The sequence below is a fragment of the Streptomyces sp. RK9 genome (assembly GCF_045070545.1).
GTDB classification, from domain to species: Bacteria; Actinomycetota; Actinomycetes; order Streptomycetales; family Streptomycetaceae; genus Streptomyces; species Streptomyces alboflavus.
The window spans coordinates 3,794,696-3,908,027 of the sequence record NZ_CP173703.1 but is presented as its reverse complement, the minus strand read 5'-3'; the positions used below and the strand labels follow the sequence as shown (position 1 = coordinate 3,908,027).

The 113,332-nt window shown below is 73.1% G+C and carries 104 protein-coding genes and 2 pseudogenes (2 of these 106 cut by a window edge); 60 read left to right on the top strand and 46 right to left on the bottom strand.

Going from position 1 to position 113,332, the window contains the following annotated elements; genetic code table 11:
• From AB6L24_RS16185 to AB6L24_RS16145, 9 genes are all read right to left on the bottom strand, one after another.
• A protein-coding gene (locus AB6L24_RS16185; protein WP_405655962.1) for a protein phosphatase 2C domain-containing protein crosses the window boundary here: on the bottom strand, positions 1-167 show its 5' portion. The gene continues 727 nt to the left of window position 1, outside the view; the window shows 167 of its 894 coding nt (coding positions 1-167); it begins with the start codon at positions 165-167; its stop codon lies beyond the left edge, outside the window.
• A gap of 78 nt (positions 168-245) precedes the next feature.
• Positions 246-917: a vWA domain-containing protein gene (locus AB6L24_RS16180; RefSeq protein ID WP_405655961.1), complete on the bottom strand. Its 672-nt coding sequence runs from the start codon at positions 915-917 to the stop codon at positions 246-248.
• On the bottom strand, positions 914-1,825 hold the full coding sequence (locus tag AB6L24_RS16175; protein ID WP_405655960.1) for a hypothetical protein: 912 nt from the start codon (positions 1,823-1,825) through the stop codon (positions 914-916). Before AB6L24_RS16175 ends, AB6L24_RS16180 begins: the two co-directional genes overlap by 4 nt.
• A 4-nt stretch (positions 1,826-1,829) precedes the next feature.
• On the bottom strand, positions 1,830-4,634 hold the full coding sequence (locus tag AB6L24_RS16170) for a hypothetical protein (protein WP_405655959.1): 2,805 nt from the start codon (positions 4,632-4,634) through the stop codon (positions 1,830-1,832).
• The gene (locus AB6L24_RS16165; protein ID WP_405655958.1) at positions 4,627-6,585 is read right to left on the bottom strand and encodes a hypothetical protein; all 1,959 of its coding nucleotides are present in this window, start codon (positions 6,583-6,585) and stop codon (positions 4,627-4,629) included. The genes AB6L24_RS16170 and AB6L24_RS16165 overlap by 8 nt, the downstream gene beginning before the upstream one ends.
• Positions 6,586-6,765: 180 nt before the next feature.
• Positions 6,766-7,719 carry a universal stress protein gene (locus AB6L24_RS16160; RefSeq protein WP_405655956.1) on the bottom strand — a complete coding sequence of 318 codons (954 nt, stop codon included), beginning with the start codon at positions 7,717-7,719 and terminating at the stop codon, positions 6,766-6,768.
• 68 nt (positions 7,720-7,787) lie between these two features.
• On the bottom strand, positions 7,788-10,148 hold the full coding sequence (locus AB6L24_RS16155; protein WP_405655955.1) for a phosphoketolase: 2,361 nt from the start codon (positions 10,146-10,148) through the stop codon (positions 7,788-7,790).
• 275 nt (positions 10,149-10,423) lie between these two features.
• Positions 10,424-11,293 (bottom strand): universal stress protein, encoded by an 870-nt coding sequence (locus AB6L24_RS16150; RefSeq protein ID WP_405655953.1) that lies wholly within the window; start codon positions 11,291-11,293, stop codon positions 10,424-10,426.
• 165 nt (positions 11,294-11,458) lie between these two features.
• On the bottom strand, positions 11,459-12,427 hold the full coding sequence (locus AB6L24_RS16145; RefSeq protein WP_405655952.1) for a MarR family transcriptional regulator: 969 nt from the start codon (positions 12,425-12,427) through the stop codon (positions 11,459-11,461).
• 273 nt (positions 12,428-12,700) lie between these two features.
• On the opposite strand from AB6L24_RS16145, the gene AB6L24_RS16140 reads away from it, so the two are divergent.
• Together AB6L24_RS16140 and AB6L24_RS16135 are read left to right on the top strand one after the other, a co-directional pair.
• Entirely contained in the window at positions 12,701-13,660 is a 960-nt protein-coding gene (locus AB6L24_RS16140; protein ID WP_405655950.1) for an ABC transporter ATP-binding protein, read from the top strand.
• Positions 13,657-14,541 (top strand): ABC transporter permease, encoded by an 885-nt coding sequence (locus AB6L24_RS16135; RefSeq protein WP_405655949.1) that lies wholly within the window; start codon positions 13,657-13,659, stop codon positions 14,539-14,541. Before AB6L24_RS16140 ends, AB6L24_RS16135 begins: the two co-directional genes overlap by 4 nt.
• A 93-nt stretch (positions 14,542-14,634) precedes the next feature.
• On the opposite strand, the gene AB6L24_RS16130 is transcribed toward AB6L24_RS16135, so the two are convergent.
• Complete coding sequence (locus AB6L24_RS16130; RefSeq protein WP_405655947.1) at positions 14,635-18,333, bottom strand: hypothetical protein; 3,699 nt, start codon at positions 18,331-18,333, stop codon at positions 14,635-14,637.
• Positions 18,334-18,631: 298 nt separating this feature from the next.
• On the opposite strand from AB6L24_RS16130, the gene AB6L24_RS16125 reads away from it, so the two are divergent.
• The gene (locus AB6L24_RS16125) at positions 18,632-18,988 is read left to right on the top strand and encodes a hypothetical protein (protein WP_405655946.1); all 357 of its coding nucleotides are present in this window, start codon (positions 18,632-18,634) and stop codon (positions 18,986-18,988) included.
• 95 nt (positions 18,989-19,083) lie between these two features.
• On the opposite strand, the gene AB6L24_RS16120 is transcribed toward AB6L24_RS16125, so the two are convergent.
• Positions 19,084-22,095 carry a BTAD domain-containing putative transcriptional regulator gene (locus AB6L24_RS16120; protein ID WP_405657189.1) on the bottom strand — a complete coding sequence of 1,004 codons (3,012 nt, stop codon included), beginning with the start codon at positions 22,093-22,095 and terminating at the stop codon, positions 19,084-19,086.
• Positions 22,096-22,605: 510 nt separating this feature from the next.
• Here AB6L24_RS16120 and AB6L24_RS16115 point away from each other — a divergent pair.
• From AB6L24_RS16115 to AB6L24_RS16085, 7 genes and pseudogenes are all read left to right on the top strand, one after another.
• On the top strand, positions 22,606-23,043 hold the full coding sequence (locus AB6L24_RS16115) for a peptidase inhibitor family I36 protein (protein ID WP_405655945.1): 438 nt from the start codon (positions 22,606-22,608) through the stop codon (positions 23,041-23,043).
• 247 nt (positions 23,044-23,290) lie between these two features.
• Positions 23,291-24,259 (top strand): hypothetical protein, encoded by a 969-nt coding sequence (locus tag AB6L24_RS16110; protein WP_405655943.1) that lies wholly within the window; start codon positions 23,291-23,293, stop codon positions 24,257-24,259.
• A 359-nt stretch (positions 24,260-24,618) separates the two neighbouring features.
• Positions 24,619-25,638 carry an ABC transporter permease gene (locus tag AB6L24_RS16105; RefSeq protein ID WP_405655941.1) on the top strand — a complete coding sequence of 340 codons (1,020 nt, stop codon included), beginning with the start codon at positions 24,619-24,621 and terminating at the stop codon, positions 25,636-25,638.
• Between the two features lie 68 nt (positions 25,639-25,706).
• Complete coding sequence (locus tag AB6L24_RS16100; RefSeq protein ID WP_405657188.1) at positions 25,707-27,476, top strand: ABC transporter substrate-binding protein; 1,770 nt, start codon at positions 25,707-25,709, stop codon at positions 27,474-27,476.
• Between the two features lie 3 nt (positions 27,477-27,479).
• Complete coding sequence (locus tag AB6L24_RS16095; RefSeq protein ID WP_405655939.1) at positions 27,480-28,478, top strand: ABC transporter permease; 999 nt, start codon at positions 27,480-27,482, stop codon at positions 28,476-28,478.
• Positions 28,475-29,512, top strand: a complete 1,038-nt coding sequence (locus AB6L24_RS16090; RefSeq protein WP_405655937.1) for an ABC transporter ATP-binding protein — start codon at positions 28,475-28,477, stop codon at positions 29,510-29,512. Before AB6L24_RS16095 ends, AB6L24_RS16090 begins: the two co-directional genes overlap by 4 nt.
• Positions 29,513-29,534: 22 nt before the next feature.
• A pseudogene (locus AB6L24_RS16085) lies at positions 29,535-30,596 on the top strand (ABC transporter ATP-binding protein); the annotation flags it as partial.
• 45 nt (positions 30,597-30,641) lie between these two features.
• On the opposite strand, the gene AB6L24_RS16080 reads toward AB6L24_RS16085, so the two are convergent.
• From AB6L24_RS16080 to AB6L24_RS16070, 3 genes are all read right to left on the bottom strand, one after another.
• A complete protein-coding gene (locus AB6L24_RS16080; protein ID WP_405655935.1) occupies positions 30,642-31,607 on the bottom strand; it encodes a CU044_5270 family protein in 966 nt (321 codons plus the stop codon).
• Positions 31,600-32,232 (bottom strand): RNA polymerase sigma factor, encoded by a 633-nt coding sequence (locus tag AB6L24_RS16075; RefSeq protein ID WP_405655934.1) that lies wholly within the window; start codon positions 32,230-32,232, stop codon positions 31,600-31,602. The genes AB6L24_RS16080 and AB6L24_RS16075 overlap by 8 nt, the downstream gene beginning before the upstream one ends.
• A gap of 108 nt (positions 32,233-32,340) precedes the next feature.
• Entirely contained in the window at positions 32,341-33,483 is a 1,143-nt protein-coding gene (locus AB6L24_RS16070; protein WP_405655933.1) for an FAD-dependent monooxygenase, read from the bottom strand.
• Positions 33,484-33,654: 171 nt separating this feature from the next.
• Between AB6L24_RS16070 and AB6L24_RS16065 the strand changes: the two genes are divergently transcribed.
• Entirely contained in the window at positions 33,655-33,990 is a 336-nt protein-coding gene (locus AB6L24_RS16065) for an ArsR/SmtB family transcription factor (protein WP_405655931.1), read from the top strand.
• A gap of 33 nt (positions 33,991-34,023) precedes the next feature.
• Here the strand turns inward: AB6L24_RS16065 and AB6L24_RS16060 are convergent, their stop codons facing one another.
• The 4 genes from AB6L24_RS16060 to AB6L24_RS16045 all read right to left on the bottom strand — a co-directional run bounded on the left by AB6L24_RS16060 (position 34,024) and on the right by AB6L24_RS16045 (position 38,498).
• Positions 34,024-35,298, bottom strand: a complete 1,275-nt coding sequence (locus AB6L24_RS16060; protein ID WP_405655929.1) for an MFS transporter — start codon at positions 35,296-35,298, stop codon at positions 34,024-34,026.
• Positions 35,299-35,382: 84 nt separating this feature from the next.
• Positions 35,383-35,931: a carboxymuconolactone decarboxylase family protein gene (locus AB6L24_RS16055; RefSeq protein WP_405655928.1), complete on the bottom strand. Its 549-nt coding sequence runs from the start codon at positions 35,929-35,931 to the stop codon at positions 35,383-35,385.
• Between the two features lie 23 nt (positions 35,932-35,954).
• Complete coding sequence (locus AB6L24_RS16050; RefSeq protein ID WP_405655927.1) at positions 35,955-36,812, bottom strand: hypothetical protein; 858 nt, start codon at positions 36,810-36,812, stop codon at positions 35,955-35,957.
• Positions 36,813-37,055: 243 nt separating this feature from the next.
• Positions 37,056-38,498, bottom strand: a complete 1,443-nt coding sequence (locus tag AB6L24_RS16045) for an MFS transporter (protein WP_405655925.1) — start codon at positions 38,496-38,498, stop codon at positions 37,056-37,058.
• A gap of 650 nt (positions 38,499-39,148) precedes the next feature.
• Between AB6L24_RS16045 and AB6L24_RS16040 the strand changes: the two genes are divergently transcribed.
• Complete coding sequence (locus AB6L24_RS16040) at positions 39,149-39,475, top strand: hypothetical protein (protein WP_405655924.1); 327 nt, start codon at positions 39,149-39,151, stop codon at positions 39,473-39,475.
• A gap of 55 nt (positions 39,476-39,530) precedes the next feature.
• Here the strand turns inward: AB6L24_RS16040 and AB6L24_RS16035 are convergent, their stop codons facing one another.
• Positions 39,531-40,265, bottom strand: a complete 735-nt coding sequence (locus AB6L24_RS16035) for an ASCH domain-containing protein (protein ID WP_405655923.1) — start codon at positions 40,263-40,265, stop codon at positions 39,531-39,533.
• Positions 40,266-40,516: 251 nt separating this feature from the next.
• Here AB6L24_RS16035 and dhaK point away from each other — a divergent pair, with 251 nt between their 5' ends.
• The 6 genes from dhaK (at position 40,517) to AB6L24_RS16005 (ending at position 44,453) form a co-directional block, all read left to right on the top strand.
• The gene (gene dhaK, locus AB6L24_RS16030; protein WP_405655921.1) at positions 40,517-41,509 is read left to right on the top strand and encodes a dihydroxyacetone kinase subunit DhaK; all 993 of its coding nucleotides are present in this window, start codon (positions 40,517-40,519) and stop codon (positions 41,507-41,509) included.
• 82 nt (positions 41,510-41,591) lie between these two features.
• Positions 41,592-42,203, top strand: coding sequence for a dihydroxyacetone kinase subunit DhaL (dhaL, locus tag AB6L24_RS16025; RefSeq protein ID WP_405655920.1), 612 nt, complete (start codon positions 41,592-41,594; stop codon positions 42,201-42,203).
• Positions 42,196-42,339 carry a hypothetical protein gene (locus tag AB6L24_RS16020; RefSeq protein WP_405655919.1) on the top strand — a complete coding sequence of 48 codons (144 nt, stop codon included), beginning with the start codon at positions 42,196-42,198 and terminating at the stop codon, positions 42,337-42,339. The genes dhaL and AB6L24_RS16020 overlap by 8 nt, the downstream gene beginning before the upstream one ends.
• Positions 42,332-42,742: a PTS fructose transporter subunit IIA gene (locus AB6L24_RS16015; protein ID WP_405655918.1), complete on the top strand. Its 411-nt coding sequence runs from the start codon at positions 42,332-42,334 to the stop codon at positions 42,740-42,742. Before AB6L24_RS16020 ends, AB6L24_RS16015 begins: the two co-directional genes overlap by 8 nt.
• Positions 42,743-43,013: 271 nt before the next feature.
• Positions 43,014-43,991 carry a fibronectin type III domain-containing protein gene (locus tag AB6L24_RS16010; protein WP_405657186.1) on the top strand — a complete coding sequence of 326 codons (978 nt, stop codon included), beginning with the start codon at positions 43,014-43,016 and terminating at the stop codon, positions 43,989-43,991.
• Between the two features lie 90 nt (positions 43,992-44,081).
• Complete coding sequence (locus tag AB6L24_RS16005) at positions 44,082-44,453, top strand: hypothetical protein (RefSeq protein WP_405655917.1); 372 nt, start codon at positions 44,082-44,084, stop codon at positions 44,451-44,453.
• A gap of 75 nt (positions 44,454-44,528) precedes the next feature.
• On the opposite strand, the gene AB6L24_RS16000 is transcribed toward AB6L24_RS16005, so the two are convergent.
• Positions 44,529-45,128, bottom strand: coding sequence for a PadR family transcriptional regulator (locus tag AB6L24_RS16000; RefSeq protein WP_405655915.1), 600 nt, complete (start codon positions 45,126-45,128; stop codon positions 44,529-44,531).
• A gap of 156 nt (positions 45,129-45,284) precedes the next feature.
• Between AB6L24_RS16000 and AB6L24_RS15995 the strand changes: the two genes are divergently transcribed.
• A complete protein-coding gene (locus tag AB6L24_RS15995; protein WP_405655914.1) occupies positions 45,285-45,761 on the top strand; it encodes a nuclear transport factor 2 family protein in 477 nt (158 codons plus the stop codon).
• 28 nt (positions 45,762-45,789) lie between these two features.
• On the opposite strand, the gene AB6L24_RS15990 is transcribed toward AB6L24_RS15995, so the two are convergent.
• From AB6L24_RS15990 to AB6L24_RS15980, 3 genes are read right to left on the bottom strand one after another with little or no spacing between them, the layout of a single operon-like run.
• Positions 45,790-47,145, bottom strand: a complete 1,356-nt coding sequence (locus tag AB6L24_RS15990; RefSeq protein ID WP_405655912.1) for an aldehyde dehydrogenase family protein — start codon at positions 47,143-47,145, stop codon at positions 45,790-45,792.
• A 7-nt stretch (positions 47,146-47,152) separates the two neighbouring features.
• Positions 47,153-47,767, bottom strand: a complete 615-nt coding sequence (locus tag AB6L24_RS15985; protein WP_405655910.1) for a TetR/AcrR family transcriptional regulator — start codon at positions 47,765-47,767, stop codon at positions 47,153-47,155.
• A 3-nt stretch (positions 47,768-47,770) separates the two neighbouring features.
• Complete coding sequence (locus tag AB6L24_RS15980) at positions 47,771-48,466, bottom strand: type 1 glutamine amidotransferase domain-containing protein (protein WP_405655908.1); 696 nt, start codon at positions 48,464-48,466, stop codon at positions 47,771-47,773.
• Positions 48,467-48,631: 165 nt separating this feature from the next.
• Here AB6L24_RS15980 and AB6L24_RS15975 point away from each other — a divergent pair, with 165 nt between their 5' ends.
• The 4 genes from AB6L24_RS15975 (at position 48,632) to AB6L24_RS15960 (ending at position 52,260) form a co-directional block, all read left to right on the top strand.
• Entirely contained in the window at positions 48,632-49,624 is a 993-nt protein-coding gene (locus tag AB6L24_RS15975) for a LysR family transcriptional regulator (protein WP_405655906.1), read from the top strand.
• A 264-nt stretch (positions 49,625-49,888) separates the two neighbouring features.
• Complete coding sequence (locus AB6L24_RS15970; RefSeq protein WP_405655904.1) at positions 49,889-50,392, top strand: hypothetical protein; 504 nt, start codon at positions 49,889-49,891, stop codon at positions 50,390-50,392.
• Between the two features lie 296 nt (positions 50,393-50,688).
• Positions 50,689-51,609 carry a bile acid:sodium symporter family protein gene (locus AB6L24_RS15965; protein WP_405655903.1) on the top strand — a complete coding sequence of 307 codons (921 nt, stop codon included), beginning with the start codon at positions 50,689-50,691 and terminating at the stop codon, positions 51,607-51,609.
• Positions 51,610-51,711: 102 nt separating this feature from the next.
• A complete protein-coding gene (locus AB6L24_RS15960; RefSeq protein ID WP_405655901.1) occupies positions 51,712-52,260 on the top strand; it encodes a DM13 domain-containing protein in 549 nt (182 codons plus the stop codon).
• A gap of 101 nt (positions 52,261-52,361) precedes the next feature.
• Here AB6L24_RS15960 and AB6L24_RS15955 read toward each other — a convergent pair whose 3' ends face one another.
• The gene (locus AB6L24_RS15955) at positions 52,362-53,069 is read right to left on the bottom strand and encodes an NIPSNAP family protein (RefSeq protein WP_405657185.1); all 708 of its coding nucleotides are present in this window, start codon (positions 53,067-53,069) and stop codon (positions 52,362-52,364) included.
• A gap of 223 nt (positions 53,070-53,292) precedes the next feature.
• Here AB6L24_RS15955 and AB6L24_RS15950 point away from each other — a divergent pair, with 223 nt between their 5' ends.
• Genes AB6L24_RS15950 through AB6L24_RS15940 form a run of 3 tightly spaced genes read left to right on the top strand, consistent with a single transcriptional unit; the run spans position 53,293 to position 56,227 of the window.
• The gene (locus AB6L24_RS15950) at positions 53,293-54,288 is read left to right on the top strand and encodes a helix-turn-helix transcriptional regulator (protein WP_405655900.1); all 996 of its coding nucleotides are present in this window, start codon (positions 53,293-53,295) and stop codon (positions 54,286-54,288) included.
• 53 nt (positions 54,289-54,341) lie between these two features.
• Positions 54,342-55,094, top strand: a complete 753-nt coding sequence (locus tag AB6L24_RS15945) for a sugar phosphate isomerase/epimerase family protein (RefSeq protein ID WP_405655898.1) — start codon at positions 54,342-54,344, stop codon at positions 55,092-55,094.
• A complete protein-coding gene (locus tag AB6L24_RS15940) occupies positions 55,091-56,227 on the top strand; it encodes a Gfo/Idh/MocA family protein (RefSeq protein ID WP_405655897.1) in 1,137 nt (378 codons plus the stop codon). The genes AB6L24_RS15945 and AB6L24_RS15940 overlap by 4 nt, the downstream gene beginning before the upstream one ends.
• A gap of 36 nt (positions 56,228-56,263) precedes the next feature.
• On the opposite strand, the gene AB6L24_RS15935 is transcribed toward AB6L24_RS15940, so the two are convergent.
• The 3 genes from AB6L24_RS15935 to AB6L24_RS15925 form a co-directional block, all read right to left on the bottom strand.
• Complete coding sequence (locus AB6L24_RS15935) at positions 56,264-56,809, bottom strand: PadR family transcriptional regulator (RefSeq protein ID WP_405655896.1); 546 nt, start codon at positions 56,807-56,809, stop codon at positions 56,264-56,266.
• Positions 56,810-56,877: 68 nt separating this feature from the next.
• Positions 56,878-58,899, bottom strand: coding sequence for an FAD-dependent oxidoreductase (locus AB6L24_RS15930; protein WP_405657183.1), 2,022 nt, complete (start codon positions 58,897-58,899; stop codon positions 56,878-56,880).
• Between the two features lie 156 nt (positions 58,900-59,055).
• Positions 59,056-59,508, bottom strand: a complete 453-nt coding sequence (locus tag AB6L24_RS15925; protein ID WP_030357535.1) for an Lrp/AsnC family transcriptional regulator — start codon at positions 59,506-59,508, stop codon at positions 59,056-59,058.
• Between the two features lie 110 nt (positions 59,509-59,618).
• On the opposite strand from AB6L24_RS15925, the gene AB6L24_RS15920 reads away from it, so the two are divergent.
• Positions 59,619-60,254 carry a LysE family translocator gene (locus AB6L24_RS15920; protein WP_405655895.1) on the top strand — a complete coding sequence of 212 codons (636 nt, stop codon included), beginning with the start codon at positions 59,619-59,621 and terminating at the stop codon, positions 60,252-60,254.
• Positions 60,255-60,411: 157 nt separating this feature from the next.
• Positions 60,412-60,909 carry a methylated-DNA--[protein]-cysteine S-methyltransferase gene (locus AB6L24_RS15915; RefSeq protein ID WP_405655893.1) on the top strand — a complete coding sequence of 166 codons (498 nt, stop codon included), beginning with the start codon at positions 60,412-60,414 and terminating at the stop codon, positions 60,907-60,909.
• A gap of 127 nt (positions 60,910-61,036) precedes the next feature.
• On the opposite strand, the gene AB6L24_RS15910 is transcribed toward AB6L24_RS15915, so the two are convergent.
• A complete protein-coding gene (locus tag AB6L24_RS15910; protein ID WP_405655892.1) occupies positions 61,037-61,609 on the bottom strand; it encodes a hypothetical protein in 573 nt (190 codons plus the stop codon).
• A 94-nt stretch (positions 61,610-61,703) separates the two neighbouring features.
• Here AB6L24_RS15910 and AB6L24_RS15905 point away from each other — a divergent pair, with 94 nt between their 5' ends.
• Positions 61,704-62,432 (top strand): 2OG-Fe(II) oxygenase, encoded by a 729-nt coding sequence (locus AB6L24_RS15905; RefSeq protein WP_405655891.1) that lies wholly within the window; start codon positions 61,704-61,706, stop codon positions 62,430-62,432.
• Positions 62,433-62,484: 52 nt separating this feature from the next.
• On the opposite strand, the gene AB6L24_RS15900 is transcribed toward AB6L24_RS15905, so the two are convergent.
• The 6 genes from AB6L24_RS15900 to lnt form a co-directional block, all read right to left on the bottom strand.
• A complete protein-coding gene (locus AB6L24_RS15900; protein WP_405657181.1) occupies positions 62,485-63,384 on the bottom strand; it encodes an SDR family NAD(P)-dependent oxidoreductase in 900 nt (299 codons plus the stop codon).
• 140 nt (positions 63,385-63,524) lie between these two features.
• Positions 63,525-64,217 (bottom strand): alpha-ketoglutarate-dependent dioxygenase AlkB family protein, encoded by a 693-nt coding sequence (locus AB6L24_RS15895; RefSeq protein WP_405655890.1) that lies wholly within the window; start codon positions 64,215-64,217, stop codon positions 63,525-63,527.
• A gap of 16 nt (positions 64,218-64,233) precedes the next feature.
• Entirely contained in the window at positions 64,234-65,427 is a 1,194-nt protein-coding gene (locus tag AB6L24_RS15890) for a methyltransferase (protein ID WP_405655888.1), read from the bottom strand.
• 95 nt (positions 65,428-65,522) lie between these two features.
• Positions 65,523-66,230 (bottom strand): hypothetical protein, encoded by a 708-nt coding sequence (locus tag AB6L24_RS15885; RefSeq protein WP_380853537.1) that lies wholly within the window; start codon positions 66,228-66,230, stop codon positions 65,523-65,525.
• 139 nt (positions 66,231-66,369) lie between these two features.
• Positions 66,370-66,840, bottom strand: a complete 471-nt coding sequence (locus AB6L24_RS15880; protein WP_380853539.1) for an NUDIX domain-containing protein — start codon at positions 66,838-66,840, stop codon at positions 66,370-66,372.
• A gap of 9 nt (positions 66,841-66,849) precedes the next feature.
• Complete coding sequence (gene lnt / locus AB6L24_RS15875; RefSeq protein WP_405655886.1) at positions 66,850-68,442, bottom strand: apolipoprotein N-acyltransferase; 1,593 nt, start codon at positions 68,440-68,442, stop codon at positions 66,850-66,852.
• A 221-nt stretch (positions 68,443-68,663) separates the two neighbouring features.
• On the opposite strand from lnt, the gene AB6L24_RS15870 reads away from it, so the two are divergent.
• Complete coding sequence (locus AB6L24_RS15870) at positions 68,664-69,767, top strand: O-antigen ligase family protein (RefSeq protein ID WP_405655884.1); 1,104 nt, start codon at positions 68,664-68,666, stop codon at positions 69,765-69,767.
• Here AB6L24_RS15870 and AB6L24_RS15865 read toward each other — a convergent pair.
• Together AB6L24_RS15865 and AB6L24_RS15860 are read right to left on the bottom strand one after the other, a co-directional pair.
• Positions 69,724-70,275 carry a hypothetical protein gene (locus AB6L24_RS15865; RefSeq protein ID WP_405655882.1) on the bottom strand — a complete coding sequence of 184 codons (552 nt, stop codon included), beginning with the start codon at positions 70,273-70,275 and terminating at the stop codon, positions 69,724-69,726. The two genes, AB6L24_RS15870 and AB6L24_RS15865, sit on opposite strands and share 44 nt — an antisense overlap.
• 270 nt (positions 70,276-70,545) lie before the next feature.
• Positions 70,546-71,391, bottom strand: coding sequence for a glutamate racemase (locus tag AB6L24_RS15860; RefSeq protein ID WP_405655881.1), 846 nt, complete (start codon positions 71,389-71,391; stop codon positions 70,546-70,548).
• A 58-nt stretch (positions 71,392-71,449) separates the two neighbouring features.
• On the opposite strand from AB6L24_RS15860, the gene AB6L24_RS15855 reads away from it, so the two are divergent.
• The gene (locus AB6L24_RS15855) at positions 71,450-72,634 is read left to right on the top strand and encodes a glycosyltransferase (RefSeq protein WP_405655880.1); all 1,185 of its coding nucleotides are present in this window, start codon (positions 71,450-71,452) and stop codon (positions 72,632-72,634) included.
• 25 nt (positions 72,635-72,659) lie between these two features.
• On the opposite strand, the pseudogene AB6L24_RS15850 reads toward AB6L24_RS15855, so the two are convergent.
• Positions 72,660-73,963 (bottom strand): annotated as a pseudogene (locus tag AB6L24_RS15850) (TerD family protein).
• A 291-nt stretch (positions 73,964-74,254) separates the two neighbouring features.
• Here AB6L24_RS15850 and AB6L24_RS15845 point away from each other — a divergent pair.
• From AB6L24_RS15845 to AB6L24_RS15830, 4 genes are all read left to right on the top strand, one after another.
• Positions 74,255-74,728 (top strand): DUF6643 family protein, encoded by a 474-nt coding sequence (locus tag AB6L24_RS15845; protein WP_405655878.1) that lies wholly within the window; start codon positions 74,255-74,257, stop codon positions 74,726-74,728.
• Positions 74,729-74,773: 45 nt separating this feature from the next.
• Positions 74,774-75,607, top strand: coding sequence for an MOSC domain-containing protein (locus tag AB6L24_RS15840; RefSeq protein ID WP_405655876.1), 834 nt, complete (start codon positions 74,774-74,776; stop codon positions 75,605-75,607).
• A gap of 214 nt (positions 75,608-75,821) precedes the next feature.
• Entirely contained in the window at positions 75,822-76,427 is a 606-nt protein-coding gene (locus AB6L24_RS15835; RefSeq protein ID WP_405655874.1) for a hypothetical protein, read from the top strand.
• Between the two features lie 624 nt (positions 76,428-77,051).
• Positions 77,052-79,463, top strand: coding sequence for a right-handed parallel beta-helix repeat-containing protein (locus AB6L24_RS15830; RefSeq protein WP_405655873.1), 2,412 nt, complete (start codon positions 77,052-77,054; stop codon positions 79,461-79,463).
• Here AB6L24_RS15830 and AB6L24_RS15825 read toward each other — a convergent pair.
• Complete coding sequence (locus AB6L24_RS15825; RefSeq protein WP_405657179.1) at positions 79,414-81,795, bottom strand: hypothetical protein; 2,382 nt, start codon at positions 81,793-81,795, stop codon at positions 79,414-79,416. The genes AB6L24_RS15830 and AB6L24_RS15825 overlap by 50 nt on opposite strands.
• 356 nt (positions 81,796-82,151) lie before the next feature.
• Between AB6L24_RS15825 and AB6L24_RS15820 the strand changes: the two genes are divergently transcribed.
• Entirely contained in the window at positions 82,152-83,036 is an 885-nt protein-coding gene (locus AB6L24_RS15820; RefSeq protein ID WP_405655872.1) for a DeoR/GlpR family DNA-binding transcription regulator, read from the top strand.
• A gap of 63 nt (positions 83,037-83,099) precedes the next feature.
• Positions 83,100-83,600, top strand: a complete 501-nt coding sequence (locus AB6L24_RS15815; RefSeq protein WP_405655871.1) for an SRPBCC family protein — start codon at positions 83,100-83,102, stop codon at positions 83,598-83,600.
• 33 nt (positions 83,601-83,633) lie between these two features.
• On the opposite strand, the gene AB6L24_RS15810 is transcribed toward AB6L24_RS15815, so the two are convergent.
• Positions 83,634-84,740 carry a PLP-dependent cysteine synthase family protein gene (locus AB6L24_RS15810; RefSeq protein WP_380853891.1) on the bottom strand — a complete coding sequence of 369 codons (1,107 nt, stop codon included), beginning with the start codon at positions 84,738-84,740 and terminating at the stop codon, positions 83,634-83,636.
• Between the two features lie 380 nt (positions 84,741-85,120).
• On the opposite strand from AB6L24_RS15810, the gene AB6L24_RS15805 reads away from it, so the two are divergent.
• Both AB6L24_RS15805 and AB6L24_RS15800 read left to right on the top strand, forming a co-directional pair.
• Entirely contained in the window at positions 85,121-85,447 is a 327-nt protein-coding gene (locus AB6L24_RS15805; protein WP_405655870.1) for a hypothetical protein, read from the top strand.
• A gap of 188 nt (positions 85,448-85,635) precedes the next feature.
• Positions 85,636-86,148 (top strand): ATP-binding protein, encoded by a 513-nt coding sequence (locus tag AB6L24_RS15800; RefSeq protein WP_405655868.1) that lies wholly within the window; start codon positions 85,636-85,638, stop codon positions 86,146-86,148.
• A 27-nt stretch (positions 86,149-86,175) separates the two neighbouring features.
• On the opposite strand, the gene AB6L24_RS15795 is transcribed toward AB6L24_RS15800, so the two are convergent.
• The 3 genes from AB6L24_RS15795 to AB6L24_RS15785 all read right to left on the bottom strand — a co-directional run bounded on the left by AB6L24_RS15795 (position 86,176) and on the right by AB6L24_RS15785 (position 89,905).
• Positions 86,176-88,737, bottom strand: coding sequence for an ABC transporter permease (locus tag AB6L24_RS15795; protein ID WP_405657177.1), 2,562 nt, complete (start codon positions 88,735-88,737; stop codon positions 86,176-86,178).
• An 86-nt stretch (positions 88,738-88,823) separates the two neighbouring features.
• Entirely contained in the window at positions 88,824-89,627 is an 804-nt protein-coding gene (locus AB6L24_RS15790) for an ABC transporter ATP-binding protein (protein WP_405655867.1), read from the bottom strand.
• Entirely contained in the window at positions 89,624-89,905 is a 282-nt protein-coding gene (locus AB6L24_RS15785; protein WP_405655866.1) for an SHOCT domain-containing protein, read from the bottom strand. The genes AB6L24_RS15790 and AB6L24_RS15785 overlap by 4 nt, the downstream gene beginning before the upstream one ends.
• Before the next feature lie 247 nt (positions 89,906-90,152).
• On the opposite strand from AB6L24_RS15785, the gene AB6L24_RS15780 reads away from it, so the two are divergent.
• The 4 genes from AB6L24_RS15780 to AB6L24_RS15765 all read left to right on the top strand — a co-directional run bounded on the left by AB6L24_RS15780 (position 90,153) and on the right by AB6L24_RS15765 (position 92,757).
• Complete coding sequence (locus tag AB6L24_RS15780) at positions 90,153-90,728, top strand: TetR/AcrR family transcriptional regulator (protein ID WP_405655864.1); 576 nt, start codon at positions 90,153-90,155, stop codon at positions 90,726-90,728.
• 61 nt (positions 90,729-90,789) lie between these two features.
• Positions 90,790-91,191, top strand: a complete 402-nt coding sequence (locus tag AB6L24_RS15775; protein WP_405655863.1) for a cupin domain-containing protein — start codon at positions 90,790-90,792, stop codon at positions 91,189-91,191.
• Positions 91,192-91,222: 31 nt separating this feature from the next.
• Positions 91,223-91,810 carry a DUF4865 family protein gene (locus tag AB6L24_RS15770; RefSeq protein ID WP_405655862.1) on the top strand — a complete coding sequence of 196 codons (588 nt, stop codon included), beginning with the start codon at positions 91,223-91,225 and terminating at the stop codon, positions 91,808-91,810.
• On the top strand, positions 91,807-92,757 hold the full coding sequence (locus AB6L24_RS15765; RefSeq protein ID WP_405655861.1) for a phosphotriesterase: 951 nt from the start codon (positions 91,807-91,809) through the stop codon (positions 92,755-92,757). The genes AB6L24_RS15770 and AB6L24_RS15765 overlap by 4 nt, the downstream gene beginning before the upstream one ends.
• A gap of 34 nt (positions 92,758-92,791) precedes the next feature.
• Here the strand turns inward: AB6L24_RS15765 and AB6L24_RS15760 are convergent, their stop codons facing one another.
• Complete coding sequence (locus tag AB6L24_RS15760; protein WP_405655860.1) at positions 92,792-93,808, bottom strand: NAD(P)/FAD-dependent oxidoreductase; 1,017 nt, start codon at positions 93,806-93,808, stop codon at positions 92,792-92,794.
• Positions 93,809-93,927: 119 nt separating this feature from the next.
• Here AB6L24_RS15760 and AB6L24_RS15755 point away from each other — a divergent pair, with 119 nt between their 5' ends.
• Positions 93,928-94,527, top strand: coding sequence for a TetR/AcrR family transcriptional regulator (locus tag AB6L24_RS15755; RefSeq protein WP_405655859.1), 600 nt, complete (start codon positions 93,928-93,930; stop codon positions 94,525-94,527).
• A 152-nt stretch (positions 94,528-94,679) separates the two neighbouring features.
• Positions 94,680-95,882 carry an MFS transporter gene (locus AB6L24_RS15750; protein WP_405655858.1) on the top strand — a complete coding sequence of 401 codons (1,203 nt, stop codon included), beginning with the start codon at positions 94,680-94,682 and terminating at the stop codon, positions 95,880-95,882.
• Between the two features lie 10 nt (positions 95,883-95,892).
• Here the strand turns inward: AB6L24_RS15750 and AB6L24_RS15745 are convergent, their stop codons facing one another.
• Positions 95,893-97,125 carry an ROK family protein gene (locus AB6L24_RS15745; protein WP_380853585.1) on the bottom strand — a complete coding sequence of 411 codons (1,233 nt, stop codon included), beginning with the start codon at positions 97,123-97,125 and terminating at the stop codon, positions 95,893-95,895.
• Between the two features lie 230 nt (positions 97,126-97,355).
• Between AB6L24_RS15745 and AB6L24_RS15740 the strand changes: the two genes are divergently transcribed.
• A complete protein-coding gene (locus AB6L24_RS15740) occupies positions 97,356-98,555 on the top strand; it encodes an MFS transporter (protein ID WP_405655856.1) in 1,200 nt (399 codons plus the stop codon).
• A 94-nt stretch (positions 98,556-98,649) separates the two neighbouring features.
• Here AB6L24_RS15740 and AB6L24_RS15735 read toward each other — a convergent pair whose 3' ends face one another.
• Positions 98,650-99,018 (bottom strand): helix-turn-helix domain-containing protein, encoded by a 369-nt coding sequence (locus AB6L24_RS15735; protein WP_405655855.1) that lies wholly within the window; start codon positions 99,016-99,018, stop codon positions 98,650-98,652.
• 284 nt (positions 99,019-99,302) lie between these two features.
• On the opposite strand from AB6L24_RS15735, the gene AB6L24_RS15730 reads away from it, so the two are divergent.
• Positions 99,303-100,064: a BTAD domain-containing putative transcriptional regulator gene (locus tag AB6L24_RS15730; RefSeq protein WP_405655854.1), complete on the top strand. Its 762-nt coding sequence runs from the start codon at positions 99,303-99,305 to the stop codon at positions 100,062-100,064.
• A 13-nt stretch (positions 100,065-100,077) separates the two neighbouring features.
• Here the strand turns inward: AB6L24_RS15730 and AB6L24_RS15725 are convergent, their stop codons facing one another.
• Complete coding sequence (locus AB6L24_RS15725) at positions 100,078-101,103, bottom strand: bifunctional lysylphosphatidylglycerol flippase/synthetase MprF (RefSeq protein ID WP_405655853.1); 1,026 nt, start codon at positions 101,101-101,103, stop codon at positions 100,078-100,080.
• Between the two features lie 270 nt (positions 101,104-101,373).
• On the opposite strand from AB6L24_RS15725, the gene AB6L24_RS15720 reads away from it, so the two are divergent.
• The 13 genes from AB6L24_RS15720 to AB6L24_RS15660 form a co-directional block, all read left to right on the top strand.
• Complete coding sequence (locus AB6L24_RS15720; protein ID WP_405655852.1) at positions 101,374-103,014, top strand: aldehyde dehydrogenase family protein; 1,641 nt, start codon at positions 101,374-101,376, stop codon at positions 103,012-103,014.
• Complete coding sequence (locus AB6L24_RS15715; protein WP_405655851.1) at positions 103,014-104,150, top strand: acyl-CoA dehydrogenase family protein; 1,137 nt, start codon at positions 103,014-103,016, stop codon at positions 104,148-104,150. Before AB6L24_RS15720 ends, AB6L24_RS15715 begins: the two co-directional genes overlap by 1 nt.
• An 8-nt stretch (positions 104,151-104,158) precedes the next feature.
• Positions 104,159-105,478: an aspartate aminotransferase family protein gene (locus AB6L24_RS15710; RefSeq protein WP_405655850.1), complete on the top strand. Its 1,320-nt coding sequence runs from the start codon at positions 104,159-104,161 to the stop codon at positions 105,476-105,478.
• On the top strand, positions 105,471-105,950 hold the full coding sequence (locus AB6L24_RS15705; RefSeq protein ID WP_405655849.1) for a type II toxin-antitoxin system RatA family toxin: 480 nt from the start codon (positions 105,471-105,473) through the stop codon (positions 105,948-105,950). The genes AB6L24_RS15710 and AB6L24_RS15705 overlap by 8 nt, the downstream gene beginning before the upstream one ends.
• On the top strand, positions 105,950-106,477 hold the full coding sequence (locus AB6L24_RS15700) for a hypothetical protein (RefSeq protein WP_405655847.1): 528 nt from the start codon (positions 105,950-105,952) through the stop codon (positions 106,475-106,477). Before AB6L24_RS15705 ends, AB6L24_RS15700 begins: the two co-directional genes overlap by 1 nt.
• On the top strand, positions 106,474-107,046 hold the full coding sequence (locus AB6L24_RS15695) for a flavin reductase family protein (protein WP_405655846.1): 573 nt from the start codon (positions 106,474-106,476) through the stop codon (positions 107,044-107,046). Before AB6L24_RS15700 ends, AB6L24_RS15695 begins: the two co-directional genes overlap by 4 nt.
• 2 nt (positions 107,047-107,048) lie before the next feature.
• Positions 107,049-108,008 (top strand): VlmB-like protein, encoded by a 960-nt coding sequence (locus AB6L24_RS15690; protein ID WP_405655845.1) that lies wholly within the window; start codon positions 107,049-107,051, stop codon positions 108,006-108,008.
• Positions 108,005-109,105 (top strand): fatty acid desaturase family protein, encoded by a 1,101-nt coding sequence (locus tag AB6L24_RS15685; protein WP_405655844.1) that lies wholly within the window; start codon positions 108,005-108,007, stop codon positions 109,103-109,105. Before AB6L24_RS15690 ends, AB6L24_RS15685 begins: the two co-directional genes overlap by 4 nt.
• Complete coding sequence (locus AB6L24_RS15680; protein WP_405655843.1) at positions 109,102-110,103, top strand: beta-ketoacyl-ACP synthase III; 1,002 nt, start codon at positions 109,102-109,104, stop codon at positions 110,101-110,103. Before AB6L24_RS15685 ends, AB6L24_RS15680 begins: the two co-directional genes overlap by 4 nt.
• 90 nt (positions 110,104-110,193) lie before the next feature.
• Complete coding sequence (locus AB6L24_RS15675) at positions 110,194-110,445, top strand: acyl carrier protein (RefSeq protein ID WP_405655842.1); 252 nt, start codon at positions 110,194-110,196, stop codon at positions 110,443-110,445.
• Entirely contained in the window at positions 110,442-111,680 is a 1,239-nt protein-coding gene (locus tag AB6L24_RS15670) for a beta-ketoacyl-[acyl-carrier-protein] synthase family protein (protein ID WP_405655841.1), read from the top strand. Before AB6L24_RS15675 ends, AB6L24_RS15670 begins: the two co-directional genes overlap by 4 nt.
• 33 nt (positions 111,681-111,713) lie before the next feature.
• Positions 111,714-113,204, top strand: coding sequence for an MmgE/PrpD family protein (locus AB6L24_RS15665; protein WP_405655840.1), 1,491 nt, complete (start codon positions 111,714-111,716; stop codon positions 113,202-113,204).
• On the top strand, positions 113,201-113,332 hold the 5' end (the start) of the coding sequence (locus AB6L24_RS15660) for an HAD family hydrolase (RefSeq protein ID WP_405655839.1). The gene runs 633 nt beyond the window's last position; the window shows 132 of its 765 coding nt (coding positions 1-132); the start codon lies at positions 113,201-113,203; the stop codon falls past the right edge of the window. The genes AB6L24_RS15665 and AB6L24_RS15660 overlap by 4 nt, the downstream gene beginning before the upstream one ends.

Below are 113,332 nucleotides of genomic sequence, written 5' to 3'. Positions count from 1 at the left end.
CGGGGACGGCAGGTCTCGGCGGCCGCCGCGCCCGCCCGCACCGTGACCGCGCCCGTCTGCCCGCCGTCGTACGCGAGCAGCGGCAGCGCCGCCTCCGCGTCGCCGGTGAACAGCGGGGGCTCGTACCAGGGTTGGTCCATGGCGTCGACAGCCGGAAAGTCGGACATGGTCAGTGGTCCTCGTCCATGGTCAGAAGTCCTCGATCAGCAGTCCTCGGTCAGCAGTCCTCGGTCAGCAGTCCTCGGTCAGTAGTCCTCTTCGTAGGGCCGCTCCGTCCCCGGTGGCGGCACGACCTGCTCGGAGTCCATCGCCACGCTGCGCGCCACCGAGCCGAAGACCAGCTCGGCGAAGCGCTCGATGGCCTGCGCGGGCGAGTCGCTGCGGCCCGCGAGGTAGGCGGCGCTCGGGTCGGCGGCGATGGAGGCGAGGGTGCGGGGGTCGACACGTCCGTAGCCGTAGGGCACGAGCAGGACCCGCCGCCCCGCGCCGGCGCTGGCGAGGAGCGCCTGATGCTCCGAGTACCAGCCTCCGGCGCGGTCGCGGTGGGCGGTGGGGCGGCCGTCGGTGAGCATGAACACCAGCGGCGGTCGCGCCGCGGGGCCGAGCGCGGCCAGGTCGTGCGCGACGGTCCGCGCGGTGGCCTCGAAGACCACCGCGAACGACGTCGGCCCGGACGCCTCCAGGTCGGGCACGGCCGTCGTCGACGACAGACTGGTGAGCGGCAGGTCCACGCGGGCGTCCTCGGCGAAGGAGATCACCGAGAGCCGGACCGCACGCCGGATCGTGGGGTCCTTCGCGAGCCGCGCGAGGAGTTCGCGCAGGACGGTGTTCACGACTTCGATCGCGGTGACGGACCCGGCGGTCTCCGCCATGGACCCGGACCGGTCGGCGAGTACGTACAGCGGAAGGACGTTCATCCGCCGCTCCTCGGGGCGAGCAGCACCAGGGCCTTCTCCGTCCGTCCGGCGCGTTCCCGCGGCAGCCGTACGACCTGGAGGACGTTGCCGGAGCGCGCCGGATAGCCGTCGAGGGTCACGCTGCGCTCCATGTCGACGAGCGCGGTGAAGTCGGCGGAGCCCCTGCGGTCCAGCTCGCCCTCGCCCTCCCTGGCCTCCCCCAGCTCGGCGAGGGCGCGCACGGCGTGCGTCCGCACCGCCGCCATCAGCTGGGCCCAGACGCTGCCCTCGGCCGCCTCGGGCACGAACGCCGACGCGGCCAGGTGGTGGGCGGCGATCACCCAGGCGCCCGGGTCGCCGGTGGCCGCCGCGGCCGGGCCCAGCGCGTCGTACTCGGCGAGCAGCCGCAGCCGGGCCGACCAGCCCGGCACGGTGGTGGCCCGGGTGCGGTCGACCAGGGCCACCCCGCGCATGGCGCCGAGGAGTTCGGCGACGGTCGGCAGCAGCCGCTCCACGGCCTCGCGCGGCGCGAGACCGGACGGCAGCGGGGTGAGGATCAGGCCCGGCAGCAGCCGTTCGCCGCCGAGCCGGAGGGTGGCGACGTCGACCGCCGACGGCCCCCACAGCTCGGGCTGTTCGCCGCGCTCGGCCGTGCCGGCCCGCACCCACTCGGCGAGCAGCCGGCAGGCGACCTGGCGCGGCCCGGCGGCGGCCACGCCCACCAGGCCGAGCAGGGGCGCCGCCGCGCCGTCGTGGCGGGGGTGCAGGTCGGCGGGGTCGACGGGGGTGCCGAGGACGGTGGCGAGGTCGTCGCAGAGGGCGCGGACGAGGGGAGTGGGGGCGGTGTCGGGGGCGCTTCCGGTGCCGTCTTCGGGGTCGCTTCCCCGGGTGCGGGCCTCGTCGGGCCGGGTGCCTTCGGCGGGTTTCACGGAGTCAGAGGGTGCCACTGAAGGGGTCCTTGCTCTCGTCGTAGAAGAGGCCCGACTTCATGACCTCCTCGAAGACCTCGCCGTCTGCGGCGTCGATCAGGTCGAGGGGCGCGGTCACGGTACGGCGGCGGGGCCGCTCCTTGTGGAAGCGCAGCGTGCCGGTGGCGTCGAGGGACACCCAGACGTAGCCCTCGGGCACGTCGGCGAGGGTCCCGAACTCCCGATGCGCCGGGTCCGGCCCGGCGTCCCGCTCCACCCCGGTCCCCGCCCCCGCGCCGGGCTGCCCCCAGTACAGCGTGATCCGCCGCGCGGCCACGTGCAGCAGGAGTCCGCCCGCCGGGACCGGATCGCCCGCGAACGCCAGCGGCTCGCGTTCCCGCAGGCCCACGCCGACCTGGTACACCTCCTGGTAGAGCGAGTAGCGCAGGGTCGCGGGCGCGCCCTCGCGCTCCGGCGGGGCGACCAGGCCGTGCGGTACGTCGGTGGTGTCGGCCGGGGCGACGTCGTCGAGCAGCCAGCCCGGTGTCCCCTTGCACAGCAGGAGCGTGATGCGTTCCTCCTGGTCGATCTCGAAGCGGACGTTGACGCCCGCGGCGGCGAGCGCGTCCGCCTCGTGCACCTTCATGGTGTGGGTCGCCCACAGCGAGTCGGCGTCGCGTCGGTCGTCCCTGGAGACGTCGTAGCGGTGCACGGCGAGGACGGCGCGCACCGGGTAGGTCGAGCGGCCCTCGGCGTAGGCACGGCCGCCGGGTTCGAGTTCGAGGCGCTGGCCCCGGCTGAACACCGGTTCCTCATACGTCTCCTGGGAGCCCTTGCGGAGGTGGAAGTCGGCCGCCAGGTTCACGTACAGACGGCTGGCGTCGACGTCCAAGTAGGAGATGCCGCGCAGCAGTTCGGGGATGACCTCGGGGTCGTCGGCGTCCGGGCTGAGGTCGGCCACCGCGTCCAGGTACACGCCGCCGACCGCCGTGCCGGTCTTGGCGAACTCCGCGTCGAACTCGACCTCGAAGGTGGGCGCGAGCTGGTCGCTCTCGAAGCGGCGGCGCAGCCCGTCCTCGATGCCGCGACGCAGCGCGGCGGAGTGCATCGAACCGCCGGAGAACAGCACGCGGTCGACGCTCTCGCGACCGCCGCCCGACACGTCGAGGCCGCCGCGGGCGATGCCGCCGGCCAGCCAGGCGATCTCCGCGACGAGGTCGCGCAGCTGCTCGGCGATCTCGTCGGCGGTGACGGTCACCTCCGCGGCGGGCAACTCGGCGGGGGCCGCGTCGTCCGGGGACACCGGCCAGACGAAGGGGACGGCACCGGAGTCCGGCGCGGCGCCGCCCGGGGCGACGGGGCAGATCCGCACCGTCGCCGGGTTCTCGCCCCTCAGTCCCTGCCGCTTCACCGCTTCGGCCGCCTCCCACAGGGCGTGGAACCGCTGCTTGCGGAGCGCGGCCTGTTCCACGCCCTGGAACCGGGTGTCGCCTTGCCTGATCCCGAGCTTGCCGCGAAGGAGCTTGAAGAGCTGGGCGGTGAGGCGGTCCCCGCCGAGGTTGAGCCGACCGCCCGAGGCCAGGACCTGCGGCTGGAGTTTGTAGAACCGGCCGGGGCTGTCACCGGCGGACGCCGGGGTCGCGTCCACAATGGCCACCTTGATCAGAGCGCAGTCGGTTGTGCCCCCGCCGACGTCGATGACCAGCAGGTTCTCGTGCCAGGCACGGGCCTTGGCCCACTCGTGCGGCTGCTCCCAGGCGCGGCCGCCCTCGGGGCAGCGGGCGTTGAGGGTGAACGCCTCGACGCCGAGCAGGAAGTCCGCGCCGAGCCGCTTCATCATCGCGAACCCGGCGGCGGCGACGGCCTCGTCGATGTTCATCTCCACCTTGGGCGCGAGGGTGCGCAGCACGTCGAGCAGCTCGTCACGCTTGTCCGGCGGCAGCTTGGTGGGGAAGGTCACGCTCAACGTGCCGATGGCGCGCGGCATTTCCAACTCGGCGGCGACCAGTTCGGCGAAGCGCGCGTACACCCGGCGGAACAGCTCACGGCCGCTCAGTTCGGTGCCCGGCACTGTGCGCTCCAGGTCGGCCAGATGGCGCTTGACGCCCCGGACGCGCTCCCCGGTGGCGTCGGACGCGAAGTCGACACTGTCACCGGTCACGACCAGGTCGCTGGTGCGCGGCCTGGTGTGGCTGACGTGGTGCACGTCCAGGGGTGCGCAGCCGAAGACCTCTCGCCAGGCCTCTCCCCTGATCCGGGGGATGCCGACGGTGCGGTCCTCGATCTCCTGCGCCGGGTCCGGCGAGTCGTCGGTGGCGAACAGCTGGACCGGCAGCAGGCTCCTGGCTCGTTCCACACCGGCGGCGGGCAGCGCGGCGTCGCTTCCGCTCACCCGGCGGCGGTCGAACACGCCGCACACGGCGCGGCTGGTGCCGAAGTCGATGAAGGCACCGATGAGGTCGGGGCCCTCTGTCTGAGCGGGAACGCCGTCAGGCGTGGCCTGGGTCATGGGTCGGTCTCCGATCTGTTCCGGGTCGAGCCGGAAGCTGCCGCGTGCCGACGGCGCGGGGACGCGGGACTCCGGTTGGTGGCGGCGGTAGTGGACGACGACCGTGGGCGCGGTGGGCCTGCGCCGCCACGGGGTGAGGACGAGGTCGGCGTCGGCCGCCGCACCGTCGACGGGCGGCGTGAAGGTGGTCGTGCTGACGACGGCCGAGCCGTCCAGCACGTCGACGCGCTCTATGCGCCCTGGAACGGTGCCGCGCCGCAGCGCGAGGCCCGCGCTGCCGGAGCGGCCGTAGAGCTCCAGCGACGGCCGCTCATCAGGCACTTCCCGCCCTCGCCGTCGACAGTTGCTGCAGCTCGGCCCCGATCTGGTTGAGCACGGCGACCGGGCCGGTGGCACTCACGAGCGCGAGCCGCTGCTGGACGAGGAGTTCACCGAGTGCCTTCTGGGTCTGGACGACGGCGGGTTCGAACTTGTCGATCAGCCGTCGTTCCAGGAGCCGGGCCAGCTCTTCGCGGACCCGGGCGACCTGCCGGAAGTACAGCCGCGCCGCCGGGCGGTGGCCGGTGCCGCCGTCGGCGCCGCGGCGTCCGGCCAGCTGGTGCAGCAGGCGCCCCGCCATGGTGTCGACCTGCGCGACCTCCTCGGCGTCGGCGTCCGCGCGCGGCTGCTGCGGGCCGTCGTGTGCGTCGGCTCCGGACGGCGCGGTGAGCCGGGCCCACGGCGCCGCGTCGGCGAAGTCCTGGCGGGTGTGCGAGGCCCACCAGCTCTCCAGGGCCTCGGTCAGTTCGGTCCGGGTCCCGTCGATGGCGGCCGCGGCGAGGCCGCCGACGTCGAGCCCGCGCAGCGGCTGGAGCGCGTCGCCGTCCGCCCTGCCCCCGGTGCCGGTCGGTTCCAGGGCGAGCCGCACCTCCGACCAGGCGTCGGCCGCGTACACGGCGGTGTCGGCCTGTTCCCTGGCGATGCGGCGCAGGTCGGCGATGGGGCGGGCGTCGTCGCGGGCCGCCGCCTCCTGGAGTTTGAGCTTCCCGGCGACGGGGACGTGCCCGCCCGCCTCCTTGAGCAGCCGGATGCCGTCCTCGATGAGCTGCTCGAACTCCTGCGAGTCGACGTGTCGCGTGTCCTTGTCCGCGAGTTCGGCGATGAGGGCGCGCAGGTGGCCGACGCCGCCGTCGGCGAGGGCGCCCTCGACGGCGACGCGCAGGTGGCCGCCGGTCGGCCCGGAGGGGTCCCAGGCGGCGGCGCGCCACTGCTCGCGCGCGGGCTGCGTGCTCTTCCAGATGTGCGGGTTGTCCGGGTCGAAGGCGTTCCAGGCGGCCTCGTCGGCCGCTGCCCACGGCCCGCTGACGGCGGCGACGCGGGTCTCGCGGCCGGGCCGTCCGTCCGCGGCGATGTCACGCACCATGGAGGCGATGGACGTCTCCAGGACGTGCAGGGAGTTCGCGTTGCCCGGGTTGTCGACGGCGTCGAGGCGGGTGGCGACGAACACGCAGTGCGGGTCGGGCGCGGTGCGCGGGGTCGTGAACTGGGTGCCGCCGCCGCAGGCCACGGTGAGCAGGGCGATGTGCGCGCGGCTCTGCGTCTCGGCGATGACGACGTCCTCCAGGGCGCCGCCCTTGCGGGTGCCTGGGGTGTCGACGATCACCACGGACCGGCCCGCCGCCCAGTCCAGCGGCCACACCTCGGCAGGGACCTGCAAGCGCGCGCTCACCCGGGCGATGAGCGGGGTGCCACGCCCCCTGCTGAACGTCAGGGAGCCCTCACGGGCCTCCAGTTGCTTCATGGTCAAGGTCTCGCCGTAGCCGAGCCGGTCCACGGCCTCCAGCATCTCCTGGACGAGACCGACGTGCGGATGCGCGACGTGGCTCAACTCCTCCAGGCTCCGGGAATCGTCCTCCTCCAGGTCGAGCAGACGACGGGCCCTGCGGCGCGCGCCTTCCTCGGTGAGCGTCACGACGGTGTACTCGGGCGGGCCCATGGGCCCCTCGTCCTGGACGAGCCGCAGCTCCGTGGAGACCGCGCTGACCGCGCCCGGACCCACCGAGAAGATGTCGTCGCGGCCGAGGAGCAGGCGCAACGTGGTCGATTTCATGGAGGAGTTGGCCCCGAGGGCCACGATCCTCACCTCACCGGCGGTGGTGTGCCGCATCCGCTCAAGGACGTGTTTCAGCTGGTCGATCCGGTCGACGAGCACGGGCGATTCAGCGGGCAGCGCAAGCCGCTCCAGGCTCGCCTCCAGCTTCTCCAGCTTCCTGACCAGGTATGTGTCCCCCATCGGGTGCCTCCCCCCTCGGCGTCCGGGGAGCACCACCCCGAACGCGCGGAACGCCGCCGGCCCCGGTGGGTGGGCGGCGACTCCAGGCCATTCAGCCTGAAGCACTTTTCATGATTTTGATAGACATCAGACCTTCACTGACAGATCGTCAGATATACGTCTCCCAGAGGCCGTTGACGGTCAGCCGTGCGGCACCACCGCGATGGGACAGGCCACGTGCCGGACGGCCGAGTCCGCCGTTCCGCCGAGGCGCGGCCCGGCCTGCGCGCGGCGCCCGACGACCAGGAGCGAGGCACCCGTCGCCGCCTTCAGGACGTGGTGCCCCGTGCGCCCGAACCGGACGCGCTCGACGACCCTCGTGGCGGGGTAGGCCCGGCGCCACGGCAGCAGCTGCGCCGCCAGCTCGCGGCGCGCGTCCTCCTCGCGCTCGGCGAGGACGTCGGGGACCGCACGGCCCGGGGCGTCAGCGTCGAGCGGCGGCACGGTCCACACGTGCAGCACGTGCAGGGGAGCGCCGCGGACGGCCGCCGCGTCGAAGGCGTATCCGATCAACTCCTCACCGGGGAGCGGGAGATCGAGCGCGACGACGACCGGCCGGTACGGCGTGCTGCGCGAGGGTCCGCCGTCGGTGTCCGGGACATGGGCGTCCTCGGGGCACTCCCCCGCGCGGACGAGCACCACAGGACGCTCCGCGCGCGCGGCCACCGCCGAGGCCACCGAGCCGACCAGGAAGCCGCCGCACCCGGCCAGGCTCCGGGAGCCGAGGACCAGCGTCTCGGCGTCGGCGGCCGCCGCGAGCAGGGCGGCGGCCGTCGGCCCCGTGGGCTGCTGGGCGTGGATCCGCAGCGCCGGATGGACGTACGACAGTGTGATCGCCGCCCGGTCGAGGACGCCGTGCGCCCGGTCGGCGGGACCGGCCCGGCGTATCCGCGGCTGGTGGTCCTGGTCGGCGGCGACGTGCAGCAGGCGCAGCGGCACCCCGCGGCGCAGCGCCTCGCGCGCCGCCCAGTCGGCGGCGTCCATGCCGGCGAGGGTGCCGTCGATGCCCGCGGTGACCGCGCGGGTGCGGTCACCGGCGGCGAGGCGGGTGCGGGTCGTCGGGCAGGGGCGGGGGGACGTGCGGTGGCGATTCATGGGGTGCCTCGGCGGGTGTGCGATCCAGTGCTGTTCAGGTACACGTGCAGGTGCGGGTCGGGGACGGGTCAGTACGGCCACGACCAGTCCGCGACCTCGGGCAGGTCGGTGCCGTGCTCGCGGATCCAGGCGTGGTGGCGGCCGCGCTGGTCGGCCATCAGCTGCCGCAGGGCCGTGGCGCGGACGGACAGGTCGGGGACGCGGTCGACGACGTCCATGACCAGGCGGTACCGGTCGAGGTCGTTGCGAACGACCATGTCGAAGGGCGTGGTGGTGGTGCCCGCCTCCTTGTAGCCGCGCACGTGCAGGCGGCTGTGCCCGGCACGGCGGTAGGCGAGGCGGTGGATCAGCCACGGGTAGCCGTGGTAGGCGAAGATGACCGGCTTGTCGCGGGTGAACAGCGCGTCGTACTCGAAGTCGGCCATGCCGTGCGGGTGTTCCTCGCACGGCAGGAGCCGGGCGATGTCGACGACGTTGACGACGCGCACGGCGAGTTCGGGCCGGTGCTCGCGCAACAGGGCGGCGGCCGCGAGGACTTCCAGGGTGGGGACGTCGCCCGCGCAGGCGAGCACGACGTCGGGGTCGCGCAGGCCGTCGTCGGTGCCCGCCCACTCCCACACGCCCGCGCCGCGCGCGCAGTGGGCCCGGGCCGCGTCGAGGTTCAGCCAGTCGAAGCAGGGCTGCTTGCCCGCGACGATGACGTTCACGTGGTCGCGGCTGAGCAGGGCGTGTTCGGCGACACAGAGGAGGGTGTTGGCGTCCGGCGGCAGGTAGACGCGGACGACTTCGGGGCTCTTGTTGAGGACGTGGTCGACGAAGCCGGGGTCCTGGTGGGAGAAGCCGTTGTGGTCCTGGCGCCAGACGTGCGAGGTCAGCAGGTAGTTGAGGGAGGGGACGGGCGCCCGCCACGTCAGCTCGCGCGCGGTCCGCAGCCACTTGATGTGCTGGTTGACCATGGAGTCGACGATGTGCACGAACGCCTCGTAGCAGGAGAACAGACCGTGGCGGCCGGTGAGGAGATAGCCCTCCAGCCATCCCTGGCAGAGGTGTTCGGACAGGACCTCCAGCACGCGGCCGTCGGTGGCGAGGTGTTCGTCGGTGGGCAGCGTCTTTGCCTGCCAGGCCTTGCCGGTGGCGGTGAACAGGGCGCCGAGGCGGTTCGACTCCGTCTCGTCGGGGCCGACGACGCGGAAGTCACGCCGCTCGGCGGTGTCGGCCATCACCTTGGCGAGCAGTCGGCCGAGTACCCGGGTGGGCTCGTGCAGGGCGGTGCCGGGCTTGTCGACGGTGACCGCGAAGTCCTCCAGGGGGCGCAGCGGCAGGGTGCGGGTGAGCAGGCCGCCGTTGGCGTGCGGCGTCGCGCCCAGGCGCCGATCTCCCTCGGGCACGCACGCCAGGACCTTCGGGGTGGGGCGCCCTTCGGCGTCGAACAACTCCTCGGGGCGGTAGGAGCGCAGCCAGGCCTCCAGCTGGCGCAGGTGCTCGGGGTTCTCGCGCACGCCCGCGAGCGGCACCTGGTGCGCGCGCCAGGTGCCCTCGACCGGCTCGCCGTCGACGTGCGCGGGCCCGGTCCAGCCCTTGGGCGTGCGCAGGACGATCATCGGCCACGCCGGGCGGCTCCCGCGCCCGCGCCCGCCCGTGGAGCGTGCGTCCCGCTGGATGGCGGTGACGCGGTCGACGGCCCGGTCGAGGGCGGCGGCCAGGTCGCGGTGGACGGCGCGGGGGTCGTCGCCGGTGACGTGCAGGGGCTCGTGGCCGTAGCCGCGCAGCAGGGCGTCGAGTTCGGCTTCGGGGATGCGGGACAGGAGGGCAGGGTTCGCGATCTTGTAGCCGTTCAGGTGCAGGATCGGCAGGACGGCGCCGTCGTGCACGGGGTCGAGGAACCGACTGGAGTGCCAGGACGCGGCCAGCGGCCCGGTCTCGGCCTCGCCGTCGCCGACGACGCAGGCCACGAGCAGGTCCGGGTTGTCGAAGGCGGCGCCGTAGGCGTGCGCGAGGGAGTAGCCGAGCTCGCCGCCCTCGTGCAGGGAGCCGGGGGTCTCGGGCGCGACGTGACTGGGGACGCCGCCGGGGAACGAGAACTGCCGGAACAGCCGCTCCATGCCCGCCGCGTCCCGGGTGACGTCCGGGTACGTCTGCGTGTAGCTGCCCTCCAGCCAGGAGTTGGCGAGGACGGCGGGACCGCCGTGGCCGGGTCCCCACACGCACAGCGTGTCGCGGTCACGCTCCTTGATCAGCCGGTTCAGGTGCGTGTGGATCAGGTTGAGGCCGGGGGACGTGCCCCAGTGGCCGAGGAGGCGGGGCTTGATGTGCCGCGGTTGCAGCGGCTCGGTGAGGAGCGGGTTGGCGAGCAGGTAGAGCTGGCCCGCGGCGAGGTAGTTCGCGGCGCGCCAGTGGGCGTCGAGGGCGCTGATGTGATCCTTGGCCATGGGTGACGGACCTCGCTTCTGTCCGGGGATCGTGTCCGGGTGCGTGCCCGGGGCCGCGTCGTGCGGGTCCGGGTCTGCCGCGTACGGGTGCGGGTGGGCGTCCGGGTTCCACGTGCGGCGCGGTTCAGACAGGTCGGGCGCAGGGATGTCCGGTGCGTGGAGCACGTCCGGCGGGTCCAGCACGTCCGGCGCGTCCGACCCATCGCGCCCATCGCGCGCATCCGGTACGTGAGACGCGTCTGGTACGTCCGGCGCGCACGCCGCGCGGGCGTAGCTCACGCATGGGGCACCACCGTGACCGGGCACGCGGCGTGGTGCAGGACGGCGTGGTTCACGGGGCCGAGCTGGAGGCCGGTGTGGCCGGGGCGGCGGCGGGCGCCGACCACGATCAGGTCGGCGGTGGCCGAGGCGTCGAGGAGGGCGGCGCGGGCCTGGCCCTCGACGGCCTCGTGGCGCACGGCGACGGCACCGTGGTCACGTACCGCCGACCGCAGGGCCACGTCGAGTTCGCGCTCCGCGCGCAGCCGTCGCGGGTCGGCGGCGCCGGCGGGACGCGGCCCGCCGCCGGCCTCGGGCACAGGGCGGCGCCAGGCGTGCACGGCGAGCAGTTCCGTGTCGCGCAGCCGGGCCGCGCGCACGGCGTACGCCACCGCGGCCGCGGCCCCGGCGGCCTCGTCGACGCCGACGACGACGCGCCGGAACCCGCCGCGCAGGCTCTGTTCCCCGCCGCGCACCACGGTGACCGGGCAGGAGGCGCGGGCGGCGACGGACAGGCTGACCGAGCCGAGGAGGAGCCCGGCGAGGCGGCCGCGCCCCCGGCTGCCGACGACCACCCCGGCCGCCCTGCGGCTCTCCCGGATGAGGGCGGCGGCGGGGTCCTCGTCCAGGACGCCGCTGGTGACGCCGGCCGCGCGGGCCCGTTCGCCGACCCGCGCCGCGGCGGCCGCGAGGACGCGGTCGGCCTGGGCGCGCACGGCCTCGCGGTTGATGCCGAACGACGGTTCGTGGCCCTCGTACCACTCCCATCCCGACGCGTGCACGACGCGCAGCGCGAGGGAGCCGCGCTCGGCCTCGTCGGCGGCCCAGTCGAGGGCGCGCAGGCTCGGCGGTGAGCCGTCCACTCCGACGATCAGTGTCCCGTCCACGGCGTACGGCCTCCTCGGCGTCGTGCCCGCGCCCGCTGCCGGGACCCGCCGCTCGCCCGACGGGTCCCACCCCGACGTTGGCATGCTCCGGCCGTGCCCGGGCAGAGGCGAACCGGCCCGCTGAGGGGGCCGACCGGCCCTGTCGCAGGAGGGAGTCGGGGGCGGTCAGCGCCGGTTCAGGGCCGCGCGCTGGGCGTCGCTGAGCCTCTCCGGCCTGGCGGAGACGCCGTAGGTGTCCGGTGCCGTGCGGCGCAGGGCCACCGGGTCGGCGATGTCCGGGTGCCGCTCGGCGTCGTGCAGCGCCGTGGCGACGCGCTCCCCGGACCAGCCGAGCGCCGTCGCCAGTTGCCCGGCGGTCAGCGGGACTTCGGCGTGCACGAGGGCGGCGAGGACGGCGAGGGCGTCGGCGAAGGCGTCCGCGGTGGTGCCGCCCGCCATGTCGTCGCTGAGGCTCGTGAAGAACTGCCGCATGTGGTCGAGGCGGGCGCCCGCGGGTGTGCCGGGGTCGAGGATGTCGGCGCCCGCCTGCGCGGTGTCGGCCATCATCGCGTGCGTACGGGCGCTGGTCAGCCAGGTGCGCAGCCAGACGTCGTCGTCGATGACGTAGGCCTCGCGGCGCCCGGAGGCGTGGCGTTCGCGGCGCAGCAGGTCCAGGCGTTCCAGGTACGCGACGGCCTTCGACACGGAGGCGGGGCTGACCCGCAGGAGCCGCGTCAGGTCGGCGGCGGTCAGCGCGCCGGAGTCGGCCGTGACGAGGCTCGCGAGGACGCGGGCGGCCATGCGGGGCAGCCCCGTGTGCACCATCAGCTGCGCGAACTGGTCGACGAAGCCGCGGACCGCTTCGGGGTCGCGCCCGTGCGCCGCCTCCGGGTCGCCGCGGTGGTCGGCGCGGGCGACGCGGTCGCCGGACGGCGTCTCGTACGGGGCCGGGGCGGCCCGGCGGGCGCGGCGCGCGGTGGCGTGGTGCGCGTGCTCCGCACGGTAGCCCCGGGCGCCGCCGTTGCGGGCCACCTCTCTGCTGACGGTGGACGTCGGCCTGCCGAGCCGCCGGGCGATCTCCGCGTACCCGAGCCCGTCGGTGAGCCCCGTCGCGATCCGCCGCCGGTCCTCGTGGGTCAGCCTGCCTCCGGGCATCGTCGAGCCCTCCGCTCCCCGCCGCCGGTCGATGACGTGACCAGTGTGCCTTTCCCGGCACCCCATTGCAACGGCAAGCGGGCCAACGTTGCATTCACCTTCAACTCCATTGCACCGAAAGGCGAGAGATGCCAGTTCATTCCCCGGAACATCCCCACCATCGATTGACGCTCCATTGAACGCAACGTAGCTTTCACATCCGCTGAACCCCGGTCGGCCGACTGCCGATCCCGGTGAGCGATCCCCCGTCCACCCTGCGATCACGGTGAATTGATGACGATGATGACCACGACCGGCGAGGACGACGTCGTACTCGACGTCGAAGGGCTGCGCATGCGGTACGGCACGACCGACGTCCTGCGGGAGGTGACCTTCCGCGCCCGGCACGGCGAAGTGCTGGCCCTGCTCGGGCCGAACGGTGCGGGCAAGACCACCACGATCGAGATCCTGGAGGGCTTCCGGATGCGCTCGGCGGGCCGGGTCCGGGTCCTCGGCACGGATCCGGCGCGCGGCGACGAGGCGTGGCGGGCGCGGGTGGGCGTCGTCCTGCAGTCGTGGCGCGACCACGGCAAGTGGCGGGTGCGGGAACTGCTCGCGCACTTCGGCACGTACTACGTCCCGTACGCCACGGAGGCGGTGCCGCGCCCCTGGGACGCCGATGAACTCCTCGCCGCCGTGGGCCTGTCGGCGCAGGCGGGCGACAAGGTGAAGACGCTGTCGGGCGGGCAGCGGCGCCGCCTCGACGTGGCGATCGGCCTCGTCGGCCGGCCCGAACTCCTCTTCCTCGACGAGCCGACGGCGGGCCTCGACCCACGGGCCCGCCACGAGTTCCACGACCTGGTCCACGGCCTGGCCGCCGAACACCGGACCACGATCCTGCTCACCACGCACGACCTCGCGGAGGCGGACAAGCTCGCCGACCGCATCATGATCCTCTCCGGCGGCCGGATCGTCGCGGACGGCACCGCGGCGGACCTGGCCCGCCGCACGGCCGCGGCGGACGAGGTGAGCTGGACCCGCGACGGACGGCAGTTCACGCACACGACCGGTGAGTCGACGCGGTTCGTACGGGAGTTGTTCGCCCGGCACGGCGAGGCGATCGGTGATCTGGCGGTCCGCCGGGCCTCGTTGGAGGACACGTATCTGGCGCTGGTGCGCGAACCCGGGAGCGGCAGCGGCGAGCCGGCGCCTGCCGCCGTGCACGCGGAGCGCACGACGGAGGTGGCCCGATGAGCACCCTCGCCCCCACGCGGCGGACGCGCCCCGCGAGCCCCACGGCCACCGCCCTGCGCGCGGGCTGCGGACGCGGCGCGATCGAACTGCGCCAGTCGTTCACCAACGGCGCGGAGCTGGTGTCGCACCTGCTCTGGCCGGTGCTCATGCTCACGGCGCTGTTCTTCATGCGGGACACGGAGTTCGGGTCGAGCGGGCTGCTGCTCGGCACCCTCGCGCTGCCGAGCATCCTCGGCATGAACGCCGCGATGGGCATGGTCACGATGAGCCAGGTCCTGACGGCCGAGCGGGAGGACGGCACCCTGCTGCGGGCCAAGGCGACGCCGGGCGGGATGCGCGGCTATCTGACCGGCAAGGTGATCTCCGTCGCCGGGGGTCTCATCGCCGACCTGGCGATCCTCCTCGTCCCCGGCATGTTCCTCATCGACGGCCTGGCGGCGGACGACGCCGGGTCCTGGCTGACGCTGCTGTGGATCCTGGTCCTCGGCATGGTGGCGACGCTGCCCGTCGGCGCGATCCTGGGCTCCCTCTTCCCGAGCGCCCGCAGCCAGGGCCTCATCCAGCTCCCCGTCATCGGCATGATCTCGATCTCCGGCGTCTTCTATCCCCTCACCGCGCTCCCCGACTGGCTCCAGCTCGTCGCCCAGTGCTCCCCCATCTACTGGCTCGGCCTCGGCATGCGCTCCGCGCTGCTCCCCGACGCCGCGGCACAGGTGGAGATCGCCGACTCCTGGCGCCACCTGGAGACGGCCGCGGTGCTCGGCGTGTGGGCGGTGCTCGGCCTGGCCCTCGCTCCGGTGGTGCTGCGGAGGATGGCGCGACGGGAGTCGGGGTCGGAGGTGGCCGAGCGCCGGGAGAGGGCGCTGCAGCGCGTGGGCTGAGGGCCGCGTGCGCGCGCGGCGCCGCGTCGGCCCGCCGGAGGGTCCCCGCGGGTCGGCGCGTGGACCGCTGAGCGCCGGGAGGCCGGGACCGGCTCAGCAGGTGGGCCGGTACGGCACGTCGGGGACGTACGCCTTCCAGTCGCGCCGGGACAACCCGGTGCCCGTGCGGGCGCAGACGTCGGCGGCCACCCGCCGCGGAGCGACGCGGTAGCGCTGGACGGAGACGTGCTCGCCCGCCGCGTACACGGTGGCGCTGTCCGGGCCGAACGCGAGGGAGAGCGGTAAGTCGCCGGGCGTGGGCAGCGCGGCGCCCAGGGCCTGGTTGGCGGTGGCGTCCCACAGCCGCAGCGTCCCCTCGGAACCGCCCACGGCGAGGGTCCTGCCGTCCGGGGAGAAGGCCAGGGCGGCCACCGGCTCGGCGACGTCCTGCCGTTCACTGGTGAACGTACCGTCGAACTCCCCGACACGGCGGCGCAGTTCGCCGTCCCACAGGCTGACCCGCCCCGAGGTGTCACCCGCGGCGAACAGGCGGCCGTCGGGGCTGAACGCGATCGCGGTCAGCGAGTCCGCGTCGAGGCCCGGGCCCACGCGGGTCACCCGGCCGTCCCGCAGGTCGGCCATCCGGCCGCTCGCGGCCACCAGGAGCCTGCCGTCGGGCCGGACCGCCAGGTCACCGCCGAGGCCGCGCAGCACCTTGGTGCGGTTTCCCCGGCGTACGTCGTAGACCTCGGTGCGCCCGTCCGCGCCCTCCCCGCGGGAGAGGAACAGGGAATTCCCCTCCGGGCTCAGCGCCATCGAGAAACCACCCTCCGCGTCCCTGCCAGGGGCCCGGAGGGACTTCGGTGTCCTGTCCCGGCCCGCGGCGACGTCCCAGACGGCGAGCCGCTCCCCCGCCGCCGAGTCCACCGGGCCCGTCCGGTAGGCGAGCGTCCGCCCGTCCGCGCTGAACGCCATGCCCTCCAGACAGTCGCCCACCTGCTCCTCGAGGCAGCGCAGCCGGGGCAGTTCGCGCGCGGGCCGCCGGGTGCGCACGTCGTACAGCTGGAAGCGGATCCCGTCGGCCTCCTGCCGCGAGCCGACGAGCAGGCGGCCGTCCGCGCCGAACGCGGCACCGGACACCGCGGGTTCCCGCCAGGTCCTGGCAGCGGCATCGCGCAGGGCGAGCGTACGCACGACTCCCCCGCGCATCCGGCGCTGTGACAGATAGCGGATGCGGCGGTCGTCGAGGTCGAGGCTGAGCTGCCCGACGGACTGCGTGCTGACCGGGTACCGCAGCACCGGCCGCTCGGCGTCGGACAGCCGCCAGAGGCTGATCTCCTCGGCGTCCGACGTCACGACGAACCTGCCGTCGGCGCCGAACTCCAGGCTCGTCACGCCGACTTGGTCGATGCCCGGCAGCGACGCTCCGGTCCGCGCCCGCCAGATCCGTACCGCGTCAGGCGTGAGGGACGCGACCGTGCGGCTGTCGGGGGCGAAGCGGACCTCCGCACAGGTGTCGTCCCCCCGGCGCGGCAAGGACCCGGGAACGGGAAGGCGCCGCCGCCCGGCCATGTCCCACACCTGGAGCCTGCTCCCGGCCGGGCAGAGCGCCACAAGACGCTCGTCCGGACTGACGACGGCCGCTTCCACCTGGCCGACCGGAGCGCTGAAGAGGACACGCCGGCGCTCCGTGTCCCAGACGCGGGCCCGCACGGCGGCGGTGTCGCCCAGGACGACGGTGCGCGCGGTGGAGCCGAACCCCAGGCCCACCGCGTCGGGCGAGCCGACGCGGCGTCCGGACGTCCGGCCCGCGCCGATGTCCCAGACGAAGACACCGTCCTCCGTCTCCAGGAGCAACCCCCGTGCGTCGGGGCTGAGATGAGTGGCCGACCCCACGTGGCGGCCGAGCCCCGGATACGTCCCCGACCTGCGTTTGGTCCGCACGTCCCACGTCGTGACGTGCGAGCGGTCGGCGACGACCAGGATGCGCCCGTCCCGGCTCAGGAACTGCTGGGAGTCCAGGCTCTCGGGCACCGTGAGGACGTCCTCCTCCGGCTGGGTGTGGGCGCCCATGAGGCCCGCCCGGGTCTCCGGTGTGTCGGCCACCCTCCAGGCGGCGACGCTCAGCCGCATGGCCGTGACGGGGTCGGAGAAGCGCATGCCGTTCGCCAGCGCGCTGACCTTACGGGCGACGGCCTCGGTTCTGCGCTTCTCGCTCGTGCGGTTCTGCTGCCACGCGATCGCACCGGCGAGCAGCGCCAGGACCAGCAGGACCGTCAGCGCGCCCAGCAGGGACCGGTTGCGGCGGCGGTCCCTGGTGCGGGCGGAGACGGCGGCCGCCAGGAAGGCACGCTCGTGCGCGGTCAGGGCGACCTCGCCGTCCCTCCCGGCGAACGCCTCCTCCACGGCGGTCAGTCGGTTGCCCCGGTACAGGGCCCCGGTGTCGCGCCCGCTCTCCTCCCACACGTTGGCCGCGTCCGTCAGGCGGCGGTGCAGCCGCAGCCGCTCCCTGTCCTCCTCCACCCAGGTGCGCAGCCGGGGCCAGGCCGTGATCAGCGCCTCATGGGCCAGATCCGCCGAGGACTCCTCCAGGGTGACAAGGCGGGCACGGGCCAGGCGTTCCAGGACGGACGCGGCACCGGGGCCCACCGCGAGGAGTTCGGCGCGCTCGGCCGGGCGCCGGGTGTCCGGCGCCCCTTCCCCCGGCGTGATCAGACGCAGCAGGAGGTGCCGCGCGAGAGCGGCCTCGGTGGGCGTGAGCCGCGCGTACACCTCCTCGCCCGTGTGGGCGATGGCACCCCGCAGGCCGCCCGCCGCCTCGTAGGACGACTCGGTCAGCGCCCGGCCCCTGCGCCGCCGCCACGTCTCCAGGAGCGCGTGCGACAGCAGGGGCAGACCGCCCGGCTCGTCGGCCACCTCGGTGACGAGCCGGGCGGTCAGGGCCCGTTCGACGAGTGCTCCGCGGGTGGCCGCGGGACCGACGATGGCCTGGCGCACCTCTCCCTGGCTCATGGGCCCCACCAGCAGGCTGGTTCCGCGCAGGGCCGCGGCGAGCGCGCGGTGCTCGGCGCACCGGCCGTAGAAGTCGGCGCGTACGGCGATGACGACGCGCAGTCGGCTGTCCGGCCGCCGGGCGGTGAGCAGCAGGTCGATGAACCCCGCCCGCTCCTCCTGGCTCCGGCACAGGGTGAAGGCCTCCTCGAACTGGTCGATCACGACGACCGTGTCGCGTTCGCCGTCGGCCGGGGAGAGCGGCGCCGCGTGCGCGGTGAAGGGGTGCGTGCCGGGAGTGAGGATGCGGATGGCCGCGGGGCGCCGGTGCGGCTCGTCGGCGTGCTGGAGCGCGGGGATGAGGCCCGCGCGCAGCAGGGAGGACTTGCCGCTGCCGGAGGCTCCCACGAGCGCGGCGAACCGGTTCTCCGCGACGACGGTGAGCAGTTCGCCGGTCAGTCGCTCGCGGCCGAAGAACTTCTCCCGGTCGCCCGGCTCGAACCGGGCGAGGCCGAGGTAGGGCGCGGGCTCGTCGTCCGCGGCCGAGGGCACGGCCGCCGCCTCCGCTCCGGCCTCGCGCCAACGCCGCTCCCACTCCGCCCCGTCACCGCCGCAGGCCGCCACGTAGGCCCGCAGGACCGGCAGCGACGGCAGCCGCTCGCCCGCGGCCGCCTGCGCCAGGGTCGTGACCGAGTAGCCGCCGCGCGCGGCCATCGTCCGGTAGGTCGGCCCACCCGCGTCACGGCGGAGCGCGCGCAGCTCGGACGCGAAGCGCTGGACGGGTCCCGCGTCCGGGTCCAGCGGACTCTCCCGACGCCCCACATTCCCTCCCCCGGCACGTGGTGGACCGCGTCAAAGTACGCGGGGCCGTGGCATGCGGCAACGCGCCGCGACAGCCGGGGGCTTTCTTCGGCCACCGCGTGCGACCGGCGGTGTTCGTTTGTACGGAGTGATCGCCGAGGGCTGCCTGACAACGCGGCGGCGGCTGCAATCGAGTCATCGGCCAGGGGTCGGCCGGCGCCCCGGGGTTCTCCCCCGGGTGCCTCGGCCGCCCCCGCGGGCCGACCACATCACAGCCAACGGACGAGCCCTGCCTGGGCTCAGTCGGGGGAGAGATTCCATGTACGTCAAGCAAGCCATCGGCGTGGCCGCTGCCGCTGTCACGGCGGCGGTCGCCCTGACCATCACCACGGCGGCCGAGCAGGACACGCCGGACACGAGGGCGGCCTCGGGGGCGGCGGCCACTCTCGCGCAGCCGAGCCCGCTCACGGGCGAGGGCACCACGGGCAACTGGCCGCCGCCGCACGCCACCGAGAGGGGCAACTGGCCGCCGCCCCAGTTCCAGACCCAGTCCCAGACGGGCAACTGGCCTCCGCCCAAGGCCCAGACCACCCAGACAGGTAACTGGCCTCCGCCCCAGTCCACTCACACGGGCAACTGGCCGCCGCCTCAGGTGGCCGCCGCGATCGGCGCATGACCCGTTCTCCCGAGCCGGTGCCGTCCGCCCGAGTGGGCGGGCGGCACCGGCACGCCCGGATGACGCCGGTCAACGTGCCTGCCCGGCGGCCGTGTTCAGGGGTTTCCGGCGTGGGCGAGCAGGTCGCGTACGTGTGCGGCCTCGGGGCTGCCGACGCGTTCGAACAGGGACAGCGCCTCCTGCCAGCAGGTGTGCGCGCGCTCGTGCTGGCCGAGCCTGCGCAGGGTCCGGGCGAGGACGGACAGCACACCGGCGACCCGCCGGTCGCCGCCGATGTCGCGCAGCAGGACGAGCGCCCGTTCGCCGTGCGCGGCGGCCGCGGGCGCGCGGGCGGCGGCCAGGTGGGCGGTGGCCATGCGGAAGTGGGTCATGCCGGTCCAGTACGGCTGTCTGCTCTCCTGGAACATCACGAGGCCCTGGTGGAACCGGTCGAGCGCCTCGTCGTGGCGGCCCGCCTCGTGCAGGGCGAGGCCGAGCGCGTAGTAGCCGTTCGCGAGCCGCAGGGTCGCGCCGAGCCCGCGCCACAGCTCCACCGACTGCTCCGACGCGGCGATCGCGCTCTCGGTCTGCCCGAGACCGAGCTGGGCCCGGCCCAGGTTCATGAGCATGGCCGTCTCGCCGTAGCGGTTGCCGTCGGCCCTGAAGGCGCCGAGGGCCTGGGTGAAGCAGGCCGCGGCGGCCCGGTGACGGCCGTGGAAGACGGCGAGCAGGCCGAGCAGGTTGGGCGCGTAGCCGAGCGTGAGCGCGTCGTCGGCGGCGGCGCCGAGGGCGTGGGCGCGCTCGGCCTCCTCGCGCGCCCGTTCCACGCGGCCCGCCAAGTGGTGCACTTGGCCGAGAACCACCCTGGCGCGGCCCTCGGTGCGCGGATCGCCGCCGCGCCGGGCCTCTTCGGCGACGGCTGACGCCGCCGAGGCGTACGGCTGCCGGTGGGCGCCCGACTCCATCAGGTCCTGTGTCACGAGGAGGACGTCGGCGGCCATGGGCGCGAGCGCCGGTTCCGCCGCGCACTGGCGCACCGCGGCGAGCAGGGCGGGTCCTTCGGAGAACAGCCAGTCCAGGGCCTGTTGGCGGTCGTCGAACGGCAGGGCCCGGCGACCGGTGGGCGCCAGGTGTTCCAGGAGCCGGTCCCCCGGGTTCTCCAGCGCGTACGCGTGGCAGGCCGTGGCCAGGTAGAAGCCGAGCAGCCGGGACAGCACGGCCCCGCGGTCCCCGCCCGGGTCCTCGCGTACGGCGCGGTCGCGGGCGAAGAGACGCAGCAGGTCGTGGTGGTGGTAGCGGCCCGGGGCGGCGGATTCGAGGAGGCCGGTGTCGACCAGGGACTCCAGGAGCCGCTCGCTGGTGTCCTCGTCCTCGTCCAGGACGGCGGCGGCCGCGGCGAGGGAGATGTCGGCGCCGTCCGGCAGCGCGAGGCGCCGGAAGGCCCGGGCGGGCGCGGGCTCCAACTGGCCGTAGCCCAGCTCGAAGGAGGCGTCCACGGCGAGGTCGCCGACGCGCAGCTGGTCGAGTCTGCGGCGTTCGTCGGCGAGCCGCCCGGCCAGGGTGGAGACCGCCCAGGCGGGGCGGGCGACCAGGCGTGCGGCGGCGATGCGGATCGCGAGGGGCAGGTGGCCGCAGGCGGCGACGGTCTCGCGGCAGGCGGTCGGCTCGGCCGCGGCACGCGGGGCGCCGACGACGCGCGTGAAGAGGGCGAGGGCCTCCTGCTCGGTCATGACGTCGAGGTCGAGCACCTGCGCGCCGGGGGCCGCGACGAGCCGGGCGCGGCTCGTGATCAGCACGGCGCAGCCCGGGGCGCCGGGCAGCAGGGGGCGCACCTGGGCCTCGCCGTGCGCGTTGTCGAGCAGGACCAGGACCCGGCGTCCGGCCAGGGTGGACCGGTAGAGCGCCGACCGTTCCCCGTGGTCGTCGGGAAGGGCGGAGTCGGGGACGCCGAGGGCGCGCAGGAAGGCACCCAGGACGTCGTGGGGTCCGGCGGGCCGGGCGCTCTGGCCGAGGAGGTCAGCGTAGAGCTGCCCGTCGGGGAAGTGGCCGCGGACGGTGTGCGCCACCCGCACGGCGAGCGTGGTCTTGCCGACGCCGCCGAGTCCGCGCACCGACGCGATGGGCATCACCCGGCCCGGGTCGCGCAGCAGCTCGCGCCGCAGGTGTGCGGTGGCGGCGGCCCGGCCGGTGAAGTCGGCGAGCTCGGCCGGGAGTTGGGCCAGGCGCGCCGCCGGGGGCGGCGGCTCGTCGTCGCCGCCGGTGTCGGCGGGTGCGGCGAGGGCGGGGTCCGCGTGCAGGACCCGCTGGTGCAGTGCCGTCAGTTCCGGGCCCGGGCCGACGCCGAGTTCCTCGTCGAGCATGCGGCGGGTGTCGGCGTACACGCCCAGTGCCTCGCCCTGGCGTCCGCCTCGGTAGAGCGCCAGCATCAGCAGGGCGCGCAGGCCCTCGCGCAGCGGGTGCTCGGCCGTCAGCGAGGTCAGTTCGGAGACGGCGTCCAGGTGTCCGCCGAGCTCCAGGTCGAGGGCGAGGCGGTGTTCGAGCAGGGCCAGGCGCCATTCGGTGAGGCGGGAGCGCTGGGCGTCGGCGAAGGGGCCGGGGACACCGCCCAGGGGCTCCCCGTGCCACAGGGCGAGCGCGTCGCGCAGTGCCTGTCGGGCGCGGTGCGGGTCGTGTGCGGCGCGGGCCTCGGCCGCCTGCGCCTCGTGCTGCTCGCACCGGGCCAGGTCGAGTGCCCCCTCCGGCAGGGCGATGGCGTATCCCCCGGCCTCGGAGACGAGGGTGCGGCGGCCCAGGGCCTTGCGGAGCCGGGAGGCGTAGGTGCGCAGGGCGGGGAGCGCCTGGGCCGGGGGTGTCTGCCCCCAGATGGCGTCGATGAGTTCGCTCGCGGTCGCCGTGCGTCCGGCCCGCAGCAGCAGCGCGGCCAGCAGGGCCCGTTCCTGGGGGCGGCCCTCGGGCAGCGCCTGCGTACCGCACCACACCCGGACAGGACCGAGCACCTGGAAACGCAGCGGGGACGCGGGCCTCCCGGCGGTGCGGCCCGGGTCCGCAGCCCGCGCGGGGGTCCCGCCGGGGCCGGGCGGTGCGCGGCGGTGGTCGGGAAGCGTGAAGCCGAGCCGCTCCAGGGGCATGCCGAACATCTCCTCGAGCACCCGCTGGCTGGAGGGGCGCGGGCAGGGCGGGTCGGGCTGCCGCCAGCGGTGCACCTGGCGCGCGGTGATCCGCCGCGGCTCGCCGAGCCGCCACGCCGTGGCGTCGTACACAGCGATGAACACCGCGGGTTGCTGCCACTGGCGCCGGGCGCACAGCCGGGCGAAGACCGACTGCTGTGTCGCCATGCCCGCCTCCCGGCTCTCTCGGCCGACGGCTCCAGCGACTCTCTCCGGCCGAGGGCTCAAGCTAGCGGCCGACGCGATGCGGTCACAGGTGTCTTACCGGACGAAAAGTCCGGCCGGAAGTCCGGCGGCGCGGCATCGGCACGGGCGCGGGAGGGCGCCGACCACGGTGTTTCGCCGGGAGAGCCGTCTCGTGGGAGTGGTCATCGGACGGACAGTGCGCGGAGGCGGCCTGGTGAGCGCGCCGGTGTTGACTCGTCCTCGTCCGGCACATCGGCGCGAAGAAGAGAAGGAGAGGACGAGAACATGACGGCACGCATTTCCACGCGTCTTGCGCTGATCTCAGGTGCGACGCTGCTGGGCGGGGGTCTCGCGTTCGCCCCCTCGGCCGGAGCGGCCTCGCCGGAGGCCCCGGCACGGACGTCGGCCGGGGCGTCCGCGCCGGCCGGGGCGGAGCAGGCCGCCGCTCCGCCCGGCTGCCCGCGTGAGTACTACTGCGTGTACCTGCACGCGGGGTACCGGGGCGAGGACTACTTCTTCAAGGACGACAACAGGTCGTGGTCGCGCTGGGCGATCTTCAACAACGACTCCTCGTCGTGGAACAACGGTGCCACGGGGCTCGGTGTGGCCCTGTACGGCGAGGAGAACTACGGGCGCAGGCTGGGCTGTCTGCCCAGGGGCCAGGGCTGGACCCAGCACCGGCCGAACGACGACGGCGAGAGCAACAAGTGGATGCGGTGCTGAGGGCCTTCCCCTCCAGTCCCGCTCCGGCTCGCTGAGCGGCACCACACGGCCCGGGGCCGGGCGCGTCGCGAGGAGGATGCGCGCGGGTCCGCCCCGGGACGTCCGGGCACGGCGACAGGGGGGCCGTGCCCGGCCACTGGCCCTCTTCCCCGCCGCCCGCCCCGAACCGCCCCGCCCGTCCCGAACCGCGCCCGAACCGCGCCCGAACCGCCCCGGCCCACCAGGGCGTACCCGACCGGAGGTTCCCATGCAGCGCGTCGTGACACCTCGCCGGGCGGCGGTCGCCGGATGCGTGGCACTGCTGCTCCTCGCCGCGTGCTCCCCGCAGGAGGACGCCGCCCCGCCGCGCTCCGACCGGCCCGGGCAGCCGGACGTACTGGACCGGGCGGCCCTCGCCCGCGTCAAGGGCACCGAGGCGCAGCAGAAGCGGCTCCACGCCGCGCAGGAACAGCTCATCGTCCGCTGCATGGCCGGCCGCGGCTTCGCGTACCGGCCCAACCCCTGGTTCGTGCCCCGTGCTCCCGGTGAGGACGACCCGCGCAGGGGCGATCAGGTGGAGCGGCGCCGCCAGGTCGGGTACGAGGCCGCCGCGCATCTGCGGAAGGTACGGCTCCCCGCGGATCCCAACGCCCCCTACGTGCGGTCGCTGACCACGGCGAAGCGGACCTCGTACACCGCGGCGCTCTTCGGCACGCTCGGCCACAAGGTCCTGGCGAAGCTGCCCGACGGCAGCGAGACCTACATGTACGCCGACGGCTGCAACGCGCGGGCGCTGCAGGACCTTTACGGGGATCTGACGGTGTGGATGCGGGCGCAGATGGTGGCGACCAACCTCGACGCCGAGATCGACCGCAGGCTCCTGAACGACAAGCGGGTCACGGCGCTCGACGCCCCCTGGAGCCGCTGCATGGCCGCCGCCGGGCACCGCTACCGCGACACGTCCGCGGCCAGGTCGGCGGTCTTCGAGGGCTACGACAAGGCGCTGCGGCAGAAGTCCGCGCGCGGGGAGGCCGCGGCGCAGCGCCGCGAGACGGCGGTGGCCGTCGCCGACGCCACCTGCGACGCGTCCGTGGGCCGGGCCCGCCTCGTCCGCTCCCTCGACCGCCACTACCGCGAGCAGGTCGCCGACGACCGCGCCCGTGAGATCGCCACCTACCGGTCCCTGCGCGCGAAGGCGCTCTCGGCGGTGGCGGGCCGGGAGGACGACGCCCGCTGAGCCCGGCTCGCGGGCGCCCCCCGAGGCGCTGTCCCCGAACCCCCGCTTCGCCGAGCCTGTCGCCCCCGGCTCCCCCCGCCCCGTCCGCCCACGGAACCTCTTTGGCCGGACGGACAAAACATGTGCGGGATCTCTGGACCGGCACCGCATGCACGCGGTCATGAACGGGAGAAAGACTACGCGCAAGCTGCCTGCAAGGAGTTTCCCGGGGCGGTGACCGCTCTTTCCTCTTTCGGTTCCTCGCGCAGGCCCTCACCTTTCTGGAGCGCTTTGTCGACGGCGCAAGGACTGCGTTTCCTTTTCCAGGCGTACCGGAACTCCCGCCATGCCCGCCGGATTTCCGAGAAGGGCCCTGCAGCATGAAAGCACCCTTGCCCGAGCCACCCGTAGAGGCGGCTCCCGACGTGTCCGCGGAGACGGAGGTGTCCAGCCCGGACGGCGCCGCCGACGGCACGTCCGTGCAGGGGCGCTCCCTGGGGCGGATCGCCTGGGAGCGCCTCAAGAGCGACAGGCTCGCTCTCGCGGGCGGCATCGTCGTGCTCCTCCTCATCGTCGTGGCCCTGCTCGCCCCGGTGCTCACCGGCCTGATCGGCCAGGATCCCGAGACCCACCACGAGGACCTGATCAACCCGCTGTTCGGCACGCCGACCGGCTCCCTCGGCGGCATCAGCGGCGACCACCTCCTGGGTGTGGAACCGGTCAACGGCCGCGACATCCTCGCCCGCATCCTGTACGGCGCCCGGATCTCGCTGCTCGTCGGCTTCCTCTCGGCCGTGGTCGCGGTCGTCCTGGGCACCGTCCTCGGCATCCTTGCGGGCTTCTTCGGCGGCTGGGTGGACACGGTCATCAGCCGTGTCATGGACGGTCTGCTCGCCTTCCCGCAGCTGCTCTTCATCATCGCGCTGGTCTCCGTCATGCCGAACGACCTGCTGGGTCTCACCGGATCGAGCGTGCGCGTCTTCGTGATGATCCTCGTCATCGGCTTCTTCGGCTGGCCGTACATCGGGCGCGTCGTGCGCGGCCAGGCCCTCTCCCTGCGGACACGGGAGTACGTCGAAGCGGCCCGGTCGCTGGGCGCCGGGCGCCGCTACATCCTCTTCAAGGAACTGCTGCCCAACCTCGTCGCACCGATCATCGTGTACACGACGATGATGATCCCCACCAACATCCTCACCGAAGCGGCACTCAGCTTCCTGGGCGTGGGCGTCAAACCCCCCACGGCCTCCTGGGGTCAGATGCTCTCGAGGGCGATCGACTACTACGACTCGGACCCCATGTACATGGTCGTGCCCGGCACGGCGATCTTCGTCACGGTCCTTGCCTTCAATCTCCTCGGCGACGGCGTGCGGGACGCGCTCGACCCGAAGGGTTCCCGCTGAACCGCGGTGCCCCAGCGGCCCGTGGCACTCACACGGTGTTTCCCGTCAATTCCGGAGGATCCGAGATGGTGACTACCCAGCGCGCCCCAGGGCGGCGCAAGCAGACCCTGGCCGCCGCCGCGGTGGCCGCCGCCCTGCTGACCACGGCGGCGTGCGGCGACGGCAAGGAGGACGCGGCGGGCTATGACGCCGCGAACAACAAGGTGCTCAACGCCAGTTCCCAGAAGGGCGGTGAGCTGAAGTTCGCCGGTTCCCAGGACGCCGACTCCTGGGACACCACGCGCGGCTACTACGGCTTCGCCTGGAACTTCATGCGCTACTACAGCCGTCAATTGCTGTCGTACAAGACCGAGCCCGGAAAGGCGGGCGCGGAACTGACGCCGGATCTCGCCACGAACGCGGGCAGGATCTCGAACAACGGCAAGACCTACACGTTCGACCTGCGCGACGGGATCACCTGGGAGGACGGCAAGCCGATCACCTCCAAGGACCTCAAGTACGGCATCGAGCGCCAGTGGGCGCAGGACGTGCTGTCCGGTGGCCCGGTCTACCTCAAGGACGTCCTCGACCCGGACGGCGCGTACCCGGGCCCCTACAAGGACAAGTCGGCCGACAGACTGGGCCTGAAGTCGATCGAGACGCCCGACGACAGGACGATCGTCTTCAACCTGCCGCGCGCCAACAGCGACTTCACGCAGATGCTCGCGACACCGTCGGCATCCCCCGTGCGCCAGGACAAGGACACCAAGTCCAAGTACACCCTCAGGCCGTTCTCGAGCGGCCCGTACAAGTTCGACGCGTACGCGCCGGGAAAGAGCCTGAAGCTGGTCCGCAACACGCGGTGGAAAGCCGCGTCGGACCCGATCCGCAAGGCGTACCCGGACACCATCAGCGCCAAGTTCTTCGCGAACGCGGGCGACATGGACCAGCGCCTGATCAACGGCGACTTCCATCTGGACCTCAACCAGACCGGTCCGTCGCCGCAGGGTCGCACCACCGCCCTCAAGCAGCACAAGGGCAACCTGGACAACCCGCTCACCAGCTACATCCGTTACGCGGTCTTCCCGCGGAGCGTGCCGCCGTTCGACAACATCCACTGCCGCAAGGCCGTGATCCACGGCGCGGACCACGTCTCGCTGCAGAACGCGCGCGGCGGCCCGCTCGCCGGAGGTGACATCGCCACCAACATGCTCCCGCCGTCCGTGCCGGGCGCCGAGGGGCAGAAGTACGACCCGTACGGCATCGCCGGGGACGGCAAGAAGGGCGACATCGCGAAGGCCAAGAAAGAACTGAAGGCCTGCGGTCACCCGGGCGGCTTCCGGACCACCATCGCGGTCCGCAACAACAAGCAGGTGGAGGTCGCCACCGCCGAGTCCCTCCAGGCATCCCTGAAGAAGATCGGCATCCGGGCCGAGATCGACCAGTACGACGGCGCGCAGACCGCCGGCATCGTCGGCAGCCCCGCCAACGTCAAGAAGAAGAAGTACGGCATCGTCATCGACGGCTGGGCGCCGGACTTCGGTACGGTCCAGGGCTTCGGTCTGCCGCTGTGGAGCAGCAAGTACATCCTGCAGAGCGGCAACAACAACTTCGCCCTGATCAAGGACAAGACGATCGACGGACTCTTCGACTCCTATGTGAAGGAGCTCGACGAGGGCGAGCAGGCGAGGATCGCCAAGGGCATCAACCACCAGGTGATGGAGGGCGCGTACTACCTGCCCTTCACCTTCGAGAAGTTCCTCAACTGGCGCTCCCCGAAACTGACGAACGCGTACACCACCGACGGCTACAGCGGCATGTACGACTTCGTCAACCTCGGCCTGAAGAACGCGAACTGAGCCATGCTCGCTTACCTCATCAGGCGGCTGTTCGCCGCCGCGGTGATGCTGGTGGTCATCGTCGTGGTGGTCTTCTGCATCTTCTTCCTCGTCCCCAAGTGGGCGGGCGTCGACATCGCGTCCAGCTTCGTGGGCAAGCAGGCCGACCCGGCCGCCGTGGCGGCGGTGCGCGAGAAGCTCGGCCTGGGCGACCCGCTATTCGTCCAGGTCTGGGAGTTCTTCAAGGGCATCTTCGCGGGCCGCACCTACGCGGCCGGCGGCGAGGTCACCCACTGCGCCGCGCCGTGCTTCGGCTACTCCTTCCGCAGCGAACAGGCCGTCTGGCCGGTGCTCACCGACCGCCTGCCGGTGACCTTGGGCCTCGCCCTCGGCGCCGCCGTGCTGTGGGTCGTCGTCGGCGTCGCCGCCGGTGTGCTGTCCGCGCTCAAGCGGGGCAGCCTGTGGGACCGGGGCGCGATGGTCGTCGCCCTCGCGGGTGTCTCCCTGCCGATCTACTTCACCGGCCTGCTGTCCCTGGCGGTCTTCGCCTTCGGCCTCGACTGGCTCGACGCGCAGTACGTGCCGCTCGACGAGAGCTTCACCGGCTGGCTCGGCGGCATGATCCTGCCCTGGATCACCCTCGCCTTCCTGTACGCGGCGATGTACGCCCGGATCACCCGGGCCACCATGCTGGAGGTGCTCGGTGAGGACTACATCCGCACCGCCCGCGCCAAGGGCCTGCGCGAGCACACCGTCGTCGGCAAGCACGCCATGCGCTCCACGATGACGCCGCTCCTGACCATGCTGGGCATGGACCTCGGCGCCCTCATCGGCGGCGCCATCCTGACCGAGTCGACGTTCAACCTGCCGGGCCTGGGCCGGGCGGTCCTCGACGCCACCAGGAGCCAGGACCTGCCCGTCGTCCTGGGCGTCACCCTGATCACCTCGCTCGCGGTGCTGCTCGCCAACCTCGCGGTGGACGTCCTGTACGCCGTGATCGACCCCCGAGTGAGGCTCGCATGACGGCGTTCCTCGACGTACGCGACCTGAAGGTGCACTTCCCCACCGACGACGGCCTGGTGAAGTCCGTCGACGGGCTCAGCTTCCAGCTGGACAAGGGCAGGACCCTCGGCATCGTGGGCGAGTCCGGCTCCGGCAAGTCGGTGACCTCGCTCGCCGTCATGGGCCTGCACACCGCCGGCCAGTACGGCAGGCGCACGGCACGGATATCGGGCGAGATCTGGCTGGACGGCACCGAACTGCTCGCGGCCGGCCCCGACCACGTACGGGGACTCCGCGGGCGCGAGATGGCCATGATCTTCCAGGACCCGCTGTCCGCGCTGCACCCGTACTACACGATCGGCAAGCAGATCGTGGAGGCGTACCGGATCCACCACGACGTCGGGGCGAAGGCCGCGCGCAGGCGGGCGGTCGAGATGCTCGACCGGGTCGGCATCCCGCAGCCGGACAAGCGGGTGGACTCCTACCCCCACGAGTTCTCCGGCGGGATGCGCCAGCGCGCGATGATCGCGATGTCACTGGTCAACAACCCCGAGCTGCTCATCGCGGACGAGCCGACCACCGCCCTGGACGTGACGGTGCAGGCGCAGATCCTGGACCTGATCCGGGACCTGCAGCGGGAGTTCGGCTCCGCGGTCGTCATCATCACCCACGACCTCGGGGTCGTCGCCGAGCTGGCCGACGACATCCTGGTGATGTACGGCGGCCGCTGCGTCGAACGCGGTCCGGCGGACCGGGTGTTCCACGAACCCCGCCACCCCTACACCTGGGGCCTGCTCGGCTCGATGCCCCGGCTCGACCGCGACCAGCAGGAACGCCTCGTCCCGGTCAAGGGCTCCCCGCCCTCCCTCATCAACCGCCCCTCCGGCTGCGCCTTCAACCCGCGCTGCCCGTACGCCGACGTCCCCAAGGACGACGTCACCCGCACGGTCCGCCCCGAACTGACCGAGGTCGGCGGGCGGCACTGGGCCGCCTGCCACATGTCGGCCGAGCAGCAGAGGCGCATCTGGGCCGAAGAGATCGCGCCGAAGCTGTGAGCGAGAACCCGAGGACACATCCATGACGATTCCCGACCGAAGCGACGGCACCTCCCCCGCCCCAGCCCCCTCCCCCGCCATGAAGCACGACGGCGAAGCCCTGCTGAAGGTGACGGGACTGCGGAAGCACTTCCCGATCAAGAAGGGCCTCTTCCAGCGGCAGGCCGGCGCCGTCCGCGCGGTCGACGAGCTGGACTTCGAGGTCCGGCCGGGCGAGACGCTGGGCGTCGTCGGCGAGTCCGGGTGCGGCAAGTCGACGATGGGCAGGCTGATCACACGGCTGCTCGAACCGACCGCCGGGACGGTCGAGTTCGAGGGCAGGGACATCACGCACCTCGGCACCGGCGCCATGCGGCCGCTGCGCCGCGACGTACAGATGATCTTCCAGGACCCCTACTCCTCGCTGAACCCGCGCCACACCATCGGCACCATCGTCGGCGCCCCCTTCGGACTCCAGCGCGTCTCGCCCCCGGGCGGCGTCAAGAAGGAGGTGCAGCGGCTCCTCTCGGTCGTGGGCCTCAACCCCGAGCACTACAACCGCTACCCGCACGAGTTCTCCGGCGGTCAGCGCCAGCGCGTCGGCATCGCCCGCGCGCTCGCCCTCCGACCGAAGCTCGTGGTCGCCGACGAGCCGGTCTCCGCCCTCGACGTGTCGATCCAGGCGCAGGTCGTCAACCTCCTGGAAGACCTGCAGGAGGAGCTCGGCCTGACCTACGTGATCATCGCGCACGACCTCTCGGTCGTCCGGCACGTCTCGGACCGGATCGCGGTGATGTACCTCGGCAAGATCGTCGAACTGGCCGACCGCGACGCGCTCTACAAGGCGCCACTGCACCCGTACACCAAGGCCCTGATGTCGGCCGTCCCGATCCCGGACCCCCGGCGCAAGAACGCCAAGAGCGGCCGCATCCTCCTCAACGGCGACGTGCCCTCACCGATCTCCCCGCCGAGCGGCTGCCGCTTCCACACGCGGTGCTGGAAGGCCACGGAGATCTGCGGGACGGCCGAACCGCCGCTGTTGGAGGTGCGGGACGGCCGGCGGGTGGCCTGCCATCACGTGGAGGACGCCGAGGCCCCGGCTCCGCCGGTCCAGCGCGGCTGATCCGGGGCCCGGCCGTGGGGCAATGACCTACGGGCGCTGCCTCACCCGGTCGACGATCCCCCAGTCCACGACGTGCGACAGCTGGGCGTACTTCTTCTTGCCGGAAGCCGAGGTCCGCTCGTCGCGGAAGCCCAGGAACTCATACGAGGCCGGGTCGAAGATCAGGTACTTGCCTTCGTAGGGCTCGCGTCCGGTGTGGGCGATCCCCACCCCGGTCCGTCCGGCGGAGTCCTTCACTCCTGGGATCGTCTTGACGCCGGGCACGAGGGCGAGTGCCTCGTACGCCGCGGGGCGCAGTCCCTGGGGCAGCACCGGGTTCTTCAGGAGCTCGCCGAGCAGCCAGTAGGCCTCGTACCGCTGGAGCTTGTCGAGGTCGCTGATCGGCCGGTCGTCGGACTTGACGCGGGAGCCGAGGGAGAGGATGGACCAGATGAGCTTCTTCGGGTCCTGGGGCAGCTTCTTCAGCTCGCTCCACTTCCGGGGTGGCCACACCTCCCCCCCGGACTCCTCCCACATCTCACGGCCCAGTTCCATGGACAAGGAGGGCTTGGAGACGTCCACCGAGTCCCACATCTCGTCGGTGTAGGTCTTGACCTCGCCGGTCTTCTGCTCGGTCTCCTTGATGATCCGCTTCGAGTAGATGAACTGGTCGTCGCGCGGCGCCACCGGCTGCTTCTCCTGCTTGCGCTCCCACGCGGCCGCCCCGTTCAGCACCGCGGCGGCGTTCTGCACCCGCGGGGTGCTCGTGCCCGGTGCGCCGCCCTCGCCGGAGCCGTCCGTGCCGATCAGCACCGCCGTCCCCGTGACCGCCGTGGCGACCACCGCGGCCGTCGCGAAGCGCAGTGCACGGCGGCGACTCGGGCCGGTGCCGGCGGGCTTGTCCGCGTGGGCCATCGCGTTGAGCAGCCGGTGCCGGGCCCGGTCCCTGGCCGGACCGGTGAGCGGGGCCGCGTCCGCGTCCCACTCCCTCAAGAGTTCGAGTTCGTCATGCATGGTCGGATACCTCTCGCAGTGCCGTCGGATTGGATCCGCCCAACGCTTCGCGCAGCTTGCCGCGAGCCCGGTGCATCCGTGATCTGACCGTGCCCACGGGAATGCCGAGGGCCTGGGCCGCCTCCCCGTAGCTGAGATCCCCCCAGGCCACCAGCAGCAGCACGTCCCGGTGCCGAGCGGGCAGCGCGGCAAGGGCCGCCGCGAGGTCGCGTCCCGCGGCCCGCGCCACCACCCGGTCCGCGGCCCGGTCGGCCAGCGGCTCGTCGTGGTCGGCGGGGGCCGGGATGCGGGCCATGGCCTTGAACCGGCGGGCCTCGGCCCGCCGGTGCCGGCCGATCAGGTTGGTCGCTATGCCGAACAGCCAGGGCCGGGCGTCGGTGCCCGTGCCGCGGGCCGGGTCATAGCGGTGCCGCTGCTGGAACGCGGTGGTGAAGGTCTCCGCCACGAGGTCATCGGCGACCTCGCCGCCGAGGCGGCGGGCCGCATAGCGGTGCACGGCGTCGGCGTGCCGGTCGAAGAGCGCGGCGAACGCCTCGGGCTCATCCCGGGACCGCACGATCACTGAGGCGTCGCTCTCGGCATCGGCACGCGCGGTGCCGATGCCGACGCCTGGTTCGACGGTCATCGGGGCTCCTCTCGTCCAAGGGACGATGCTCGAATACTTGGGCTTTCACCTGTCCTTCGCCCCTCGCGCCGAACCGGTTCCCTCTGACCCGGTCGGCGCGGACTCGGTCTACCGGTTCGCGGCTTCACGAGAGGCGACCCGGTTCGTGCGAACGACCGCGCGGCCCACCGCGTTGCGCACCGCGAGGCCCGGCCGGGTGCGCGGCACCATGAGCCTGGAGAGCAGGCCGACGCGTCGCTGCCGCGGACCCACCTCACGGCGGATCCGCGACTCGTAGGCGGCGAAGGCGCGGGCGTGATCACCGGGATGGGCGGCGAGCTCTTCCGCGAGAGCGTACGCACCCGCCATCGCCATGCTGGACCCGTCACCCAGCAGCGCTGTCGCCGCCGCCGCGTCCCCGAGCAGTACGACCCGGCCGCGGGACCACGACGGCACCCGGACGGTGGTCAGGGGGTCGAAGTACGGGGCGGGGTGGTCGAGGAACGCCGCCACGAGTTCCGGCGCCCGCCACCGCACATCGGCGTAGGCCTCGGCCACGGTCTGCTTGTGCAGGGCGACGTTCTTGCGGTCGTGAGGCGCCGGTTGCGCGGCCCGGAACGTGAAGATCGCGAGCGGAGTGGTCCGCGAGGGGTGGAGGACCAGCATCCGGTTCGGCACGGTCAGCATCGTCATCTCGCTCGGGTCCTCGACGGCGTCGGGTTCCAGCGGCACGGTCGCGCCGTACAGGCCCAGGTCGCCCGCGAACTGCCGCTCGGGGCCGAACACCAGGCGCCGTACGGTGGAGTGCATACCGTCGGCACCGACCACCAGGTCGAAGCGCCGTGGCGCGGACCGCCGGAAGGTGACATCGACCCCGCCTCCGTCCTGGTCGAGAGCGGTGACCGTGTCGTCGAACATGAACTCGGCCTCGGTCCGCGCCGACCGGTGGAGCACCTCGGACAGGTCGGCCCGGGTCACCTCGACCGTCGGCGCCCCGTCCGAGGCGAGCGGGAGTCGCAGGATTCGCCGGCCGCCGGGGTCGAGCAGGGTCAGTGACCGATTGCGGGTGGCGAGCCCGCGGAGCTCCGGGAGGATGCCCATGCGGTCGGCGACCGGGATCGCGGGCCCCTTCACCACGATCGCGCTGCCACCGGAGCGCAGTTGCCGGGCGTGTTCGACGACCGTCGGCCGGTAGCCGCGCCGGGAGAGCCAGTACGCGAGTGCGGGCCCTGCGATTCCGGCACCGACTATCAGCACCTCGGGCTTCTTCATGACGATGACCTCTCGGAGTGTCGACGACCAGGTCCCCGACGAGTGCCGGGGCCGGGTCCCGGGGCGCGGCGGCACGGGGCAGCGCGACCGGACCCAGGTACGAAACCTTTCGTACCTGAGTGGAGCACACTCTTCAGGTACGATTCAAGTCGTACCTGAAGGGGGTGCCGCGTGACCGGGAAGAACCTGGTCGGCCCGGAGGCCGACGCACTCGATCTGGGTGCGGTGTTCCGCGCCCTCGCCGACGAGCACCGTCGTTCGGTGTTGACGCAGTTGGCCGCCGACCGCAGCGACAACGAGCGGGGCTGCAACTCGTTCGACCTTCCGATCTCGAAGCAGACCCAGACCCACCACTTCCGCGTCCTGCGCGAGGCGGGTCTCATCGACGAGATCGACTACGGCAACCGCAAGGGCGTCCGGCTGCGACGCGCGGACATCGAGAAGAGATTCCCCGGGCTGCTCGCCCTCCTGGGAGCAGAGCCTCCGGGCGACTCCGCTCCTCGCTGAGCGCGGGTGGGCGACGCAGACCGTCGAAGCGCTTCACGCGGCCTTGGTCAGGGTGGACCTGTCCTCGGCGGGTGCGTGCCGGGCGGGTGTCACGGGGCTGGTCGTGGCTCCTCGTCCGTCGTGGCGCGGCCACAGCAGGAGGGCGCCGACCGCTCCCCCTCCGGCGAGGACCGCGAGGACGGACCAGGCGGCGGTGAGGCCGGTGTTCGTGCCGAGCCAGCCCGCGACGGGGTAGGTGATCAGCCAGGCCAGGTGGGAGAGGGAGAACTGGGCCGCGAACGCCTCGGGGATCGCGTTCCGGCCGACGGAGGCGCGCAGGACCTTGCCGGTCGGCGTGATGATCAGTGCCATGCCGATGCCGATCACGGTCCAGACGACCGCCGTTCCGGTCCAGGTGGCCAGGCCGGTGGCGATGAGCGTGACCGCGGCGGTCGTACCGCCGACGAGGACTCCGGCGCCGGTCATCATGACGGTGCGGGCGGCGATCCGGTCGAGAACGCGGGGCAGTGCGAGGGCGGCCACGAGGGTTCCGGTGCCGGAGGCGGCGAGCATCCAGGCGACGTCCGACTGCGAGCCGCCGAGTCCGTCACGGACGTGGTTGACGGTGTTGACGACGACGATCGAACCCGCCGCCGCGACCACCAGGTTGAGCGCCATGACGCCGCGCAGTCGCGGCGTCCTGAGGAAGGTCCTGATCCCGGATGCCGCCTTGTCCCACGCCTTGGTGTGGGTGCTGGGGCGGGCGTCGGGGACGCGCGTGGACAGGACGAGCAGGGCGGAGACGAGGAATCCGGCGGAGGTGCCGAGGAACAGCAGGTCGAAGCTCATGAAGGTGAGGGCGACGGCTGCGAGGACGGGGCTGAGCAGGCTCTCCATGGTGGAGGCGACCTGGGAGGCGGACAGGGCACGCGTGTAGTCGGACTCGTCGGTGACGATGTCGGGGATGACGGCCTGGAACGTCGGCGTGAACGCCGCGGAGCCCGCCTGGAGCAGGCCGATCAGGACGTAGATGTGCCAGACCTCGGTGACCAGCGGCAGCGCCAGGACCACCGCGCCGCGGACCACATCGAGGAGGACCAGGAGGGTTCTTCGGGGAAGCCGGTCGACGTACGCGGCGGCCAGCGGGGCGATGACCACGTACATGACCATCTTGATCGTCAGGGCGGTGCCGAGGACCATCCCGGCGCGCGGTCCTGCGAGGTCGTAGGCGAGCAGTCCGAGGGCCACCGTGGTAAGGCCGGTGCCGAACAGGGCGATGACCTGGGCGCCGAACAGGTGGCGGTAGTCGCGGATGGCGAAGAGCCGCATGACGGGTTCCTTCCGTGTCCATGCGGCGGGGCACGGCCCCGGGGTGCGGGCCGTGCCCCGCGCGTACAGGCGGGGGTGTCTTCTCTACGCACCGGTGTCGCTCCCCGCGGTGAGGCCGGCCCCCGGTGTGAGGCCGGCGAGGAGGTTGAAGGCGCCGGTGAGGATGTTCAGTGCGACGACGCCGACGACGTCGGCTATCGCGCGGTCGCTGTAGCCGTGCGCCCGCAGCGCGATGACCTGTTCGTCGGTGATCGACGTCGGCTCGCGATGGACCTGGAGGGCGAGGGTGATGATCGCCGCGATCGCGGGATCGGCCGACGTGCCCGCGCGGGCTCGCTCGATCTCGCCCTCGTCGACTCCCAGGGCGCGGGCGGCACTCACGTGCGCGTCGAGACAGAGTCCGCAGCCCTGCACGGTCTGGACGGCGATCGAGATCCGTTCGCTGATCCGGCGGTCGAGCTTGGCTCGTCCCATGGCGCGGCTGAGCTGGAGGTATCCGCCGAGTACGGCCGGGGAGTGCGCCATCGTGGAGACCATGTCGCCGATCTGGCCATGGCGGGAGACCAGGTCGGCGAGGAGGTCGCGTGAGGCGCCGACCGCCGTGTCGGGGGTGAGGGGGGTCAGGCGGGGCATGACGCTCCTTCCGGTGCGGCCGGTCAGTGGTGGGCGTGGTGTGCGTGGGGGCCGTGGTGGTGGCTCCCGTGCTCGGGTGCGGCGTCCGCGTGCGGGGTGGCCGCGGCGGTCCGCACCGTGAACTCGGCCGTCCGGACGACTCCGTCGTGCTGGAAGTCCAGGAACAGCCGGTAGATGCCGGCCGTGGGCGCGACCGCCATGAAGGCGATCTCGGGTCCCGGCGCGGTGGTGCCGTCACCGGGTTCGCCCTCCGGGTGGACGTGGAGGTAGCCCAGGTCGCCGACCCGCAGGGCCACCAGGTGCCCGTACGCGGCCAGGTAGGGCTGCAGGTCGGTGACGGGGCGGCCGTCGCGGCTGACGGTCAGGGTGAGTTCGCTCGCCTCGCCAGGCAGGAGTTCGCCGTCGAGCGCGACGGTGTACTCGCCGATCCGGGCGGTGCCGGTGGCCTCGGGAAGCGGCCGCGGGTCGTACGCCCCGGCGACCGCGACGTCGATCCCCAGCGTCATGGTCCCGTCGTGCCCGGCCGGGTGGATGTCCGCGAAGAGCCTCCAGTCCCCCGGCTCCAGGGCCAGTTCGGTGCTCCAGGTGCCCTTCTCGTCCCGCACCGGGTGCACGTGCTGGAACCCGGCCGTGTCGCGCCGCACCGCGATGAAGTGCAACTCCTTCTCGTGCTCGGGCACGAACTCGGTCACCGCCCGCCCGTCGGGACCGATCACCCTGAAGCTGACCGGCTGGACGCCGGCGGTGCGGATCGTCGAGTCGAGCTCGAGGGTGTATCCGTCCACCGAGACCGAGAGGCCGCCGGGCTGGGCCCCGCCATGACCGCTGTGCGCGCCGTGGGCACCGTGGCCGGCCTGGTCGTGTGCGGCGTGGTTCGTCATGACATCTCCAAAGGTGTGATGGGCCTTCTGGCGTCGTCCGCTCAGGCCGTTGATCAGAACTATATACCCCCAGGGGGTATCTCGACCAGCCTCGACGCTGGAAATCTCACGAGCCCATGGCCGGGCCCACCGGAGCAGCACCGATGACCGCACCACAGCACGAAGGGGCCGCTCGATCGTCCGTCGAGACATCGAGCGGCCCCTGCGAACCGTGTCGCGCGCGGCAGGCCGGCAGCCCACCGGCTACACGCCGATCTGCTCGCCCGTGGACTGCGGAGCGTCGGCCTGCTGCGCGGCGACTGCGGCCTTGTCGCCACGCATCACCAGGAGAGTGACGAGACCTCCCGCCGCCGCGATCGCGGCGGCGCCCAGGAACGCGGCACTGAAGCCGTCGGTGAGCGCCGGCAGGTCGCCCAGCTGTCCCGCGCCCTGCGAGGCGGCAAGGGCAGTCAGGGCAGCCAAGCCGAGGGCCGAACCGACCTGGTAGGTGGTGTTCACGATCCCTGAGGCCAGGCCCGCCTGCTCCTGCGGGGCACCGGACATGGCGGCCATCATCGCCGGGATGTACGCGAGCGACATGCCGAGAGCCGCGACCAGCGAGGCGGGCAGGACGTCGACCGCGAACGAACCGGTCGGCTCGACGGCCGACAGCCACAGCAGCCCTGCCGCGAGGACGAGCAGTCCGCCGCCGATGAGCGGCTTGGCGCCGAACCTCGCGAGCAGCTTCGCGGTGATCGCCGTCATGAAGATCATCAGGAGCACGGTCATCGGCAGCAGCGCCGCGCCGGAGGCGAACGCCCCGTAGCCGAGCACCTGTTGCAGGTACAGGTTGAGGAAGTACCACATCGGTATCCACGCGGCGCCGAGCAGCGCCATCGCCAGATTGGCGGATCCCAGGCGCGGCACCCGCCAGATGCCGAGCGGCATCAGCGGCTGACCCGTCGATCTCTGGATCGTGAAGAACAGGACCAGCAGGGCGGCGGCGCCCACGAGCTGCAGAACGGTGGCGCTGGATCCCCAACCGACGTGCTCCGCGCGGACGATGGCGAACACGGCGAGGGCCAGACCCGCGGTCACGGATGCGGCACCGAGTACGTCCACTCGGCCGCGGCGGGGCTCGACGGCGGGCAGCAGCTTGGTGGCCGCGAGGGTGGCGACGCCGATCGGGACATAGATGATGAAGATCCAGGGCCAGCTGAGCCACTCGGTGAACACACCGCCCAGGAACACACCCGCCGTGCCGCCGGCGGGGGCCGCGGCGCCGTAGAGCGCCATCGCCTTGCCCAGCTCCTTCGGGTCATGGGCGAAGAGGATCATCAGCAGCGTCATGGCGGCAGGCGCGATGAGCGCCCCGCCGACGCCTTGTACGGCACGGCCCACGACCTCGACCCAGGCGGTCTGCGCGGCCGCGGCGACGACAGAGCCCGCTATCAGGACGACCCAGCCCGCATTGAAGACCTTGCGGGCACCCAAGAGGTCGGACAGCCGACCACCCAGCAGCAGGAGACCGCCGAAGGCGATGACATAGGCGTTGAAGACCCACTGCAACTCGCCCTGGGAGAAGCCGAGTTCACGCTGCATCTCGGGAAGCGCCACCCCGATGATGCTGGTGTCCATGATCACCATGAACTGGGCGGTGGCGAGCACGAGCAGTGCCCACCATCGTTTCGGGTTGCTTGTCGACATGATCCCATCCCCTCTCTCGGATACCCCTCCGGGGCATCTCCGAGCGGGAACCTAACATACCCCTAGGGGGTATACAACGGAGCTGGGCGCGAGATCGGTCCTCCTCGCCGACGCGGGGGCCTTCAGGCCTCTGCCGCCGCACGAGCCGTCGCGGTTTCACCGTTGTCGCCCACGAGCGCCCGTCGCTCGGCAGAATCTGAACTCGTGAGGGACTGGCGAAGCAGCAGATCCGGGGTAGGTGCATGCAGTTGCTCGCCGGCACCGACGGCTCGTCGGCCACGGCCCGGGCCGGGGCCACGTCGAAGGAGGCGCTCGGCGCGCTGTGCCCGTCGCCGCAGCAGGCGGCCGCGCTGACGCGGGACGTGTCGCCGGACCATGCGACGGAGGCCTGTTCGCGTGCGACGGCGCTATGCGGACCGGTCCGGGTTCATCGTGCGGATCCTCGCTCTCGGCACGCACCGTGCCGTCGGCACCGGGTTCCTTGTGACCGACGACCGGCTCCTGACCTGCGCCCATGTCGTCAAGCAGGCCCTCGGCCGGGACCGGAGGGAGCAGCCGCAGCCGGACGCCGAGCTGCTCCTGCCCGTCGAGTTCCGCTCCTGGGGGACGCGGACGGGGCCCCGCTGCGCAGTTGCCGTCTGGAGTTGGGGGTGCCACCGCCGCGCTCGGGCACCGCGGGCGGTGACATCGCCGGGCTCCGGATCGTGGGCGAGCCGGCTCCGGCGGGCGCGGGGCCCGCCCGGCTGCCGCTGGCGGACGCCTCCGCACACGGCGGCGAAGGGCACGTCTTCGGCCACCCCGCGCAGCCGGTCAGGCGGGACGGGTCCTGGGTGGCGGCGCGCGTCGGCGGCGGACTGCTCCAGGTCGACGGGGGCCTCGACTCGGCGGTGCGGCTGCAGCCGGGCTACCTGCCCCGAACAACCGGCCTGGTGTTCGATAACGCCGAGAAGTCGTCGACCTGGCGGCACGGTCCTTGATCGCCTGCCAGGCCACTCACCGGCCATGTCCCGCCATCGGGCTGTCCACGCCGCATCACTCCACGGCGTCAGGCGCTTCGACCGTGAACGTCACGAATTCGACTTCGGCATCGGAGGGCAGGTCGGGATAGTGGCCCTGGAGGGCCTCCTTGAGCTGGTCGATGCTCGTGAAGCCATCGCGCCGAGCCTGGTCGGCGGTGAGGCGATCGAGACGGTGGCGTTCGACGCCGGTGACGGTGCCGTTCAACGTGCGGTGGGCTTCGTCGTCCTCGAAGAGGAAGATCGCGGGCCCCGCGGCGATCGGATCTTCGTAGCGGACCGTGGAGGTCTTCCGCGCGGTGGCGATGTCCTCGTAGTAGCGCTTGTGGAACCGAACAATTCGACGCGCGTCCGCACCGGGGAAGAAGTAGGCGTCCGGCAGAAGCTCTCGGATCGGGCGCAGGGCCGACCCGTCGTCGGTCGGTACGGCGACGAAGACGTCGGGATGGAGGTCGAGCAGCGCTTGGCGGCAGCGGCCGCACGGCGGGATCAGGCCGCGACCCCGATCTCCCGCGGCGGCGATGGTGACGAGCGGGCCGGCTCCTGTGGCTGCGGCGGCACCGAGTACGACGAGCTCGGCGCACGGCCCGCCGGTGAAGTGGTAGACGTTGACCGCTTCATGGATCCTGCCGGCCGTGTCCATCGCCGCTGCGGCCACGGTGTGGTTCGGATCGCTGCCGAGGGCAGCAGCGAGCCGCTCCGCAGCCTCGATGACGCGGCGCTCGGAGTCGAAGAGCTTCATGGAGACCATGGCGCCGACCCTAGATCGACTCAGCCGGGCCCCTCCACACAATTGCTCCGGTGAGCCTCACCCTCGGCGTGGTCGGCGGCGTGACATCGAGGTACCGGCAGGGGCGCGAAGCGCCGACGTACGCGTGACCTTCGCTGCCGCAAGACCGATACTGCCGTCAACAGGAAGTGCGGTCACCTCTCGCCGTACGCGCTCTGACCTCGTCAAGAGCAAGCCATAGGCACGCCTGCCGATCTCTCCAGGAGGTACCCGTGAAGATGCTCATCAACGTGGCGGAGACCGTGGTCGCCGACGCGCTCAGGGGGATGGCGGCGGCGCATCCGGAGCTGACCGTCGACGTGGAGAACCGTGTGATCACGCGGGCGGACGCGCCCGTCGCCGGGAAGGTCGCGCTGGTGTCGGGGGGCGGGTCGGGGCACGAGCCGCTGCACGGGGGGTTCGTGGGGCCGGGGATGCTGTCGGCCGCGTGTCCCGGTGAGGTGTTCACCTCGCCCGTGCCCGACCAGATGGTGCGGGCCGCGGCGGCCGTGGACAGCGGGGCGGGCGTGCTGTTCGTCGTGAAGAACTACACCGGTGACGTGCTGAACTTCGACATGGCCGCCGAGCTGGCCGAGGACGAGGGCATCCAGGTCGCCAAGGTCCTCGTCAACGACGACGTGGCCGTGACCGACAGCCTGTACACGGCGGGACGGCGCGGCACCGGCGCGACCCTGTTCGTGGAGAAGATGGCGGGCGCCGCCGCCGAGGAGGGCAGGCCCCTGGAGCGCGTCGAGGCCGTCGCCCGCCGCGTCAACGAGAACTCCCGCAGCTTCGGCGTCGCCCTCAGCGCCTGCTCCACCCCCGCGAAGGGCTCCCCCACGTTCGACCTGCCCGCCGGTGAGCTGGAGCTCGGCGTCGGCATCCACGGCGAGCCGGGCCGCGAGCGGCGCGCCATGATGACGTCCCGTGAGATCGCCGACTTCGCCGTCGACGCCGTCCTCGACGACCTCGCCTCGCACGACCCGGTCCTCGTCCTCGTCAACGGCATGGGCGCCACCCCGCTCCTGGAGCTGTACGGCTTCAACGCGGAGGTCCAGCGCGTACTCGGCGAGCGGGGGGTCCCCGTCGCCCGCACCCTCGTCGGCAACTACGTCACCTCCCTCGACATGGCCGGCGCCTCCGTGACGCTCTGCCGGGCCGACGAGGAACTGCTGCGCCTCTGGGACGCGCCCGTGCGCACCGCGGGGCTGCGCTGGGGCATGTGACCGCCGGTCCGGCCCCGCACCCGATCACCCTGCCACCGCCCCGGGCCACCGCCCCGGCGCACCGACAACGCAAGGAGTACCCGTGCTCGACGCCGATTTCTTCCGCCGCTGGCTGACCACCGCCGCCGCGGCCGTCGACCGTGAGGCGGAGCGGCTCACCGAGTTGGACTCGCCCATCGGCGACGCCGACCACGGCAGCAACCTCCAGCGCGGCTTCACCGCCGTCGCCGCCACCCTGGAGAAGGAGGTCCCCGACACCCCGGGCGCCGTCCTGACCCTGGCGGGACGGCAGTTGATCTCCACCGTGGGCGGCGCGTCGGGGCCGCTGTACGGCACGCTGCTGCGGCGCACGGGCAAGGCGCTCGGCGACGCGGCCGAGGTCGGCGAGGCCGAGTTCGCGGACGCCCTGCGCACCGGCGTCGACGCGGTGGCCGCGCTCGGCGGCGCGGCACCCGGCGACAAGACGATGCTGGACGCCCTGGTCCCCGCGGTCGACGCGCTCCCCACCTCCTTCGCCGCGGCCCGCGCCGCCGCCCACGAGGGCGCCCTCGCGACCACACCGCTCCAGGCCCGCAAGGGCAGGGCGAGCTACCTCGGCGAACGCAGCATCGGCCACCAAGACCCGGGCGCCACGTCGTCGGCCCTGCTGTTCGAGGCGCTGGCCGAGACCGCGGAGGGGGCGGGGCATGCGTGACCGAGAGGGTGCCGGGGGCGAGGGCCACGACGGCAGGAGCGGTGACGGTCACGACCGCACGGGCGGGGAGGGACACGACCGTACGAGCAGCGGGGGACACAGACGTACGACCGGCGAGGAGCACACCCATGAGTGACGGCGACAAGCTCGTGGGCATCGTGCTCGTCTCCCACAGCGGGCCCGTCGCCGAGTCCGTGGCGACGCTCGCGACGGGGCTCGCCGGGGGCGGCACCGCACCGGTGGCCGCCGCGGGCGGCACGGAGGGCGGCGGCCTCGGCACCAGCTCCGAGCTGATCGCCGCCGCCGCGCACCGGGTCGACCGGGGCGCGGGCGTCGCCATCCTCGTCGACCTCGGCAGCGCCGTCCTCACCGTCAAGGCCCTGATCGCCGAGGGCGACGAACTCCCGGACGGCGCCCGCCTCGTGGACGCGCCCTTCGTGGAGGGTGCGGTGGCCGCGGTCGTGACGGCGTCGGCGGGCGCGGACATCGCGGCGGTGGAGGCGGCGGCGCGGGAGGCCTACGCGTACCGGAAGGTGTGACGTACGCGCACCGGAAGGTGCGAGAGGCCTCGGCGGCGGAGGCCGTGCCTCAGCACGGTCGGCCCGCCGGCTCCGCGGCCACCGCCCCACCGGCCGGCCGCCCCCCGCACGCCCACCGCCCCCGTGAACCGCCCTCCCCCGCACCCCCGTTCCACCCCACCCCTTGATGTGCCCCCGTCACCCCTGTCAAATTGGTCCGGACCAATCGCGTCGAGTGGAAGGCACGACCGTGCGACGGACCCCCCACCTGCCCCGCCACCGGCTCCCCCTGATGACCGCCTGCCTCACCGTCACCGCGGCCGTCCTCGGGGCGAGTTCCTGTGCCTGGGGCGGTGACGACGGCAAGGGCACGCGGCTGCCCTCCGCGCCCCGCGGTCTCACCGTGCAGGCGGGCAGCGCCACGTCCGTGCACGTGATGTGGAACAGCACCACCGACGGCTCCGACGTCACCGGCTACGAGATCTACCGGGGCACCGCCAAGGTGAAGGACGTGCCCGCCGACCAGCACATGGTGGACATCACCGGCCTCAAGCCCGCGGCCACGTACACCTTCTCCGTGCGGGCCCGCGACGGCGACGGCAACGTCAGCCCCGACAGCAAGAAGCTGCGGGTCACCACGCCCGCCGCGACCGCCGCCGACCGCGAGGCCCCGTCCCGCCCGGCCACGCTGCGCGGCGAGGCCCAGGGCGGGCACGCGGCGACGCTGGCGTGGGGCGCGTCGAAGGACAACCGCAGCGTGGCCTCGTACGAGATCTACCAGGGCACGACGAAGATCCACAGCGTGGGCGGGGGCACCACCGACACGCTGATCACGGGCCTGCGGCCGGGCACGGCCTACAAGTTCACCGTGAAGGCGCGCGACGCCGCCGACAACTTCTCGGCCGCGAGCCCCGCCGTGCGCGTCAGGACCGCCGCGGGCAAGGACACCGGGCGCGCCACCGCCCCCGCGGACTTCGAGGCCCGGACGCACAAGTCCGGCGACGGGGCGTACTACATCGACCTGACCTGGAAACCCCCGCACACCGGCGGCGCGGTGACGGAGTATCAGATCCACCTGGACGGCAAGAGCGCGACCTCGCTGGTGTTCGGTGGCACGGCGCCGCAGGACAAGGCGAAGCACAGCTTCTACATCGGCCGGGAGTCCGGCGAGACGCACCGCGTGAAGCTCCGCGCCAAGCTGCCCGACGGCACCTGGGGGCGCTACTCCCCCGAACGGACCGTCACCACCGCGCGGAGCGGCCCGAAGTAGGTGATCTCGTTCCGCTCCATGGGGATCTTTCCGCCTTTATGATCACCGCGGGTCCCCAGGGGGGAGGCCCGTGTCGATCAGGAGGGGAACATGTCCGGAGTCTCCAGGCGGTCCGTGTTGGGCTACTCGGGTTCGGCCGCGGCGGGCGCGGTACTCGCTTCGGCGGGTACGGCCCAGGCGGAGGAGAAGAGCGGCGCCGCGGCCGCGCAGAACGCCCAGGCCGCCGAGGGCAGCCAGTCCGCGGTGGCGTTCGAACCGGGGACGCAGTTCAGCGGGCGCGTCCAGCACAGCTCGGGCTACGCGGAGCTGTCCATGACCTTCAGCGTCCGGCACGAGGAGCGCTCGGGGCAGCAGGAGGTCACGCCCGCGGACATCGCGGAGGCCCTCAACGACCTCGCCGCCAAGCGCGGCTGGCCGTCCATCACCTTCTACGGCACGCCGCCGAAGGCCCGCCTGAACTGACCCGGGCGGCCGACCCCGAGAGCCACCCCCGCACCGGACGCCGATCGGGTGCGGGGGCACCCGGCCAGGGCCGTCTCACCCGGCCGGACCGCGGCGCGCCGACCCCGAAGGGGCCCGCCGCGCACGCTCCCGCCGCTCCAGCAGCTCCGCCGTCCGCAGGCACCACTCGTGCGTCTCGCGCTCGAAGGCGAGCCCGCGCCGGCAGGTCAGATACGGCCCGATCCGCTGCCCCACGAGCAGGAACTCCGCCTCGTCAAGGTCCCCGCGCAGCCGCCGCAGCAGCTTCCCCAGGACCTCGGCCTTGGCCTCGGCGACCGCCGCGCGCTCCCGGAGCTGGGCGATCACCGGCGCCGCGTCGACGCCGTCGACCGCCTGCACCTTGACCAGCAGGTCGTCCCGGATGAACGACGGCTTCGCGGGCGCGGCGGCGAAGCGCTCCAGCTCCGCGACGCCCGCGTCCGTGACCCGGAACATCCGCTTGTTGGGCCGCCCGTCCTGCACCACCTCGCGCCCGGCGACCAGGCCGTCGCTCTCCAGGCGCGACAGCTCGGCGTACAGCTGCTGCGGCAGCGCGTGCCAGAAGTTGGCGACGCCGATGTCGAAGCCCTTGGCCAGCTGATAGCCGCTGAACTCGCCGTCGAGCAGTGCCGCGAGCACCGCGTGCCGCAGAGCCATGTCCGACCTCTCCCTCTGTCCCCGATGTCCCGGTGCCGTTCCCGTGCCGCGCGGGCCTCTCCTCCCGGGCGCCCCGCGCAGTCTTCCCTTCCGGGCACCGCGACGCCATGATAGTCATCAATCTGACTACTCAGATTCTTGACTATGGAGGTTCGTATGGCCACCGCACCGTCCGCCGACAGCGTCCCCGCCGCGGCCCGCGACGCCGTCGCCCGCTTCCGCGAGGCGGTCGAGAAGCGCGACATCGGCGTGCTCGACGATCTGTTCACGCCGGACATCCGCTTCTACAGCCCGGTGAAGTTCCAGCCCTTCGAGGGCCGCGAGATGGTGATCGGGCTCTTCGGGGTGCTGCTCCGGCTCTTCGAGGACTTCCGGTACGTCGGGTCCTACGAGGGCGCGGCACAGACCAGCAGCGACGGGAGCGAGGCGGCGTCGGCCGTGCTGCTGTTCCGCACGACCGTGTCCGGCAAGGAGATCCACGGCATCGACCTGCTGCACTTCGACGAGGACGGCCGGATCAAGGAGTTCACGGTGATGGTGCGGCCGCAGTCGGCCGTCCAGACGCTCGGGCAGGCCGTGTACGCGGGCCTGGTCGCTGACGGCCTGGTGCCGCCCCTTCCCGAGCAGGGGTGACACCGGGCCGGTCGGCGACGGTGGCGGATCAGACGGACAGCGGCACGTCCAGGCGCGCCTTGCGGTGGCTGAACGTCTCGATGGAGTGCGGGCCGTGGTAGGCGCCGAGCCCGCTCTCACCGACGCCGCCGAACGGCAGCTCGGGGACGGAGAGATGGGCCATCGGCAGGCCGAAGCCGAGCCCGCCCGACGAGGTCTCGGCGGCGAGCCGCTCGCGGGTGACGTCCGCCTCGGTGAACGCGTACAGGGCGAGCGGCTTGTCCCGGTCGTTGATGAACTCGATGGCCTCGTCCAGGCCTTCGACCTCGACGATCGGCAGGACGGGGCCGAAGATCTCCTCGCGCATGACGGGCTCGTCGGGCTCGACCCCGCCGAGCACGGTCGGCGCGATGTACTTCGTGGCCCGGTCGGTCTGCCCGCCGGTCACCAGACGGCCCGAGCCGAGCAGCCGCGAGAGCCGGTCGAAGTGCCGCTCGTTGACGATCCGGCCGTACGCGTCCGACGCCGCCGGGTCCGCACCGTACCGCTGCGCGATCGCCTCCGTGAGCGCGGTCTCCAGGGCGCGGGCGGTGGCCGGGTCGGTGAGGACGTAGTCGGGGGCGACGCAGGTCTGCCCGGCGTTGGCGAACTTGGCCTGGGCCAGGCGCCGGGCGACCTCCGCCACGTCCACGCCGGAGTCGACGAACGCCGGTGACTTGCCGCCGAGTTCGAGGGTGACGGGGGTCAGGTGCTCGGCGGCGGCGCGCATCACGATGCGGCCGACGGTGCCGTTGCCGGTGTAGAAGATGTGGTCGAAGCGCTGGGCGAGCAGCGCGGTGGTCTCGGGCACGCCGCCCTCGACGACGGCCACGGCGTCGGTGTCCAGGTACCGCGGCAGGAGGCGGGCGATGGCCGCGGACGTGGTGGGGGCCATCTCGCTGGGCTTGACGACGACCGCGTTGCCTGCGGCGAGCGCCCCGGCGACGGGCACGAGGAGGAGCTGCGCGGGGTAGTTCCACGGTGCGATGACGAGGACGACGCCGAGCGGATCGACCTGGGTGCCCGCGCTGGCCCGCTCCCCGAAGACGCCGCTGACGTCGACGGACTGCGGGCTCAGCCACTCCTCCAGGTTTTCGAGGGTGTGGTCGATCTCCCTGATGCTGAAGTCGACCTCGGAGCGGTAGGCCTCGGCGCGGGGCTTGCCGAGGTCCGCGTGCAGGGCGTCCGCGATGTCCTCGCGGTGCTCGGTGAGCATGTCGCGCAGCCGGGTGAGCTGGCGGACGCGCCAGTCGAGGGGGCGGGTGCGGCCGGTGCGGAAGGTGGCGCGGAGGCGGGCCACGAGGGCGGCGGGGTCCTCGGGGTTCGCGGTGTTCGGGGTGTTCGCGGGGGTGCTGCTGGCGTTCATGGGGTCCTCAGGAGTGTGACTCGGGTGCGGGCAGGAGCCCGGTGAGCAGGGCGTCGGTGGCGGGGCGCAGCAGGTGCGCCGCGGCGGGGACGGATTCCAGGCCGATGACGAGGGCGAGGCAGATGTCGGCGGCCTGGGCGGGGGTGAGGGGGGTGGCTGTGGCCAGGGCGGGGGTGGACGTGGCCTCGGCGGCTCCCGTGGGCGCGGCCGCCACGCCCGTCCCGGTGAACTGCTCGGTCAGCAGCTCCCGGATCCGGTCCGTGAACGCGTCGCAGATGTCGCCGGAAAGGCGCGCCTTGGCGTCGAGGAGTTCCGCGGCGTGCCCCGCCCCGCCCGCGAGGTCGAGGACCAGGTCGAGCTTGGCGGCCAGGATGCCGTGGATCCGCTCGGCGGCGGGCGCGTCGGCGGTGGCGGCCGCCGCGGCCCGGTCGAGCGCCCGGTCGTGCAGGCGCCGGGCGAGCTGCCGGACCGCGTCGTCCTTGCCGCGTACGTACTGGTAGACCGCGGACCGGGACACACCCATCTCGCCCGCGATGTCGTCCATCGTGGTGCGTCGCACGCCGTACCTGCTCAGGCACGTGTACGTCGCGTCGAGGACGTCGGTGAGCCGGTCGCCCGCCATCGCTCAGCCCAGCGCCGTGACGAACCGGGCGGCGAGCGGGGCCGCCGACGCCGGGTTCTGGCCGGTGTACAGGTTGCCGTCGGCCACGATGTGCGGCGCCCACGGCTCGCCCTCCTGGAAGTCGACGCCGAGGGCGACGAGACGGTCCTGGAGCAGCCACGGCGCGCGGTCGGCGAACCCGGCCTGGGTCTCCTCGGCGTTGCTGAACGCGGTCACGCGGCGGCCGGCGAAGGGCGAGCCGCCCTCGACGTCGGCGGTGGCGAGCAGGGCGGCGGGGCCGTGGCAGACGATGCCGAGGGGCTTGCCGGACGCGAGGGCCGCGATCAGGAGGGCACCGGACGCGGCGTTCACCGCGAGGTCCTCCATCGGGCCGTGGCCGCCGGGGTAGAACACGCCGGCGTAGTCGTCGAGCCGCACGTCCTCCAGGGCCAGCGGCTGCTTGAGCGCGGCGACGCCCGCCAGGAGGGCGGCGATGGCGTCGGCGTTCTCCTGGCCGTCGTTCAGCTCGGGCGCGAGGCTCGCCGGGTCCATCGTCGGCTCGACCCCGCCGGGCGTCGCGACCACGACGTCGTACCCCGCCTCGGCGAAGGCCCGGTACGGCGCCGCGACCTCCTCGGCCCAGTAGCCGCTCGGATGCGCGGTGCCGTCGGCCAGCGTCCATACGTCGGAGCCGGTGACCACCATCAGGATCTTCGCCATAGCCCAGTCCTTGTCTCGTGTGACGCGTCTCGTGTGACGCATCTCGTGTGACGCCTGTGATGCCTTGTCTCGTGCGACGCCCTGACATTCCGTACGCAGAACGTCAGGTCGCCGGTGATTCGACGGTAGGACGCCGAGCCATAGAGTTCCAATACGATCTCCGGTATGCCCCATAGAGATTCCAATGGCACGAGCTCAGCGCGGGTCCGCCGGGCACGGCCCGCGCCGTCGCCCGCCGAGGTCGCCCCGGCGCGCGCGCCGCTCGACCTGTCCCTGCTGCGTACCTTCCTCGCCGTGCACCGCTCCGGCTCCTTCACGGCCGCCGCACGGGTGCTCGGGCTCTCGCAGCCGACGGTGACGACGCAGATCCGCTCCCTGGAGCAGCAGCTCGGCCGGGAGCTGTTCGAGCGGCGGCCGCGCGGGGCCGTGCCGACGTCCGTCGCCGACGAGCTGGCCACTCAGGTGGCGGCTCCCATCGACGCGCTGGCCGCCGTGGCCGAGCGCGGCCCGCTCGCCGCCGAGAAGCGCCCGGACCCGGTGCACCTGGCGGGACCGGCCGAGCTGATCTGTGCCCGCGTCCTGCCCGCGCTCGCGCCGCTCACCGACCAGGGGGTGCGGCTGCGGGTCACCATGGGCCTCACCGACGAGCTCCTCGACGGGCTCCGCGGCGGCCGCTTCGACCTGGTGATCTCGACGCTGCGGCTGCGCGGGCGGATCTTCGGCGCGGTGCCGCTCGCGGACGAGGAGTTCGTGCTCGTCGCCTCGCCGGAGTGGGCGGAGCGCATCGGCCCGCGGCGGGTCGCGGCGGAGGGGCCCGCCGCGCTGCGCGGGGTGCCGATCGTCGCGTACGCCGACGACCTGCCCATCGCCCGCAGGTACTGGTGGCACGTCTTCGGCGAGCGCCTGACCGAGCAGCCCGCGATCACCGTGCCGGACCTGCGCGGGGTGCTCTCCGCCGTGGCGGCCGGGGCGGGCATCAGCGTGCTGCCGCGCTATCTGTGCCTGGACGCGCTGGCCTCCGGCGCCCTGGTGCCGCTGCTGCTGCCCGAGGACCCGCCGATCAACACGGGCTATCTCGCGCAGCGGCCCGGCGCCGCCGCCAATCCGCATGTGCTCCTCGTCCGCGACCGGATGCTGCGGTCGGCGACGTCGTGGTGACACGCGTGGCCGGGTGACAGCGGGTCAGTCGGCCGCGAGGCGCCGGACGCGCCTGGGACGCCGGGGCACTCCGGGGACGCCGGGGCACGCCCCTGAAAGGCGGTCAGCTCTCCGCCGGACGATGGACTCCGTCACCTGCCCGGGGGCAGTCCGCATGCGGTACGGGCTGACGCCGCGTTGGCTCGTCGTCAGGTAGCACGGACGTTTCCCAATTCCGGCGGCGCACGGGACGTACCGCCAACCGTGCCACCGGAGGGCAGACGCATGCGTACTACTCAGATATCGCTCCGCTCCGGACTGGCCGTGGCCGCCATCGCACTCCCGCTGGCACTGACCGCCCCCTCGGCGGTCGCGGGACCTGGGATCAACGTGACCGTCACCGGGACGACCGTGCAGGTCACCACGACTGCCTGTCCCAACGGCGGCAAGGCCGCGCTGATGAGCGGCGGCAACGCCAGCTTCGCATCGGGGCGGCAGGCCCAGCTGTCGGGCGGCAGTGCCTCCTGGACCAATGTCAGTCCCGGCACCCATACGGTGGCCGTGCTCTGTCAGGACGGTTCGGCGGCCGGTTCGCAGTCGGTCACGGTCGGCACGACCGGGACGGCCTCGTCGACGACGGCACCCGCGCGCGGTGTGCGCGGTGGCATCGGCGGCGCGGTCGAGGACTACGGCACGATCACGCTGGTCGCGGGCGGGGCCCTGGTGGCCGCGGGTGTGACGGGCGGCGTGCTGTACTTCCGGCGCCGCACGGTGCACCGCCACTTCTGACCCTGTCCCCCACTGTGGCCGAGTTCTCCTCGGCCACCGCTCCGGCCGGGCTCACTTCCGGCCACCGCCTCGGCCGGGGCTCACTTCCGGCCACCGAACGGCCCGCGCCCGGCCCCGGCACTCCCACCGGATCCGGGCCCGGGCCTTCGTGCGTGCGGCAGGAGCGGCGGGCGCGCCCCGGCTCGAACGGGTGCGGCACGCCCCGCCCCTGACGTGCCGCCCGCCGCCGGAACCGGTCGATGTGCTTCCGCCGCACGCCCGTGGACATTCCCCAGCGGCTACTGGAGCCTGTCCCTGTGGACTCGTCCCTGACCACGTTCCTGCTGCCCGCCGTCCTCGCCGTGATCATGTTCGGCCTCGGACTCGGCCTGACCGTGGCCGACTTCCGCCGGGTCACCGCGCATCCCCGGCCCGTGGCCGTCGCCCTCTGCTGCCAGTTGGTGCTGCTGCCCGCCGCCTGTCTCGGCCTGGTCCTCGCCTTCGACCTCAGTCCTGCGCTCGCCGTCGGCATGATGCTGCTCGCGGCCTCCCCCGGCGGCACGATGGCCAACATCTTCAGCCATCTCTTCGGCGGTGACGTCGCCCTCAACGTCACGCTCACCGCCATCAATTCGGTGATCGCCGTCTTCACGCTGCCGATCGTCGTGAACCTCTCCCTGGACCACTTCATGTCCGGCACGGACGAGGCCCTGGGACTGCGCTTCGACAAGACCCTCCAGGTCTTCCTCGTCGTTCTTGTGCCGGTCGCGGCGGGGATGCTGGTCCGGCAGCGCCACCCGACCTTCGCGGAGCGCTCCACGCAGGCGGTCAAGGTGACGGCGGTGACCGCGCTCGTCGGCGTCATCATCGCGGCGGTCGTCAGCGAGCGGAAGAACGTGCTCGGCTATCTCGCCGACGTCGGCCACGTCGCCTTCCTGTTCGCCGCGATCTCCCTCACCGTCGGCTACGGAGCGACCCGGCTGGCCCGCGGCGACCACCGGCAGTCCGTCGCCACCTGCTTCGAGATCGGCATGCACAACACCACCCTGTCGATGGCCATCGCCCTCAGCCCCTCCCTCCTCGACAGCACCCGCATGGCCATCCCGTCGGCGGTGTACGCGGTGGAGATGTTCCTCATGGCCCTCGCAGCGGGCTTCCTGCTGCGCCGGATCGCCCCGCCGGAGACCACCACCGTCGGCACGGGCGCCCTGCCTGCCCAGCCGGTCACGGACACCTGACGGCCACGTAAGACTTTCGTCATCTGGTTCCGGGAGTTCCGGGCGCCCCGCCGACGTCGTACAGGGACAGGATCACCCTTCCATCCCCGACGGAGGCATCACATGGGACGCGTACGGCGCACACTCGGCAAGCCGTGGTTCATCACCGCGCTGTTCACGGGCGTGGTGCTCGCGGGGGTGGGCCTGTACTGGTTCCAGCCGTGGAAGCTGTGGGTGGACGAGACCGTACGGGACCCGTTTCCCGTCGCGGCGTCCGTGCCGTCCCCGGACGCCGCCGGGGGCACGACGGACGCGGGGCCGGAGGAGCTGGCCACCGGCAAGCTCATCAGCCACGAGCACGCGACCAGCGGCTCCGTCCGCGTCCTGCGCCTCGCGGACGGCACCCGCGTGCTGCGTCTGACGGGCCTGGAGACGAGCAACGGGCCCGCCCTGCGGGTCTGGCTCAGCGACGCGGAGGTGAAGCCGGGCAAGGACGGCTGGCACGTGTTCGACGACGGCAGGCACGTCAGCCTGGGCGAACTCAAGGGCAACAAGGGCGACCAGAACTACCCGCTGCCCGCCGACGTCGACCTGGACGACTACCGCAGCGTCACCATCTGGTGCGACCGCTTCGACGTGTCGTTCGGCGCCACGGAGCTGACGCGCGCCTGACCGCGCGACCTGGAGCAGCAGGCGTCCGGATGTCCCGCTCGCGCACCGCGGCGACCGCATCCGCGCTACGCCCTACTGGTCGCCCCGAGTGCGCCGGATGATCAGCGAATGAGTGAGCGGGCGGTGGGCCCGAGGCGGAGCACGTGCGGGGCCCCGGTCTGCTCCCGTTCGATGCCCGGCAGGACGGCGTCCCGGGCCAGGGGGTGCGCCGCCACTTCGGCGACGTGGAGGCGCCGCGCGGCCTCGTCCGGGTAGGCGGTGAGGACCACGGTGACGTTCTCGCCGGTGCGGACCGGCAGCCTGGTGAAGGTGTTGGGCGCCGTCTCCGTGGTGAGGACGGCGAGGGGGGCCGGGCCCGTCGCGCGCAGGACGGGCAGCAGTCCGTCCTGGATCAGCGCGACGCCCTCGGACCTCCCCGGCGGGAAGGACCACACCGTGGCGGACACGAGCCGGTCCGGCGCGGGCGCACCCGCGCCCGGCCGCGCGGCCGGAGTGACCGCGAGGCCGCCCCGCGCCGACGCCGGACGCAGCAGCAGGACGTCGTCGGAGTCGGCCATGGTGGTGTTGGCCCGGGGCCCGTGCTCGGCCCAGACGGGACCTCCATAGAAGTCCGTGAGCGACCGGTGGCGTGCCGCCATGTCCGGGAATCCGCGCAGCCAGACGAAGCGGTCCGGGTCGTCGAGGTCCCGGAACTGGCCGAGCACGGCCATCCCGGTCGCCTCCTGGGTCTCGACGAACTCCCGGTCGAACAGCTCGATCAGCTCGTCGCGCCGACCGGGCCGCAGCGTGTACTGGCGCAGCTCGACCACGGCGGGGCGGACAGCCGGATCACCGTGATCGACGGGATCGAGAGGGTCGACGGGATCGAGGGCGTCGACGAGGTCGAGCGGGTCGACGGGGCGCAAGGGTTCGGCGAGATCGGCGAGATCGGGGTCCAGAGGGGACACTGCGGGCTCCTGTTCGGTGCGGTCCCGTCGACGGTAGGAAAGCCGCGTGCCAGGGGCTGTCAGTGTTTCCGCGCAGAATGGGTCCATGTCCGCCGGTCGTCTGCTGTCGCTGCTGCTGTTGCTCCAGTCCCGCGGCCGGGTGTCCGCGCGCGGCATCGCCGACGAGCTGGGGGTGTCCGTGCGGACCGCCTACCGGGACGTGGCGCGGCTGCAGGAGGCCGGGGTCCCGGTGTACGCGGAGCCGGGCCGCCGCGGCGGCTATCAGCTGCTCGACGGCTACCGCACCCGTCTCACCGGGATGAGCGAGGGCGAGGCGCGGGCGCTCTTCTTCGCCGGACTGCCGGGCCCCGCGGCCGAGTTGGGCCTCGCGGCGGAAGTGACGGCGGCGCGGCTCAAGCTGCTCGCCGCACTGCCGTCGGGGCCGCGCGAGGAGGCGGCGCGGACCGCGGCGGTGTTCCACGTGGACGCTCCCGGCTGGTACGGCGAGCCCATGGAGACGCCCCATCTCCCCCTGTTCGTCGACGCGGTGCTCGCCCGGCACGCGGTGGACGTGCGCTACCGCCGCTGGCGCGCGCCGCAGGAGGTGAGCCGCCGCCTGCGCCCCTACGGCCTCGTGCTCAAGTCCGGCACCTGGTACCTCGTGGCCGCGTCCGACAGCCGGACGGCGACCTACCGCGTCACCCAGGTCCTCGACGCCGCCCCCACCGACGAACGGTTCGACCGGCCGCGGGACTTCGACCTGGGCGCGTACTGGGCCGCGTACCTCGACGACTTCCGGAGCCGCCGCCACACCGGCACCGCCACCATCCGTCTGTCCCCGCGCGGGCGGCGCCGCCTGCCCGACAACGTCCCGCCGGACGTGGCGCGGGCCGCTGAGGAAACCGCCACCCCCGTCGGCGACGACGGCTGGGTCGAGGCCGTCATCCCGACCGAGAGCACCGGCCACGCCTGCGGCGAACTGCTCCGGCTCGGCGTCGACGTGGAGGTCGTGGCCCCGGCCGGACTGCGCCGGGCCATGGCCGCCACCGCGGGCGCGCTCGCCCGGACGTACGGCGTCGGGAGCCCGCAGGCACCCTTGTAGACCCGCCGCCCGCGCCTTACGGTCCTCCCAGCCGCCGACGGGGAGGGACCTCCATGCCACGACCGCTCAGCGTTCAGCTCTACTCCGTACGCGACGAGTTCGCCGTCGACCGCGCGGGGACCCTGGGCCGCCTCGCGGAGATGGGCTACGGCGCGGTGGAGGCGTTCGACGTCACCGACGACGCGGCGGGGCTGCGCCGGCTCGCCGACGACCTCGGCCTCACCGTGTCCGGCGCGCACGCCGTGCAGCTCCTCACCGGCGACCCTGGCCCCGTCCTCGACGCGGTGGCCACGCTCGGCACGCCGCTGGCGATCGTCCCCGCGGGGTTCCCGCACGAGGACTTCACGACGTACGACGGACTCGCCCGCGTCGCCGACCGCCTCGGCGGCCTCGCGCGGGACGCCGCCCGGCACGGCCTGCGGCTCGGCTACCACAACCACTGGTGGGAGGTGGAGCCGCGGCTGGCGAGCCACGGCGGGCGCCCCGCCCTGGAGGTACTCGCCGAACTCCTGGACCCCGAGGTGTTCCTGGAGGTCGACACGTACTGGGCGGCGGTCGCGGGCGCCGACGTCCCGGCGCTGCTCACCCGGCTCGGCGACCGCGTGGAGGCCCTGCACCTGAAGGACGGCCCCGGCACGAAGGACGACCCGAACGTGGCGGTCGGCGGCGGCACCATGCCCGTCCCCGAGGTCCTGGCCGCGGCGCCGGACGCCTGGCGCGTCGTCGAGTTCGACGCGTGCGCGGGCGACCTGCTCGGGGAGCTCGCGGCCAGCCGCACGTACGTCAGCGCCCTGGAGGCCGTGTGAACACGGGCCCGGTCGGCGTCGCCGTCGTCGGCGCGGGCGTCATCAGCGCCGAGTACCTGCGCACCCTCGGCACCTTCTCGGACATCCGGCTCGTGGCCGTCGCCGACATCGCCCCGGAGCGTGCGGCCGCCGCTGCCCGCACCCACGGCATACCCCTCGCGGGCGACCTGCCGACCGTCCTCGACGAGCCGGACGTCGAGCTGATCGTGAACCTCACCGTGCCCGCGGCGCACGCGCAGGTCGCGGCCGCCGCGCTGCGGGCGGGCAAGCACGTGTACGGCGAGAAGCCGCTCACGCCGACCCCCGCCGACGCCGAGAAGCTGCTCGCCGAGGCGTCCGAGCGCGGGCTGCTGCTCGGCGGCGCGCCGGACACGTTCCTGGGCGCGGGGCTGCAGTCGGCGCTGCGGGCCGTCAGGGCGGGGCACATCGGGGCGCCCGTCGCGGCGACGACGGCGGTGCAGAGCCTCGGCCCGGAGGCCTGGCACCCCGACCCGGCGTTCTTCTACCAGCCGGGCGCGGGGCCCCTGTTCGACCTCGGTCCGTACTATCTGACGGCGCTGGTGGCGCTGTTCGGCGCCGTGGAGCGGGTGGCCGCGACGGCCGCGCGGGCCAAGGCGCGGCGCACGGTCGGCTCGGGTCCGAAGGCCGGACAGTCGTTCCCGGTCGACGTGCCGACGCACGTGTGCGCGCTGCTGGACTTCGCGTCGGGCGCGAGCGCCAACTCGACGTTCAGCTTCGACAGCGCGCACCCGCGCATCCGGTTCGAGATCACCGGCACGGAGGGCACCCTCGCCGTGCCCGACCCGAACACGTTCCGCGGCCCGCTGCGGGTGCGGGCCAACGGCGACGACGAGTGGCGCGAGCTGCCGGTGCGGGGGCGCACGGACGGGCGGGGGCTCGGGGTTCTCGACATGGCCCGCGCGATCCGCGCCCACGACGGTCCGCGGGACGGCGGCGCGCCGGCCGCCCACCGGGCATCGGGCGCCCTCGCCCTGCACGTCCTGCAGACGATGACGGCCATCACCCGCTCCGCCGACCGCGCGGAGTTCACACCGCTCCCGGCCCAGGTCGTGCCACCGGCCCCGCTGCCGGACGGCTGGGACCCGACGGCGGCCACGCTCGGGACGGCCTGACGGCCGGACCGGGGGCGTCGACGGTGCGCCCGTTCGCTAGGACGGCCCCCGGGGCTCCGCCAGTTCCTCCAGTGTCCGCGTGAGCCACTGCGTCCAGAACGTCTCCAGGTCGATCCCGGCCCGCAGGACGACATGGCGCAGCCGGTCCTCGATGGCGTCCCTGCCGGGCGGGAAGTCGCGCCGCTCGATCTCCTCGTACTCGGCCAACTGCTCCTTGTGCAGGGCGAGATGGCGGCGCAGGTCCGCCTCGATGCCGTCGGTGCCGACGACGGCGGCGGCGCGCAGGCGAAGCAGCAGGGTGTCGCGCAGCGGTTTGGGGTCCTGGCTCGCGGCGGTCCAGCGGGCCAGTTCGGCGCGGCCCGCGGGCAGCACCTCGTACTCCTTCTTCTGGCCGCGCGTGGCCTGCGCGGACGGCAGCGCGCGGGTGAGCCCGTCGCGTTCGAGGCGGCCCAGCTCGCGGTAGATCTGCTGGTGGGTGGCCGACCAGAAGTAGCCGATCGACCTGTCGAACCGGCGCGTCAGCTCCAGGCCCGACGACGGCTTCTCGAGCAGGGCGGTGAGGATCGCGTGCGGGAGTGACATGACGGCATCCTAGGTACGGCGAGCGGGCGCGCGGCCGTCCGCCCCGAAGAGCCGCGCGGCCCCGTGGCTCACAGCGCGGCGGCCAGCTCCGTGCCCTGCTTGATGGCGCGCTTGGCGTCGAGCTCGGCGGCCACGTCGGCGCCGCCGATGAGGTGCGCGTCCACGCCGGCGGCGATCAGCTCCTCGTAGAGGCCGCGGCGGGGCTCCTGGCCGGTGCAGAGGACGACCGTGTCGACGGGGATGGTCCGCTGTTCGTCGCCGACAGTGATGTGCAGGCCCTCGTCGTCGATGCGGTCGTAGGTGGCGCCGTTGACCATGGCGACGCCGCGGTGGCGCAGCTCGGTGCGGTGGATCCAGCCGGTGGTCTTGCCGAGGCCCTGGCCGACCTTCGACGTCTTGCGCTGGAGGAGGTGGACGGTGCGGGGCGGGGCGGGCCTGACGGGCTCGGTGAGGCCGCCGCGGTCGCGGTAGTCCATGTCGACGCCCCACTGCTTGAAGTACGTCGCCGGGTCCAGGCTCGCCTTGTCGCCGCTGTCGGTGAGGTACTCGGCGACGTCGAAGCCGATGCCGCCCGCGCCAACGATCGCGACCCGCTCCCCCACGGGCGCGCCGTCGCGCAGGACGTCCAGGTAGCTGACGACACTGGCGTGGTCGACGCCGGGGATCTCGGGGGTGCGGGGCGTGACGCCGGTGGCGATCACGACCTCGTCGTACCCGGCGGCGGCGAGCTGGTCCGCCGTCACGCGGGTGTTCAACCGGACGTCCACACCGCGGAGTTCGAGCTGGGTTCGGAAGTAGCGCAGCGTCTCGTCGAACTCCTCCTTGCCGGGGACCTTGCGGGCGATGTTGAGCTGCCCGCCGACCTCGGACGCGGCGTCGTACAGCGTCACGTGGTGGCCGCGCTCGGCCGCGGAGACCGCGCAGGCGAGCCCGGCGGGTCCTGCGCCGACGACGCCGACGCGCTTGGCGCGGCGGGTCGGGGCGAGCACGAGCTCCGTCTCGTGGCAGGCGCGCGGGTTCACCAGGCAGGAGGTGATCTGCAGGCTGAAGGTGTGGTCGAGGCAGGCCTGGTTGCAGCCGATGCAGGTGTTGATGGCGTCGGCCTGCTCGGCCCGCGCCTTGGCGACGAAGTCCGGGTCGGCGAGCAGCGGGCGGGCGAGCGAGACCATGTCGGCGGCGCCGTCGGCGAGCAACTGCTCGGCGAGTTCGGGGGTGTTGATGCGGTTGGTGGTGACGAGGGGGACGGACACCTCGCCCATGACCTTCTGCGTCACGAAGGTGTAGGCGCCGCGCGGCACGGAGGTGGCGATGGTCGGGATGCGGGCCTCGTGCCAGCCGATGCCGGTGTTGATGATCGTGGCGCCCGCGGCCTCGATCTCCTTGGCGAGCTGGACGACCTCGGCGAGCGTGGAGCCGCCGGGCACGAGGTCGAGCATCGAAAGACGGTAGATGATGATGAAGTCGGGGCCGACGCGTTCGCGGGTGCGGCGGACGATCTCGACGGGGAAGCGGACGCGGTTCTCATAGGCGCCGCCCCAGCGGTCGGTGCGCCGGTTGGTCGGCGCCGCGATGAACTCGTTGATCAAGTAGCCCTCGGAGCCCATGACTTCGACGCCGTCGTAGCCCGCGAGCTTGGCCAGCTCGGCGGCCCGCACGAAGTCCTCGACGGTCTGCTCGACCTCCTCGTCCTCCAGGGCGCGCGGCGGGAACGGGCTGATGGGCGCCTGGATGGCGCTCGGCGCGACGAGCTGCTCGTGGTAGGCGTACCGCCCGAAGTGCAGGATCTGCATCGCGATCCGGCCGCCCTCGCGGTGCACGGCCGCGGTGACGCCCGCGTGCTTCTCCGCCTCGGCCTCGGTGGTCAGCTTGGCGCCGCCCTCATACGGCCGCCCGGCGTCGTTCGGGGCGATGCCGCCGGTGACGATGAGGCCGACGCCGCCGCGGGCGCGGGTCGCGTAGAACTCGGCCATGCGCGCGAACCCGTCGGGCGCCTCCTCAAGGCCCACGTGCATGGAGCCCATCAGGACCCGGTTGGGCAGGGTCGTGAAGCCCAGGTCGAGGGGGCTGAGCAGGTGCGGGTAGCGGCTCACTGAGCTCATGCGGTACGGCCTCTTTCGTCCACGTACGCCGGGGCGGCGGCGTCGTCGGTGTCGTCGCAACAGTTGTAGGACAGCCCACGGCTTTATGCAACTAGTTGCACAGACGGTCGGCCCGCGCGAGACGGAGTTCACAGCGGCCGCGCGGACTCACAGCGGCAGCGACCGCTCCCGCACCACGTGCTTCATCACGAGCGTCGAGCTGAGCCGCTGCACCCCGGGCAGCGTCGCCAGCTCCTCGTCGTACAGCTGCTGGAAGGCCCGCAGGTCCTTGCTGACGATCCGCAGCAGATAGTCGGGGTCGCCGAAGAGGCGCTGCGCCTGGACGACATGGGGGATGTCGGCGACCGCAGCCTCGAAGGCCGCCACGGTGTCCCGGTCCTCCTGGCGCATGGTGACGAAGACCAGCGACTCGAAGGTCAGGCCGACGGCCTCCGGGTCGAGCACGGCGCGGTAGCCGCGCACCGCCCCGCGGCGTTCGAGTTCGCGCAGTCTGCGGTGGCACGGAGACAGGCTCAGGCGCACCCGCGCGGCCAGTTCGGTGACGGTCAGACGGCCGTCCTTCTGCAGCTCGGCAAGGATCTGCCGGTCGACTGTGTCCATGAGGGAGATTCTTCCACCCACACCCCCTCCGACAGCGGATCTTGGGAGCACTTTTGGGCAGATCGCAACTAACCTCCCTCACGCGACCGAAAAGGGAGGGAAAAACATCCATGGCCGTCAGCTCCATCACCGCTTTCTGGGCGGTGTCCGTCCTGCTCATCCTGGTTCCCGGCGCGGACTGGGCATACGCGATATCGGCGGGACTGCGGGACCGGTCGGTGGCCCCGGCCGTCGGCGGACTGCTGCTCGGCTACGCCGGCCTCACCGCCGTCGTCGCGGCGGGCATCGCGGCCGTCGTCGCCGACCACCCGGCGGTGCTCGCCGGCCTGACGCTGCTCGGCGCGCTGTATCTGATCTGGCTGGGCGTGACGACGCTGACCCGCCCGAGCACCGCCGCCGCCACGCCGGACGGCACGTCGGGCGCCACCGCGGACGGGCCCGCGCCCTGGCAGGGCCGGGTCCTCCAGGGCGCCGGGATCAGCGGCCTCAACCCCAAGGCGCTGCTCCTCTTCCTGGCCCTGCTCCCCCAGTTCACCCGGCCCGGCACCGGCTGGCCGCTCGCCCTCCAGATCAGCACCCTCGGCCTGGTCCACATCCTCAGCTGCGGCGCCATCTACTTGTGCGTGGGCGTGCTCGCCCGTACCGTCCTGCGCACCCGCCCGGCCGCCGCCCGCGCGGTCACCCGGGTCTCCGGGGCCGCGATGGTCGTGATCGGCGCGGTCCTGGTCATCGAGCAGCTGACCTGACCGCACCCCGCCTCCCACCCGCCCCGTGAGCGCCGCGTCCGAAATCCGCCAGCCACCGGCGGCGGCACCGCGCAGACTGGACCGTGTCGGACCGGGGGAAGAAGCCCCGGACCAGGACAGACGCATCAGCGGATGTGCGGGAGAGAGGACAGGCGCGATGACAGTCCACACGACGTTCGACAGCCCCTTGGGCGAGCTGCTGCTCGTGGGCGAGGCGTCGGCGACGGCCCCCGGCGGGACGGCACTCGCCTCCCTGTCGATGCCGCGCCAGAAGGGCGGCGCGACGGTCCAGGACGGCTGGGTCCGCGACGACGAGGCCTTCACGGCGATCACGGACCAGCTCCGCGCGTACTTCGCGGGCACCCGCACGCACTTCGACATCGAGTACGCGGACGGGGCGGGCACCGACTTCCAGCGCACGGTGTGGTCCGCCCTGGACTCCGTGCCCTACGGCACCACGACCACCTACGGAAAGCTCGCGGAACGCCTCGGCCTGTCCCGCGCGGCGGTCCGCGCCCTGGGCACGGCCCTGGGCCGCAACCCGGTCCTGGTCGTGCGCCCCTGCCACCGGGTGGTCGGGGCGGACGGCTCCCTCACCGGGTACGCGGGCGGCCTCGACCGCAAGAGGCAGTTGCTGGAGCTGGAGACCGGGTGAGGGGGCACCACCGGGCGGCGCGACCGGGGCGAGGAGCGCGGGCCGGGTCGGCGGCGCGAGGGCCTGGGCCCGGGCATCAGGACCCACGGGCACCAGGACCCACAGCGCAGCCCGCGCCCCCGCGAGGTCAGGCACCCTTGGTGTAGATCCGCCCGGTCTCGTCGGTCCAGGCCTGCAGCCGCAGCACGTGGTCGTGGGCGGCCGCACCGCCGATCCCGACCGCGGCGCCACCGGCCCCGACCGCGCCACCGGCGGTGGCCACCGCCGCCCCTCCGCCGAAGGCGGCCATGCCCGCCGCGATCATGGGGATGCCGATGAAGGCGCCGATGATCGTAAGGGTCAGCAGGGCGCCGAAGAAGATCATCACGATCCCGAGCAGCACTCCGGCAAGACCGGCCCCGCCCACCGCCGCGCCCGTGGCGACACCGACCGCGCCCACCCCCATGGCCGCACCGCCGTCGGCACGGTGGGTCTGCGCGAGGAGCACGGCACCGGGCATCCGGTGGACCTGCGTCCACCCGTGCGCCCCCATCCAGCCGATGAACCGCGTCAGCTCCGCTTCCCGCCGCTCGGGGGCCACCGGCTCGCCGTAGCCCTCGAAGACGACGCGGACCGGGACATCCGGCCCCCATCGGGGCGCCTTCAGCGCCGCGGCCTCCTCGGCCTTCGTCGACCTGGCCTTCCGCGTGCTGTCCCACATGACTCCGCGCTCCGCCCGAAGCATCCCTCTTCCTCCATTACACACCCGAATTCGCCCGCTTCATCACCCACCATCCCCGCACGGAGACCCCACCATGACCGCCACCCCGAGCCACGACACCGGCCCCGCCTCCCGCGTCGACGCCACGGACTGGCACACCGTGGCCGAGGACCTCGACCAGCACGGCTGCGCCCTCACCGGCCCGCTCCTCACCCCCGACGAGTGCCGCGGGATCGCCGCCCTCTACGACGAGACGGACCGGTTCCGGTCCACCGTCGACATGGCCCGCCACCGGTTCGGGTCCGGCCAGTACCGGTACTTCGGCCACGACCTGCCCGAGCAGGTCGCCGAGCTGCGGCAGGCGTTCTATCCGCACCTGCTGGCCGTCGCTCGCGACTGGGCCGCCCGGCTCGGCCGTCCCGCGCCCTGGCCCGACACCCTGGACGCCTGGATCGAGCAGTGCCACGCGGCGGGCCAGGCCAAGTCGTCGCAGATCCTGCTGCGGTACGAGGGCGGGGACTGGAACGCCCTGCACCGCGACCTGTTCGGTGACCTCGTCTTCCCGCTCCAGGTCGTCATCGGCCTCGACACCCACGGCTCCGACTACACCGGCGGCGAGTTCCTGCTGGTCGAGCAGCGCCCCCGGGCCCAGTCGCGGGGCACGGTGACCGTGCTGCCGCAGGGCCACGGGCTCGTCTTCACCACCCGCGACCGCCCCGTGCGCTCCAGCCGCGGCTGGTCGGCGGCGCCGGTACGCCACGGCGTGAGCACGGTCCGCTCGGGGCTGCGGCGCTCCCTCGGCCTGGTCTTCCACGACGCCTAGGCACACCGCTCAGGCATGGAGCCCAGGAACACGAGGCCCAGGAGAGGGCCCCTCACTCGGGCAGGCCGACCAGCCGCGCGCTGTCCCGCCAGAGGGCCTGCGCCAGGTCGTCCCTGCGGGCCGGCTCCGACGGGTCCGTCCATGTGAGCCGTCCCCGGCGCAGGGCCGCGTAGGTGCGCCCGCTCGGGGGCGCCACGGTCCCGAGGGCGAGGTCGGCCAGGGCCTTCCCGGCGTCCGCGCGGGTGTTGAGCGTGCGGCTGAACCGCCGCAGGGGCCATCCGAGGACCGGGGTGCCGAACAGCGACCAGGCCGTCCGCAGGGGCAGCGACAGGTCCTGGGCCAGGCCGGTCCCGAACACCTGCCCGGGGTCGTAGGCGAGCGCGGTGAGCCGTCGGGCCCGGGCGTCGGGCCGTCCGGCAAGCGCGCGGACGGTGAGGACGGCGCACAGCTTGGACGCGGTGTAGGCGTGCTGTCCCGCCTTGCCCGGCCGGGTGTCGAGGCCGGGGTCGCGGTCGGGGTGCGCGAGCAGTGCGGCGTCGGCGTGCCGGGGCGTCGTGAGGGAGGCCTTGGTGGCGGGGTCGTGGGTGCCGCTCGTGGTCAGGACGACGGTCGCGCCGTCCGCGAGGTCGAACAGCAGCAGGCGCAGCATCAGGTACTGCGCGAGGTGGTTGACCGCGAACGTCGTCTCGAACCCGGCGGCGGTGCGCCCGGAGGCGTCGGGGCGCACCAGGCCGGCGTTGAGCACGAGGGCGTCGACCGGGGTGCCGCCGAGGCGCTCGCGGACGGCCGCGGCGAAGGCGCGTACGGAGTCGAGTTCCGTCAGGTCCAGCGGGACCGACTCCCCGACGGCGGCGGCGCGGCGCGACCCCAGGACGAGCCGGGTGTCGCCGGACCGGGCGAGCCGCCGCGCCGCGATCGCGCCGAATCCCGAACTGCCGCCGGTCATCACCATCGTCGGCACGCCGCCCACCTCAAACCCGTGGCTCCGGGGACCCTCTCCAGCGTACGGCGGAACCCATCCCGTGGCCCCTCCCCGCACTCCACCGAGTCAGCGCGGCCCTGCTCGGCACGGCCCCACGTCGGCACGCCCGCTCAGCGCAGCCCGCTCACCCGCAGCGTGATGTTGAGCCGCCCGGTGAGGCCGAGTTCCGGCGGCGCCGTGCCCCCGTACACCTTCGGCACCCCGTGGTACGCGAGCCGCGAGGGACCCCCGAACACCATCAGGTCGCCGCTGCGCAGCTCGACGTCGGTGTACGGCCGCGTGCGCGTCTCGGTGTTGCCGAAGCGGAAGACGCAGGTGTCGCCGAGGCTGAGCGACACGACGGGCGCCGTGGACCGCTCGTCGCTGTCGCGGTGCATGCCCATGTGGGCGTCGGCGTCGTAGAAGTTGACGAGCGCGATGTCGTACGCGTCCGCGTAGCCGCCGCCCGGACCTTCCCCGTCGCCCGCGTCCCTGCGCCCCGCGTCGTCGCCGTACGCCGCCCGCACCGCCGCCCGCCCCAGCTCCGCGAGCCACCCGGGCATCGGCTTCACCGGCGCGCCGTCACCGTCGGCGACGGTGCGGGCGTAGCCGTACGGGTACCAGTGCAGGCCCAGGCAGACCTGCCGCGCCGTCATCGTCCCGCCGCCGGGCAGCCGGACCGTGCGCAGGCCCGCCGGGGGCATCGCCCACGCCCGGCAGGCGGCGACCAGCTCCCGCTGCCGTTCGGGGCCGAGCCAGTCGGGCACGTGGACCGCGCCCGGCGCCACCTCGCCGGGCTCGCGCGGGAACAGTTCGCCGGTCACGGCCGGGGGCCCGCGTTCACGACCGCCGGACCGCCCGCAGGATCACGAACTTGCGGTTGCTCGCGGCGACTTCGACGTTCCCGAAGAGACGCTTCAGGCGCACGTGGTAGCCGAGGTGCCGGTTGCCGACCACCCACAGCTCGCCGCCGGGGCGCAGCGCGGCGCGGGCGCCGCGGAACATGCGCTGGGCGGTGGCGTCGGTGGTCGCCTGGTGGCTGTGGAAGGGCGGGTTGTTGAGGACCAGGTCCACGGACTCCGAGGGCATCGCGGTCAGCGCGTCCCCGGCGACGAAGTCGGCCTTGGCAGCGGAGTCCCGCGCGGTGTTCGCGGCGAAGGTGGCCTCGGCGGAGGCGACGGCCTGGTACGACTCGTCGACGAAGGTGACCCGGGCGTCGGGGTTGGCGACGGCCGCGGCGGTGCCGAGGATGCCGTTGCCGCAGCCCAGGTCCACGACGTGGGCGTCGCCGCTGCTCGCGGGCAGGTGCTGGAGGAGGAAGCGGGTGCCGATGTCGAGGCGTTCGGCGCAGAAGATGCCCGCGTGGTTGACGGCGGTCAGGCCCGCGCCCGCGCCGGAGTCGCCCGGCAGGACGTACGACCGGGGCCAGGGGGCGGGCCCGGGGGTGCGCCCGGGGTCAGGGGTGCTGAAGATCAGGCGGGCCTTCTGGCGGGCCAGCGAGGTGCGCGTGGGGCCGACGATCCGCTCGAAAAGATCCAGGGTCGAGGTGTGGATCTCGGTGACCATGCCGGTGCCGACGACGACGCTGCCCGCGTGCAGCGCCGGGGCGATCCGGTGCAGTTGGTCCTCCAGGAGCGCGAGGCTCTTCGGCACCCGCACCAGGAGCACGTCGACGCGCTCCGGCGGGGCGTCCCGCGTCGTCAACAGGCGGTCCCCGTCGGCCGGGAGACCGGCGCGCGCGAGGTTCGCGAGGGTGGCCTGCCGGGCGAGGTGGGAGTCGGTGATCTGCACGGGCCGGTGCGCGGCGAGGGCGGTGGTGAGGGCGCCCCACCGGTCCCCGACGACGGCGACCGTGCCGTCCAGGGCGACCGGCTTCCCGCCCTCCCCGTCCTCCCCGCCCGCGTCGTCCTCGGCGCCCGCCAGGTGCCGCAGCAGGTAGGCGTCGGCCGCGGACCAGGCCCGCAGGGTGTCGCGCGGGTCCTCCGGGAAGCGGGTGAGGTCGTACGCGCCCCATGACGTGCTCAAACGGTTCATCGTGCCCTCAGGCTAACGGAGCCCGCGCCCCGGCCGTCCCGCCAGGTGCGGGGCACCGGCCGGGCCCGCCGCGATCGGGCGGCGTGCCGCGTGGCTCATAAGGAGCGCGACCGCTGCCTGCGGGGCACCGCGACCCGGGTGCGGCGGGGGTCCGCGGGGCGGCTGCGGTCGTACACGGCGAGCACGGGCCGGTTCAGGGCGGTGCGGTCCACGACGACGGGCACGGCGTGGCGGGCGCCCTGGACGTCGTGGAAGACGACGGTGACCTCGCCGCGTCTGCCGCGCACCGGCCGCCAGCCCTCCAGGCGGGCCGCCGCGGTGCTGAAGTCGGCGCGCAGCCTGCGCAGGGCGGCGGTGCGGCGCAGGCTGACGGCGCCGCCCCACACGGCGACGAGACCGCCCGCGGCGGCGACCGACCACAGGAAGGTCAGCCAGCCCGCCACGGTGTGCCGCCCGGCGGGCACGACGAGCATGAAGTCGGTGACCGTGCCGTAGTCGACGCGTCCGTCGGACACCGCGTCGTACCAGCCCGCGGCGGCCCCGGCCGCGCTCAGGGCGATCACGGCGCCCACCGTCGCACGGTGCAGGAACCGCGCGGCGACGAATCCGAGCAGCGCGGCCGACGCGATGCCGAGTTCCGGTGCGATCGACGCGAACTGCTCGCTGCCGCAGCCCCCGCTGTCGCACGACCACACGGCGGTCGTGCCGTCGTAGGTGCTCAGGTGCCAGATGAGCCAGACCTGCCAGGCCAGCAGCACGCAGGCGAGCCCGCGCAGCGTCAGGCCGTAGGTCCTCCGGCTCAACTCCCGCCCCTGTTCTGAGTGCTGAGGCGGCGTGCGGGCCGCCGCGCGGACAATATCCGTGCAGGTTACATGCTGTGCCGGGCCGTCACCACGGCTCCGGTCCTGCCGCCGGAGCGCGGGCGGGTCCGAGGACGGGCCCTCAGCCGCGGTCGAACCAGGTGGGCCCCTCCGCCATGGCCTGCTTGATCCGGAAGAGCCCGGTCTCGTGCAGATCGGGCAGCCCGTCCAGCGGGAACCACGCGACCTCCAGGGACTCGTCGTCGTTCACGCGCGGCTCCCCGCCGACAGCCCGGCAGCGGATCGTGATGTCCATGAACTGGCAGACGTCCTCGTTGGGGTACGTGACCTGCTCGAGGGCCTCCACGAGGACCACGCGCTCGGCGACGCAGCGCACGGCGGTCTCCTCGAAGACCTCGCGCACGGCGCACGCCGCGGGCTGCTCCCCCGGGTCCGGGATGCCGCCGATGACCGACCACTTGCCGTTGTCGGCGCGGCGGCCGAGCAGGACTCTGCCCGCGTCGTCGAAGACGATCGCGGTGACTCCGGGGAGCCACAGGAGCTGATGGCCCGCGTCGGCGCGCAGGGTGCGGATGAAGTCGGGAGTAGCCATGATCCGACCCTAACCGGCGGCTCCGGCGCGACGGCGGGCGATCACCCAGCCGACCCCGGCGGCGCCGACGAGCACCAGGACGACTTCCGGCCAGACCCCGGCGCGGGTGGCGGGCGTCAGCGACGTGCGCCTGGGCACGTCCGCGACGAGCGACTCGGCGGTGAACATCCCGGTGCGCTGCGCGATCGAACCGTCGGAGCGGATCACGGCACTGACGCCGCTGGTGACGGGGACCATCACGGCCCGGCCGTGCTCGACGGCCCGCACCCGGTCTATGGCCAGCTGCTGGTACGTCATCTGGCTGCGCTCGAACGTGGCGTTGTTGCTTGGCACGGAGAGGATCTCGGCGCCTTCGCGCACCTGGTCCCTGACGACGTCGTCGAAGGCGGCCTCGTAGCAGGTCACGGGGCCGATGCCGGTGCCCGCCATGTCGAACACGGCGGGCTCCGTGCCGGGTTCGAACATCCCGGCGCGGTCGACGTCGGAGCTGAAGACGCGGAAGAAGCTCCGGTAGGGCATGTACTCGCCGAACGGCTGGAGGTGCCGCTTGTCGTAGGTGGCGCCAGGACCGGTCCTCGGGTCCCAGAGGATCTGCCGGTTGCGGGGCTTGCCGTCCTTGCCCGTGACGACGGCACCCACGGACACGGGGGCGTTGATGGCCTTGGCGGCCTTGTCGATGACTTCGTAGGCGTCGGCGTTGGCGTACGGGTCGATGTCGGAGGAGTTCTCCGGCCACAGGACGAGGTCGGGCTGCTTGGCCTTGCCCGCCTTCACGTCGGCGGCCAGGCGCAGGGTCTCGCGCACGTGGTGGTCGAGGACGGCGCGGCGCTGGGCGTTGAAGTCCAGGCCCATGCGCGGCACGTTGCCCTGGATGACGGCGACGGTCGCGGTGCCGTTCTCGGCGCCGGTGGCCACCAGCGGCATGGCGGCGGCCCCGGCGACGACGGGGGCGACGGCCAGCGCGGCGGACGCGACGAGCGCACGGTCACGCGCGCGCGGATCGGCCTTGAGACGGCGTACGACATCGGCGAGGCCGAAGCCGCAGAGCACCACCGCGAAGCCGAGCAGCGGGGTGCCGCCGAGCGAGGCGAGCGGCAGGAACAGGCCGCTGGGCTGGCTGAAGGCGACCTTGCCCCACGGGAAGCCCTCGAAGGGGAAGCGGGCCCGGGCGGCCTCGCCCGCGATCCACACGCCCGCGGCCCACACCGGCCAGGCCGGCAGCCGGGAGACGAAGGCGATGCCCAGGCCGGTCAGGCCCACGAACAGCGTCTCGGCGACGGCGAGCGCGATCCACGGCAGCGGCCCCACGTCGACGCCCGTCCAGGAGAGCAGCGGCAGGAAGTAGCCGAGGCCCATGAGCAGCCCGAGGCCGAAGCCGGACTTCGGGCGCCGCCCGTGCAGGACGAAGCCGAGGACGGCGAACGCGAAGGGGGCGAGCCACCACAGTTCCCGCGGCGCGAAGCTCAGGTACAGGAGCACACCGGCGAGCACCGCCGCCCCGCCGGGAACCAGCCGTCTGCGGATCCGCTCGGCGCGCGTCTCCGGGCCGGGCAGTGGTGCGGTCTGCTCGGGCGCTGCGCTGGGAGCGGTGGTGGCGGTCACTCGGGGAGTGTACGGCGCGTCACCTGGCCGCGGACACCGCGGTCCGGGCCGCCCGGACGCCCGCGACGCGGGCTCGTCCCGTACCTCCGCCGGATCGTTCCTGCGCAAGATCTCCACAATTGGTGGTCCCAGCCGCTAGCGTGTTCCGAAGTCCTGACGTGCGACGAGATCAAGCCATACGGTCGGGGCCGCACAGATCGGGGGCGGCGGGGGTGGGGGCGATGAAGGCATCCGCGACGCCCGCGGCGGCCACGACGGGCGGTCGGGCGGCGGAGCGGCGCGGAGGCGCGGACGTCGGCGGCATGGCGGTTCTCGCGGTGTGTGCCGCCTGGGCGCTGATCACGACCGGGGTGCGGGGCGGCCGTCCCGACGGAGTGCTGCTCGCGATCCTCGCGGTGGCGGCCGGGTACGCGGGCGGGCGCGTCGCGGGGGCGTTGCTGCCGGTCGCCGCGCCCTGCGTCGGGGCACTGGCCGGGGTCGGCCTCGCGGCGGCGGCGCCGCACGTCACGCCGGGGCCCGTCAGTTCCTCGCCGCTCGGGCCGATCGGCGCCACCGCGGCACTTCTGTCCCTGGCGGCGGGCGCGGCCTGCTGTGCGGCGTGGTCGGCGCGCGGGGCGGCGCTGCGGGCCGGTCTGCGGGTGTTCGCGGCGGGGATCGTCCTCGCGGCGGCGCTGCTCGGGTCGACGGCCGGGGTGATCGCCTGCGCCGGGATCGTGCTGTGTTCGCTGGCGGCGGCCCTCGTGCGCAGCCGGGGTCTCGGGCTCAGCGGGTTCGCGGTGGCCGCGGCGGTGGTGACGGGGCTCGCCTGGGCCGTCGCGCGCGGGGCGCTGCCGGAGGGGCTGCGGTCGTCCCTGGAGGGGCAGTTGGGCCCGTACCGGGTGCGGGTGTGGCAGGACGCGGAGGGGCTGGCGGGGGCGCATCCGGCGCTCGGCGTGGGTCCGGGGCGGTTCGGCGACGCGGCGCCGTCGGCCGCCGAGGGTGTGCTCGTGGACGACAAGCCGCATTCGGCGCTGTTGCAGCAGGGGGCCGAGCAGGGGTTCGTGGGGGTGGCGCTGCTCGCGGCCGCGTTCTGCTGGCTGCTCTTCGCGCTGTGGCGCTCGCCGCGCCCCACGCAGGTCGTCCTCTCGGCGGGCGCGGCCCTGACGGCGCTCGCGGGCGTGGCGACGGTCGGCAACGCGCTGAGCGTGACGTCGGTGACGGTGGGCGCGGGACTGCTCGCGGGCATCGCCACGGCCCGCCCCCTGCACGAGGAGCCGGAGGACGCCGAGGACCCAGCCCGGGTCAGACCGGCGCGGTCCCGGGGAGGCCGAGGCGCTCCCGGATGACGCGGACGGCCGCCTCTGCGTCGTCCACGGTGACGGTGAACTTGCGGCCGTCGCCGAGGCTGAGGACGACGCCCTCGCCGCGCCGGACGATGACGGCGGTGCCCTGCTCGGGCCGCCAGCGGTAGCCCCAGCCGCCCCAGTGCCGGGGCGTCACGGCCGGGGCGAAGTCGGCGCCGACGACGTGCGAGAGCGGGATGCGGCGGCGCGGCACCCCGATGTGCCCGCAGCGCACTTCGAGGGAGTCCTTGTCGACCTTCACGGCGACGTGCACGAACGCGAGCGTGCCGAAGAGGATCAGCAGGCCGACGGCGATGAGGCCGACGATGGACATGATCAGCGGGAGGATCCCCGACGGCCACAGGGCCTCGACGGCCAGGTCGATGCCCAGGGCGAGACACGCGGCACCGCCGCAGGCCAACAGCCACTGGCCACGGTTTCGCGCGCGTCCGGTCCAGATCTCGGGCTGCTGTTCGGAGCTGACCCGCTCGCTGGGGGCGTGGTCCGTCATGGAATCGAGAGTACTCATCTTCCGGGTCCACGGCACCGCGTCGCGGAAGGTCACTCCTCCGGTTGGACACCCGGCCCGCCCGCGTCACGGCGTCGTGGCCGGTGAGGGGCGTGGGAGCGCTGTTCCGTACGGGTACAGCGGGCGGGTACGGGTCCGGAGGTACGAGGCCCGCCTCGCCCCGGTCCGTCGAGGCCAAGGCCTGCCTCGGACCGTCTAGCGCCGCCTTGCCTCAGGCGGGCGGGCGCCGCACTTCGGCGGGCCTTCGAGCCGTCAGGCCTTGAGGAGCGGGTCGGACGCCGCGAGGAGGCGGCCTTCCGCGTACGTGAGCGCGGCGCTCGGGAGCGCTGCCTCGCGACCGCCGAGGAGCACCGTGAGGGTGCCTTCGGCGCCGTCTGCGTCCTCGGCGTCGTACGTGTCGTCCGTCTGCCTCTCGGCGTCCGTGGCGTCGACGGCGTCGATGGCTCGCTCGCGGATCCGGCGCAGCGCCTGTGCGACGACGGCTTCGGCCGAGCCGTGCAGGGCGAGGCGCTTCGCGTCCGGCTGCTGCACGGCGGCACGGATGCGTTCGGCGACCAGCTCGTAATGGGTGCAGCCCAGGACGACGGTCGTTACATCGGGCGGGGTGAGGGCGGCGGCGGCCTCGATGGCGCGCGTGATGGCTTCCTCGTCGGCCTCCTGCACGGCGGCGGCGAGGCCCGGGCAGGGCACCTCGGTGACGGAGACGCCCGCGGCGAACTCCTCGATCAGGCCGCGCTGGTAGGGGCTGCCGGTGGTGGCGGGCGTGGCCCAGATCGCGACGGGGCCGCCGGTGGCCGCGGCGGGCTTGATCGCCGGGACGGTGCCGATGACGGGCAGCTCGGGCTCCAGGCGGGCGCGCAGCGCGGGCAGGGCGTGCACGGACGCGGTGTTGCAGGCCACGATCAGCGCGTCCGGGCGGTGCGCCGCGGCGGCCTCGGCGGCGGCGAGGGCCAGCTCCGTGACCTTCTCGGGCGCGTTGCCCCAGGGCATCGTGTCCGGGTCGGAGGAGAGGACGAGGTCGGCGCCGGGGTGCGTGCGCCGTACCGCCGCGGCCGCGGCGAGCAGTCCGATACCGGAGTCCATCAGCGCGATCTTCACCCGGTCACCTTAGACGATGGGCCGGACAAGCCCGGCGGGGTGGGGCAGACTGCGGCGGATGAGCGCCGTTGTGTGGATCGCCGCCGCCTCGCTCGCCGCGTGGCTGTGGCTGCTGGTCGGACAGGGTTTCTTCTGGCGTACGGGGCACCGCCTTCCGCAGCGCCGGGACCCGAGGCGATGGCCGTCGGTGGCGGTGGTCGTCCCCGCGCGGGACGAGGCCGAGGTCCTGCCGACCAGCCTGCCGTCGCTGCTCGCGCAGGACTATCCGGGCCGGGCCGAGGTGTTCCTCGTCGACGACGGCAGCGGCGACGGCACGGGCACGCTGGCCCGGGCCCTCGCGGAGCGGTACGGCGGGCTGCCCCTGACCGTCACCTCGCCCGGTGAGCCGCCCGCGGGCTGGACCGGCAAGCTCTGGGCGGTGCGGCACGGCATGGCCCTGGCCCGCGCGCGCGAGCCCGAGTTCCTGCTGCTCACCGACGCGGACATCGCGCACAGGCCGGACAGCCTGCGGACGTTGGTGGCGGCGGCCACGACGGGCGGCTACGACCTCGTCTCGCTGATGGCGCGGCTGCGGGTGGCGAGCCTGTGGGAACGACTCGTCGTCCCCGCGTTCGTCTACTTCTTCGCGCAGCTCTATCCGTTCCGCTGGATCGCGCGGAAGGGCGGGCGGACCGCGGCGGCGGCCGGTGGCTGTGTGCTGCTGCGCGCGGACGCGGCCGAGCGGGCCAGGGTCCCCGACGTGATCCGGCACGCCGTCATCGACGACGTGGCGCTCGCCCGGGCGGTCAAGCGGTCGGGCGGACACATCTGGCTGGGGCTCGCCGACCGGGTCGACAGCGTGCGGCCCTATCCCCGGCTCGCGGACCTGTGGCGGATGGTGGCGCGCAGCGCGTACGCCCAGTTGCGGCACAGCCCGGCGCTGCTCGTCGGGACGGTGGCCGGGCTCGCCGTGGTGTATCTGGCGCCGCCGGTGGCGCTGTTCGCGGGCCTCGCGACGGGCACGGCGGGCGCCGTGCTGTGCGGTGGCCTCGCGTGGTCCGTGATGACCGCGACGTACCTGCCGATGCTGCGCTACTACCGCCAGCCCCCGTGGCTGGCGCTCACGCTGCCCGTCACGGCGTTCCTGTACCTCCTGATGACCGTGGACTCCGCGGTCCAGCACTACCGGGGTCGCGGCGCGGCCTGGAAGGGCCGCACGTACGCGCGCCCCGACACGGCCGCGCCGGAGGAGTCCCGGCCCTAGGGCCGGGACTCCCGCGGCGTGCGGGTCACTTCCGGCCGGGGGTCCAGTTCATGCCCCACCCGTAGGCGTAGTCGATGGTCCGCTGCGGGCTCACGCCGCGCTCGGGCACCAGGTAGCGGGCCTCGCGCTGGACGGTGAGTTCGCCGCCGTTGTTGGTGATGAGCGCGAGCGCGCAGACCGTGGAGGGGACCGTGCACTCGTCGAGGGAGAACTCGATGGGCGCGCCGTGCTGCGGGGTCAGCGTGACCGTGGCGTTCAGGTCGGCGAAGCTGCGCGCGCCCTCGTAGATGGTCACGAAGATGACCAGGCGCTTCAGTTCGTTCGAGTGGTCGAGGTTGACCGTGAGGTTCTCGCCGGTCGACACGGCGCCGGTGCGGTCGTCGCCGTCGAGGAGGATGTACGGCGGCTGGTTCAGCGCGCCGAAGGCGTTGCCGAGCGCCTGCACGACGCCCTTGCGGCCGTCGGAGAGCTCGAAGAGCGCGCACAGGTCGAGGTCGAGGTCCGCGTGCATGGCGACGGCACGGCCGAGCTTGCTGGCCCAGCCCTTGAACTGCTTGCGCACCTCCCAGTTGAGGTTGACGCGCAGCGCGCCCGACGTGCCGCCCTGCTTGGTCAGCGAGACCGACGGCGCCTCCTTGGTCAGCGTGACCTTGGTGAGGCGCACCGGCTGGGCGGGCGCGGCGGGGGGCGGCGGCGGGGACGCGGGGGCGGGCGCGGCGACGGGGGCGCGGGGGCGGCGACCGGCGGCGCGGGGGCCGGGGTGGGCGCGGGGGCCGGCGGGGCGGCGGGGGCGGCCTGCTGGGGCTCGTCGACCGAGATGCCGTAGTCCGTCGCCAGGCCTTCGAGGCCGCTGCTGTAGCCCTGGCCGACGGCGCGGAACTTCCAGGCGCCCTGGCGGCGGTACAGCTCACCGAGCACGAAGGCCGTCTCGACGCTGGCGTCCGCACTGTCGTAGCGCGCGATCTCCGCGCCGCTGGCGGCGTCGACGACCCGGACGTGCAGGCCGGGGACCTTGCCGAACGAGCCGCCGTCCGAGGACGCGGCCAGGACCACCGTCTCCACGGCGGGCTCCACGCGCGCGAGGTCGACGACCAGCGAGTCGGTCACGCCGCCGCCCGAGGACTGCTTGCCCTCGTGGCGCACCGCTCCGGAGGCGTGCGTCGCCTGGTTGTAGAAGACGAAGTCCGCGTCCGAGCGCACCTTCCCGGAGGCGTCGAGCAACAGCGCGGAGGCGTCGGCGTCGGGCACCCCCGGCCCGGATCCCCATCCCAATTCGACCCGCACCGCGGGTGCCGGGACGGGAACATTCGAACCTTTGGCCATTGACATGTCTGCCCCCATCACAAGTTGCCGGGTCGTCCGGGCCGCCGTTGCGTTCCGCCCAACCTATTACCTGGCATTCGAAGAGGCGTACACGCGGTCCCGGCAACGCTCCTCGACAGCCCCCGGTCGACCACGAGTAACCCCTCAGGAACGCGCTATTTACACGATCCGTACGTCGCCGCGCGACCGATTTTCCCACGTTCGCTCGCATTGGGGATACGCAGCCCCTGGCGACACGTAAAACAACCCTCTTATCGGTCTCCCCAACCAGCACATCAAGGGCTTAACTTATGGAGCATGACCTCCCCCCGCTCCACCTATGGCGGCGGTTACTACTCCGCGCCGTCCTTCCCGGACACCCCGATCTACGACTCGCTGGTCGCCGAGCGGGGCACCCCGCAGATCGCCCCGATCCGGGTCCCCTCCGCGTACGACACGGGCAGCAACCTCCCCGCCCTCCCGGCCGCGCTGCCCGCCCTGCCCTCCGGCCCCTCGGGCTATCCCGCGGCCGCCATGGCCCCGGCGCCCATGCCCGCCGCGGCCCACCCGAACCCGGCGTACGGCTACGCGCCCGCCCCGCAGCCCGCACCGCTGCAACAGGCCCCGGCGCCGTACATCCCGCAGCAGGCCGGAGCCCCGCGCGGCTATCCCGGCCCGCAGCAGCAGCGCCCGATGGGTGGTACGGGCTACGAGGCCATGCGCCCCGCGGCGCCCCGCCCGGCCCCGGCGCCGCACGAGGACCCGTACAACCGGCAGTACCGCGGCTACTGATCGGCGGCGGCCGTCGCTGTCAGTGTCCGCTGGCAGGATGGCCGCATGTCGACTCCGGCGCCCGTCTCGATCCACTCGATCCACATCCACCCGCTGAAGGCGGCCGGGGGGCACGCTGCGCGTGAGGCCGTCGTGGAGCCCTGGGGGCTCGCGGGTGACCGCAGATGGGTGTTGATCGACAGCGCGGGCCGGGCCGTGACGCAACGGCCCCATCCGCGCCTGGCGTCGGCCGCCGTCGAGCCACTGGCCGACGGCGGCATACGCGTGTCCGCGCCCGGCAGGGAGCCGCTCGCCGTCGGCGTCCCGGAGCCCGGGGAGACCGTGCCGGTGGAGTTCCTGCGGGACAAGTCCGAGGCGGTCCCGGCCGATCCCGCCGCGGACGCCTGGTTCAGCGCCTTCCTCGACCTGGACGTGCGCCTGGGGCATCTGGACGCCCCGGAGACGCGCCGCCCGATCAACGCGGCGTACAGCAGGCCCGGCGAGACCGTCTCCTTCGCCGACGCCTTCCCGTTGCTGCTCACCACGCTGTCCTCGCTGGACGCGCTGAACTCCCTCATCGCGCAGGGCGACCACGCGGACGAGGGCCCGCTGCCCATGAACCGGTTCCGGCCGAATGTCGTCGTGCAGGGCGTCGCGCCCTGGGCGGAGGACGACTGGTCCCGCCTCGCCGTCGGCGACGTGGAGTTCCGCGTGGCCAGGAAGTGCGCGCGGTGCGTCGTCACGACCACCGACCAGCGCACCGCCGAGCGCGGCAAGGAGCCGCTGCGCACCCTCGCCCACCATCGCCGCAGCGGTGACCAGTTGCTCTTCGGTCTGAATCTGATCCCGGAATCGACCGGAACCATTCGAATCGGTGACCCGCTGACGATCCTCGAATGAACGCCGCCGTGGCGGGGAACTCGACGTCGGTGAAAGGACGTTGAAGCCGATGGTGGCTCGGTGAGGCCCGGCTGCCCCACCCGCGGCGCGCGGGCGGGGCCCGGCGGGGTGAGGGCGCGCGGTCGCGCGGGGTGATGTCGCTCTCTCTTCCCGCCTTCCGGGCGTGCGCCGTGCCGTTCGCGGTTATCACGGACGCGGAAGGGGGTGCAGGACTGTGCGAGCGATCGCCGGACTCTGGCGCTGGCGCCACAATCCGCTGCGCCGCGGCACCGACCTCGCCGAGGCCTGGCTCGCGCTCGCCGCCCTCGTGCTGATCGTCGTCGCCGCCCCCGTCGTCGGCGCGGTCGCCGGTGTCCTGACCCACGACGCGCTGCTGCGGTCGGTCCAGGCCCAGCGCGAGGCCCGGCACAGCGTCACCGCCACCGTCCTGCAGAAGCTCGACCAGCCCCCGCTCGACCCCGACCCCGAGACTTCCTCGGCGCGCGACGCGCACCGCCGGGTGCTGGCGAGCTGGACCGGACCGGACGGCTCGGGCCGCGCGGGCACGGTCGCGTCCGACCTCAAGTCCCCGCACCCCGGCGACCGGTTCCGGGTCTGGACCGACGCCGAGGGCAACATCGTCGGCCGCCCCCTGGACACCGCCACGGCCACCACCCACGCCGCCCTGGCCGGCCTCGGCGCCGCCCTCGCCTGCGCCGGTCTCGTCGAAGGCACCCGCCGCCTGATCGTCTGGCGCGCGGTCCGCCGCCGGTACGCCCGCTGGGACCAGGCCTGGGACAAGGCGGGGCCGGACTGGGGACGGGCGGGGACGGGAGCGTAGCCGAGCGTGGGCGCTTCGGGCAGGCGGGGGCGTGGCCTTGGGCAGGCCGGGTGTGGGCAGTCGGGCGGGCGAACCCGGTGACGCCGGGGAATGTGGGCGCGGACAGTCGCGCACGCGAGCGTCGGGCACTTGAGCGACGAAGGAGCGAGCGGGTACGGCTCCTGAGGGAGGCGAGCGCAGACGCTCGCGGGGGCGTACTTCGGCACACTTGGGCGAGACACTTGGGCGAGCGAGCACGGAAGCGCCGGAGCGGCGTGGACGCCGACACCCCGGCAGGCGTCCACACGAACCGCCCGCGCGGGGCGAGCACCGGCGGCACCCGAAGGCGCGAGCACGACATCCCTTGAGCAGCCGAGCACCGCGCCGGCGCCCCTCGCCCGGCAACCGCGGCCAAGCCACCCCAGACACCCACGTACACGCACACGCCACCCCCCGACCGAGCCGCCCCGGACACCCGCGCACCCGACCAGCACGCGCTTGCGCAGGTGGGACCGTCCCGTGGGCCCGGCCATCAGGTCAACTCCCCCTCCCTCCGCGCGCTACGGTGGACCGGGCGAACTCTTCGGTCTCCTTGCGCGCGGGCGCGAGGTCCCGCGAACTTCGAGGTGGGGGCAGAGCAACTCCATGGCACAGGGCACGGTCCAGGTGACGCACACCGGTACGTCGCGGTGGCGGCGCCGCACAGGCGAGTACGCATCGCTGGCGGCCGCCCTGGAGGCCGCGGGCGACGGGGACGTCCTGACCGTGGCCCCGGGGACGTACCGCGAGAACCTCGTCGTGCAGCGCGCGGTGACGCTGCGCGGCCCCGAGGGCTCCCCCGGTTCCGTGCGCATCGCGCCGGTGGACGGGGTGCCGCTGACGGTACGGGCGTCCGCGCTCGTGCAGGACCTCCATGTGGAGGGCCAGGACTCGGCCGCGCCCGCGCTGCTCATCGAGGACGGCGCCCCTGAGCTGACGGACGTGCGGGTGATGACGCGCTCCGCCGCCGGGATCGAGGTGCGCGGCGGCGCCCGCCCGACACTGCGCCGCTGCACGGTCGACAACCCGGGCGGCATCGGCATCGGCGTGCTCGACGGCGGCGGCGGGGTGTTCGAGGAGTGCGAGGTCGTCTCCGCGGGCCAGTCCGGCGTCGCGGTGCGCGGCGGCGGGCACCCGCGCCTGGAGCGCTGCCGGGTGCACCACGCCTCGGGCGCCGGTCTGTCCGTCACCGGTGAGGGCAGCGGCCTGGAGGCCGTCGGCTGCGAGGTGTACGAGATCAAGGGCTCGGGCGTGCAGATCACCGCGCGGGCCACGGCGCACCTGACGGACTGCGACGTGCACCGCACCACGTCCGACGGCGTCACGCTCGACACCGACGCCGTCCTCACCCTCGCCGACTGCCGCATCCACGACATCCCGGAGAACGCCGTCGACCTGCGCTCGCGCTCGGTCCTGACGCTGACGCGCACCACCGTCCGCGAGTTCGGCCGCAACGGCCTGTCGGTGTGGGACCCGGGCACGCGCGTCGACGCCAACCAGTGCGAGATCCACGACAGCACGGGCGACTATCCGGCCGTGTGGGTCAGCGACGGCGCGACGGCCGTCCTGGAGTCGTGCCGGGTGCACGACGTGCCGGACGCGCTGTTCGTCCTGGACCGGGGGTCACGCGTCGATGTCATAGACAGTGACCTGACGCAGGTGCGCAACACGGCGGTGTCGGTGAGCGACGGCGCGACCGCCCAGCTGGACGACGTACGCATCCGCGAGGCCGCGACCGGCGCCTGGTTCCGCGACCACGGCAGCGGCGGCGTCCTCGCGGGCTGCACGGTCGACGGCACCCAGACGGGCGTGATCGTCACCAAGGGCGCCGACCCCACGATCGAGCGGTGCACCGTCACCTCCCCCGCCGAGGCGGGCTTCTACGTCTCCGCGGGCGGTCGCGGCAGCATGGACCGCTGCAAGGTCGTCGGCAGCGGGGGCTACGGCTTCCATGTGATCGACGGCTGTCGTACGACGCTGCGCAGGTGCCGTACGGAGCGCTGCGCGCGCGGAGGCTACGAATTCGCGGAGGACGGGCCGCTCGTCGAGGACTGCACGAGCGACGAGAGCGCGAGCGTCCGCCCCGCCGCGCCGGAGCCGGTCACGCAGACGGCCACGCAGTCCGCGGGGCTGCTCGGCGCGGTGCCCGCACGGCGCGAGCCGCAGGAGCCCGTCCCGACCGTTCCCGAGCAGGAGTCGCGCTCGTCGAAGGACGTGCTCGGCGAACTCGACACGCTGGTCGGCCTGGAGAGCGTCAAGCGCGAGGTGCGGGCCCTCACCGACATGATCGAGGTGGGACGGCGCCGCCAGGAGGCAGGCCTGAAGGCGGCCTCCGTCCGCCGCCACCTGGTGTTCACGGGCTCCCCCGGCACCGGCAAGACGACCGTCGCCCGGCTCTACGGCGAGATCCTCGCCTCGCTGGGCGTCCTGGAGCGCGGCCATCTCGTCGAGGTGTCCCGCGTGGACCTGGTCGGCGAGCACATCGGCTCGACGGCGATCCGCACCCAGGAGGCCTTCGAACGGGCCCGTGGCGGCGTGCTGTTCATCGACGAGGCGTACGCCCTGTCCCCCGAGGACTCCGGGCGGGACTTCGGCCGCGAGGCCATCGACACGCTCGTGAAGCTGATGGAGGACCAGCGCGACGCGGTGGTGGTCATCGTCGCGGGCTACACGGCGGAGATGAGCCGGTTCCTGTCCGTCAACCCCGGTGTGGCGTCCCGCTTCTCGCGCACCATCACCTTCGGCGACTACGCGCCCGACGAGCTGCTTCGCATCGTCGAGCAGCAGGCCGATGAGCACGAGTACACGCTCGGCCCGGGCACGGGCGAGGCGTTGCTCAAGTACTTCACGGCGATCCCGAAGGGCCCGGCGTTCGGCAACGGCCGCACGGCGCGGCAGACGTTCGAGGCGATGGTGGAGCGCCACGCGGGCCGGGTCGCGCAGCTCGGCGCGCCGAGCACGGACGACCTCACCCTGCTGTACTCGGACGACCTGCCGGACCTTCCGGACCTGCTGTAGCTTCGGGCGTCGCCGCCACGGCCGGGGTCCCGTCCACCCCCGCAGCGGCTTCGCGCGCCCCCGCGCCCTCCGGCCTCGGCCCCGGCACCGCCGGCCGCAGCCGGGCGAGCAGCCGCCCCCGTTCCTCCGCGAACGCCGGGTCGGCCTGGTAGTCGCCGTGCCCGAGGATCGGCGCGGGCAGCGGGTGGGCCTCGGTGCGGCCGTAGGCGAGCGGGTCCTTCAGGGGCTCCCGGTCGACCTGCGGGCCGCAGTCGCCGTGCAGTCGGACGGGGCCGCCGATGGGGTCGGTGGGGCGGTGCAGGTTGCGCCAGCAGTCGACCTCGCGGTGCAGGGAGCTGAGGGCGGCGGGCCCGAAGTGCGCGGGGAACCAGCGGCCGTAGAGGCGCTCCAGCGGTGAGCCGTACGTGAGCAGTGCGACGCGTTTGCGTACGGAGGGCAGCAGTTGCCAGGCCGCTGCCGCCGCGAGGACGCTGCCCTGCGAGTGGCCGGAGAGGACCAGGCGGCCGCCGGTGGCGCGCGTCCAGGTGTGCATGCGCCAGGTCAGGTCGGGCACCGCGCGCTCCGCGTAGCAGGGCGGCGCGAAGGGGTGGGCGGCGCGCGGCCAGAACGTGCCGACGTCCCACAGGATGCCGATGGTGCGGCGGGCCGAGGGGTCGCGGTAGGCGCGGCGGCCCCAGGTGACGAACAGTATGAAGCCGAGGCCGATCAGCCAGGACCCCAGCGCCTGCGCGGTCTCGGCGGTGCCCTCGACGAAGCCGGGCGCGCTCTTCGCCGCCTCCCCCGGCACCTCGCCGGTGGCCCAGGCGCCGATCAGGGCCGCCGCGCCGAGCAGCAGCGTCGCGGCCGAGGTCACGCCGACGATCAGCGGCACCCGGTCGGTGAGGGCGGCGCCCGCGCGGGTGCTCGCGACGCGGCGCGTACGGGCGGTGTCGGGGCGCTCGTCGGGGTAGTCGCGCGGCACCTGGGCCAGCTCCCGGCGCAGCCGCTGGGCGGTGCGCACCGCGAGCCATCCGCACAGGGCGGCGACGACCACGAGCAGCGGCGGGATGACGGAGGCCTGCCAGGTGAGGAGCGCGGGCGGGCCGTCGATCGAGCCGCCCGCGCCGGGCGAGCCCGACCCGTCGAGCCAGTCGGCGACGCGCTGCGAGCCGCCGCCCGACATCACGCCGCCGAGGGCGCAGGCCAGCATGGCGACGGCGGGGCCGCCGAGGCCGCGGATGGCGGTGCGGGCGTCCGGGGACGTGCGGTGGATGTGGGTGGCGACCACGGCGAGGGCGAGCACCAGGGCGCCCTGGACGAGGGTGATGCCGCCGAACGTCGTGTTGCCGGGCAGCCGTCCGGCCGAGGTCCAGCCGGGGCGGGACCATCCGGCGTACAGGACGGCGAGGACGAGCAGGGCGAGGGCGGCGAGCGGCAGCCGGCGCACCAGGGTGCGGTCAAGACGCCGGTCGAGGCGGTTCTCGCTGCGGCCGCGGCGGCACACCACCCACACGACGACGGCTCCCCCGGCGACCAGGGCCGCCTCCAGGGCCCAGCCGAGGACGTCGAGGAGTGCGGGCCCGCCGGCCCTGCGGTCGTACCGGGCCGCCGAGGCGCCGACGGCGGCGGCGACCGTCAGGAGGCCCGCAGCCGTGTGGGCGGCGCGCAGCCGGGCGACGAGCCTGCGGCCGTACCAGAAGCCGGGCCTGCCCAGGGCGTTGCGGCTGGTCTCCTCCGGGTCCGGCTGGTGCGGCAGGGGCTGCTGGGACTCGTACGCGCTCCAGGTGCGGTGGGACAGGTACCAGAGCAGGCCGGTGAGCGCGGCGGGAAGGAGCGCGGCGAGCGCGAGGCGGCGGCCGGGCTGCGACCACCAGCCGCCGCCCCCGGCGGACTCGGGCGCGAGGAAGCCGAGCCAGGAGTGGTCGTCGACGCACGCGCGGGTGCCCGCGCACTGCCAGGCCGTCAGGTCGATGGCGATCTCGCAGGCGGCGGCGACCAGGAGCACGGTGAGGGTGAGGGCGATCAGGCGCACCAGGAGGCCGTACGTCCGCACGGCGCGCTGGGCGCGGCGGGCCGTGGGCCGCATCCAGTGGGCGAGGTTGACCACCATGAACGGCAGGAGCAGCAGCCACAGGGCGCGGGAGCCGTTGCCCGAGGTCAGGTTGGACCAGACGTAGGCCTCCGGGACCGGGTGGTCGCGGTGGTCGGCCGGGCGGGACTCGGCGTCCACGTCGTCGGTGCGGCGGTGGACGGCGGCGGTGCCGTCGCCGGACACGCGGACCGTGCGGGGGTCGCCGAGCATCTCCTCGGGCGTGGTGCCGCCGACGCCGTGGACGAGGAGCTCCAGGGCGATCGGCTCGGCGTCCCCGCCGTGGTCCGGGTGTGCCGTGGGACCCGGGCCGTCTGGCTGGTTCGGGTGTGCCGGTCCGTTCTTGCGGGCGGTCCGGGCCGCCGTGGCGCGCTCCACTGTTCCGCTTCCCCCGAGTCGTGCGCTGTCATGGGCCGTGTGCGGGCCATGCAAGCAGTGCAGGGACACAAGGATCGCCGTTTCCCGCCCCGCACGCAGCCACCCTCACGTAATCTCCCCCTTCGGCAGCTCCCCCTTCCGGATGGTGGGGCCGCCCGGTCGGTGGCACCCGCAACGACTGCTCGTGCGAGGATGAGGCGACCCGATGACGGGCTTGCCTTGGCGAAAGGGCCGGACCTGACGTGAGTGAGAATCAGAACCTCCTCGCGGAGCAGCGTCGTGCCCTGATCCTCGACGAGGTCCGCCGCCGGGGCGGCGTCCGGGTCAACGAACTCACCAGAAAACTGGGCGTGTCGGACATGACCGTCCGCCGCGATCTGGACGCGCTCGCCCGTCTCGGCGTCCTGGAGAAGGTGCACGGCGGCGCCGTCCCCGTGGCCGAGGCCAGCACGCACGAGCCGGGCTTCGAGGCCAAGTCGGGCCTGGAGCTGAGCGCCAAGGAGGACATCGCGCGGACCGCGGCGACCCTGGTGGCGCCGGGCACGGCCATCGCGCTCTCCGGCGGCACCACGACGTACGCCCTCGCCCACCACCTGCTCGACGTCCCGGACCTGACGGTGGTGACGAACTCGGTGCGCGTCGCCGACGTCTTCCACTCCGCGCAGCGCAGCACCGGCCAGCGGCAGGGCGCGGCCACGGTCGTCCTCACGGGCGGGGTGCGCACACCGTCGGACTCGCTGGTCGGGCCGGTGGCCGACCAGGCGATCGCGGCGCTCCACTTCGACGTGCTCTTCCTCGGAGTGCACGGCATATCGGCCGAGGCCGGTCTGTCCACGCCCAACCTCGCGGAGGCGGAGACGAACCGGCGCCTGGTGCAGTCCGCGCGCCGGGTGGTCGTGGTCGCGGACCACACCAAGTGGGGCACGGTGGGCCTGAGTTCGTTCGCGACGCTCGGTCAGGTGGACACCCTGGTGACGGACGCGGGGCTGCCCGCGCGGGCCCGCGCGGAGATCTCCGAGCAGCTGCGGCGGCTCCTGGTCGCGGGCGCGCCCGAGGACGGCGCGGACACCGCCGAGGCCCCGGGCACCGCGCTCGCCGCCGACGACGAGAACCCCGCAGACTTCTGACAGGCCCCCGGCTATGGTGGGCGGACCCGGTCAACCGCCTCGTCCCGCCTGGGGGTCGCGTTCATGCCACGCCGACTGAGGTCCGAGGGCCTGGAGTTCATCGAGACCGCTCCGGTACGTCTGGTGTTCACGCACGATGTCGCGGCGCCGCCCAAGGCGGTGTACGAGGTGCTCGAGGACGTCCGGCGCCTGCCCTCGTGGCACACCTCGGTGGTGTACGCCCGTCCCTTCGACGACGGCTCGGGCCGGCTGGTGCGCATCCAGGGACGCTTCTGGTTCCGCGAGACCTTCCTCGCCACGGACGCGCCCACGCGGTACGCCTACCGCATCGACCTGACCAACTTCCCGGGCCTGCGCGCCCTGGTCGAGGAGTGGCGGCTCATCCCGCTGGAGCCGGCCGACGGCCGGGGTCCGGGCACCCGTGTGCAGTGGACGTACGCCGCGGACGCCGTGGCCCTGACGCGGTTCCTGATGAAGCGCGGCGGCCGCCGGGGTATGGGCACGTCCTTCCACGCCGCGGTCGCGAACCTGGACCGGCAGCTCTCCGGCGCGAACGGCGGCTGACCCGGCCCCGGCTCGACTCCCGCCCCGGCGGGCCTAACCGGCGTGCGCCGGCCACTCCCCCGTGGCCAGCAGCCCCTCGATCGTCCGCTCGTACGGCGCGATGTCGAGCCCCTGCTCGGCCAGCCACGCGTCCGAGTAGTACTTGTCCAGGTAGCGCTCGCCCGGGTCGCAGATGAGGGTGACGACGCTGCCCGTGCGGCCCGCGGCCACCATCTCCGCGGCGATCCTGAGGGCGCTCCACAGGCCCGTGCCGGTCGAGCCGCCCGCCTTGCGGCCGATGGCCCGGTCCAGGGCGCGCACCGCGGCGACGCTCGCCGCGTCGGGGACCTTCATCATGCGGTCGATGGCGCCGGGCACGAAGCTCGGCTCCATGCGCGGCCTGCCGATGCCCTCGATGCGCGAGCCGCAGTCGCTGGAGGCGTCCGGGTCGTTCTTCGTCCAGCCGTCGAAGAAACAGGAGTTCTCCGGGTCGGCGACGCAGATCCGGGTGTCGTGCTGCATGTAGTGGACGTAGCGCGCGATGGTCGCGGAGGTGCCGCCGGTGCCCGCCGTGGCGACGATCCACGCGGGCTCCGGGTGCCGCTCCAGGCGCAGTTGCTGGAACATCGACTCGGCGATGTTGTTGTTGCCGCGCCAGTCCGTGGCCCGTTCCGCGTAGGTGAACTGGTCCATGTAGTGGCCGCCGGTCTCGACGGCGAGGCGGGCGGACTCCGCGTACATGGTGCGCGAGTCGTCCACGAAGTGGCACCGACCGCCGTGGAACTCGATGAGACGGCACTTCTCGGCGCTCGTCGTGCGCGGCATCACCGCGATGAAGGGCACGCCGATGAGCTTCGCGAAGTACGCCTCGGAGACGGCCGTCGAGCCGCTGGACGCCTCGATCACGGGGCGCCCCGGACGGATCCAGCCATTGCACAGGCCGTACAGGAACAGCGAGCGGGCGAGCCGGTGCTTGAGGCTTCCGGTCGGGTGCGTCGACTCGTCCTTCAGGTACAGGTCGATGCCCCACTGCTCGGGCAGCGGGAAGCGCAGCAGATGGGTGTCCGCGGAGCGGTTGGCGTCGGCCTGGACCTTGCGCACGGCCTCTTTCAGCCAAGTGCGGTACGCGTCGTCGCTGCGGTCCACGTCGAGCGTGGCCATCGGCTCGTCGGCCGGATCGTGCTGGGTGGTGCTCACCGCGGGCTCCTTAGGCCTCGTGCCGGAACGGGATCGATCCGGCCGGACACCTCGATGATAAACACCCACAACACGGCTCTCACCTGCATAAACACACCTTTTGACCACCCAAAGGAGGTCCTTGCCCGCCGGGTGGCCCCGGGCGGCGGGGCGCGCCGGCCACGCACCGAAGTGGCATGTGCGTCGTCGCCGGGCACACTGGTCCTCGACGCCGAGCGCGTGCACACTGCACCGCACGGAACAGGGGTAGGTTTCAAGGAGGTGCCGTACGACGTGCGTGCGGCGCCGTGGGTCACCACACCGAGGGCGCGTCGACACCAGGCGCACGAGGGGGGCGGAGCTTCATGGCGGAGCCGGAGTTCAGGGCCACGGGCGTAGGGATCGGGCGGCGGCTGCGGTCGCTGACCCATGCGGGCCAGGTCCGGATCAGCGACGGCAGGCTGGAGTTGCTCACCAGTTACGGCACGGAGATCGACAGCGCGCCGCTGCGCGCGGTGCGCACGGCGAAGCCCTGGTTCGCCCCGCAGGACAAGGCGCTCGCCGAGGTCAACGGCACCCGGTATCTGCTGACGATGGGCGAGCACGATCCGGTGCCCGGGGAGGCGGGGCCGCCCACGGTCCGGACCTTCCTCGAAGCGGTACGTCGCGCGGCCGGCGGCCGCCGGGGCTGAGGGGCGCGGCCGGGGCGCGAGTTGCACGCCCCCACCCCCTGAGTCACGCTGGTGTCACATCACTCTGGGTTTACCGGTGATAACGCTGCGAACCAGCCCGCCGGTCACCACCGCAGGCGGCGGCGCGAGCGGCCCCTGCCGGATCCGAACGCCGTCTTCTTCCGGACCTCAATTCGGGGAGTCGCACCGTGATCAGCCAGCCAAGCAGGCATTGCACGGTAGAGCTCCAAGCCCTGCCGTCGCGGATCGGCCAGGTCCGCAGAATCGTCTCTGCGCAGTTGCGCTACTGGCATCTCGATCCCTTGATAGACCAGGCCGCGCTCGGCGTGACCGAGCTGCTGACCAACGTCCACCGGCACGCCGAGCCGGACAAGACCTGCACCGTGGAGATCGAGCTGCTGCTCGAACGCCTCATGGTCTCCGTCCACGACCACGATCCGAGGCTTCCCGTGGTGCACGACGCCGATCCGTTCGAGACCTGCGGGCGCGGGCTCGCGATGGTCGCGGCGGTCAGCGAGAGCTGGGGCGCGCAGCCGCAGGGCGACACGGGCAAGGTCGTCTGGTTCACGCTCTGCGCGCCGTCGGCCACCGCGCCGCTGCCGACGTATCCGGTGTACGGCAGCACGCACGACGCCCCGTTCGCCGAGGCCCCCGCCCCCGTCGGCGCCCATGCTCCCGCCCGGTCCGCCGTTGCCGGCTGACCGGGCGGTGACTTCACCCCCCGCGCCTCACTCCGCGGCGATGGCCCGCAGGACGTCGAGGCGGGCGGCGCGCCGGGCCGGACGCAGGCCCGCGAGGGCCCCGGCCGCCAGGCCCACCAGGGCGACCACGGCGAGCTGGGTCGGCGGCAGCGCGAACGCGAAGGCGCTGTCGGACGCGCCGTCGGACGCCTTGACCAGGACCCAGCCGAGGAAGCCGCCGAGGGCCAGGCCGCCCGCCGTGCCGAACGCGGCGACCAGGACGGACTCCCAGCGGACCATGGCCCGCAGCTGCCCTCGGGTCTGGCCGACGGCCCGCAGCAGGCCCAGCTCGCGGGTGCGTTCGTGCACGGCGAGGGTCAGGGTGTTGGCGATGCCGAGCAGGGCGATGAGGACGGCGAGGGCGAGCAGGGCGTAGACGAGGGTCAGCATCATGTCGATGCCGCCGGCCGCGGACTGCGCGTACTCGTCGCGGGTCTGCACCTCGGGGTTGCCGTACTCCTTCGCCACGGCCGACACCGCGGCCTTGCCGTCCGCCGCGCTCACCCCGTCCTTGAAGGTCACCGCCACCAGCGTGTCGGAGTCCTGGGCGCGGTGCGGGGCCCAGGCGTCGCGGGTGATGACGTAGTCGCCCGCCAGCTCGGACTGTCCGTAGACGGCGCGGACCGTGAAGGTGCCCTTCTTTCCGTCGGTGAAGGCGAGTTCGGCCTTGTCACCGACCGTGAGGTGCTGCTTGTCGGCCTCCGCGCGGGTGAGCGCGATGCCGTCGTCGCCGAGGTCGCCGAGCGATCCGTCGACCGTGCCGAGGTCGAAGGACTTGGCGAGCGCGACCGGGTCGGTGACGGTCAACGCCCGTCCCTCGCCGTTGACTTCGGCCACTCCCCTGCCGAGGCCGACGGCCGTGGCGACCTCCGGGCGCTCCCCGACGGCGGGCGCGAGACGAGGGCTGAGTCCGCTGCCGCCCGCCCCGAAGGACGGTGTGCTGACGGCGACGTCGCCCGCGAAGGAGCGCGAGACCGTCTGGTCCATGGTGGCCTTCAGCGAGGCGCCGAAGACGGTGAAAAGGCAGACGACGGCGACGCCGATCATCAGGGCGCTCGCGGTGGCGGCGGTGCGCTTGGGGCTGCGCAGGGCGTTGCGCCGGGCAAGCGATCCGGTGACGCCGCGCAGCCGGTCCAGCGGCCCGCCGAGGATCCGTACCGCGCGCGAGGACGCGACGGGTCCGAGGACCACGAACGCGGCCAGGGCGAGGACCGCGCCGCCGCCCGCCAGCCAGATCGACGGCGAGGCGAGCACGCCGACCAGGGTGAGCGCGACGGCCGCGACGGCGATGCCGGTGCCGACGGCCGCGCGGGTGCGGGAGGCGCCGGAGTGGTCGACGGCCGTCTCGCGCAGGGCCGCCAGCGGCGCGGTACGTCCGGCTCGGACGGCGGGAAGCAGCGCGGACGCCACGCACACGGCGACGCCGACCGCGAGGGGCAGCAGCATCGACGTACCGCTGATCACCAAGTCGCCCTCGGGGAAGGGGAATCCGATGGCCGGGAACAGCGCCTGGAGCCCGGCGGCGATGCCGATGCCGCCCGCGAGGCCCGCCGCGGAGGCCACGGCGGCGACCACGGACGCCTCGGCCAGGGTCGCCGCGGTGACCTGGCGGCGGGAGGCGCCGAGGGCGCGGAGCAGCGCGTTCTCGCGGGTGCGCTGGGCCACGACGATGGCGAAGGTGTTGTGGATGGAGAAGGTGGCCACCAGCAGGGCGATGCCGGAGAAGACCAGCAGGAACGTGGTGAACAGGGTCAGGAACTGACCGGAGATCATGTCGGAGTTCTCTGCCGCCGCCTCCTGTCCGGTGATGGCCTCGACTCCCTTGGGCAGGACGGGGGTCAGCGCGTCGACGAGTTCCTGCTGGCTCGTGCCGGGTCCAGCGCGCACCTGCACGGTCGCGGCCTCGCCGGGCTTCGGCATCAGGTACTTCTCGGCGTCGGCGCGCGTCATGCCCGTGAACGTCGTCTGCGCCATTCCGTCCTCGCCGCCGAACGTGGCGAGGCCGACGATCGTGACCCGCACGGGGTCGGGAGTGCGCAGCGTCGTGGTGTCGCCGATCTTCAGGTCGCCGCTCTCGGCGGCACCGCGGTTGACGACGACCTCGCCGCTCCTGGCGGGGGCGCGGCCCTCGGCCAGGCGGTAGGCGTTCAGCTCCGTGTCGGTGATCCAGTTCCCGGCGAGGGTGGGCGGGCCCTGGCCGCCGATCGGGTCGCCGTCCTTGCCGATGAGCTGGCCCGCGCCCTGGATGGCGGGCACGGCGGCGGCGACGCCGGGGACCTTCTCGACGCGGTCGACCAGGGCGGTGTCGACGTTCTGGCGCACGCCCTGGCTCTCGCCGGGCGTGGTGATGGTGTTGGCGCTGCGGACGACCGCGTCGGTGCCGCGCGTGGCGTTGCCGAACATCGTGTCGAAGCTGGCGCGCAGGGTGTCGCCCATGACGAGGGTGCCCGCCAGGAAGGCGACGCCGAGCAGCACCGCGAAGAACGTACCGGCGAAGCGGCGCTTGTGGCCGCGCAGGGAGGTGAGGCTGATGCGGAGGGCGGCGGCCAGGGAGCCGGTGGGGGCGCCGGTCCTGGCGGGGCCCCGCGGGCCGGTGGGGCTGCCGGGCCCGGCGGCACTCCGCGGACCGGTGGCACTCATGAGGATGCTCCTTCGGAGGTCGTGGCCGACCGGGTGTCGAACGCCTTCAGGCGGTCCAGGACCTTGTCGGCCGTGGGCGCCGCCATCCGGTCCACGAGGCGGCCGTCGGCGAGGAAGACGACCTCGTCGGCGTGGGCGGCGGCCACCGGGTCGTGGGTGACCATGACCACGGTGCGGCCCATCTCGCGCACCGCGCGGCCGAGCAGTCCGAGTACCTCCTCGCCGGAGCGGGAGTCGAGGTTGCCGGTGGGCTCGTCGGCGAAGACGACGTCGGGGCGGCCCGCGAACGCCCGGGCCACGGCGACGCGTTGCTGCTGACCGCCGGAGAGTTCGGCGGGGCGGTGGCGCAGCCGGTCGCGCAGGCCGACGACGTCGATGAGGGCGTCCGTCCACTCCAGGGTGTCCCGGTCGAAGCGCCGCCCGGCCAGGTCCATCGGCAGCCTGATGTTCTCGGCGACGGTCAGTGTCGGCACCAGGTTGAAGGCCTGGAAGACGAAGCCGACGCGGTCGCGGCGCAGCAGGGTCAGGCGCCGGTCGTCGAGCGGGCCGAGCTCGGTGTCGCCGATGTACGCGGAGCCGGAGGTCAGGGTGTCCAGACCGGCCGCGCAGTGCATCAGCGTGGACTTGCCCGAGCCCGACGGGCCCATGATCGCCGTGAAGCGTCCGGCGGGAAAGCCGACGCTCACGCCGTCGAGTGCGGTCACGGCGGTGTCCGAGGACGAGCCGTAGACCTTCACGGCCGACTCGACCCGCGCGGCGTCCGGCGCGGTGGACCGCTGCCGGGGGGTGGCGGTGCTCATGCCCTGCCACCGCCCTTCGCGGTGCGGCCGAACTCCTCGTTGAGGACGCTCAGTCGGCGCCAGTACTCGTCCTCGTCGATCTCACCGGCGGCGAAGCGGTGGCCGAGCACGGCGATCGGCGACTTGTCGTCGCTCGCGCCGGTCCGCCAGGGTCCGCGCCGGCCGCGCCAGACGGTGCGGCGCAGGAAGGTCACGACGCCGATGACGACGGCCGCCCAGATCAGCGGGAAGAACAGGATCCACGGGCCGGGTCCGCCGTCGAATGCCAGGGTCTGCACGATGTCCATCTCCTCGGGAAGCGGGGTGGGTACCAGCGCCGCGAGCTGGGCTTTCACCCTTCGCTCCGCACTGGTTCCGTTCGCTTACGAGGCTCCTCGCCGGGGCCCGTGAAGTCGTCGTACGGCCAGCGGCCGTGCGCGTACCTCCTGGGGAGTACGCGACCGCGCGCCGCCTGCTTCTCCGGTACGGAACGACGCCCGCGACGTCTGCTCGCCACCTCCCACCTGGACTTCTGTACCTATTAGTATGTACAGTCGCGCCATGAGCACTCCGGAGCGTCTGATCGAGTCCACGCGTGAACTGCTGTGGGAGCGCGGCTACGTCGGCACCAGCCCCAAGGCGATCCAGCAGCACGCGGGCGCCGGGCAGGGCAGCATGTACCACCACTTCGCGGGCAAGCCGGATCTGGCCCTCGCGGCGATCCGCCGCACCGCCGAGGAGATGCGCGCCACGGCGGAGGCGACCCTCGCGGGTGACGGGCCGGCGTACGACCGCGTCTCCTCGTACCTCCTGCGCGAGCGGGACGTGCTGCGCGGCTGCCCGGTCGGGCGGCTGACGATGGACCCCGACGTGATCGCCAGCGACGAGCTGCGGGCGCCGGTCACCGAGACCCTCGCATGGCTGCGCGGTCGGCTCGCGGGCATCGTCCAGGAGGGCGTGGACCGGGGCGAGTTCGGCGCCGCGCTCGACGCGGGCGAGGTCGCGTCGGCGATCGTCGCGACCGTGCAGGGCGGCTATGTCCTGGCCCGCGCGACGGGCTCGCCGGAGGCGTTCGACGCGGGGGTGCGGGGCCTGCTGGCGCTGCTCGCGCCGCGCAGCTGAGCACCGCCTCTCCCCCCTCTGCTCAACTTCCTTGCCGTTCGACCGAGTTAAGGATCCGCCCGTGCACATCACCCGCACCCGCCCCGCGAGCAGGCAGGGCCCCGCCGAGAACTTCACCGGCACCGTCTGGCTCGACGTGATCGCGCACCCCGAACCGCCCTCCAGGCTGCGCGTGTTCAGCGTCCACTTCGCCCCCGGCGCCCGCACGGCCTGGCACCGCCACCCGCACGGGCAGGTCCTGCACGTCACCGAGGGCGAGGGGTTCGTGCAGCGCGACGGCGGCCCCGTCGAGCCCATCAGGGCGGGCGACACCGTGTGGATCGAGCCGGGCGAGCGCCACTGGCACGGCGCCGGGCCGCACACGTTCATGACGCACCTCGCCGTCGTCGAGGCGGCGGACGACGGCACGACGGCCACGTGGGAGGAGCTCGTCCCCGCCCCGGAGTACCCGCCGACCGCCTGAGGCCCGCCCCCGCACCCTCCCTGGAGCACACATGCACGCCAAGCAGTACGAGGTCACCCTGCCCGCCGACTACGACATGGGCGTCATCCGCGAGCGCGTGGCCACCAAGGGCCATCTCCTCGACGCCTTCCCGGGGTTGGGCTTCAAGGCGTATCTGATGCGCGAACGAGGCGTCGACGGCTCGCCGGTGAACCAGTACGCGCCGTTCTACCTCTGGAACACCACCGAAGGCCTCGGCTCCTTCCTCTGGGGACCCGGATTCCAGGGGCTGTGCGACGACTTCGGACGTCCGGTGGTGCAGCACTGGATGGCGGTGGGGTACGAGGACGGGGGTGCCGCAGGCGACCGGCCCGTCGCCGCCGTACGGCACCGCAGGCCCGTCCCCGAGGGCGCCCGCACCACCGACCTGACCGAGGAACTGCTCACGGAGGCACGGTCGTTGGCGGCGCGGGACGGGGCCGTCGGCGTGCTGGTCGCGGTCGACCCGCGGCACTGGGAGGCGGTGACGTTCTCCCTGTGGGCCGAGGGCGCGGCGGAGCGGGCGAGCGGTGAGGTGTTCCAGGTGCTGCACTGCTCGACGCCGGAGCTGGAGCGGGTGGGGCGGGGGCGGGCGTGGTGAGCGCCGGGGTTTCGGGTGCGGGTGCCGCCGCCGTGCGGACCGTCCTCGGTGATGTCGAACCCGGCGACCTGGGGATCTGTGACGCCCACGACCACCTCTTCCTGCGGAGCCCTCAACTCCCGGGCCAGGAGCTGGACTCCGTGGCCGCCGCCACGGCCGAGCTGGCCGCGTTCCGCGCCGAGGGCGGGCGGAGCGTCGTGCAGTGGACGCCGCACGGCATGGGGCGGCGCGCCGCCGACCTGCCCGGCCTCGCGCGCACGACGGGCGTCCGGATCGTGGCGGCCACCGGGCTGCACCAGGCGGTGCACTACTCCCCGGATCTGCTGAGGGAGCTGGGCGACCGTGACCCCGACGTCCTCGCGGCGGTGTTCGTGCGCGAACTCACGCACGGCATCGGCGACACCGGTGTGCGGGCCGGGCTCATCAAGGTCGCGGGCGGCTTCCACGCCCTGGACGCGCACGCCCGCTGGACGATGACCGCGGCGGCCGGGGCCCACCTGGCGACGGGCGCGCCGATCGCCGTCCACCTGGAACTCGGCACGGGCGTCCTCGACGTACTCGACCTGCTGTGCGGCGAGTTGGAGGTGCCGCCGGGCAAGGTGATCCTGGGGCACCTCAACCGCGCGCCCGACCTGGACGTGCACCGCGATGCGGCATCGGCGGGTGCCTGGCTGGCCTTTGACGGACCGTCACGCGCGAACCACGCCACGGACTGGCGGATGCCGGACGCCGTGCGCGCCCTCGCCGACGCCGGGCACGGCGATCAGCTCCTCCTGGGCGGCGACACCACGACCGCCGGAGCGCGTGCGGTGAACGGCGGCCCGGGGATGCCGCACCTGCTGCGCCGGGTACGGCCACGCCTGGAGTCGGCTGTGGGCAAGGAACTGGTGGACCGGATCGTGACGGTGAACGCGGGGCGGGCTTTCGGGGTCGTGTGGCCGGGGTGAGACGGGGGTGCGGGCGGGGGCGCCCGGCAGCGCCCTAGGCGCCCTGCCCAGCCCCACCCCCCGCACCCGCACCCGCACCCGCACCCGCACCCGCACCAACCGACGCCTCCCGGTACACGGCGACCGCCCGCTCCGTGTCCTCGTTCACCAGATCGGCGTTGATCTGCGCCGCCGCGAACGCCCCGGCCGCCGCGGCCCCGCCGACCTGCGCGGACAGGTCCGAGGCGTTGCCCGCGATCCACACGCCGGGCGCGTCCGTGCGGCCCGTCGCGTCCGCCTGCACGTACTCGCCCGCGGGATGCGGCACCGGCTCCACCCCGAGCGCCTTCAGGAAGCCGACGCGCGCCACCATCCGCGGCCCGACGACCACCGCTTCCCGGCGCACCAGCCTGCCGTCGGCCATCCGCAGGCCCACGAGACGGTCGTCGACGACCTCCACGGCCGCCACCTCCCCCTCCTCCACCCGGATACCGCGGGCGGCAAGGCGCTCCTCCTCCTCGTCGGTCAGGGATTCCGCGGTGTGCGCGAAGTACGTGATGTCGGCGCTCCACTGCCGCAGCAGCAGCGTCTGGTGCAGCGACATCGGCCCGCCCGCGAGCACGCCGATGGCCTGGTCCCGCACCTCCCAGCCGTGGCAGTACGGGCAGTGGAGCACGTCCCGGCCCCACCGCTCGCGCACCCCCGGCACGTCGGGCAGCTCGTCCACCAGGCCGGTCGCGACGAGTACCCGGCGCGCCCGGACCGTCCGGCCGTCGGCCAGGCCGACCACGAAGCCGTCGCCGTCCCGCGTCACCTCATCGACCCGGCCCGACACCACCTGGCCGCCGTACCCGCGCACCTCTGCCCGGCCGCGCTCCAACAGCTCGGCGGGCGGAGTGCCCTCCCGCGCGAACAGCCCGTGCACCGCGTCGGCCGGGGCGTTCCGCGGGGCTCCCGCGTCCACGACCACCACCGCCCTGCGCGCCCGGGCCAGCACCAGGGCGCCGTTCAGCCCCGCGGAACCACCGCCGATCACCACGACGTCGTACGCGTCGTCCAATGAATCGTTCATGACCAACACCTCCACCACGACCATGCGCCGCCCTTCCCGGCAAGGCAAACGACATTGCCGTATCAGCAAACTCGGACCTCATATTGCATCACGCGTTCCAAAACGGCTACGGTACCGACATGGCCCGACCACGGACGTTCGACGAGGACCGGGCCCTGGACGCGGCGATGCGCGCCTTCTGGGCGAACGGCTACGAGGCCACTTCGACCCAGGACCTGTGCGAAGCCACCGGACTGGGCCGCAGCAGCATCTACAACACGTTCACCAGCAAGCACGACCTGTTCCGGCGCGCCCTGGCGCGCTACATCGAGACGATGAGCGTGCCCCAGGCGGAGATCCTGGAGGACGCCGGACGCTCGGGCATGGAGCGGATCCAGGCCCTGTTCGCCCGCGTCGTCAACAGCGAGTACGAGTACCGGGAGGACGACGAGAGCAGCATCGGCTGCCTCACCGTCAACACGGTCGTGGAGCTGGTGCGGCGCGACCCGGAGGCGGCCGCGCTCGTCGAGCGCGACCTCGGCATCCGGCTCGGCCTGCTGCACGTCGCCCTGGAGGCGGGGCAGCGCGACGGCACGATCACCGCAGGGCGGGACGCCGACGCGCTCGCCCGGTTCATCAACGCCACCATCGGCGGCATGCGCGTCTCGGCGCAGGCGGGCGCGGGGCGCGCGGTCCTGGAGTCGATCGCCGACACCGCGCTGGACGCCCTGCGCCCCTGACGCCCGACTCACCCCCACTGCCCGCACCCACCAGTCCCCACCAGCACGCCGTGCCGGGCTTGCGCCCGCTCCCGGCCACCCATGCCCATGTTTTGTACTGATCCATCCAATATTCGAGCAACCAGCCACACCTCCCCGAAGGAGCAGCACCCATGCCCCGCGCCGTATACGTCCTGGCCCTAGGCATCTTCGCCATGGTGACCAGCGAGTTCGTCGTCGCCGGACTCATGCCGCAGATGGCCGACGGGCTCGACGCGACGATCCCGGAGATCGGCTATCTGATCACCGCCTTCGCCGTGGCGATGGCCTTCGGCGGGCCGTTCCTGACGGTCGCCCTGCTGAAACTCCCGCAGAAGCGGGCCCTGATGGTGCTGTTCGCCATCTTCCTCGGCGGCAATGTGCTCGCCGCGCTCGCCCCGGACTACTGGACGATGCTCGTGGCGCGCGTCGTCACCGGCGTCGCCTCGCAGGCCTTCTTCGGCGTGGGCATCTCCATGGCCACCCGGCTCACCCGCCCCGAGATACGGGGCCGCGCCGTCGCCGTGGCCCTCAACGGGCTGATGCTGGGCACGCTCCTCGGCCTTCCGCTCGCCACCGTCGTCGGTGAACACCTGGGCTGGCGCGCGGCGTTCTGGGCCATCACCGTGCTCACGGTGCTCGCCGCCGCGGCCACCTTCGCCGGCGTGCCCCGCGTCGAACGCGCCGAGGACGAGTCCGGGTCGCTGCGCGAGGAGCTCGGCGCCTTCAAGAGCCCCCGGCTCTGGCTCACCTTGACCACCAGCACCTTCGTGATCGGCGCGACGTTCGCGGCGTTCAGCTACCTCAACCCGATCCTCACCGAGATCACCGGCTTCGCCACCGGCACGGTGCCGCTGCTGCTCGTCGCGTACGGCGCCGCCACCCTCATCGGCAACACCGTCGTCGGCCGCCTCGCCGACCGGCACACGCTGCCGGTCCTCGTCACCGGCCTGCTCCTGAACCTCGGCTTCCTGGTCGGCTTCGCGCTCCTCGCCGACCTGCCCGTCGGGGCCGTGGTGATGATGCTGGGCATCGGCCTGGTCGGCGTCACCATGAACCCGGCGATGGTGACCCGCGTGCAGCGCGTGGGCAACACCGGCGCACTGGTCAACAGCGTCCACTCGTCGTTCATCACGGGCGGCATCATCATCGCCACGTCCGTCGGCGGGCCGGCCATCGACGCCTACGGGCTGCGGGCGCCGCTGTGGATCGGCGCCGGGCTCGCGGTGCTCGGACTGCTGTCCCTCGTACCGGACTTGAGGCGACGCGCGGCGGCGCGCTCGGCAACGCCCGTCGAGGCGCCGGTCCCCGCGCGGGAGCCCGTCGAGGTCGGCTGACCCCGGCCCGCTAGCCCAGCGCCCCCAGGGGGTCGTCGAGCACCGGCTGCCAGGCCAGCTCGGCGGCCCCCACCAGGCTGTTGTGGTCGAGGGTGCAGGCCAGGATGGGGACGCCGCCGCTGCGGCCCCACAGGCTGCGGTCCGCCACGACGGCGCGCAGCCGCTCCGGGTCGGCCTCCAGGAGGGCGCGGTGCAGCCCGCCGAGGATGATCCGGTCCGGGTTGAGGATGTTCACCAGGCCCGCGAGGCCGAGGCCGAGCCGGTCGATGAGGGCTTCGATCGCCGTGCGCACCGCCGGGTCGGCGTGCTCCTCGGCGACGAGCCTGCGGGCCTGGACGAGCAGGCCCTCGGGGCTGGGCTCGACGCCCACCGCCGCCAGGAAGGCCAGCGGGTCCGTCTCCACGTCCAGGCAGCCGCGGCTGCCGCAGTAGCAGGGGCGGCCCTCCGGGTGCACCGTGAGGTGGCCGACCTCCAGGGCCAGACCCGAACTGCCCGTGTGCAGCCGCCCGTCGAGGACGAGGGCGCCGCCGACGCCGCGGTGCCCGGTCGCCACGCACAGCAGGTCGCGCGCGCCGCGCCCCGCGCCGTGCCGGTGCTCGGCGAGCGCCGCCAGGTTCACGTCGTTGCCGGTGAACGCGGGGCCTTCGATGCCCGCGTCCCGTACGCAGTTCGCGAAGATCTCCCGGACCTGCGCGCCCGCGGGCCAGGCCAGGTGCAGCGGGTTGAGCGCCGTGCCCTCCGGCTCGGCGACGGCCGACGGCACCGCGAGTCCCGCGCCCACGCACCGTCTGCCGGTCTCGCGCAGGAGCTGGGCGCCCGCCTCGATGACCGAGCCGAGCACCTGCGCCGGGTCGGCGTCGATGGTCTCGCAGCCGGGCGCGGTGGCGACGATCCGGCCGCCGAGGCCCACGAGCGCGGCCCGGAATCCGTCGGCGTGCACCTGGGCCGCCAGGGCGACGGGCCCGGCCCCGGCGACGGACAGCCGGTGCGAGGGCCGCCCCTGGGAGCCCGCGGCGGCACTCGGCTTGGCGTCGACGCTGATCAGGCCGAGCGCCTCCAGCTCCGCGGCGACCGCTCCCGCCGTGGCGCGGGTGACGCCCAGCTCGGCGGTGAGGACGGCTCGGGTGGGGGCGCGCCCGGTGTGGACGAGTTCGAGGGCGGGGCCGAGCGCGGTACGACCGCGCTCCAGACGCGTGCGCGTGGACAGATGTGCCTCACCCCGGGTGGCAGCCTTCCCGTTCATGAGGGCGAGTCTCCCATGATCCGTACGCCGTCTCGCCGTTCAGCCGTCATCCCGTCTTCCCCATCCTGTCTCCCCGCGCGCTTCCGTCACGGCAGCCCCGTGCGCGTACCGCCGAGGCCTCCCGAGCGGCCCGGGCCCGCGCGTCCGCCGCGACGCGACTCCGCGCACGCCGCCCCGGTCGCGAGGAAACCGTCTTGTCCACGGCCCGGCTTCCCCTCTACGCTGACTTTGTGCCGCTACTAAACAAAACCACGTCCGGGGCCCCCGGAGCCACTTCCCCGGAGCTCACCCGGCTCCGTGTCGTCCTGACGGTCTTCTTCGCCCTCGACGGCTTCATCTTCGCCGGATGGGTCGTCCGCATCCCCGCGATCAAGGAACAGACCGGCGCCTCGTCCAGCGCCCTCGGGCTCGCCCTGCTCGGCGTCTCGGTCGGCGCCGTGATCACGATGATGCTCACCGGACGGCTGTGCCGCCTCTACGGCAGCCATCCGGTCACGGTCGTCTGCGGCGTCCTGCTGTCGCTGAGCGTCGCCCTGCCGCCGCTGACCCACTCCGCGGCGGCGCTCGGTGGGGTACTGCTGCTCTTCGGGGCTGCTTACGGCGGGATCAACGTCGCGTTCAACAGCGCCGCCGTGGACCTGGTGGCCGCCCTGAAGCGACCGATCATGCCCAGCTTCCACGCGGCCTTCAGCCTCGGCGGAATGATCGGCGCGGGGCTCGGCGCGCTCATAGCGGGCTCCGTGTCCCCCACCCGCCACCTGCTCGGCCTCACCGTGATCGGCCTGGTCGTCACCGCCGTCGCGGGACGCGCGCTGCTGCGCCTGAAGCCTCCGGCGCCCCCGGTCGAACGGCGCCACGACGACGGCACCTCGCAGCGCCTCACGCCCCGCACCCGCGGACTCGTCGTCGTCTTCGGCCTGATCGCGCTCTGCACCGCGTACGGCGAGGGGGCGCTCGCCGACTGGGGCGCGCTCCACCTGGAGCAGGACCTCGACACCACGCCGGGCGTGGCGGCCGCCGGCTACTCGTGCTTCGCGCTCGCCATGACGCTCGGCCGCGCCACCGGCACGACCCTCCTCGAACGGCTCGGCCGGACCCGGACCCTGGTCGCGGGCGGCGCCACGGCCGCCGTCGGCATGCTCCTCGGCGCGCTCGCCCCCTCCGTCTGGGCGGCACTCCTCGGCTTCGCCGTCACCGGCATCGGGCTCGCCAACATCTTCCCGGTCGCCGTCGAACGCGCGGGCGCCCTCGCCGGAGCGAGCGGCGTGGCCATCGCCTCCACGTTCGGCTACACCGGCATGCTCCTCGGACCGCCCGCGATCGGGTTCATGGCGGACTGGTTCACGCTGCCGACGGCGCTCACCAGCGTGGCGCTGCTGGCCGCGGTGGCCGCCGTGATCGGCTTCACGACGCGCCGGGTCGTCAGGTGAGTCCGGTACGCATCGTCATGCCGGGCGAGGTCGAAGCGGCTTCCCCTCCGAGGCTTCGGGGAACCCTCAGCAGCCCCCTCGGCGATGTGCGACCTCAACCGGAGGCAGAGCCGGGGCGGCCGGGGCGTGTCGCGGCGGCCAGGATGCCGCCGACGAGGGTTGCCAGCGGACCGAGCGGTTCGATCGCATGCGCCGCCCGCTGCGCCACCACCCCACCGCGGCGCATCTCGGCGTTCACTTCCTGAAAGACCTGCTCGTCCAGGAAGTAGGCCAGGCGCCGGATCCCGAGACCCCGCGTGAGCTTCACCAGCGTCTCGAGCGTGAGGTTCGTGCCCTCGGCCGACTCCGCGGCGGCAAGGGTGCGTTTTGAGACACTTGTCAGGCGGGCCAACTCCAGCAAGGTGAACGGGCCTTCCGGGTGATGTCGCCGTATATGACGCAACCGCCTGGCGATCTCGGGCATCACTGATGCATTTTTATCATCCTCGCAGGGCGGGAGCCCTTGATCCTCACTGTTTCCAGTGCTGGCCATTTCTGCACCTCCGGGTGCAATCTATTGCAACTCCTGAGTTCCACTTCCGAAGCAGTCGTTGACCGATGCCGCGCGTCGGATTAAGCTCTCCCGGCCACTATGTGAAACGGGGGAAGAAACATGGATGGTTCGGAAACAAAAGGGATTGAGCAAGCAATTCAGAACGCGGATGCAACGAACGGAAAGACCCCGCTCCGCAGCTCCAGGGAATGCATATGCTGGTGAACTTACTGGGCGATGTGGAGGTGGTGGAGGACGGTGTTTCCGTTTCGCTGCCAGGTGAAAAACTGCGCGCCATCATGGCTGCCCTCGCACTGTCCCCCGCTACTTCTGTCTCCTTCAGTGATCTCATAGACGAACTGTGGGGCGAGCGGCCACCCAGAAATGCCGCCAACTCCCTCCAGAGCCACATCGCCCGGCTGCGCCGTATTCTTGCGGAAGGCACGGGGAAGCCGGACATGCGCGAGGTCATCGAGACCAGCTCCTCCGGTTACATCCTCCGCATACGCCCCGTCGACGTGGACGCCATCCGATTCGAGACACTCGTCGCATCGGTGGAACGGATCATCGACATTCCTCCCCGGCAGGTCGTCGAGCGACTCACCGAGGCGCTCGCGCTCTGGAGAGGGCCCGCACTGCTTGACGCCGGCCCCGGCATGATGTGCCGAACCGCCTACGCGGGCCTGGAGGAGACCCGGCTCATCGCTCGCGAACGTCTCATCGACGCACGCCTCGCGCTGGGTGAATACCAGGCCATGGTGCCGGAGATCGAGCAGCTATCCATGCAATACCCCTTGAGGGAGAGGTTCTGTGAACAGCTCATGACCGCGCTGTATCACTCCGGGCGCCAGGCAGAAGCACTCGACGCATATCAGCGAACCCGTCACCGGCTGACCCACGACCTGGGTCTCGAGCCGAGCGAGAGACTGCAACAGCGGCTTCAGAAGATACTGAGCCGTGCGCCCATGGTCCGGTGAACCGGTCTGCTTCTCAGATCGACTTGGTCACTCTGAGTATCTGCCAGATGGCGCCCGGCCGCACTCCGCCCTCGAAGGCGAGATACTCGGGAAGCACCAGGTGCGGTGCCCACTTCTCCTTGTAGGCGAGCTGGCTTCTGGACGGATAGACAGACTCTCCGTGCTCCGCGAGGAACTTCATGAACTTCGCCGTCATCGGGCTGTGGCTCGGCAGCTCGTGCTCGGGGCGCAGCGTCGTGAACGGAGTGAAGCCGAAGTGCAGCCACCCCGCCCCCTCGTCCCGGAAGACACCCATGGCCGTGGAGTTGAGGGCCTCCATGACGCCAGGCGGGGGGTTCGCGACCCGGCGGCTGAGGTCGTGCAGCCACCCGGGGTTCGAGCCGTAGGCGGGCGAGTAGGAGATGTAGGCGACGGGCGCCCCGTCCAGCAGGCCGACGAAGAGTCTGCGATGTTTCTGCGCGGGACCTCCGAGCTGGCCCACCAGGAACTCGATCTCCTTCACGTGCCGGCCCTTCGATCGCAGCCAGTTCCTGTCGAGCTCGGCCAACTGGCTCCGGTAGCTGTCGAAATCGACTTCGCGCACCTCAAGTCCGCTCCGCCTGGCTCGCGATATCTTGTTCCGGAGCTTGACGAACCGCGATCCACGCAGGGAGAACTCGGCGAGATTCACCGAGTATGACGCTCCGACCTGGTTGATCACGAAGCCTTCGGGCTCGTACATGCCGGCATCCGATGCCTGCAGTTGCATCGCGACGATGCGACGACGTTTCCCGGCCGCGAACTTCTTGAACTCGCGCAAGAGGTCGGCGCGGCATTCCGGCGGGGCGAACACTCCCCCGAACTGGATCAGATAACGGCCGGCTCCACGGAAGACGATGACCCCGTCACCGCCGGGCACGGAAAAGGTCTCGTTTCCTTCGTTGAGAGCCAGAAATGCGCTCGGGTTGTCCGCGTACTTCTCGATCGCCGACTTGATCCGGAACTTTTCGAAGTCATTCGGGAGACACGGGACCGACGCCTGTTCCTTTGACCGCTTCATGGAGGATCCATCCTTCACGTCGCCTCGCCGCAGCATCTGGGGGGAAGCGTATCCATAGATGCGGCAACGCGTCTGACAGGACGGTTTCAGCGCGCTGTCAGCGCTTTTTCAGTGTCCGCTGCCAGGGTCGGGGAAACGTCGAAATGACCACCGACAACGTGGACACGACAGCAGGGAGTGAGAGTGGGGATCACGCAGTTGTCCCACACGGATCCGGCTTCATCACATGCGGCGAAAAGCGCCGTGCCTTTCCGCTCCTATTCTTCCTACGTGGGCGGGCAGGATCGCGAAAGCGACGCCTGGGTGTATGTCGTGAACTCCGGAGTGCTGCTGGACGACGCTTTCGCGAGCCTCACGCTCAAGCGGAAGCTGGAGCGGGGGCGCGTCTCACCGGAGAACCTCCCGCCCAGCATCGTCGGCCGCGTCGCGAAAGCCGACGGGCCGACCGTCGAGGCGGCGCTGGAGGCGGCCGCGGCCGCAGCGCCGGTCTGGGGGGCCTACCCCCTGGAGACCCGCCTCGACAAGGTCGGCGAGCTCCTCTGCCGGAGGCTGACCGAACGGGCCGAGGAGATCACGCGGATCCTGGTCGCCGAAGGACACCCGGTGGTCCTGGCCCGCTGGCAGGTCTCGGGAATGTTGGAGTGCTTCGGCCCGGAATCGTTGGGCTTCTACCGTTCGCAGATGCATCAGGAGTTCCGGCACGGCGAGCGCCGCATCCAGGTCCGCCGGTGCCCGGACGGCGTGGTGTGCGTGAACCCGCCGCAGAACGCGCCCCTGTCCAGCGCCCTCCTCGGCGTCACCTCCATCATGGCCGGCAACGCCCTGGTCGTCCGCGCCCCGCGCAGCGCGCCGCTCGGCGTGATGTACGTCCTGCACGAGGTGGTACGGCCGGTGCTCGAAGAGGTCGGGGCGCCGCCCGGCACGCTCAACGTGGTGTGCGGGGACCCCGTGCCGCTGCTCTCGGCATGGGTGGAGAGCCCTCATGTGGACGACATCATGTACTTCGGCAGCAGCGAGAACGGCGTCCGGTTCCAGGAGCGCTGCCTGACCGCGGGCAAGAAGCCGATCCTCGAACTCGCGGGCAACGACGTGGTGGTGGTCTGGAAGGACGCCGACCCGGAGCTGGCGGCGGAAGCGCTGACGGAGAGCTTCTACGGCTCGGGCCAGCTCTGCATGATTCCCAACCAGGTGGTGGTGCACCCGGACATCGCCGACGCCCTCATCGCCTCCCTCGTCCGTCAGGTCGGCCACATCAGGCCGGGGCGGCCGGAGGAGGAGGACGTCCTGCTCACCCCGGTGCTGCGCAACGAGAAGTTCTTCGGCTGCCTGCGCGACGCGTTGGACAAGGGCGCCGAACTGGCCTGTGGCGGACACGCGATGCAGGCCGACGAGAGCCGCGACACCGCGGGCATCTTCCTGGAGCCGACGGTCGTGGTCGTGCGCGGCCTTGAGGGCGCGCGCGACATCGACGCCGTACGACACGAGACGTTCTTCCCGCTGTTGCCGCTCATCGTCGCGGAACGGGCGCCGGACGAGGTGCTCCTCGAGCGCTTCGTCGCCTACGTGAACAGCAATGAGTACGGCCTGCGCAATTCGGTGTGGGCGACCTCGTCGACGGTCGTCGACACCTTCCTCAGCCAGGTCCGCAGCGGCGGACTGCTGAAGATCAACGACTCCCACATCGGCTTTCTCCCCTATCTGCCCACCCACGGCGGCACCGGCCTGACCGGGGGCGTCTTCGGCGAGGCCAACTATCCGATCCTGCGGACGAGCCATCTGCAGGGAGTCAGCATCAGCCCCGGATCCAGGCCCCGGGAGGCCGTGTTCGGAGCGTGGAACGCCTTGCTCCCCACGAAGGTCCCCACGGCGTTCCCCACGACGTTCCCCACGAAGAGGAGTCAGGAGTTCTGATGCGCTCACTCGACGCGGCACGACAGACGTGCGAGGACTTCCTGCCCGGACTCCTCGGCAGGCTCGGCGACATCCCGCTGGAAGAGCTCGAGCGGCCGGGCAGCCCCGCCGTCGACCTCTTCCGCTCAGCCGGCGGTTCCGGTCTGGTGATCCCCAAGACCTATGAGGGGGCGGGCGCCAATCCGCTCCAGGCCCTGGAGGTGACGCGCGCCATCGCCGCGGCCGCCCCCTCGCTGGCCGTCGCCACCACCATGCACCACTTCTCGGTGGCCACCCTCTTCACGCTCGCCGACAGCCTGCAGAGCAGCGGCATGGAGTGGGCGCTCCTGGAGGGCATCAGCTCCCAGAACCTGTTGGTGGCCTCCGGTTTCGCCGAAGGGCAGCCGGGGCGCGGCATTCTCGCCCCGACCATGACCGCACGGGCCGTCGAGGGCGGCTACGCCGTCAACGGATCGAAGAAGCCGTGCAGTCTGTCCCGGTCGATGGACCTGCTCACCGCGAGCGTGGCGCTGCCGCTCCCGGACGGCGGCAGCGACATGGCGGTGCTGCTCGTGCCGAGCGAGGCCGAGGGCATGAGCGTGCGGCCGTTCTGGTCCAGCTGGGCCCTTGCGGGCGCGGAGAGCGACGAGATCCGGCTCACCGACGTCTTCGTCGACGAACAGCAGATCATGCGGACCGAGTTGGGGGACGCCGGGGAGCTCGACGAACTCCAGACCGTCGGGTTCATCTGGTTCGAACTGCTCATCTCCGCCTCCTACGTGGGCATCGCGAGCTCCCTGGTCGAGCGGGTGGTGGCCCGCGGGCGCGGCAGCGAATCCGACCGTGCCCAGCTGGTCGCCCGCCTGGAGTCGGCCGTGCTCCTGCTGGAGGGGACGGCCCGCATGATCCTGGACGGCGAGACGGGCAACACCGGTCTCGGCAAAGCCCTGTTGGCCAGGTTCGGCTGCCAGGACGCGCTCGGCGACGCGGTCCGCCGGGCCGTGGAAGCACTCGGCGGCATGGCCTTCATCGGCTCCTCGGACGTCGCCTACCTCGCCGCGGCCTCGCACGGCCTCGCCTTCCACCCCCCGTCCCGCAGCAGCTTCGCCGGGCCCCTCATGGAGCACGTCGACGGCAGGCCGCTGAGGCTCGCGTGAGGACATCGATGAGCGTGACATCAGCACCGTCCGCGCCGCCGGCCGGCGGCCCCGGACCGGCGTACGAGCGAGGGACGCTGGGGAAGCTCTACCGGACCCGGCTCAGCAAGGGCCGGGCCGTCCTCGGCGAGATGTTCGGCGGCCACGTCGAGTGGGAGTCGAAGGGCGCCTGGGTGACCACCACCGAGGGCAAGCGCGTCCTCAACTGCGGTGGGTACGGCGTACTGCTGCTCGGTGCCCGGCACCCCACCGTCGTACGACTGGTCGAGGAGCAGCTGCACCGGAACCCGGTCGCCACCCGAGTGCTCCTGGAACCGCAGGCGGCCCTGGCGGCGGACGCCTTGGTGGAGGTGGTCCCGCCCGGCCTCGAACGCGTCCACTTCGCGAGCTCGGGGGCCGAGGCCGTCGAGACCGTCATCAAGATGGCGCGGACCAAGGGCAAGGACCAGCTGGTGGCGATGCACGCCGGCTACCACGGCAAGAGCATGGGGGCGCTCAGCCTCACCGACAAGGAGGTGTTCCAGGCGCCCTTCCGGCCGTTGCTGCCCGACGTCCGCCATGTGCCGTTCGGCGATGCCGGGGCACTGGACCGGTTGCTCGCCACCCTTGCGGGGCGGGGCTGCGTCGTCGTCGAGCCCGTCCAGGGGGAGGCAGGTGTCATTCTCCCGCCCGACGGCTATCTGAGGGCCGTGGCCGAGGCGTGCCGCCGGCACGGCGCGTTCTTCGTCCTTGACGAGGTGCAGACCGGACTCGGCCGCCTGGGCACCTGGTTCGGGGCGGACCGGGAGGGCGTCACACCCGACGCGCTGCTCGTGGGCAAGGGGCTCAGCGGCGGTGTGGTCCCCGTGTCGGCGGTGGTGGCCACGCCGAGCGCGTTCTCCGTCTTCGACCGCGACCCCTATCTGCACACGTCCACGTTCTCCGGCGTGCCTCTCGCCATGGCGGCGGCCCGCGGCGCGATCACGGCCATCAAGGACGAAGGGCTCGTCGAACGCTCCCGTGAACTGGGCGCCGAACTGCTCACCACCCTGGGCGACACGGCCAGGGAACACTTCGGCGAAGCGGTCCGCGAGGTGCGCGGTCGCGGCCTACTGCTCGGCTTCGAGTTCGCCGAGCCCGGTATCGCCGGGGACCTGCTGATCGAGCTGGTCGCGCGGGGCGTCATCGCCAATCACTCGCTCAACTCCCATCTGACGCTGCGGCTGACGCCGCCCGCGATCCTCGACAGGTCGGACGTGGCCTTCCTGTACGAGGCGTTCGACGGCGCCTGCCGGGCGCAGGCGTCCCGTTACGTGCCGACTTCCAAAGGTGGCCCTGATCATGCGTAGCGTTCACGTGGCTCTCGCCCTGCCGGACACCGACCCCGGCGCGGTCTTCGACCGGGTGCGGAACTTCGCCGCCTATCCCGAGCTCGCTCCCGTGGTCCGGTCCGTGGCCGTGCACGAGGTCAGCGCCGCGGAGGAGACCAGCGACTGGGAGGTGTACTTCCGCAACGGCATCCTGAGCTGGACGGAGGAGGACCGTCTGGACCGGGCACGGCTGACGATCGACTTCTCCCAACTCGACGGCGACTTCGAGTCGTTCACCGGATCCTGGCGGGTGTCCCGGGCGGACACGGGGTGCCGTGTGGACTTCGACGCCGAGTTCGACTTCGGCATTCCGAGCCTGGCCGGGATCCTGGATCCGGTCGCCGTGCGGGTCTTCAAGGAGACCATCGCCCGCATCGTCAGCGCCCTCTTCGCCGGCGCCGCCGTGCTGGACGACGAGGCGGTCGCAGAGGCACTTGCGGGGTCGAGCTGATGGACGCCAAGAACCTCTTCATGACCGGCACCACCGCGTGGCTGATCCGTGCGGAGTACGGGCTCGGCCTGGTCGTCTCCGTGGTGCTCTTCTTCGTACACATCGGCGACGTGCGCTGGATCCCGGCCGTCGTGCTCTTCGTCTACATCGACCTGATCGGCTATCTGCCCGGCGCCTACCGCTATCACCGCGCCCACGCCAGGGACAAGGCCGCGGGGCGGACCGGCGGCACGGAGATCCCGAAGATCTACTTCATCCTCTACAACGTCATGCACAGCCTCGTGACCCAGGGCCTCGTCGCGCTGGTCTGGATAGCGGTGTGGGGCTTCGAGTGGGCCCTGCTGGCCCTGCCCATCCATCTCTTCGGCGACCGGGCGCTGTTCGGGAACTTCCTCAAGCCCTTCGCGCTGACCTTCGAGCCGGAGACGCACCCCGCGTACCGGCGCTTCAGGAGCGATTTCGGCGAGGTCGCGGCCGTGGGTGACGCCGTCCGCGTGCCGCGGCCGGTCGGGACGGGCTCGCTGTGAGCGGCGCGACCGCCGAGCAGACGCTCACGGCCTGGCCACCGGGAGCGGCGCCGTCGGCGGCGGTGTCGGCGGCGGTGTCGGCGGGCGGCCCCGCGGCCCAACTGGCCACCGGTGTCGTGGTGCTGACCTGCGGCGGCGAAGCGGACGTCCAGGGAGTCACCGTCAGCACGCTGGCCCTGGCGTCGGTCGAGCCGCCCATCGTCTCCGTCGCGTTACGGCGCGGCAGCCGGGGCCTGAGGGTGCTGCTGGGCACCTCCACCTTCGTCGTCAACGTCCTGGGATCACGGCAGGAAGGGCTGGCCAGGCACTTCGCCCACAGACGCCGGCCGACGGGCATCGATCAGCTGGATCCCGACACCTGGGCCGGCCGCACGCAGGACGGTGTGCCCGTGCTGCGCGACGCCTTCGGCTGGCTGCTGTGCAGCGTGCAGCGCACCGTTCCGGTGGGCGATCACGAACTGCTGCTCGCCAGGGTCGACCGGTCCGTGTGCGGCGGCGGCGCGCCGCTGCTCAACTTCGCCGGCCGGATACACCGGCTGCCTGCCACCACGACTTCGGAAAGGGACTGACCATGGCTCTCGCGAACATCCCGGCAGAGGCCGACTGGACGCAAGCCCCGTCGCTGGTGGACGGGGCCATCGAGCTCGAACTGACCGCACGCTCCTGCGACTTGCGGTATTGGCTGGGCGCCGTGCCGCAGGGCACCCTGCGGGGCCACGTGCTGGGGCACGCCGACGACGTACGCCCCCATCCCGTGATGACCCGGCCGGGCCCGTTGAACAGCGCGCTCACGCAGGAGCTGGCGTTCCGCTCCATCGCGGAGGAGAAGGCCACGCGCGCCATCGCCCACATGGTGGCGCTGGCCCCCGACAACGACAGCCTGGAGTTCTACTCCACCCAGCTGCTCGACGAGGCACGGCACGCCATGGTGTTCCGGAACCATCTGCTGCAACTGGGCATCGGACAGGACGAGCTGTGGACGACCGTCGAGCGTCTCGCGGGGGCCGACCGGGACGCGGTCCTGGTCCCGCTGGAGGAGTTCGGGCTGCGCTCCCTGCGCGACCGGGGTGACTTCATCGGCGGTGTGCTGGTCCTGACGGTCCTGGTCGAGGGTGTCCTGGCGCCGGCCGCCGAGCTGAGCGAGCGCAAGTGGCGCGTCTTCGATCCGGCCGCCGCCGACATCGAGCGCGGCGCGGGCATCGACGAGATACGGCATCTGGCGGTCGGCAGTTCGATCCTCCGCGATCACCTGCTCAACCGCCCCGAGGACAAGCCGCGTCTGCTGGAACTCATGGCGGAGGGCTACGAGCTGTGGGGGCGGCTGCCGGTCGAGGACGTGGTGCTCAACCGGGAGAAGCTCTTCCAGCAGGGCATCGAACAGCACGGCGAGCTGCTCGGCGACTACGAGGTGTGGCCCGGACGCCGGCTCGTCGACACCACGATCGAGGAGCGCATGGCCACCGGCCAGGAGTGGGCGCGGCGCATGCAGCACTCCCGCCTCGCCTCCATGGGCCTCGAGGAGGCGTTGTGACTCGCCTGGACAAGGGGCCCGGCACACCGGCGGCCGGTGCGGTGGGCGCCGTTCGGACCGGTCCTGCCGACCTGGAGGAGGTCACCCGCCTGGTGAGGTCCGCCGGGCTGATGGACCAGCAGCCCGCCTACTACGTCTACAAGATCGTGTTCAATCTGCTGCTGCTGTCCGGGGCCTGGGTCCTCTTCGCGGGGCTCGGCGACAGCTGGTGGCAGCTGGCGACCGCGGTGCTGCTCGCCTTCTGCTTCGCCCAGACGGATCTGCTGGGACACGACGCGGGCCACCGGCAGATCTTCCGCACCCGCAAGGCGAGTGACGTCATCGGGTACATCCACGGCAACCTGCTGACCGGCGTCAGCTTCGGCTGGTGGGTGGGGCACCACACGAAGCACCACAACTTCCCCAACCACCTCTCTCTCGACCCTGACATCACGCGCCGACAGGTGATCTTCGCCGGCAAGGACCGCAGCAAGCGCACCAGCACCGCCGGGCGGTTCATCGTGCGCCACCAGGCCTGGATGTTCTACGTACTGATCATGATGGAAGGGCTGCGGCTGCACCTGTCCGGTTATGTGGCGGCCCGCAAGGGCGCGCTCAAGCGGCACAAGGCCGCCGACCTGAGCATGCTCAGCTTCCATCTGGTGGCCTATCTCGCCGCCGTGTTCTACGTGCTGCCACCGGGCAAGGCCGTCGCGTTCATCGTGGTCCATCAGGCGCTGTTCGGCTTCTACATGGGCCTGCTGTTCGCGCCGAACCACAAGGGTCTGCCCGTGCGGGACGGCGAGAAGGAAGAGCTCGACTGGATCACCCGCCAGGTGGTCACGTCGCGCAACCTGCTCCCCAGCCGCATCACCCAGTTCTTCTACGGCGGGCTCAACTACCAGATCGAGCACCACCTGTTCCCGTCCATGCCCCGCCGCAACCTGCATCGGGCCCAGCCTCTGATCAAGGACTACCTCGTGAGCCACGGGCTCCCGTACGTCGAGGTGCGCGTGGTGAGGTCCTATCTGGAAGTCGCGGACTACCTGGGCGAGGTCAGCCAGGAGGTACGGGACCTGGAACAGCGGGACGCCGTCCTCGCGCAGGCCCGGCGGTGAGCCCGGCGGCAGTGGTCCGGGGCATCGGCGCCTGGGTTCCGCCCCGGGTCGTCACCAACGAGGAGCTGGCCGCGGAGCTGGACACCTCGGACGAGTGGATCCGCAGCAGGACCGGCATCGCCCGGCGGCACATCGCCGACCCGGGGACGGCCACCTCGGACCTGGCGGTCGAGGCCGGCGGCAGAGCGCTGAAGTCCGCTTCGGTGGACGCGGCGGACTGCGTCATCGTGGCCACCACCACGCCGGACCGAATCTGCCCGGCCACCGCGCCCCTGGTGGCCTCCCGGCTCGGCCTCGGCACGGCCGCCGCGTTCGACGTGGGCGCGGTGTGCACCGGCTTCCTCTACGCGCTGGCCGCCGGGGCCGGACTCGTCACCGCGGGTACGGCCCGAAGCGTCCTCGTGCTGGGCGCGGACACCTTCTCCAGCATCCTCGACCCCCGGGACCGCTCGACCCGGGCCGTCTTCGGGGACGGGGCGGGCGGGGTCGTGCTGAGCGCGGGCGACGCCGGGGAGCCGGGTGCCCTGGGCCACTTCGACCTGGCGAGCGACGGCACGGGCAGCGGGCTGATCACGGTGCCGTCGGGCGGCTCCCGCGACCCGATCCGGGCCGCCTCGGTGGGGCGGGCCGACCCGTACTTCCGCATGGAGGGCAAGGCCGTGTTCCGTAACGCGGTGGAGCGGATGGCCGCTTCCTCCCTGCGGGTCGCGAAGGACAGGGGCTGGAGCGTGGCCGGCATCGACCTGCTGGTGGCGCACCAGGCGAACCTGCGCATCATGCACGCCGTCGCCGATCAGATGAGGCTGCCCAGGGAGCGCTGCGCGGTCAACGTCGACCGGGTCGGCAACACCGCGGCGGCGTCCATCCCGCTCGCGCTCGTCGACGCGGTGGAGGACGGCACGCTCCTGCCCGGCCACCAAGTGGTCCTGACCGCCTTCGGCGGCGGACTGACCTGGGGCTCGTGCGCCCTGCGATGGCCCGACCTGGTGCCCGGCTGAGAACGGCGCGCTCCCGAAGGCCCCCGAGGGGCCCGAAGGAAACAGTCAGTCCCGTCCCACAGCGACACCCGACATCTCAAGGAGACCCCGATGAGCGACAGCAACGACATCTACGACCGTCTTGTGGCCCTGCTGGTGGAGGGCTTCGGCCTGGAGACCGGCGAGGTCGACCCGGAGCAGACGTTCAGCGAGCTGGAGATGGACTCCCTCGCGCTGGTCGAGCTCGGCCTGACCGCCCAGCAGGAGTTCGGCGTCGCGCTCGCGGACGAGGACATCCAGTCGGGCGACACCATCAGCCAGGCCGCCAAGGTCATCGAGACCAAGGTGGCGAGCCTCGCATGACGTCCGCCCGCAGGCCGTCGCACGCGGCGGTGACCGGCATCGGCCTGGTGACCGCCGCGGGCATCGGCGCGGACACCGCGTGGCGCACCATCCGCGCGGGCGAGGCGACGGCCGCGGCGCCCGTCCCCGCGCTGGCGGGCACGCCCGCCGACTTCGGCTGCGCGGTCCGGGACTTCGGCCGGTCGGGCCCCATCGAGCGGCGCAAGGCGTGGCGGCTCGACCGCAGCAGTCAGTTCGCCGTCGCCGCGGCGGGCGAAGCGCTGGCGGACTCCGGCCTCGACCCCGCCACCTGGGACGGAGCCCGCGTCGCCGTGGTGCTCGGCAGCGGCATCGGCGGCGCGGCCACCTGGGAGAAGCAGCACCAGGCGCTCCTTCGGGACGGACCCGAACGGGTCTCCTCGCTGCTCATCCCGATGCTGGCGGTCAACATGCCTGCGGGCTACGTGGCCATGGAGTGCGGCGCGCGGGGCCCCAACCTCGTCACGGCGACGGCGTGCGCGTCGGGCGCCACAGCCGTGGGCGTCGCCCGTGACCTGCTGCGGTCGGGGGCCTGCGACGTCGTGATCACGGGCGGCACGGAGGCATGCCTGGTCCCCTCCATCATCTCCGGGTTCAGTCAGATGGGAGCGCTGTCCGCACGGCGCGGGGATCTCCGTACCGCCTCCCGCCCCTTCGACGTCGACCGGGACGGATTCGTGCCGGCGGAGGGCGCCGCCGTCCTGGTCCTCGAACGGGCCGAGGACGCGCGGGCCCGTCGAGCCCGGGTCCACGCCCTCGTCAGTGGATACGGCGCGTCCGCGGACGCCTACAACGCCACCGCCCCCGACCCCGAGGGCGTGGGCGCGGAACTGGCGCTGCGGGCCGCCCTGGCCGACGCCGGCGTCGGCCCCGGTGACGTCGACCACGTGAACGCACACGGGACGTCCACTCCGTTGAACGATGTCGCCGAGGCAAGGCTCATCGGCCGCGCGCTCGGCGCGCGTCCTGCGGTGTCCTCGGTCAAGGGCGTGCTCGGGCACGCGCTCGGCGCCGCCGGGGCGATCGAGGCCGCGGTCACGGCGATGACCCTGGAGCACGGGTTCATTCCACCGACCGCCAACCTGGAGAGCCAGGACCCCCGGATCGAGATCGACGTCGTCTCCAAGACCGGCCGGGACAGCCGCCCCGAGGTGGCCGTCAGCAATTCCTTCGGATTCGGCGGACAGAACGCCGTGCTCGTACTCACTCGGGCCTGACCCCGGGCCCACGACGACAGGCAGGGGTGTGAGGTGCCACGAACACCGCAAGCCGACGGGTCGTTGACGGTGCGGCTCGCAGAGTGGGCGTCCGGTCTGCGCCACGCGGACCTGCCCGACCGGATCGACGCCTATGCGACCAGCCAGCTCATCTCGCACCTCGCCGTGGTCCGGGCCGGCATGGCGCACCCGCTGGGGCAGCGGCTCGTGAAGGCGTTCGGGTCGCCGACCGACGACTGCCCCGATCAGGCGGCGTACGTCCTGGCGGCGCTCTCCGCGTGTCTGTACTACGAGGACAGCATGTACGTGGGCCACGTCTCGCACTCATCGGTCGGCGTGCCCTTGGCCTTCCGCAACGAACAAGGGCTCACCGGGGCGCAGTTGCTCACAGCGATGGTCGCCGCCAACGAGTGCGCGGCCCGGGTCACCGCGGCGAGCACGCTGGGACCCTTCCGCGGCCAGACCGCCGCGCACGCCCAACTGGTCGGTGCCGTCGCGGCGGTGTCGCACGGGGCGGGCGCGCCCGTGCGCCGATGGACCGACGCCTGGGGCATAGCTCTGGCCGCCCCGCCGTGGTCCCTGCGCCGCGCCTTCCTCGGAAGTGACGCCAAGGTGCTCTCCGCCGCCGTGCCCGTACGCATCGGCCTGGACGCGTGCCGGGCGGCGGAGGCGGGGCTCACGGGAGCCGAGGACATCCTGGAACACCCCGGAGGGCTGCTCGCCAAGGTCTCCGACGTGGCCTCGCCCGAGGTGGTCACGGCGGGGTTCGGTACCCGCTGGCACACGGAGACCTTGTCCTTCAAGGTCCATCCCGCCGGTGCCTACGTCGACGCGGCCATCGACTGTGCCGCCGAGCTGCACGGCCTGCTCACGCCCACGGAGATCGACGACATCGACGAGATCGTGGTGCGGGCCGCGCGCCTGACCATGGTGATGGACGGCGAGGCACGGCCGTATCTCGACCGCGAGCGCTCCGCGATCCTCGCGCTCAACCTCTCCGTGGCCTACAACGTGGCGACCGCGCTGCTCACCGGCTCCGTGACGGCCGACGATCTCGCCGAGCCCGCCACCGCCGACCCCGTGCGCTGGGCGCTGGCAGCCAAGGTCCGCCTCACCTACGACCCCGGGCTGAGCCGTCGGCTGCTGGCCGCCACGGCACCCCTGGGGGAGGCGCTGCGGCAGGCCGAGGGGCGGGCGCAGGAGTGGTTCGCCGCGTTCTCCGGTGGGAGGGCCGCGCCCGGCGTCTTCCCCGGGGGCGAGCCGAGTGTGACCTTCGAGCACGCCACGAAGGCCATCGGCTCCCGGATCGAGGTCACGCTGCGCGGTGGCCGCGCACTGCGGGCGGAGCGCACGCACGCCGTGGGCTCGGCCGGGGCCCGGACCCGCCGCGACCACCGGGCGATCGCGCGCGCCAAGCTGGCCGCCACCGGTGTGCCACCGGACGCCGTCGATGCGCTGGAGCACACCTCCTCGCTCGGGGCGGCCGAACTCGACGCGACGGTCCGGGAGGTGCTCGGCGCATGACGGATCGCACCCGTGTCGGCACCCGCTCCCGGGCGGCCTTCTTCGACGTCGACGAGACCCTGATCTCGGTGAAGAGCATGTTCCGGTTTCTCGCGCACCACTTCGCGGCGATCGGCAGACCTCCGTCC

Coding starts and splice junctions, on each gene's coding strand:
- AB6L24_RS16000 (WP_405655915.1), bottom strand. CDS start 45,128: ATGGCTCTGCGGCACGCGGTGCTCGCGGCACTGCTCGACGGCGAGTTC.
- AB6L24_RS15745 (WP_380853585.1), bottom strand. CDS start 97,125: ATGAACGGGAAGGCTGCCACCCGGGGTGAGGCACATCTGTCCACGCGC.
- AB6L24_RS15830 (WP_405655873.1), top strand. CDS start 77,052: ATGGCACAGGGCACGGTCCAGGTGACGCACACCGGTACGTCGCGGTGG.
- AB6L24_RS15805 (WP_405655870.1), top strand. CDS start 85,121: ATGGCGGAGCCGGAGTTCAGGGCCACGGGCGTAGGGATCGGGCGGCGG.
- AB6L24_RS15935 (WP_405655896.1), bottom strand. CDS start 56,809: ATGTCACTCCCGCACGCGATCCTCACCGCCCTGCTCGAGAAGCCGTCG.
- AB6L24_RS15675 (WP_405655842.1), top strand. CDS start 110,194: ATGAGCGACAGCAACGACATCTACGACCGTCTTGTGGCCCTGCTGGTG.
- AB6L24_RS15730 (WP_405655854.1), top strand. CDS start 99,303: ATGCTGGTGAACTTACTGGGCGATGTGGAGGTGGTGGAGGACGGTGTT.
- AB6L24_RS15700 (WP_405655847.1), top strand. CDS start 105,950: ATGGACGCCAAGAACCTCTTCATGACCGGCACCACCGCGTGGCTGATC.
- AB6L24_RS15855 (WP_405655880.1), top strand. CDS start 71,450: ATGAGCGCCGTTGTGTGGATCGCCGCCGCCTCGCTCGCCGCGTGGCTG.
- AB6L24_RS15975 (WP_405655906.1), top strand. CDS start 48,632: ATGCCCCATAGAGATTCCAATGGCACGAGCTCAGCGCGGGTCCGCCGG.
- AB6L24_RS15840 (WP_405655876.1), top strand. CDS start 74,774: ATGTCGACTCCGGCGCCCGTCTCGATCCACTCGATCCACATCCACCCG.
- AB6L24_RS16115 (WP_405655945.1), top strand. CDS start 22,606: ATGACGGCACGCATTTCCACGCGTCTTGCGCTGATCTCAGGTGCGACG.
- AB6L24_RS15880 (WP_380853539.1), bottom strand. CDS start 66,840: ATGGCTACTCCCGACTTCATCCGCACCCTGCGCGCCGACGCGGGCCAT.
- AB6L24_RS15755 (WP_405655859.1), top strand. CDS start 93,928: ATGGCCCGACCACGGACGTTCGACGAGGACCGGGCCCTGGACGCGGCG.
- AB6L24_RS15810 (WP_380853891.1), bottom strand. CDS start 84,740: ATGGCCACGCTCGACGTGGACCGCAGCGACGACGCGTACCGCACTTGG.
- AB6L24_RS16050 (WP_405655927.1), bottom strand. CDS start 36,812: ATGACGAACCACGCCGCACACGACCAGGCCGGCCACGGTGCCCACGGC.
- AB6L24_RS16075 (WP_405655934.1), bottom strand. CDS start 32,232: ATGACCGTCGAACCAGGCGTCGGCATCGGCACCGCGCGTGCCGATGCC.
- AB6L24_RS15790 (WP_405655867.1), bottom strand. CDS start 89,627: ATGAGCACCGCCACCCCCCGGCAGCGGTCCACCGCGCCGGACGCCGCG.
- AB6L24_RS15960 (WP_405655901.1), top strand. CDS start 51,712: ATGGGACGCGTACGGCGCACACTCGGCAAGCCGTGGTTCATCACCGCG.
- AB6L24_RS16165 (WP_405655958.1), bottom strand. CDS start 6,585: ATGGGGGACACATACCTGGTCAGGAAGCTGGAGAAGCTGGAGGCGAGC.
- AB6L24_RS15950 (WP_405655900.1), top strand. CDS start 53,293: ATGTCCGCCGGTCGTCTGCTGTCGCTGCTGCTGTTGCTCCAGTCCCGC.
- AB6L24_RS15735 (WP_405655855.1), bottom strand. CDS start 99,018: ATGCCCGAGATCGCCAGGCGGTTGCGTCATATACGGCGACATCACCCG.
- AB6L24_RS15985 (WP_405655910.1), bottom strand. CDS start 47,767: ATGGCGGGCGACCGGCTCACCGACGTCCTCGACGCGACGTACACGTGC.
- AB6L24_RS15890 (WP_405655888.1), bottom strand. CDS start 65,427: ATGAACCGTTTGAGCACGTCATGGGGCGCGTACGACCTCACCCGCTTC.
- AB6L24_RS16070 (WP_405655933.1), bottom strand. CDS start 33,483: ATGAAGAAGCCCGAGGTGCTGATAGTCGGTGCCGGAATCGCAGGGCCC.
- AB6L24_RS16005 (WP_405655917.1), top strand. CDS start 44,082: ATGTCCGGAGTCTCCAGGCGGTCCGTGTTGGGCTACTCGGGTTCGGCC.
- AB6L24_RS15905 (WP_405655891.1), top strand. CDS start 61,704: ATGACCGCCACCCCGAGCCACGACACCGGCCCCGCCTCCCGCGTCGAC.
- AB6L24_RS16120 (WP_405657189.1), bottom strand. CDS start 22,095: ATGCCCCTGGAGCGGCTCGGCTTCACGCTTCCCGACCACCGCCGCGCA.
- AB6L24_RS15915 (WP_405655893.1), top strand. CDS start 60,412: ATGACAGTCCACACGACGTTCGACAGCCCCTTGGGCGAGCTGCTGCTC.
- AB6L24_RS16110 (WP_405655943.1), top strand. CDS start 23,291: ATGCAGCGCGTCGTGACACCTCGCCGGGCGGCGGTCGCCGGATGCGTG.
- AB6L24_RS15910 (WP_405655892.1), bottom strand. CDS start 61,609: ATGTGGGACAGCACGCGGAAGGCCAGGTCGACGAAGGCCGAGGAGGCC.
- AB6L24_RS15705 (WP_405655849.1), top strand. CDS start 105,471: ATGCGTAGCGTTCACGTGGCTCTCGCCCTGCCGGACACCGACCCCGGC.
- AB6L24_RS15900 (WP_405657181.1), bottom strand. CDS start 63,384: ATGGTGATGACCGGCGGCAGTTCGGGATTCGGCGCGATCGCGGCGCGG.
- AB6L24_RS16160 (WP_405655956.1), bottom strand. CDS start 7,719: ATGAATCGCCACCGCACGTCCCCCCGCCCCTGCCCGACGACCCGCACC.
- AB6L24_RS16105 (WP_405655941.1), top strand. CDS start 24,619: ATGAAAGCACCCTTGCCCGAGCCACCCGTAGAGGCGGCTCCCGACGTG.
- AB6L24_RS15945 (WP_405655898.1), top strand. CDS start 54,342: ATGCCACGACCGCTCAGCGTTCAGCTCTACTCCGTACGCGACGAGTTC.
- AB6L24_RS16145 (WP_405655952.1), bottom strand. CDS start 12,427: ATGCCCGGAGGCAGGCTGACCCACGAGGACCGGCGGCGGATCGCGACG.
- AB6L24_RS16095 (WP_405655939.1), top strand. CDS start 27,480: ATGCTCGCTTACCTCATCAGGCGGCTGTTCGCCGCCGCGGTGATGCTG.
- AB6L24_RS15980 (WP_405655908.1), bottom strand. CDS start 48,466: ATGGCGAAGATCCTGATGGTGGTCACCGGCTCCGACGTATGGACGCTG.
- AB6L24_RS15870 (WP_405655884.1), top strand. CDS start 68,664: ATGAAGGCATCCGCGACGCCCGCGGCGGCCACGACGGGCGGTCGGGCG.
- AB6L24_RS15770 (WP_405655862.1), top strand. CDS start 91,223: ATGCACGCCAAGCAGTACGAGGTCACCCTGCCCGCCGACTACGACATG.
- AB6L24_RS16015 (WP_405655918.1), top strand. CDS start 42,332: ATGAGTGACGGCGACAAGCTCGTGGGCATCGTGCTCGTCTCCCACAGC.
- AB6L24_RS16155 (WP_405655955.1), bottom strand. CDS start 10,148: ATGGCCAAGGATCACATCAGCGCCCTCGACGCCCACTGGCGCGCCGCG.
- AB6L24_RS15990 (WP_405655912.1), bottom strand. CDS start 47,145: ATGAACGCCAGCAGCACCCCCGCGAACACCCCGAACACCGCGAACCCC.
- AB6L24_RS15670 (WP_405655841.1), top strand. CDS start 110,442: ATGACGTCCGCCCGCAGGCCGTCGCACGCGGCGGTGACCGGCATCGGC.
- AB6L24_RS15845 (WP_405655878.1), top strand. CDS start 74,255: ATGACCTCCCCCCGCTCCACCTATGGCGGCGGTTACTACTCCGCGCCG.
- AB6L24_RS16125 (WP_405655946.1), top strand. CDS start 18,632: ATGTACGTCAAGCAAGCCATCGGCGTGGCCGCTGCCGCTGTCACGGCG.
- AB6L24_RS16080 (WP_405655935.1), bottom strand. CDS start 31,607: ATGCATGACGAACTCGAACTCTTGAGGGAGTGGGACGCGGACGCGGCC.
- AB6L24_RS16060 (WP_405655929.1), bottom strand. CDS start 35,298: ATGCGGCTCTTCGCCATCCGCGACTACCGCCACCTGTTCGGCGCCCAG.
- AB6L24_RS15970 (WP_405655904.1), top strand. CDS start 49,889: ATGCGTACTACTCAGATATCGCTCCGCTCCGGACTGGCCGTGGCCGCC.
- AB6L24_RS16140 (WP_405655950.1), top strand. CDS start 12,701: ATGACGATGATGACCACGACCGGCGAGGACGACGTCGTACTCGACGTC.
- AB6L24_RS16035 (WP_405655923.1), bottom strand. CDS start 40,265: ATGGTCTCCATGAAGCTCTTCGACTCCGAGCGCCGCGTCATCGAGGCT.
- AB6L24_RS15760 (WP_405655860.1), bottom strand. CDS start 93,808: ATGAACGATTCATTGGACGACGCGTACGACGTCGTGGTGATCGGCGGT.
- AB6L24_RS15920 (WP_405655895.1), top strand. CDS start 59,619: ATGGCCGTCAGCTCCATCACCGCTTTCTGGGCGGTGTCCGTCCTGCTC.
- AB6L24_RS16010 (WP_405657186.1), top strand. CDS start 43,014: ATGACCGCCTGCCTCACCGTCACCGCGGCCGTCCTCGGGGCGAGTTCC.
- AB6L24_RS15780 (WP_405655864.1), top strand. CDS start 90,153: ATGTACAGTCGCGCCATGAGCACTCCGGAGCGTCTGATCGAGTCCACG.
- AB6L24_RS15690 (WP_405655845.1), top strand. CDS start 107,049: ATGGCTCTCGCGAACATCCCGGCAGAGGCCGACTGGACGCAAGCCCCG.
- AB6L24_RS15750 (WP_405655858.1), top strand. CDS start 94,680: ATGCCCCGCGCCGTATACGTCCTGGCCCTAGGCATCTTCGCCATGGTG.
- AB6L24_RS15725 (WP_405655853.1), bottom strand. CDS start 101,103: ATGAAGCGGTCAAAGGAACAGGCGTCGGTCCCGTGTCTCCCGAATGAC.
- AB6L24_RS16135 (WP_405655949.1), top strand. CDS start 13,657: ATGAGCACCCTCGCCCCCACGCGGCGGACGCGCCCCGCGAGCCCCACG.
- AB6L24_RS16180 (WP_405655961.1), bottom strand. CDS start 917: ATGAACGTCCTTCCGCTGTACGTACTCGCCGACCGGTCCGGGTCCATG.
- AB6L24_RS15925 (WP_030357535.1), bottom strand. CDS start 59,508: ATGGACACAGTCGACCGGCAGATCCTTGCCGAGCTGCAGAAGGACGGC.
- AB6L24_RS15710 (WP_405655850.1), top strand. CDS start 104,159: ATGAGCGTGACATCAGCACCGTCCGCGCCGCCGGCCGGCGGCCCCGGA.
- AB6L24_RS16055 (WP_405655928.1), bottom strand. CDS start 35,931: ATGCCCCGCCTGACCCCCCTCACCCCCGACACGGCGGTCGGCGCCTCA.
- AB6L24_RS16045 (WP_405655925.1), bottom strand. CDS start 38,498: ATGTCGACAAGCAACCCGAAACGATGGTGGGCACTGCTCGTGCTCGCC.
- AB6L24_RS15995 (WP_405655914.1), top strand. CDS start 45,285: ATGGCCACCGCACCGTCCGCCGACAGCGTCCCCGCCGCGGCCCGCGAC.
- AB6L24_RS15715 (WP_405655851.1), top strand. CDS start 103,014: ATGCGCTCACTCGACGCGGCACGACAGACGTGCGAGGACTTCCTGCCC.
- AB6L24_RS16020 (WP_405655919.1), top strand. CDS start 42,196: ATGCGTGACCGAGAGGGTGCCGGGGGCGAGGGCCACGACGGCAGGAGC.
- AB6L24_RS15865 (WP_405655882.1), bottom strand. CDS start 70,275: ATGACGGACCACGCCCCCAGCGAGCGGGTCAGCTCCGAACAGCAGCCC.
- AB6L24_RS16090 (WP_405655937.1), top strand. CDS start 28,475: ATGACGGCGTTCCTCGACGTACGCGACCTGAAGGTGCACTTCCCCACC.
- AB6L24_RS15815 (WP_405655871.1), top strand. CDS start 83,100: ATGCCACGCCGACTGAGGTCCGAGGGCCTGGAGTTCATCGAGACCGCT.